This window comes from Fictibacillus sp. NPDC058756 (assembly GCF_042746035.1).
GTDB lineage: Bacteria > Bacillota > Bacilli > Bacillales > Fictibacillaceae > Fictibacillus.
Genome location: NZ_JBHYPU010000001.1, coordinates 1,383,671 through 1,499,013, shown reverse-complemented (window position 1 = coordinate 1,499,013; position 115,343 = coordinate 1,383,671). Strand labels below are relative to the sequence as shown.

At 38.1% G+C, this 115,343-nt stretch carries 117 protein-coding genes, 7 tRNA genes and 1 riboswitch; of the genes, 21 read left to right on the top strand and 103 right to left on the bottom strand.

Features of this window, described 5'->3' with window-relative positions; translation table 11 throughout:
• Positions 1-222 precede the first annotated feature (222 nt).
• On the bottom strand, positions 223-1,059 hold the full coding sequence (locus tag ACFW35_RS07495; protein WP_379844806.1) for a lipoate--protein ligase family protein: 837 nt from the start codon (positions 1,057-1,059) through the stop codon (positions 223-225).
• 149 nt (positions 1,060-1,208) lie between these two features.
• Here ACFW35_RS07495 and ACFW35_RS07490 point away from each other — a divergent pair, with 149 nt between their 5' ends.
• A complete protein-coding gene (locus ACFW35_RS07490) occupies positions 1,209-1,589 on the top strand; it encodes a rhodanese-like domain-containing protein (RefSeq protein WP_379844804.1) in 381 nt (126 codons plus the stop codon).
• A 43-nt stretch (positions 1,590-1,632) separates the two neighbouring features.
• Here ACFW35_RS07490 and gcvPB read toward each other — a convergent pair whose 3' ends face one another.
• Genes gcvPB through gcvT form a run of 3 tightly spaced genes read right to left on the bottom strand, consistent with a single transcriptional unit; the run spans position 1,633 to position 5,562 of the window.
• Positions 1,633-3,096, bottom strand: coding sequence for an aminomethyl-transferring glycine dehydrogenase subunit GcvPB (gene gcvPB, locus ACFW35_RS07485; protein ID WP_379844802.1), 1,464 nt, complete (start codon positions 3,094-3,096; stop codon positions 1,633-1,635).
• Positions 3,072-4,436: an aminomethyl-transferring glycine dehydrogenase subunit GcvPA gene (gcvPA, locus tag ACFW35_RS07480; RefSeq protein ID WP_379844800.1), complete on the bottom strand. Its 1,365-nt coding sequence runs from the start codon at positions 4,434-4,436 to the stop codon at positions 3,072-3,074. Before gcvPA ends, gcvPB begins: the two co-directional genes overlap by 25 nt.
• A gap of 25 nt (positions 4,437-4,461) precedes the next feature.
• Positions 4,462-5,562 carry a glycine cleavage system aminomethyltransferase GcvT gene (gcvT, locus tag ACFW35_RS07475; protein ID WP_379844798.1) on the bottom strand — a complete coding sequence of 367 codons (1,101 nt, stop codon included), beginning with the start codon at positions 5,560-5,562 and terminating at the stop codon, positions 4,462-4,464.
• A gap of 175 nt (positions 5,563-5,737) precedes the next feature.
• A riboswitch (glycine riboswitch) is annotated at positions 5,738-5,823 on the bottom strand.
• Between the two features lie 117 nt (positions 5,824-5,940).
• Between gcvT and ACFW35_RS07470 the strand changes: the two genes are divergently transcribed.
• Together ACFW35_RS07470 and ACFW35_RS07465 are read left to right on the top strand one after the other, a co-directional pair.
• Complete coding sequence (locus ACFW35_RS07470) at positions 5,941-7,638, top strand: DEAD/DEAH box helicase (protein WP_379844796.1); 1,698 nt, start codon at positions 5,941-5,943, stop codon at positions 7,636-7,638.
• Positions 7,607-8,383, top strand: a complete 777-nt coding sequence (locus ACFW35_RS07465; protein ID WP_379844794.1) for a YqhG family protein — start codon at positions 7,607-7,609, stop codon at positions 8,381-8,383. Before ACFW35_RS07470 ends, ACFW35_RS07465 begins: the two co-directional genes overlap by 32 nt.
• A 360-nt stretch (positions 8,384-8,743) precedes the next feature.
• On the opposite strand, the gene ACFW35_RS07460 is transcribed toward ACFW35_RS07465, so the two are convergent.
• The 8 genes from ACFW35_RS07460 to comGA all read right to left on the bottom strand — a co-directional run bounded on the left by ACFW35_RS07460 (position 8,744) and on the right by comGA (position 13,463).
• Complete coding sequence (locus tag ACFW35_RS07460) at positions 8,744-8,935, bottom strand: YqzE family protein (protein WP_379844792.1); 192 nt, start codon at positions 8,933-8,935, stop codon at positions 8,744-8,746.
• A gap of 50 nt (positions 8,936-8,985) precedes the next feature.
• Positions 8,986-9,501 carry a shikimate kinase gene (locus tag ACFW35_RS07455; protein WP_379844790.1) on the bottom strand — a complete coding sequence of 172 codons (516 nt, stop codon included), beginning with the start codon at positions 9,499-9,501 and terminating at the stop codon, positions 8,986-8,988.
• Positions 9,502-9,503: 2 nt separating this feature from the next.
• A complete protein-coding gene (gene comGG, locus ACFW35_RS07450) occupies positions 9,504-9,884 on the bottom strand; it encodes a competence type IV pilus minor pilin ComGG (RefSeq protein ID WP_379844788.1) in 381 nt (126 codons plus the stop codon).
• Positions 9,884-10,369 (bottom strand): competence type IV pilus minor pilin ComGF, encoded by a 486-nt coding sequence (locus ACFW35_RS07445; protein ID WP_379844786.1) that lies wholly within the window; start codon positions 10,367-10,369, stop codon positions 9,884-9,886. The genes comGG and ACFW35_RS07445 overlap by 1 nt, the downstream gene beginning before the upstream one ends.
• A 236-nt stretch (positions 10,370-10,605) precedes the next feature.
• Complete coding sequence (gene comGD, locus ACFW35_RS07440) at positions 10,606-11,046, bottom strand: competence type IV pilus minor pilin ComGD (protein WP_379847421.1); 441 nt, start codon at positions 11,044-11,046, stop codon at positions 10,606-10,608.
• Positions 11,043-11,360, bottom strand: a complete 318-nt coding sequence (gene comGC / locus ACFW35_RS07435) for a competence type IV pilus major pilin ComGC (protein ID WP_379844784.1) — start codon at positions 11,358-11,360, stop codon at positions 11,043-11,045. Before comGC ends, comGD begins: the two co-directional genes overlap by 4 nt.
• A gap of 17 nt (positions 11,361-11,377) precedes the next feature.
• On the bottom strand, positions 11,378-12,409 hold the full coding sequence (comGB, locus tag ACFW35_RS07430; protein WP_379844782.1) for a competence type IV pilus assembly protein ComGB: 1,032 nt from the start codon (positions 12,407-12,409) through the stop codon (positions 11,378-11,380).
• Positions 12,360-13,463 carry a competence type IV pilus ATPase ComGA gene (gene comGA, locus ACFW35_RS07425; protein WP_379844780.1) on the bottom strand — a complete coding sequence of 368 codons (1,104 nt, stop codon included), beginning with the start codon at positions 13,461-13,463 and terminating at the stop codon, positions 12,360-12,362. Before comGA ends, comGB begins: the two co-directional genes overlap by 50 nt.
• 122 nt (positions 13,464-13,585) lie before the next feature.
• Between comGA and ACFW35_RS07420 the strand changes: the two genes are divergently transcribed.
• A tRNA-Gln gene (locus ACFW35_RS07420) sits at positions 13,586-13,660 on the top strand.
• A 37-nt stretch (positions 13,661-13,697) separates the two neighbouring features.
• Here ACFW35_RS07420 and ACFW35_RS07415 read toward each other — a convergent pair.
• The gene (locus tag ACFW35_RS07415; RefSeq protein ID WP_379834713.1) at positions 13,698-14,087 is read right to left on the bottom strand and encodes a Spx/MgsR family RNA polymerase-binding regulatory protein; all 390 of its coding nucleotides are present in this window, start codon (positions 14,085-14,087) and stop codon (positions 13,698-13,700) included.
• Between the two features lie 185 nt (positions 14,088-14,272).
• On the opposite strand from ACFW35_RS07415, the gene ACFW35_RS07410 reads away from it, so the two are divergent.
• Entirely contained in the window at positions 14,273-14,521 is a 249-nt protein-coding gene (locus ACFW35_RS07410) for a DUF2626 domain-containing protein (RefSeq protein WP_066242314.1), read from the top strand.
• Between the two features lie 39 nt (positions 14,522-14,560).
• Here the strand turns inward: ACFW35_RS07410 and ACFW35_RS07405 are convergent, their stop codons facing one another.
• Entirely contained in the window at positions 14,561-15,646 is a 1,086-nt protein-coding gene (locus ACFW35_RS07405; RefSeq protein WP_379844778.1) for an SAM-dependent methyltransferase, read from the bottom strand.
• A 1-nt stretch (position 15,647) separates the two neighbouring features.
• Positions 15,648-16,280, bottom strand: a complete 633-nt coding sequence (locus ACFW35_RS07400) for an MBL fold metallo-hydrolase (RefSeq protein ID WP_379844776.1) — start codon at positions 16,278-16,280, stop codon at positions 15,648-15,650.
• Between the two features lie 77 nt (positions 16,281-16,357).
• On the opposite strand from ACFW35_RS07400, the gene ACFW35_RS07395 reads away from it, so the two are divergent.
• Positions 16,358-16,753 (top strand): hypothetical protein, encoded by a 396-nt coding sequence (locus ACFW35_RS07395; protein ID WP_379844774.1) that lies wholly within the window; start codon positions 16,358-16,360, stop codon positions 16,751-16,753.
• 111 nt (positions 16,754-16,864) lie between these two features.
• The gene (locus tag ACFW35_RS07390; RefSeq protein ID WP_066242324.1) at positions 16,865-17,050 is read left to right on the top strand and encodes a DUF2759 domain-containing protein; all 186 of its coding nucleotides are present in this window, start codon (positions 16,865-16,867) and stop codon (positions 17,048-17,050) included.
• 50 nt (positions 17,051-17,100) lie between these two features.
• Here ACFW35_RS07390 and ACFW35_RS07385 read toward each other — a convergent pair whose 3' ends face one another.
• The 6 genes from ACFW35_RS07385 to ACFW35_RS07360 all read right to left on the bottom strand — a co-directional run bounded on the left by ACFW35_RS07385 (position 17,101) and on the right by ACFW35_RS07360 (position 24,691).
• Positions 17,101-18,294, bottom strand: coding sequence for a M14 family metallopeptidase (locus tag ACFW35_RS07385; RefSeq protein WP_379844772.1), 1,194 nt, complete (start codon positions 18,292-18,294; stop codon positions 17,101-17,103).
• 98 nt (positions 18,295-18,392) lie between these two features.
• Positions 18,393-20,279 (bottom strand): LTA synthase family protein, encoded by a 1,887-nt coding sequence (locus ACFW35_RS07380; RefSeq protein WP_379844770.1) that lies wholly within the window; start codon positions 20,277-20,279, stop codon positions 18,393-18,395.
• Between the two features lie 330 nt (positions 20,280-20,609).
• Positions 20,610-21,569 carry an ROK family glucokinase gene (locus ACFW35_RS07375; RefSeq protein ID WP_379844768.1) on the bottom strand — a complete coding sequence of 320 codons (960 nt, stop codon included), beginning with the start codon at positions 21,567-21,569 and terminating at the stop codon, positions 20,610-20,612.
• 13 nt (positions 21,570-21,582) lie between these two features.
• On the bottom strand, positions 21,583-21,774 hold the full coding sequence (locus ACFW35_RS07370; protein WP_379834727.1) for a YqgQ family protein: 192 nt from the start codon (positions 21,772-21,774) through the stop codon (positions 21,583-21,585).
• A 313-nt stretch (positions 21,775-22,087) separates the two neighbouring features.
• A complete protein-coding gene (locus ACFW35_RS07365) occupies positions 22,088-23,551 on the bottom strand; it encodes a spore germination protein (protein ID WP_379844766.1) in 1,464 nt (487 codons plus the stop codon).
• Between the two features lie 96 nt (positions 23,552-23,647).
• Positions 23,648-24,691, bottom strand: a complete 1,044-nt coding sequence (locus ACFW35_RS07360; RefSeq protein WP_379844764.1) for a M42 family metallopeptidase — start codon at positions 24,689-24,691, stop codon at positions 23,648-23,650.
• Between the two features lie 118 nt (positions 24,692-24,809).
• Here ACFW35_RS07360 and ACFW35_RS07355 point away from each other — a divergent pair, with 118 nt between their 5' ends.
• Positions 24,810-25,673: a hypothetical protein gene (locus ACFW35_RS07355; protein WP_379844762.1), complete on the top strand. Its 864-nt coding sequence runs from the start codon at positions 24,810-24,812 to the stop codon at positions 25,671-25,673.
• Here the strand turns inward: ACFW35_RS07355 and ACFW35_RS07350 are convergent.
• The 11 genes from ACFW35_RS07350 to ACFW35_RS07300 all read right to left on the bottom strand — a co-directional run bounded on the left by ACFW35_RS07350 (position 25,654) and on the right by ACFW35_RS07300 (position 38,240).
• Positions 25,654-26,382 (bottom strand): HAD family hydrolase, encoded by a 729-nt coding sequence (locus tag ACFW35_RS07350; RefSeq protein ID WP_379844760.1) that lies wholly within the window; start codon positions 26,380-26,382, stop codon positions 25,654-25,656. The genes ACFW35_RS07355 and ACFW35_RS07350 overlap by 20 nt on opposite strands.
• Position 26,383: 1 nt before the next feature.
• Positions 26,384-26,560: a hypothetical protein gene (locus ACFW35_RS07345; RefSeq protein WP_165389300.1), complete on the bottom strand. Its 177-nt coding sequence runs from the start codon at positions 26,558-26,560 to the stop codon at positions 26,384-26,386.
• 43 nt (positions 26,561-26,603) lie between these two features.
• On the bottom strand, positions 26,604-27,611 hold the full coding sequence (locus tag ACFW35_RS07340) for a ThiF family adenylyltransferase (protein WP_379844758.1): 1,008 nt from the start codon (positions 27,609-27,611) through the stop codon (positions 26,604-26,606).
• Positions 27,598-28,218 carry a molybdenum cofactor guanylyltransferase gene (locus ACFW35_RS07335; RefSeq protein ID WP_379844756.1) on the bottom strand — a complete coding sequence of 207 codons (621 nt, stop codon included), beginning with the start codon at positions 28,216-28,218 and terminating at the stop codon, positions 27,598-27,600. Before ACFW35_RS07335 ends, ACFW35_RS07340 begins: the two co-directional genes overlap by 14 nt.
• Positions 28,203-28,964 carry a DUF92 domain-containing protein gene (locus ACFW35_RS07330; RefSeq protein ID WP_379844754.1) on the bottom strand — a complete coding sequence of 254 codons (762 nt, stop codon included), beginning with the start codon at positions 28,962-28,964 and terminating at the stop codon, positions 28,203-28,205. The genes ACFW35_RS07335 and ACFW35_RS07330 overlap by 16 nt, the downstream gene beginning before the upstream one ends.
• A 31-nt stretch (positions 28,965-28,995) precedes the next feature.
• Entirely contained in the window at positions 28,996-29,553 is a 558-nt protein-coding gene (locus tag ACFW35_RS07325; RefSeq protein ID WP_379844752.1) for a 5-formyltetrahydrofolate cyclo-ligase, read from the bottom strand.
• Positions 29,554-30,141: 588 nt separating this feature from the next.
• On the bottom strand, positions 30,142-30,291 hold the full coding sequence (gene rpmG, locus ACFW35_RS07320) for a 50S ribosomal protein L33 (protein ID WP_066242361.1): 150 nt from the start codon (positions 30,289-30,291) through the stop codon (positions 30,142-30,144).
• 100 nt (positions 30,292-30,391) lie between these two features.
• Complete coding sequence (locus tag ACFW35_RS07315; protein ID WP_379844750.1) at positions 30,392-32,374, bottom strand: glycoside hydrolase family 15 protein; 1,983 nt, start codon at positions 32,372-32,374, stop codon at positions 30,392-30,394.
• Positions 32,375-32,377: 3 nt separating this feature from the next.
• Positions 32,378-34,789 (bottom strand): sugar phosphate nucleotidyltransferase, encoded by a 2,412-nt coding sequence (locus ACFW35_RS07310; protein ID WP_379844748.1) that lies wholly within the window; start codon positions 34,787-34,789, stop codon positions 32,378-32,380.
• Positions 34,789-37,587 (bottom strand): 1,4-alpha-glucan branching protein domain-containing protein, encoded by a 2,799-nt coding sequence (locus tag ACFW35_RS07305; RefSeq protein ID WP_379844746.1) that lies wholly within the window; start codon positions 37,585-37,587, stop codon positions 34,789-34,791. The genes ACFW35_RS07310 and ACFW35_RS07305 overlap by 1 nt, the downstream gene beginning before the upstream one ends.
• Positions 37,588-37,598: 11 nt before the next feature.
• Entirely contained in the window at positions 37,599-38,240 is a 642-nt protein-coding gene (locus ACFW35_RS07300; RefSeq protein WP_379844745.1) for a DUF4912 domain-containing protein, read from the bottom strand.
• Between the two features lie 374 nt (positions 38,241-38,614).
• Here ACFW35_RS07300 and ACFW35_RS07295 point away from each other — a divergent pair, with 374 nt between their 5' ends.
• The gene (locus ACFW35_RS07295) at positions 38,615-38,806 is read left to right on the top strand and encodes a hypothetical protein (RefSeq protein WP_066290945.1); all 192 of its coding nucleotides are present in this window, start codon (positions 38,615-38,617) and stop codon (positions 38,804-38,806) included.
• Positions 38,807-38,826: 20 nt separating this feature from the next.
• Positions 38,827-39,291, top strand: a complete 465-nt coding sequence (locus ACFW35_RS07290; RefSeq protein WP_379844743.1) for a hypothetical protein — start codon at positions 38,827-38,829, stop codon at positions 39,289-39,291.
• A gap of 48 nt (positions 39,292-39,339) precedes the next feature.
• Here the strand turns inward: ACFW35_RS07290 and phoU are convergent, their stop codons facing one another.
• The 7 genes from phoU to ACFW35_RS07255 all read right to left on the bottom strand — a co-directional run bounded on the left by phoU (position 39,340) and on the right by ACFW35_RS07255 (position 47,438).
• Positions 39,340-39,999 carry a phosphate signaling complex protein PhoU gene (phoU, locus tag ACFW35_RS07285; RefSeq protein ID WP_379844741.1) on the bottom strand — a complete coding sequence of 220 codons (660 nt, stop codon included), beginning with the start codon at positions 39,997-39,999 and terminating at the stop codon, positions 39,340-39,342.
• A 24-nt stretch (positions 40,000-40,023) separates the two neighbouring features.
• Positions 40,024-40,812, bottom strand: a complete 789-nt coding sequence (gene pstB / locus ACFW35_RS07280) for a phosphate ABC transporter ATP-binding protein PstB (RefSeq protein WP_379847419.1) — start codon at positions 40,810-40,812, stop codon at positions 40,024-40,026.
• A 48-nt stretch (positions 40,813-40,860) separates the two neighbouring features.
• Positions 40,861-41,739: a phosphate ABC transporter permease PstA gene (gene pstA / locus ACFW35_RS07275; RefSeq protein WP_077365390.1), complete on the bottom strand. Its 879-nt coding sequence runs from the start codon at positions 41,737-41,739 to the stop codon at positions 40,861-40,863.
• Complete coding sequence (pstC, locus tag ACFW35_RS07270; RefSeq protein ID WP_379844739.1) at positions 41,739-42,695, bottom strand: phosphate ABC transporter permease subunit PstC; 957 nt, start codon at positions 42,693-42,695, stop codon at positions 41,739-41,741. The genes pstA and pstC overlap by 1 nt, the downstream gene beginning before the upstream one ends.
• A gap of 98 nt (positions 42,696-42,793) precedes the next feature.
• On the bottom strand, positions 42,794-43,753 hold the full coding sequence (locus ACFW35_RS07265; RefSeq protein WP_379844737.1) for a PstS family phosphate ABC transporter substrate-binding protein: 960 nt from the start codon (positions 43,751-43,753) through the stop codon (positions 42,794-42,796).
• A gap of 230 nt (positions 43,754-43,983) precedes the next feature.
• Positions 43,984-46,038 carry a penicillin-binding transpeptidase domain-containing protein gene (locus ACFW35_RS07260; protein WP_379844735.1) on the bottom strand — a complete coding sequence of 685 codons (2,055 nt, stop codon included), beginning with the start codon at positions 46,036-46,038 and terminating at the stop codon, positions 43,984-43,986.
• Positions 46,039-46,160: 122 nt separating this feature from the next.
• Positions 46,161-47,438, bottom strand: a complete 1,278-nt coding sequence (locus ACFW35_RS07255; protein ID WP_379844733.1) for an MFS transporter — start codon at positions 47,436-47,438, stop codon at positions 46,161-46,163.
• A 100-nt stretch (positions 47,439-47,538) separates the two neighbouring features.
• Here ACFW35_RS07255 and ACFW35_RS07250 point away from each other — a divergent pair, with 100 nt between their 5' ends.
• Positions 47,539-47,814 (top strand): hypothetical protein, encoded by a 276-nt coding sequence (locus ACFW35_RS07250; RefSeq protein WP_379844731.1) that lies wholly within the window; start codon positions 47,539-47,541, stop codon positions 47,812-47,814.
• A gap of 2 nt (positions 47,815-47,816) precedes the next feature.
• Here ACFW35_RS07250 and ACFW35_RS07245 read toward each other — a convergent pair whose 3' ends face one another.
• From ACFW35_RS07245 to ACFW35_RS07205, 9 genes are all read right to left on the bottom strand, one after another.
• Positions 47,817-48,428, bottom strand: coding sequence for a superoxide dismutase (locus ACFW35_RS07245; RefSeq protein ID WP_379844729.1), 612 nt, complete (start codon positions 48,426-48,428; stop codon positions 47,817-47,819).
• 215 nt (positions 48,429-48,643) lie between these two features.
• Positions 48,644-48,719, bottom strand: a tRNA-Phe gene (locus ACFW35_RS07240).
• Between the two features lie 8 nt (positions 48,720-48,727).
• Positions 48,728-48,820: transfer RNA gene (locus ACFW35_RS07235), tRNA-Ser, on the bottom strand.
• A 7-nt stretch (positions 48,821-48,827) separates the two neighbouring features.
• Positions 48,828-48,904 (bottom strand) — tRNA-Ile (locus tag ACFW35_RS07230).
• A gap of 32 nt (positions 48,905-48,936) precedes the next feature.
• Positions 48,937-49,012 (bottom strand) — tRNA-His (locus tag ACFW35_RS07225).
• Between the two features lie 22 nt (positions 49,013-49,034).
• Positions 49,035-49,111: transfer RNA gene (locus ACFW35_RS07220), tRNA-Met, on the bottom strand.
• A gap of 4 nt (positions 49,112-49,115) precedes the next feature.
• Positions 49,116-49,190, bottom strand: a tRNA-Asn gene (locus ACFW35_RS07215).
• A 152-nt stretch (positions 49,191-49,342) separates the two neighbouring features.
• Complete coding sequence (locus ACFW35_RS07210) at positions 49,343-49,825, bottom strand: DUF456 domain-containing protein (protein ID WP_379844727.1); 483 nt, start codon at positions 49,823-49,825, stop codon at positions 49,343-49,345.
• Between the two features lie 68 nt (positions 49,826-49,893).
• Positions 49,894-51,498 (bottom strand): Na/Pi cotransporter family protein, encoded by a 1,605-nt coding sequence (locus ACFW35_RS07205; RefSeq protein WP_379847418.1) that lies wholly within the window; start codon positions 51,496-51,498, stop codon positions 49,894-49,896.
• 187 nt (positions 51,499-51,685) lie between these two features.
• Between ACFW35_RS07205 and ACFW35_RS07200 the strand changes: the two genes are divergently transcribed.
• On the top strand, positions 51,686-52,225 hold the full coding sequence (locus tag ACFW35_RS07200; protein ID WP_379844725.1) for a DUF1189 family protein: 540 nt from the start codon (positions 51,686-51,688) through the stop codon (positions 52,223-52,225).
• Positions 52,226-52,257: 32 nt separating this feature from the next.
• On the opposite strand, the gene ACFW35_RS07195 is transcribed toward ACFW35_RS07200, so the two are convergent.
• Positions 52,258-53,133: a DUF1002 domain-containing protein gene (locus ACFW35_RS07195; RefSeq protein ID WP_379844723.1), complete on the bottom strand. Its 876-nt coding sequence runs from the start codon at positions 53,131-53,133 to the stop codon at positions 52,258-52,260.
• Between the two features lie 168 nt (positions 53,134-53,301).
• Here ACFW35_RS07195 and ACFW35_RS07190 point away from each other — a divergent pair, with 168 nt between their 5' ends.
• Positions 53,302-53,622 (top strand): hypothetical protein, encoded by a 321-nt coding sequence (locus ACFW35_RS07190; protein ID WP_379844722.1) that lies wholly within the window; start codon positions 53,302-53,304, stop codon positions 53,620-53,622.
• Positions 53,623-53,715: 93 nt separating this feature from the next.
• Positions 53,716-54,816 carry a flavodoxin-dependent (E)-4-hydroxy-3-methylbut-2-enyl-diphosphate synthase gene (ispG, locus tag ACFW35_RS07185; RefSeq protein WP_379844720.1) on the top strand — a complete coding sequence of 367 codons (1,101 nt, stop codon included), beginning with the start codon at positions 53,716-53,718 and terminating at the stop codon, positions 54,814-54,816.
• A gap of 235 nt (positions 54,817-55,051) precedes the next feature.
• Here the strand turns inward: ispG and ACFW35_RS07180 are convergent, their stop codons facing one another.
• The 9 genes from ACFW35_RS07180 to ACFW35_RS07140 form a co-directional block, all read right to left on the bottom strand.
• Positions 55,052-55,417 carry a DUF4190 domain-containing protein gene (locus tag ACFW35_RS07180; protein WP_379844719.1) on the bottom strand — a complete coding sequence of 122 codons (366 nt, stop codon included), beginning with the start codon at positions 55,415-55,417 and terminating at the stop codon, positions 55,052-55,054.
• A 123-nt stretch (positions 55,418-55,540) separates the two neighbouring features.
• A complete protein-coding gene (locus ACFW35_RS07175) occupies positions 55,541-55,753 on the bottom strand; it encodes a DUF1540 domain-containing protein (RefSeq protein WP_379844717.1) in 213 nt (70 codons plus the stop codon).
• Positions 55,754-55,820: 67 nt separating this feature from the next.
• Positions 55,821-56,216 carry a Fur family transcriptional regulator gene (locus ACFW35_RS07170; protein ID WP_379847416.1) on the bottom strand — a complete coding sequence of 132 codons (396 nt, stop codon included), beginning with the start codon at positions 56,214-56,216 and terminating at the stop codon, positions 55,821-55,823.
• Between the two features lie 32 nt (positions 56,217-56,248).
• Entirely contained in the window at positions 56,249-57,091 is an 843-nt protein-coding gene (locus ACFW35_RS07165; RefSeq protein ID WP_379844716.1) for a metal ABC transporter permease, read from the bottom strand.
• Between the two features lie 12 nt (positions 57,092-57,103).
• Positions 57,104-57,880, bottom strand: coding sequence for a metal ABC transporter ATP-binding protein (locus ACFW35_RS07160; protein ID WP_379844714.1), 777 nt, complete (start codon positions 57,878-57,880; stop codon positions 57,104-57,106).
• A 132-nt stretch (positions 57,881-58,012) separates the two neighbouring features.
• Positions 58,013-58,672, bottom strand: coding sequence for an HAD family hydrolase (locus tag ACFW35_RS07155; protein ID WP_379844713.1), 660 nt, complete (start codon positions 58,670-58,672; stop codon positions 58,013-58,015).
• Positions 58,673-58,798: 126 nt separating this feature from the next.
• Positions 58,799-59,719 (bottom strand): metal ABC transporter substrate-binding protein, encoded by a 921-nt coding sequence (locus ACFW35_RS07150; protein ID WP_379844711.1) that lies wholly within the window; start codon positions 59,717-59,719, stop codon positions 58,799-58,801.
• Between the two features lie 15 nt (positions 59,720-59,734).
• Positions 59,735-60,604: a metal ABC transporter permease gene (locus ACFW35_RS07145; RefSeq protein WP_379844710.1), complete on the bottom strand. Its 870-nt coding sequence runs from the start codon at positions 60,602-60,604 to the stop codon at positions 59,735-59,737.
• The gene (locus ACFW35_RS07140; protein ID WP_379844708.1) at positions 60,601-61,350 is read right to left on the bottom strand and encodes a metal ABC transporter ATP-binding protein; all 750 of its coding nucleotides are present in this window, start codon (positions 61,348-61,350) and stop codon (positions 60,601-60,603) included. The genes ACFW35_RS07145 and ACFW35_RS07140 overlap by 4 nt, the downstream gene beginning before the upstream one ends.
• A 294-nt stretch (positions 61,351-61,644) precedes the next feature.
• Here ACFW35_RS07140 and ACFW35_RS07135 point away from each other — a divergent pair, with 294 nt between their 5' ends.
• Positions 61,645-62,904: an NCS2 family permease gene (locus ACFW35_RS07135; RefSeq protein ID WP_379844707.1), complete on the top strand. Its 1,260-nt coding sequence runs from the start codon at positions 61,645-61,647 to the stop codon at positions 62,902-62,904.
• 95 nt (positions 62,905-62,999) lie between these two features.
• The gene (locus ACFW35_RS07130) at positions 63,000-63,260 is read left to right on the top strand and encodes a DUF2624 family protein (RefSeq protein WP_251310641.1); all 261 of its coding nucleotides are present in this window, start codon (positions 63,000-63,002) and stop codon (positions 63,258-63,260) included.
• A gap of 231 nt (positions 63,261-63,491) precedes the next feature.
• On the opposite strand, the gene ACFW35_RS07125 is transcribed toward ACFW35_RS07130, so the two are convergent.
• Complete coding sequence (locus ACFW35_RS07125; RefSeq protein ID WP_379844705.1) at positions 63,492-64,385, bottom strand: deoxyribonuclease IV; 894 nt, start codon at positions 64,383-64,385, stop codon at positions 63,492-63,494.
• A 29-nt stretch (positions 64,386-64,414) separates the two neighbouring features.
• On the bottom strand, positions 64,415-65,698 hold the full coding sequence (locus ACFW35_RS07120) for a DEAD/DEAH box helicase (RefSeq protein ID WP_379844703.1): 1,284 nt from the start codon (positions 65,696-65,698) through the stop codon (positions 64,415-64,417).
• 146 nt (positions 65,699-65,844) lie between these two features.
• On the opposite strand from ACFW35_RS07120, the gene vrrA reads away from it, so the two are divergent.
• Positions 65,845-66,480 (top strand): VrrA/YqfQ family protein, encoded by a 636-nt coding sequence (vrrA, locus tag ACFW35_RS07115; protein WP_379844702.1) that lies wholly within the window; start codon positions 65,845-65,847, stop codon positions 66,478-66,480.
• A gap of 117 nt (positions 66,481-66,597) precedes the next feature.
• Positions 66,598-67,542, top strand: coding sequence for a 4-hydroxy-3-methylbut-2-enyl diphosphate reductase (locus tag ACFW35_RS07110; RefSeq protein ID WP_379834809.1), 945 nt, complete (start codon positions 66,598-66,600; stop codon positions 67,540-67,542).
• Between the two features lie 322 nt (positions 67,543-67,864).
• On the opposite strand, the gene ACFW35_RS07105 is transcribed toward ACFW35_RS07110, so the two are convergent.
• From ACFW35_RS07105 to gpr, 37 genes are all read right to left on the bottom strand, one after another.
• A complete protein-coding gene (locus ACFW35_RS07105; RefSeq protein ID WP_379844700.1) occupies positions 67,865-68,986 on the bottom strand; it encodes a Nif3-like dinuclear metal center hexameric protein in 1,122 nt (373 codons plus the stop codon).
• Positions 68,983-69,687 (bottom strand): tRNA (adenine(22)-N(1))-methyltransferase, encoded by a 705-nt coding sequence (locus tag ACFW35_RS07100; RefSeq protein ID WP_379844698.1) that lies wholly within the window; start codon positions 69,685-69,687, stop codon positions 68,983-68,985. Before ACFW35_RS07100 ends, ACFW35_RS07105 begins: the two co-directional genes overlap by 4 nt.
• A 114-nt stretch (positions 69,688-69,801) precedes the next feature.
• Positions 69,802-70,146: a cytochrome c550 gene (gene cccA / locus ACFW35_RS07095; RefSeq protein ID WP_379844697.1), complete on the bottom strand. Its 345-nt coding sequence runs from the start codon at positions 70,144-70,146 to the stop codon at positions 69,802-69,804.
• A gap of 300 nt (positions 70,147-70,446) precedes the next feature.
• Positions 70,447-72,063 carry an AMP-binding protein gene (locus tag ACFW35_RS07090; protein WP_379844695.1) on the bottom strand — a complete coding sequence of 539 codons (1,617 nt, stop codon included), beginning with the start codon at positions 72,061-72,063 and terminating at the stop codon, positions 70,447-70,449.
• Between the two features lie 30 nt (positions 72,064-72,093).
• Positions 72,094-73,233 (bottom strand): acyl-CoA dehydrogenase family protein, encoded by a 1,140-nt coding sequence (locus ACFW35_RS07085; RefSeq protein WP_379844693.1) that lies wholly within the window; start codon positions 73,231-73,233, stop codon positions 72,094-72,096.
• 252 nt (positions 73,234-73,485) lie between these two features.
• Positions 73,486-74,616: an RNA polymerase sigma factor RpoD gene (gene rpoD / locus ACFW35_RS07080; protein WP_066291044.1), complete on the bottom strand. Its 1,131-nt coding sequence runs from the start codon at positions 74,614-74,616 to the stop codon at positions 73,486-73,488.
• A 42-nt stretch (positions 74,617-74,658) separates the two neighbouring features.
• On the bottom strand, positions 74,659-76,467 hold the full coding sequence (dnaG, locus tag ACFW35_RS07075) for a DNA primase (RefSeq protein ID WP_379844692.1): 1,809 nt from the start codon (positions 76,465-76,467) through the stop codon (positions 74,659-74,661).
• Between the two features lie 58 nt (positions 76,468-76,525).
• Positions 76,526-76,993, bottom strand: a complete 468-nt coding sequence (locus ACFW35_RS07070; protein WP_379844690.1) for a YaiI/YqxD family protein — start codon at positions 76,991-76,993, stop codon at positions 76,526-76,528.
• 187 nt (positions 76,994-77,180) lie between these two features.
• Positions 77,181-77,996 carry a pyruvate, water dikinase regulatory protein gene (locus ACFW35_RS07065; protein ID WP_379844688.1) on the bottom strand — a complete coding sequence of 272 codons (816 nt, stop codon included), beginning with the start codon at positions 77,994-77,996 and terminating at the stop codon, positions 77,181-77,183.
• A gap of 17 nt (positions 77,997-78,013) precedes the next feature.
• The gene (locus tag ACFW35_RS07060; RefSeq protein WP_379844687.1) at positions 78,014-78,661 is read right to left on the bottom strand and encodes a helix-turn-helix transcriptional regulator; all 648 of its coding nucleotides are present in this window, start codon (positions 78,659-78,661) and stop codon (positions 78,014-78,016) included.
• 102 nt (positions 78,662-78,763) lie between these two features.
• Complete coding sequence (gene recO / locus ACFW35_RS07055) at positions 78,764-79,507, bottom strand: DNA repair protein RecO (RefSeq protein WP_379844685.1); 744 nt, start codon at positions 79,505-79,507, stop codon at positions 78,764-78,766.
• A gap of 41 nt (positions 79,508-79,548) precedes the next feature.
• On the bottom strand, positions 79,549-79,692 hold the full coding sequence (locus tag ACFW35_RS07050) for a YqzL family protein (RefSeq protein ID WP_379834825.1): 144 nt from the start codon (positions 79,690-79,692) through the stop codon (positions 79,549-79,551).
• Positions 79,693-79,790: 98 nt separating this feature from the next.
• A complete protein-coding gene (gene era, locus ACFW35_RS07045) occupies positions 79,791-80,699 on the bottom strand; it encodes a GTPase Era (RefSeq protein ID WP_379834826.1) in 909 nt (302 codons plus the stop codon).
• Complete coding sequence (locus ACFW35_RS07040; RefSeq protein WP_379844684.1) at positions 80,692-81,090, bottom strand: cytidine deaminase; 399 nt, start codon at positions 81,088-81,090, stop codon at positions 80,692-80,694. The genes era and ACFW35_RS07040 overlap by 8 nt, the downstream gene beginning before the upstream one ends.
• A gap of 16 nt (positions 81,091-81,106) precedes the next feature.
• The gene (locus tag ACFW35_RS07035) at positions 81,107-81,478 is read right to left on the bottom strand and encodes a diacylglycerol kinase family protein (RefSeq protein ID WP_379844682.1); all 372 of its coding nucleotides are present in this window, start codon (positions 81,476-81,478) and stop codon (positions 81,107-81,109) included.
• Positions 81,475-81,942, bottom strand: coding sequence for an rRNA maturation RNase YbeY (gene ybeY, locus ACFW35_RS07030; protein WP_379844681.1), 468 nt, complete (start codon positions 81,940-81,942; stop codon positions 81,475-81,477). The genes ACFW35_RS07035 and ybeY overlap by 4 nt, the downstream gene beginning before the upstream one ends.
• On the bottom strand, positions 81,939-84,059 hold the full coding sequence (locus ACFW35_RS07025; RefSeq protein ID WP_379844679.1) for an HD family phosphohydrolase: 2,121 nt from the start codon (positions 84,057-84,059) through the stop codon (positions 81,939-81,941). The genes ybeY and ACFW35_RS07025 overlap by 4 nt, the downstream gene beginning before the upstream one ends.
• A 103-nt stretch (positions 84,060-84,162) precedes the next feature.
• The gene (locus tag ACFW35_RS07020; protein ID WP_066291073.1) at positions 84,163-85,125 is read right to left on the bottom strand and encodes a PhoH family protein; all 963 of its coding nucleotides are present in this window, start codon (positions 85,123-85,125) and stop codon (positions 84,163-84,165) included.
• 5 nt (positions 85,126-85,130) lie between these two features.
• Entirely contained in the window at positions 85,131-86,324 is a 1,194-nt protein-coding gene (yqfD, locus tag ACFW35_RS07015) for a sporulation protein YqfD (RefSeq protein ID WP_379844677.1), read from the bottom strand.
• Positions 86,325-86,350: 26 nt separating this feature from the next.
• Positions 86,351-86,632 (bottom strand): sporulation protein YqfC, encoded by a 282-nt coding sequence (gene yqfC / locus ACFW35_RS07010; RefSeq protein ID WP_379834838.1) that lies wholly within the window; start codon positions 86,630-86,632, stop codon positions 86,351-86,353.
• Positions 86,633-86,711: 79 nt separating this feature from the next.
• The gene (locus ACFW35_RS07005) at positions 86,712-87,128 is read right to left on the bottom strand and encodes a hypothetical protein (RefSeq protein ID WP_379844675.1); all 417 of its coding nucleotides are present in this window, start codon (positions 87,126-87,128) and stop codon (positions 86,712-86,714) included.
• A 2-nt stretch (positions 87,129-87,130) separates the two neighbouring features.
• Positions 87,131-88,138 carry a flotillin-like protein FloA gene (gene floA / locus ACFW35_RS07000; protein ID WP_066291082.1) on the bottom strand — a complete coding sequence of 336 codons (1,008 nt, stop codon included), beginning with the start codon at positions 88,136-88,138 and terminating at the stop codon, positions 87,131-87,133.
• Between the two features lie 16 nt (positions 88,139-88,154).
• Positions 88,155-89,489, bottom strand: a complete 1,335-nt coding sequence (locus ACFW35_RS06995; protein WP_379847415.1) for an NfeD family protein — start codon at positions 89,487-89,489, stop codon at positions 88,155-88,157.
• A 566-nt stretch (positions 89,490-90,055) separates the two neighbouring features.
• Positions 90,056-90,499 carry a GatB/YqeY domain-containing protein gene (locus ACFW35_RS06990; RefSeq protein WP_379834842.1) on the bottom strand — a complete coding sequence of 148 codons (444 nt, stop codon included), beginning with the start codon at positions 90,497-90,499 and terminating at the stop codon, positions 90,056-90,058.
• Between the two features lie 16 nt (positions 90,500-90,515).
• Entirely contained in the window at positions 90,516-90,689 is a 174-nt protein-coding gene (gene rpsU, locus ACFW35_RS06985) for a 30S ribosomal protein S21 (RefSeq protein WP_066237650.1), read from the bottom strand.
• Between the two features lie 145 nt (positions 90,690-90,834).
• The gene (deoC, locus tag ACFW35_RS06980; RefSeq protein WP_379847413.1) at positions 90,835-91,485 is read right to left on the bottom strand and encodes a deoxyribose-phosphate aldolase; all 651 of its coding nucleotides are present in this window, start codon (positions 91,483-91,485) and stop codon (positions 90,835-90,837) included.
• A 134-nt stretch (positions 91,486-91,619) separates the two neighbouring features.
• The gene (gene mtaB, locus ACFW35_RS06975; RefSeq protein WP_379844674.1) at positions 91,620-92,972 is read right to left on the bottom strand and encodes a tRNA (N(6)-L-threonylcarbamoyladenosine(37)-C(2))-methylthiotransferase MtaB; all 1,353 of its coding nucleotides are present in this window, start codon (positions 92,970-92,972) and stop codon (positions 91,620-91,622) included.
• A 5-nt stretch (positions 92,973-92,977) separates the two neighbouring features.
• The gene (locus ACFW35_RS06970; protein WP_379844672.1) at positions 92,978-93,730 is read right to left on the bottom strand and encodes a 16S rRNA (uracil(1498)-N(3))-methyltransferase; all 753 of its coding nucleotides are present in this window, start codon (positions 93,728-93,730) and stop codon (positions 92,978-92,980) included.
• An 18-nt stretch (positions 93,731-93,748) separates the two neighbouring features.
• A complete protein-coding gene (gene prmA / locus ACFW35_RS06965; RefSeq protein WP_379837126.1) occupies positions 93,749-94,690 on the bottom strand; it encodes a 50S ribosomal protein L11 methyltransferase in 942 nt (313 codons plus the stop codon).
• Between the two features lie 37 nt (positions 94,691-94,727).
• A complete protein-coding gene (gene dnaJ, locus ACFW35_RS06960; protein ID WP_379844670.1) occupies positions 94,728-95,840 on the bottom strand; it encodes a molecular chaperone DnaJ in 1,113 nt (370 codons plus the stop codon).
• 477 nt (positions 95,841-96,317) lie between these two features.
• The gene (gene dnaK, locus ACFW35_RS06955; protein WP_379834849.1) at positions 96,318-98,141 is read right to left on the bottom strand and encodes a molecular chaperone DnaK; all 1,824 of its coding nucleotides are present in this window, start codon (positions 98,139-98,141) and stop codon (positions 96,318-96,320) included.
• Between the two features lie 30 nt (positions 98,142-98,171).
• Positions 98,172-98,756: a nucleotide exchange factor GrpE gene (gene grpE / locus ACFW35_RS06950; protein ID WP_379844669.1), complete on the bottom strand. Its 585-nt coding sequence runs from the start codon at positions 98,754-98,756 to the stop codon at positions 98,172-98,174.
• A gap of 22 nt (positions 98,757-98,778) precedes the next feature.
• On the bottom strand, positions 98,779-99,804 hold the full coding sequence (gene hrcA, locus ACFW35_RS06945) for a heat-inducible transcriptional repressor HrcA (protein ID WP_077359110.1): 1,026 nt from the start codon (positions 99,802-99,804) through the stop codon (positions 98,779-98,781).
• Between the two features lie 80 nt (positions 99,805-99,884).
• Positions 99,885-101,030, bottom strand: coding sequence for a radical SAM family heme chaperone HemW (gene hemW / locus ACFW35_RS06940; protein WP_379844667.1), 1,146 nt, complete (start codon positions 101,028-101,030; stop codon positions 99,885-99,887).
• Between the two features lie 73 nt (positions 101,031-101,103).
• Positions 101,104-102,939: a translation elongation factor 4 gene (lepA, locus tag ACFW35_RS06935; RefSeq protein WP_379844665.1), complete on the bottom strand. Its 1,836-nt coding sequence runs from the start codon at positions 102,937-102,939 to the stop codon at positions 101,104-101,106.
• A gap of 138 nt (positions 102,940-103,077) precedes the next feature.
• Positions 103,078-103,425 (bottom strand): DUF3679 domain-containing protein, encoded by a 348-nt coding sequence (locus ACFW35_RS06930; RefSeq protein WP_379844664.1) that lies wholly within the window; start codon positions 103,423-103,425, stop codon positions 103,078-103,080.
• Positions 103,426-103,621: 196 nt separating this feature from the next.
• The gene (gpr, locus tag ACFW35_RS06925; RefSeq protein ID WP_379844662.1) at positions 103,622-104,731 is read right to left on the bottom strand and encodes a GPR endopeptidase; all 1,110 of its coding nucleotides are present in this window, start codon (positions 104,729-104,731) and stop codon (positions 103,622-103,624) included.
• 157 nt (positions 104,732-104,888) lie between these two features.
• Here gpr and rpsT point away from each other — a divergent pair, with 157 nt between their 5' ends.
• On the top strand, positions 104,889-105,155 hold the full coding sequence (gene rpsT / locus ACFW35_RS06920; protein ID WP_379844660.1) for a 30S ribosomal protein S20: 267 nt from the start codon (positions 104,889-104,891) through the stop codon (positions 105,153-105,155).
• A 500-nt stretch (positions 105,156-105,655) separates the two neighbouring features.
• Here the strand turns inward: rpsT and holA are convergent, their stop codons facing one another.
• A complete protein-coding gene (gene holA, locus ACFW35_RS06915; protein ID WP_379844658.1) occupies positions 105,656-106,699 on the bottom strand; it encodes a DNA polymerase III subunit delta in 1,044 nt (347 codons plus the stop codon).
• A 545-nt stretch (positions 106,700-107,244) separates the two neighbouring features.
• Between holA and ACFW35_RS06910 the strand changes: the two genes are divergently transcribed.
• The gene (locus ACFW35_RS06910) at positions 107,245-107,376 is read left to right on the top strand and encodes a YqzM family protein (protein WP_379834860.1); all 132 of its coding nucleotides are present in this window, start codon (positions 107,245-107,247) and stop codon (positions 107,374-107,376) included.
• A 39-nt stretch (positions 107,377-107,415) separates the two neighbouring features.
• On the opposite strand, the gene ACFW35_RS06905 is transcribed toward ACFW35_RS06910, so the two are convergent.
• The 3 genes from ACFW35_RS06905 to ACFW35_RS06895 all read right to left on the bottom strand — a co-directional run bounded on the left by ACFW35_RS06905 (position 107,416) and on the right by ACFW35_RS06895 (position 110,852).
• Positions 107,416-109,665, bottom strand: a complete 2,250-nt coding sequence (locus ACFW35_RS06905; RefSeq protein WP_379844656.1) for a DNA internalization-related competence protein ComEC/Rec2 — start codon at positions 109,663-109,665, stop codon at positions 107,416-107,418.
• Between the two features lie 42 nt (positions 109,666-109,707).
• Positions 109,708-110,163: a ComE operon protein 2 gene (locus ACFW35_RS06900; RefSeq protein WP_379844655.1), complete on the bottom strand. Its 456-nt coding sequence runs from the start codon at positions 110,161-110,163 to the stop codon at positions 109,708-109,710.
• A gap of 68 nt (positions 110,164-110,231) precedes the next feature.
• Positions 110,232-110,852: a helix-hairpin-helix domain-containing protein gene (locus ACFW35_RS06895; RefSeq protein WP_379844653.1), complete on the bottom strand. Its 621-nt coding sequence runs from the start codon at positions 110,850-110,852 to the stop codon at positions 110,232-110,234.
• Between the two features lie 98 nt (positions 110,853-110,950).
• On the opposite strand from ACFW35_RS06895, the gene comER reads away from it, so the two are divergent.
• Positions 110,951-111,787 carry a late competence protein ComER gene (gene comER / locus ACFW35_RS06890; RefSeq protein ID WP_379844652.1) on the top strand — a complete coding sequence of 279 codons (837 nt, stop codon included), beginning with the start codon at positions 110,951-110,953 and terminating at the stop codon, positions 111,785-111,787.
• A 64-nt stretch (positions 111,788-111,851) separates the two neighbouring features.
• On the opposite strand, the gene ACFW35_RS06885 is transcribed toward comER, so the two are convergent.
• Together ACFW35_RS06885 and ACFW35_RS06880 are read right to left on the bottom strand one after the other, a co-directional pair.
• On the bottom strand, positions 111,852-112,904 hold the full coding sequence (locus ACFW35_RS06885) for a ribonucleotide-diphosphate reductase subunit beta (RefSeq protein ID WP_379844650.1): 1,053 nt from the start codon (positions 112,902-112,904) through the stop codon (positions 111,852-111,854).
• The gene (locus ACFW35_RS06880) at positions 112,894-115,119 is read right to left on the bottom strand and encodes a ribonucleoside-diphosphate reductase subunit alpha (protein WP_379844648.1); all 2,226 of its coding nucleotides are present in this window, start codon (positions 115,117-115,119) and stop codon (positions 112,894-112,896) included. Before ACFW35_RS06880 ends, ACFW35_RS06885 begins: the two co-directional genes overlap by 11 nt.
• Positions 115,120-115,343: the final 224 nt, after the last annotated feature.

Sequence of the window (115,343 nt, the reverse complement as noted above, 5' to 3'; positions counted from 1 at the left end):
AGAATATCAAAGAAAAAAGAATAATTTATATGATTTTGTTTACTATTTGGCTAAATACTAGATTTGTATTATATGGAAGTTTTAAAATCCTATATAAAACAAAGGTTTTCTCAAAATCCTTCTTTTTGCCAAAAAAAATTAATATCTTGACTTCTTTTTTAATTACTTCTTTTCCTAAAAGAAAAAATCGAGACCTCTTTTGAGGTTTCGATTTTCTGTTTTTTATCTTCTAAAAGTCCATTCGTCATTTCTATATCTTGTATCTGCAATACGTTCGACTTCAGCCCATTGTTCTTCCGTTAACGCAAAGGGAATTAGATTAATGTTCAATCCATCTTCAAATCCTTTTTTGAAAGCTGTTTTTGCATCATTAATCGTAACAGGTGAATCTAGCAGATCATTAATGGCTACTGCCTTTTTCTTAAAAGCATCCTGCATTCTTTCTCGCAAACGGTCACTGGAATACTTAAATAAATCAAAGAGTTTATCCTCGTCTAGATCTAATAAAATAGAACCATGCTGAAGGATGACGCCTTTCTGTCTTGTTTGAGCGCTTCCAGCAACTTTTCTTCCTTCAACAACTAATTCATACCATGAAGGTGCATCAAAACAAACGGCTGAACGAGGATTTTTTAATCCTTCTCGCTCTTCATCGGTTTTTGGAACCGCAAAATATGCATCCAGTCCTAATCCTTGGAATCCCTCTTTAATGCCTTCAGAGATAACTCTATAAGCCTCTGTAACAGATTGCGGCATCGCTTTATGATCTTCAGAAACGATTACACTGTATGTCAGCTCCTGATCATGAAGGACTCCGCGTCCGCCTGTTGGTCGTCTAACAAAGCCTAAATTATATTTTTTTACGGCATTAAGATTTATCTCTTTTTCTACTTTTTGAAAATACCCAATCGACAATGTTGCTGGTTTCCAACCATAAAAACGGATAACAGGAGGGATTTTCCCTTCGCTATGCCATGTTAACAGAGCTTCATCCATCGCCATATTAATCGCTGGTTCACAGTTACCTGAATCAATGTAATACCAATTTTCTTTTTCCATGTTTTCGTCTCCCTGCAATTCTATCGTAACTAGTGTACCAAATTCGGTGATTGTGTCAAAAACAATCGCTTAAATCCTATTATTTTCTTTGCCTATCGGGTCCAGCACCGCTATAATTGGGGTAGATTGTTTAAAGGAGTGCAAGCATTATGGAATGGATTATTTTAATAGTTATTGTTGTTGTAGCAATACTTGCTTATGTTGTTACTATGGGGCTCTATCAAAAGAAATTCTTAAAAACCCTAAATGAAGAAGAGTTTAAAGCAGGATACCGTAAAGCTCAGCTAATTGATGTACGTGAGCCTGAAGAATTTAAAAAAGGCCACATTCTTGGTGCTAGAAATATTCCGTTATCTCAGATGAGACAGAGATTAAAGGAAGTTAGAAACGACCAGCCAGTGTACCTATACTGCGAGAGCGGATTTAGAAGTGCACGTGCGGCAAACTTCTTAAAGAAGAAGAAATACAGCAAACTGCATCATCTTCAAGGCGGATTCCGCAAATGGACAGGCCGTGTAAAATCGAACTAAAAAAACAAAGCAGCCCATTGCAGGCTGCTTTTTTGTTTGGTTATTAAGCTTGTTTGCTGTATTTTAGAATCGGTTTTCTCGCAGCAGTTGCTTCATCCAGTCGTTTTACAACAGTTGTATGAGGCGCTTCTTGCACCAATTCTGGAGTTTCTTCAGCTTCTTTTGCGATTTGAATCATCTTTTCGATGAATTCATCAAGCGTTTCTTTTGATTCTGTTTCAGTCGGCTCGATCATAATCGCCTCTTCTACGCTAAGCGGGAAATAGATCGTTGGCGGGTGGTAGCCAAAGTCAAGCAAACGTTTTGCAATGTCGAGTGTTCTTACCCCAAGTTTCTTCTGGCGGCGTCCAGACAACACAAACTCATGCTTACAGTGCTGCGTAAAAGGAAGATCGAAGTGCGGTTCTAATCGGCGCATCATATAGTTTGCGTTCAGTACAGCATTCTCTGAAACTTGATGCAGACCATCTGGACCCATTGTCATGATATATGTGAAAGCACGAACATTGATTCCGAAGTTTCCGTAAAATGGCTTCACTCGTCCTATAGATTGCGGTCTGTTGTATTCAAACTTATATACATCGTTTTCTTTTACAAGGACTGGTTTCGGCAAGAACGGGATAAGATCCGCTTTTACACCTACAGGACCAGAACCGGGACCTCCACCACCATGCGGACCAGTAAATGTTTTATGCAAGTTAAGGTGAACAACATCAAAGCCCATATCTCCGGGTCTTGCAAAACCTAGGATAGCATTAGCGTTTGCTCCGTCATAATAGAGCTTTCCGCCGGCTTCGTGAATGATTTTCGCCATTTCTAAAATATGCTCTTCAAAAAGACCAAGAGTGTTTGGATTCGTTAACATCAATGCTGCTACATCTTGATCCACAACACGTTTCAAATCTTCTAAGTCAACAAGACCGCGCTCATCAGATTTAACTGTAATCGATTCAAATCCAGCAACTGTTGCAGAAGCAGGGTTAGTTCCGTGAGCTGAGTCAGGTACGATTACCTTTGTACGGTTAAAGTCACCATTTGCTTCGTGATAAGCACGAATCATCATAAGCCCTGTCCACTCACCATGAGCTCCAGCAGCTGGCTGTAAAGTCACTTCATCCATGCCCGTAATTTCGGCTAAAGAAGTTTGCAGACGGTACATCATTTCCATTGCACCTTGTACTGTTTCTTCTTCTTGAAGGGGGTGAATATGAGCAAATCCAGGGAAGCGAGCAACGTCCTCGTTTATTTTAGGATTGTATTTCATCGTACAAGATCCTAGTGGATAAAAACCAGAATCCACGCCATGATTACGATTTGATAATGCCGTGTAGTGACGGACGATCTGCAGTTCAGAAACCTCAGGAAGTTCTGGTTCTTCTGTACGCAAATAGTCGGAAGGAATAATGGATTCTACATTTACTTCTGGTACATCAAGATCCGGAATACTATAGCCAACTCGGCCCGGCTTTGATAATTCAAAAATTAGTGACTGATGTTCTGTACGCATGACAACCCCTCCAATACATTTGCAAGCTGATCTATTTCTTCTTTTGTTCTCATCTCAGTTACTGCGATAAGCATATGATTTTTCAATTCAGAATAAGAAAGACCAAGATCGTATCCTCCGATAATACCGGATTCTAATAACTTTTGGTTTACTTCCTTGGCAGAACATTTAAGTTCGATAACAAATTCATTGAAAAATGGTCCAGTAAATGCCGTTTTCAAACCTTTGTCTTCGAGCATCTTTTTCGCGTAGTGAGCTTTTTGAATGTTTTGGTGCGCTACTTCTTTAACACCTTTTTTACCAAGAGCAGTCATTGCAATAGATGCTGCGAGAGCATTTAGAGCCTGGTTTGAACAGATGTTACTTGTAGCTTTATCACGTCTGATGTGCTGTTCTCTTGCTTGAAGAGTCAATACAAATCCGCGTTTGCCGTCTTCGTCAACAGTCTGGCCCACTAATCTGCCTGGGACTTTGCGCATAAGCTTATTTGTAACGGCAAAGTATCCGCAGTGAGGTCCGCCGAAACCTTGAGCAATACCAAATGGCTGCGCATCCCCAACTACGATGTCTGCTCCAAATTTCCCAGGAGGAGTTAATGCTCCTAACGCAAGTGGATTAGATGAAACAACGAACATTCCTTTATTCTCATGAATGATTTCTTCAATCTCTTTTAATGGCTCGATCTGACCAAAGAAGTTAGGATATTGAACGATAACACAAGCTGTTTCTTCATCAACCGCTGAACGCAAATCGTTTAATGATGTCAGACCGTTTTCAACATCTACTTCTACTACTTCAAGGTGCTGTCCTTTTGCATAGGTTTTCAGAACATCTCTGGATTCAGGATGAACGGATTTTGAAACAACGATTTTCTTTCTTCGTGTTTGTGCAGCTGATAATAATCCAGCTTCAGCTAGTGAAGTTCCACCATCATACATAGATGAGTTTGCTACATCCATTCCTGTTAATTCACAGATCATTGTCTGGAATTCAAAGATAGCCTGCAGTTCACCTTGGGAGATCTCTGGCTGATAAGGAGTGTATGCCGTATAGAACTCTGAACGTAAAAGCATATGGTTTACGATGGATGGTGTGTAATGGTCATAAACACCTGCACCTAGAAAGGAAGCATAATCCTTCGTGTTTTTATTCATGGCTGCAAGCCTGCCCATTTCTTTTACAAGCTGTGGTTCTGATAATGCTTCTTCGATATCCAGGCGGCCTTTAAAACGTACCTCTTCAGGGATATCTTTAAAAAGTTCTTCTGTTGTTTCAATTCCTATCGTCTCAAGCATTTCCTTTTTATCTTGATCTGTCATCGGCAAGTAACGGAACGTCATTGTTTCTCCTCCTTATTAGAACGGTTTATTTTCCACGTTTATAAAATGGTGATGCTACCACTTTTGCTTTTAAGCGTTTTTGGCGAATTTGCACTTCAACTCCTGTTCCAAGTTCGCTGTATTCCTTGTCAATAAGGACAAGCCCTAGGTTCTTCTTTAGTGAAGGAGATTGCGTGCCAGTAGTTACTTCCCCGACCTTCTTATCCCCTTTAAACACTTCATAATGAGAACGAGGAATACCTTTATCGATCATCTCGATACCAACAAGCTTGCGAGGTGCTCCATTTTTCTTTTGATCAGCGAGCACTTCTTTCCCGATAAAGTCTGCTTCTTTATCCGTCTTCACTGCAAATCCGATACCAGCTTCAATGGGTGTGATATCTTTTGTCAGCTCCTGCCCGTAAAGTGCAAGTTTCGCCTCAAAACGAAGCGTGTCACGTGCTCCTAGACCAGCTGGCAGCAATCCATCTTCACTCCCCGCTTCTAATACGGATTTCCATAGTTTTTCAGCATCAGCTGTTTTTAAGTAGATCTCGAATCCATCTTCACCTGTGTACCCTGTTCTAGATACTAAAGAAGGAATCCCAGCTAACGATACGTCTTCTTTGAAACGGAAGAAACCGATTTCAGAAAGGTCAGTGTCTGTCAGCTTTTGAAGAATCATTTCAGCTTTTGGCCCTTGAATAGCAAGCTGGGCATATTCAGGTGACACATTAACAAGCTCTACACCTTCAGTTTTGTGGCTGTTTAGCCATTCGAAATCTTTTTCAATATTTGAGGCATTCACAACTAGCAAATAGTCATTTTCATCTCTTTTATAAATTAAGAGATCATCTACAGTTCCGCCGTTTTCATAGCACATCGCCGTATATTGAGCTTGTCCATTTTGAAGTTTGGAAACATCATTCGTCATTGTATATTGCAAGAATGATAGTGCATTTGGTCCTTTTACTTCGAACTCACCCATGTGAGAAACATCAAATAAACCTGCTAGAGTACGTACAGCCTCATGTTCCTCTTTAATACTTGAAAACTGAACTGGCAATTCCCAGCCACCGAAATCAATAACTTTTCCACCGTGTTCTTTATATGTGTTAAATAACGGTGTGCGCAACAATGTAGCCATGTGAATTCCTCCTTTTTCATACTTTAAAATTTTCAATCAATTTTGGACAAAAAAAGGACAGAGAGACCCCTTATAAATAGGAATCCTCTGTCCTGCAACCGGTAAGTTTCTCAAAATATTTCCTGAGTTTCTTCGTTGGTGGCTTTCATCTATTTAAAAGCTCTCTCCAGAGATGCGTCTAGCAAGAGTCTTTTTGCCTGAGAGTTTCACAATTGTTTGCTCCTTCGGCGCCGCTAAAGCAGTCTCTCCTCTTACTTTCATTCGCGAGTATGTTATTGTCCAAGGTCGCACATACTATTACTATGTTTACTACATTATTATCCTATCATTTTTATAAATGGAATGGCAATGAACTTTTTTATGGAAAGGATATCCGGTATGAAAATCGACGTTCAGTTTCAGCGAGAATGGCATGATGACTTTTTAAAGCGTGTGGAAGAAGATGGACCATGGGCCAACTGGGAGTTGTACAATTTGGCACTTGAGGCCGAACATCATCTTGCAATACCTGAGTTTTTGGGGCTGCAAGCTCCAGCTCATCTCCCACAGATGACTTTTCTGCCTCATCAGCTGGACGTTGCAACAACCGTTATTGAACAAATGAACGGAAAAGCGATTCTAGCAGATGAAGTCGGATTAGGAAAAACGATTGAAGCTGGATTAATTTTAAAAGAATACATGATTCGACGCTTAGCGAAGAAAATCCTGATTCTAGTGCCGGCTTCATTAGTTATACAGTGGACGAATGAACTTAATCAAAAATTCTTTATACCTGCGATTGCTCAAAAGAAGGCTTATGTTTGGGAGCAATGTGATGTTGTCGTTTCATCAATCGATACTGCAAAACGCGCACCGCACCGCGATATTGTTTTGAATCAGGAGTACGACCTTATCATTATTGACGAAGCCCATAAATTAAAGAATAAGAAAACGAAAAACTATGAATTTGTTCAGCTTCTTAAAAAGAAATTTTGTTTATTGCTAACAGCTACTCCAGTACAGAATAGAGTTGAAGAAATCTTTAATCTTGTTTCTCTGCTAAAGCCGGGACACCTTGGCAACAGAGAGAATTTTGATAAGGATTTTAAAGAAGATAAGTACTCCTTGAAAAACGAAGAAAAACTAAAGCAGCTTGTCAATAAAGTAATGGTCAGAAACAGAAGAGAAGAAACCGGCTTAAAATGGCCAAAACGGCTAGTAAAGACCATCCCAATAACATTATCAAAAACAGAGAGGGACCTTTACGATGAAATATCAAAACTTAAAAGAGAGTCCTACTTTGACAGAAGCAGGTTCTCTGTTGTTACCTTACAGCGTGAAGCATGCAGTTCAAGAGAAGCGGTATTTTTAACGCTAAAAAATATGCTTCAAAAAGATGTTCCATCAACATTAATGGAAAACCGCATCGTTGAACTGATGAAGAAAATTGAATTGGTAGATCAAAACTCAAAAGCATTGAAGGCGCTTGAGCTTATTCAGTCCATTAACTCAAAAGTTATCATTTTCACTGAATATCGTGCCACCCAATTATATTTACAATGGTTTCTTCAGCAGCACGGCATTTCATCTGTTCCTTTTCGAGGGGGCTTTAAACGAAGCAAGAAAGACTGGATGACTCACCTATTTAAGACTCGAGCTCAAGTTTTAATCGCTACTGAAGCTGGAGGCGAAGGAATTAACCTACAGTTTTGCCAGCACATTATAAACTATGATCTGCCATGGAACCCGATGAGGATTGAACAGCGTATCGGACGCATCCATAGAATTGGACAGCAGGGAGATGTTCATATCTATAACTTTGCTACTCAGAATACCATTGAAGAACATATCTTAAACCTGCTCTACAACAAGATTAACTTGTTTGAGAGTGTCATTGGGGAACTTGATGAGATCTTAACGAAGTTTGAAATCAAAAATATTGAGCGCCATATTTCTGATATTTTGAACACTTCGGACAGTGAAGGAGAAATCAGGATAAAGATGGATAACCTTGCTTCCCTCATCAATTTAGACGGAGGTATAAAGCAGAAAGGATGGGAAGAGCATGCAGCAGCACGAGATACATCGATTTCTTGAAAGGTATTTTGATGCTAACGAATGCCGGATTCTAGAGAAGAACTTCAGTTATATGAAGGTTCAATTAACGACTGAGCTGGACAAAGTACTGATGAATCGTCCATTCTATTGGCACTACCTTGAAAAAACCGGCGGTACTCCTAATCCCATGACATTAACTCTGGTTACAGGACAGCAACAGTCACCAGATGGTAAAGGAGAGTTTATTCATTTTGGCTCTCCCCGCCTCCATCAAATATTTGCATCTACAAAAAAACTCGCTTCTTTTATCCGGTTATACGAATCTGTTCCGCAGCAAGGTGCTCAAGTTCCTCTTCAGCCCTGGTTGTGTTTAAATGTGAAAGTTACCTATCAATGTGATCAGAAAAAGGATCAAGTGCTATCGTATGGCATTCAGCTGATTAACGGGACGATTGAAGACCAGTTTCATACCCGGCTTCAGAAGCTTTTATTAACTAAAAGAATTCCTGATTTTTGTTATACACTCTCTCCATTTATAAAGTCGGAAAGTGCGATTAAAAGGCTTGAATCTAAAATACAGGAAGTAATCGACCAAGATGATCATACTTGGGCAGATGATGCAAAGAATCGCTGGAAGGAAGATGAAGATCTTTTAGAAAGTTTTTATGAGGATCTTTTAACTAAGCCAGAAGCTTACCATGTTGAAAAAGAAGCACTTCGTACTCAATACGAGCCTAAGATCATAGTAGAAATCATAAACGGAGGGCTCTTTTATCTTTCATAAAGGCTTTTTCGTAAACTATGTTGCTATTAGAAGATGTTGATTTCCGCTTCAGGATGCTCGCTTTCCGCGGGGCGGGCGGTGAGCCTCCTCTCGCTTTGCGCCTTTAGGAGTCTCACCTGTCCGCTTCATGGAAGTATCCTTGCTCCTGCGTCTACAAGTAAATACTACCGATGTGAGCTTCCTCGTCGCATGCCTGGCGAGAAGCTTCGCAAGTGGTAGGCACGCACCTTGATCTCCAATCAACTAGTCAAGAAGTCTGCTCAATAATAAATGTTAGAAAGCAACAATCTTTTAGATATGAACCATGTAATCAAAACAAAAAGCCGGGTTAGGCACCCGGCTTAATCCTTTTTCCAGCCATTACTTATCTTTTCGTCTCTTCCTGAACATAAGACCTAAACTCATTGGCAAAACGCCAAAAAGGTATGTTAACAACGGTTCTTTTTCTTTTTTTCGTGTGCGCTTTCTTTCTTTCCGGACCGATTTTGGCTCGTCTAAATATTTTACTATTTTCTGAGTTAGATACTTTACGACATCATTTCCCGCAGCCATTAACAAAACTCCTTTAATTAACCATTCACAGTCTAGTCTTGTCTATTTGCTCAGGAATTAAACCGCTGTAACTTTATAAGTATCTGCTCGCATACTTCTTGTGCTGTCAGATCGTCCGTTAAAATCGTGATATCACTTTTTTCATAATGCTTTCGCCGCTCATTATAAAGCTGAAAAATATCTTCTTTTGTATTTGTCAGCAATAATGGCCTTTTCTTTCGTTCCTCTTCTTTCATTAACCGGTCCCACAATACAGGGAAACTTGTTTTCAGATAAATTACTGTTCCTTTACTCTTCATATAAGCAAGATTTTCTTCGCGAACAACAGCTCCGCCTCCTGTCATGACAACTGCATGTTCCAGTGGAAGCTGACGAATGGCTAGAGATTCGTAGTTTCTAAAAGCTTCTTCTCCTTCGTGATGAAAAATTTCTTTTATCGTTTGTCCTCTTTGCTTCTCTATTGCAGAATCTACATCATATGGCGGAACTTCAAGCTGTTTGGAAAGATGTTTTCCAACAGATGTTTTACCGCATCCCATGAAGCCTACTAAATATATGGTGTTCAACTTTAACCCTCCACCCATTTTGTAACGCTATTCTGGGTTACATTATAATATACTTTCACCTTTTTTGTATGTTGCTTATCTGTAAATGCTTCGATCATGATTAGCCTTTCTTCTTCTGTCGTTTGTTCGATCACAAAATTAACGATTCCTTCATTCAAGATTAAATTCTTCTCCATCGGGAGAAATACAGAAGCATCCTTTGCATAAATGATTGCCCGCTCCAACCCTTGCTGAAGAAGCCGTGTTTGCTTTAATTGTTCTTCCTGCATATAAACAAACTGCCTTTCAGAGGAAACCTTTCCTGTAAGGTATCCAAAAAAGATAAGGATAACTAAACATAATGTAATTACGAGAGGATATATTAATCCCTTTTCATTATTCATTACTCGATCCTTCGAAAAAAACGCTGATATTCATTTCCTTGTGTATCAATAAGCTTTACGGCTAACAGTACATCTGAATGCTTTTCCAGTACCATTTCACTAATATTCTGCACCCACACTTCATGTCCAAGCCCATTTACTTGCTTACGAATAAGAGAATGATATTTTGAGAAACTTAGTATATTGCCGTTTGAAAGTGTGACGTACAAGGAGTTGTTATTCACTTCAATAGACTTTCCTTCCCTTATTTCTTTTCCTAACATAGAGAAAAATATTGAGGTCTCTTCCAGCTGAGGAGTTGGAGGCTGTTTTTGGATAGGAATAAACAGTAATGGTATGAGCGAGGAGAGCATAAGGAGCACTGTCAAAGCTATGAAGGCTTCCATTAAGCTATGGCCCTTTTGAGAATCAGCATATTTAATAATAGCTTGAACACGCTGTATAATCTTTTTGATTTGATGCCTCAAAATTAATACAGATTTCATACTCATCTGTAACTCCCTTATTAGTAATCAACGAATATGATGTTCCGTTTCGCGTCCACTCCCTACCTTGCAATTGTATTTTCATTAAAGAAAGCCGATCAGCCTCTTCGATAGCAAACATTAGCTGCTCGGTAGTCTTTTGCTCTTGATGCAATATATAAACAAATGGTAGACAAATGGAAGCTATAGCAAAAAACAGCAATAAACCTAACATGGATTCAAGCAGCAAATATCCATTATTGTTCCGCAACATAAAATTTCCCTTTACCAAGCTGGAACACCATTTTATACACAGCATTTCCTGAATATATATAAAGTGTTCCTGCACGGCTGATGTTTCCGTTTTGATTAAATTGGATAGTCAATTCCATGGCTTGTCCCTCAATGGTAATATGTTTTGGAATAGGCCGGTTTAATACCCGATTTGAATTATAGGTTCCTACCTGATACATATTTTTTTCATTATTGAAGGTTAGACGGTATACACTGCTTTCATTAATTGCTTTTTGCTGAGTATAGATTATGTCCTTTCCAAGAGAATTTAAAAAGTACTCTGTCTTTCTGTTTTTTATAAACGAATTGAACTTCGGATAAGCTGCAGAGCCGATTAATCCAATTATCAAGAGAACAATCATCATTTCAATCAATAAATAACCAGACTGCTTATATTTGCTCAGGGTGTTTCATCCTCTTCATCCTCATTCACATACACTTTCCCTTCACTATCGATGAGCAATGGTTCTTTATCGGGGCATACTTTTGTATCGATATATTTCTCATCAAAAAGCTGGTCTATTGTAGGCCGCTCATTTTTTTCAGCTTCATAAGCACCTACCTGCCCTTGCACGAGATCTATCGTTGCTTCACAACCAAGAGATTTGACGATAGCATTATTCTTAGTCATACTCGGCAAGGCAATCAGCATCAAAACTGAAATAATAAGAAGGACAATCATCATTTCAATCAGGGTAAAACCATTTTCATTTCTCATAAAAGTCTTTTCCCTCCCTATAAGGCATCCATTAGTTGAAACATCGGCAAGAGCATAGAAGCAAACATAAGCAGGACAAAACCACCAACTAAAGCAAAAAGGATAGGCTGTATTTTTTGCATATTAGAAAGAATTTTCTCCTCCAATTCTATAAATAACCACTCTCCATATTGAATTAATTCAGAACCTAGAGCCCCATGTGCTTGTCCGAAACGAATAATCTCAGTCATTTCTTTTGCATAAAAAGGTTTATGAAGTAAAAGCTCAGGCAATGTTTTTCCATCAATCAAACCTTTTTGCAGCCTAATGCTCTCTTCTTGAAAAAACCCTTTTTTCATATGTTTTTCCATCACTATCAATGCATCTGTTACCGGCAAACCGCTTTTTAGCATCGAACCAAAGTTAATGCTGAAATAGTGTGAGTTCATAAGCAAAAGAAATTTCTTTAAAAGAGGTATAGATATTAATAAACTCATCTGATCAGAATAACTTGTGTTTCTTTTTACAAAATAAACCGCAATCCATCCAAGCAGAACAATTAGTAAAGCTGCAATTAGGAGGTAAGGAAACAAAGATAGAAAAGACAGCATTATTGAGGTGAACGCGGGTGTCTTAACTTCCAGTGAAGAAAACAGAAGGGAAAATTGAGGAAATAAGAAATAGTAAAAAAGAATTCCGATCCATACTGTAAGAAATAACAAAAATAAAGGATATCTAACCGCTTTATTTAATCTATCTCGCCATTCGGCCTTTTTTTTCATAAAAGCACCATTTTCCATCAAACTATTAGTTAAATTTCCGTTAACGCTGTTTATGGATAATGAACTAGTTACTTCATCTGGTAAATTTAATTTTGAGAAAACATCTAGAACAGAATTACCTGCTGACAATCTCTCTAATAATTCATCTATTAAATGCTGTTCTTTATCAGGAAACTGCGCTCTTAAAAGCTCTATGCTTTTATTGATCGAGTAGCCTTGATTTAATAAAAGTCCAAGTTTATAAAGGAATTTTCCTTGAGACGCCCTTTTCCACTTCTTCTTGAACATTTCCCTGCCCCCCCATCCACCTTTCATAACTTTCTTTTGTTACAAACCCTGCTGCATATGCTTGATTAAAGTAATAAGGGAGACTTTTATAAAATGGAGGGACGGAAATGTCTTGCCTAAATGCGGTTTCCAAATCGTGATTGCTTAGGATTTCATAAATCCCTGCTCTTCTGAACGTCCGTGATTTAAAGCAAAAGTCGCTGCAGTTATCACCGCAAAAACGGCAAGGCATTGAAATCAGTCTCTGAGAAACCACTCCCATTAATGTCTGTTTCAATTCTGCTTCACGGATTCCAAATTCCCTTAGACGCTCTAAACAGCCTAGACAATCAGAGGCATGCATCGTCGAGAGTACTAAATGCCCTGTTAAAGACGCACGAATAACTAGCCGGGCTGCAGCTTCATCACGAATCTCCCCTATCATGATGACATCTGGATCGTGGCGCAATAAAGATTTAAAACCTTCACCATAAGTCACACCAGCTTTTTCATTAATTTCCATTTGGAGAAATGTATCTACCTTTCGCTCAACAGGATCTTCTAAAGTAACTATCTGGCGCTTGTAGTGGTGCTGGAGGTATTGCAGCAAAGAATATAGCATTGTTGTTTTGCCTGAACCAGTTGGGCCAGTAAATAATAACAAACCGCTTGAACGTTTAATGAGTAAAATGAGTTTTTGAAGTGCATGCGGGAAGAGTGATAATTCATTAATTGAAAAGGATTCTTGCTGAGGGAGGATGCGGATTACGAGAGATTCATTAAATGCAGAAGGAATGGAAGAAAGTCGAAGATGTACGTTAATATTATCTATAAGCACATCCATAGCACCGCTTTGAGGTTTACGGTGTTCACCAATATCCATTCTTGCTGAATACTTGAAATGAGAAATGACACGTACGTACTCTTCGAAATTAAGAGATCTGTATTCGAGCAATCTTTGATCAATACGAAATTGTACTATTCCTCCTTTTTTTAATGGGATGAAATGAATGTCAGATGCATTTTGTGTTACCGCATCTTGCAAAATAGAAATGCCTAAAATTTTTATTGGCAAGCATTATCGACCTCCTTTTTGTTTCGTGTTATAAAAATACTTCACACAAATTAAAATTCCTTCCATTTTTTTAGAAATTGCGCATATAAATTTCGACACAGCTCATACTATTATTGTTGCATTGGGCTATAGCCAAGCGGTAAGGCAACGGACTTTGACTCCGTCATGCGTTGGTTCGAATCCAGCTAGCCCAGCCAAAAAAATAACACTCTTAAGATTTTAAGAGTGCATCAATCAGGACACATGACTTGAAATGTGTTCTTTTTCTTTTTTATGGCATAATTTTTTCATATCGCCAGGGCTATATCCCGCAATCAGCTGTTCTCCATCAGTTACGAGCGGACGTTTAAGCAGCTTAGGATTTTTTGTTAAAAGTTCAAGCAATTCGTTTGTAGATAGTTCATAAACATCTACATCAAGCGATTTAAAGGACTGGCTTCTTTTAGCCAGAATATCTTCAGTCCCCGCTTTAGTCAGCTTTAATAATTCTCTGAGTTCTTCTACTGAAGGGGTTTCTTTAAATAAGTGTCTTTCTTCAAATGATACTTTATTTTGTTTAAGCCACATTTTCGCTTTGCGACATGAAGTGCAGCTGGGATATGTGTAAAACGTAATTGAATTCATATGACTTCACTCCTTTTGGTTTACATTACCTTTAAAAGAGGCATAATAAACCAAAATCAACCTACTTCGAGTAATTTATATTTGAATTGTCTTTTTATCCGCTTACAATTGTCATTTACAAGAGAGTGGAAACTCATATATAATACTAAAGGATACAAGTATTGGCGAAAAAAGGAGGGATACATATGTCAAGAATGTATAAGGTTTTGGGCTTTTGGACAGGGATCATTGGTGTCATGGCTTATCTTGGCGATATGCAGGACATGGCGTTATTGTTCCTAGGACAAACGATTATGTTCGTTTCATTAGGTTATTTGAACTTATCTGAACGTATGTATATTTATATCTTTGGTGCTTATTTAACAGTTTTCTTTGTCGGATTTACATACTGGTCAACATTTATGATGACTCCTGGAGCTGGCGGAGGCCATTAATATTAAAAAAGTTCATATCAGCTTATGAAAAACGGACCGTTATAAAACGGTCCGTTTTTTTTGTTGCTTCATAACTTGAAAGCCGTTAGCAAGCGTACTATCTAAAAGGAATGACCTGATAGCCCTGTTCCTTTTATGTTCAGCAGAGAAAGGGTCTGTACCCTTGGCATCATTCAATAGTAATAAAATACCCTCTTTCAAGAGAAATTCACCTTGCATGCTAAAATGTATGGTTTCAACATCTTGTTTTTTAGCAGCATTTTCAACTTGATCCCAATTTACATGATAAGTTATATCCATTTTACCAGGATAAGAAAGAGTGTTATTTTCAATTTTATGCTTATGATATCCGCGTATACTGCCTTCTTTTAAAGCTTCTCTATTCCATTCTTCGCCTCTATAGCCGTAATCAACAAAGAAATAGATACTTTTCTCGGCAGTCCATTCATATAGATCATTCAGCCAATTCATCATCTGAAGTGACACTTCAAGCTCAAAATCACTTCTCCTTGATGCAAATAGTTTATCTAACAGTAAAGTATGTTCAGATGCATTTATATAATTAAAACGAATCTCATCTTTAGCTTCATCAAGAATAACTACTTTCTCAAACCAGTCATTTTTTTGTTTTAGAAAAATCCGTAATGGAAACGCATCTAGTACTTCATTTGCAAAAATAATGCCTTTAAAATCCGGATAAGATTCTTTCAGTTCTTCAAATGAACAGAAAATGATCACAGAGGATCCTGTTAATTCATTTTGGAGAAGCTGACGGTGATAAGGGCTTTTTTCAACGATGATATAAGATATTTGCTGCCCATTACCGTTATCTTTCCAGCCGGATAAAACTTGTTTCGCGAATCGGCCTGTTCCTGCTCCAAACTCAACTACGATAGGATCTAATTTGTGTTCATGAATGGTTTTTGCAAAAACATCAGCCCAAACTTTTCCGAACACATCTGATACTGAACTGGACGTATAAAAATCACCGTTTTTTCCAATCTTCTTCTGTTCACTCATGTAATATCCGTATTCCGGATGATAGAGAGCCAATTCCATAAATTGCTCCATCGTCATCCAGTGGTTCTGGTCCAAATATCTTTTTATAACATCATTCAGGCTCAATTTAAAACCCGCCTAAGAAAGGATTTGAATCCATTTCCATTCCAATTGTCGTCTCAGGACCATGACCAGATAGTACAACTGTTTCTTCAGGAAGATGCAATAATTTCTCATGAATACTCTTTAGCAATGTATCCTGACAGCCTCCGTTAAGATCGGTTCTCCCAATACTTCCGGCAAATAGTGCATCTCCTGAAAATACAGCTCCTGCACCCTTCAAATAATAGGATACACTCCCTGGTGAATGCCCAGGAGTAGTTAGTACATCAAAAGAAAATGAGCCAATCTTTAAGCTTCTATCATTATCCGTTAATAAGTGACTAGCAGACTTAGCTGTGATATTTTGTCCAAAATACTTTGACCCGTTCTTTTTTGTATCAGTGAGCCAATCTTGCTCTTTTTTATGAATATATAATGGCAGCTGGTATTTTTCCCGTACTTGATCCACTGCACCTATGTGATCAAAGTGAGCATGCGTCAGCAAAACAGCCAGTGGTTTTAACTTTAGTGATTCTATAGTTTGAATAATTTTGGAACCTTCACTTCCTGGATCTAAAATTATCGCTTCATTTTTTGAATCATAAAGGATATATGTATTTTCTTGAACAGGTCCTACAGTTAGCTTTTTCCATCTCATGTTTATACCTCCAGTTCCAATTGCAAGTTCTCCCTTTCTATCTTACACTAAAATAGTCATATATACGGAGGAAATGCATGAACATCTATTATGGTTTCGAAAACAATTTAGAGAGTTTTCCTTTTGTGGACAGGGAAGGTGACTTCATTATTACAGAGTATTGTTTTGAAGATTCAAATGAAGCGATTCCTTTACTTTTAATAAAGCCCTATAAAACCTCTCTTCTTCTTGAGGATTATGGATTCTTTTCCGAAAGTGGGAAATGTTATTTATATCTTGATATGATTTGTGCATTTTCTGTTAAGGAAGGAGATCAGAAGCAAATAGAAATGTTTCTTCTACAGGCAGAAGAAGAATTAATTGCCGTTGAAAAAGAAACGGAGGCAATTTATTTTTTTAGCCAGCATAATAAACTGCTTATTCTGAAATGGGCAAAATCCTATCAGGTTAAGCCTGAATTCATATTGTTATAAATGTTCACTCGACAAACAGGGATAAAACAAGTAAAATAATACAAGGTTGTACCTGTGTGAAAGCGTTATACATAGGATTGGTATTACTCCAAAGCAAGGGGGCACAGAATAATGGGATTAGCCATTATATTCGGCTTAGTAGCTATTCTAGCTGCATTGGGACTATTACGTTCGTTAAAAATTAAAAACTTAATGGCAGCAGGCTTCGCGTTCTTAACGTTTGCTGTATTTGGCTGGTTTACAGTCATGACTGTACTTGACGTATTAGTTGGCAGCGGCGGTTCAACAGGCCATTAAAATCCGAAAAACCATCAGAATTATTATTCTGATGGTTTTTCTATATAAACTTACATATACAAGCTGGCAATCAGGATACCTCGTGTGTCTTCATAAATTTTATCAAACTGTCCTAATGGCAATGGGTTAACTCCGATACCAAGTTCAATAGTAAAGCCTGGTCTTCTAAACTCCTGAATAAACCAGTCTTTATATCCTGCATAGCTGTCAACATACCTGATGGCTTTATAACCGCTGACCCGTTCAAATTCCTCTGCAATATGCTGGGAGATCGGCATAGGTTCTTCCCCTTCAAATCCCCAATAAAGCTCCTTTCCTTGCGTATGAAGAGCAACTACCCTGTCAAAATCATATTTTTGTGCAGCCTGAACCATGGCGATTGCTTCTGGTTCCGATAAAGGTGCTTTTCCAGGAAAATCTCTAGGGGCAGGCTTTTTAGGTTTCCTTGGCTGTTCCAGTTCCCATCTTGCAGGAAACTGGTTATTTAAATCCACACCTCTAATATTGGCTTTCCATGATGAAAAGTCTTTTCTTCCTTTGTTTAAATTTAATACAAAATCTTTTAATTCTGCATCCTCTGGTGGACCATGTAAAACGAGGTCCACACCATCGGGATCAACCATTGGTACGGCAAGCAAAGTGGTATTCTTGTATAGATCGAGTGAAGTGACGTCATTCATGGAATCTTCACTTGTTAAGGCTCGAGCATACTCATTAATAAACTTCATAAGGATAGCGGTTGTAATCCATTCATTCCCATGAAATGAACCGTTAATGTGCACTTTCTTCTTTCCCTTTCCAACTATAAGCATTTCGATTGGCTTTCCCTGTACGGAATGTCCGATGGTTTGTTTTTTGATAAAAGGATAAGTTTGCATTAATTGATCAATGTCCTTCTTTAGCACTAGGCTGTCATATTTTCGTTTTCCTTGAATACAAGGAAACGGAAGGACATAAGGAATGTTAATTTCATCTTTCACAAATATTTTCTTAGGATGGACTTCGGGATTGAATAAGTAAAGCGCATCAATCGGTATATCTTTTTCCTCAGCAATTTTAAAGAATGTGTCACCATTTTTTATTTTATAGCGCTGAACAGCGATTCCAGGTAAATGAACTTTTCTTCCTGCTTCAATATTTCCAGAATGCACATTGGGATTTGAATCTTTAATTAAATTGTAAGGGATAGACAAGAGTCTGGAATAGTACCAAAGCGAGTCCCCGTTCCTAACTAGAATTTCCAATCAAAGCCCTCCCTAAAAACGTTCTCTTAAAGATGTATGATTGCTGAGCTTATATATGCAAAAAAAAGCACTTAGCCGAAGCTAAGTGCCTTCTCATATTATTTATCTTGTTTTGCTTTGTCTTTATCATAAAAGCGCAGCAAGTCGCCGTAGATGATTCGGTCTGACATATCCAGCTCAGTTTTTGCACGTTCAGCATAAGGTTCACATGCATTTTCTTCGCCTTCAACTGGCTTCCCAGTTGCTTTGTCGTAACACTTACCATCTGTAAAGACATTATCTTTCGTAATATAAGAGTTATCACGAAGTACTGCGAAATCTTCGCGGTCTTTTGAGAAAAGGTCTGACCCTAATTGAATGTCACCTTTCGTGTCAATTCCTAGCAAGTGCAATATTGTTGGTTTTAAGTCGATTTGTCCGCCGACCGTATCCATCTGCTTACCTTTTTCACCTGGCATATGAATGATCAATGGTACTTTCTGCAACTGAGTTGATTCAAATGGCGTAATTTCTTTTCCTAAGAATTGACCCATTGCATCATTGTGATTTTCAGAAATACCATAATGGTCACCATACATGATGAAGATAGAGTCTTCATATAATCCAGCTGCTTTTACATCAGCAAAGAACTCTTTTAGTGCATCATCCGTGTAACGTACAGTTGTAAAGTATCGGTTAACTGTTCCGTCATTTGAAGTCCATTCAGGAATCATTTCATCTTCTTCTTCCAATGTGAAAGGGAAGTGATTCGTTAAAGTAATATACTTTGTATAAAACGGCTTATTCATTGCCTGCATTTCTTTCAGGTGAGGGATAGACTGTTTAAAGAAATCTTTATCCTTTAATCCCCATCCGATAGAATTTTCAGGTGTAACTTCAAAATCTTTCAATGAGTAATAACGGTCATAACCGAAATTATCATACATGATATCACGGTTCCAGAAACTCTTGTTGTTAGCATGCTGTACTGAAGAGTAATAGCCTTGCTCTTTCAAGATCTCTGGCGTCGCATTGTATTGATTTTGTGAATGTGTAAAGAACACTGCTCCACTTGGAAGCGGATATAGTGAGTTATCTAACAAGAACTCTGAATCTGATGTTTTCCCTTGCCCTGTTTGGTGATAGAAGTTCGGGAAGTAATAGCTGTCCTTAATCAAGTCATTCATAAAAGGCGTGATTTCTTTTCCGTTTACTGATTCATTAATAACAAAGTTTTGTGTTGATTCTACGGAAATAACGAAAACATTTTTGCCTTTCGCTTTACCAAACATTTCAGGGTTCGGTTCTTTATAATTGGCACGTGCATAGTTTTCAATATCCGTAATTTCGCTGCCATCTGCGAATGCACGCTGAGCTTTCGCTTTAGACTGAATGATTGAATCGTAAATATGGTAGTTGTATGAACCAATATTCTTAATCAGCATCTCACGGTCAAAAGTACGTGTTAATAATTGTGGACGCTCCGTTTCAGCAATTCCAACGTTAACGATAAAGAATACGATCGCTGCTGCATAAGTCAGTGTAATCTGTTTACGTGACGCACGAGCAGGACGGTAATCAGCACGTCTCATAAAGTAAGCTAGAATTACGATGTCAACAAACACTAAAACGTCTGTAGGCTGAATTAATTCAAATACACTATTACCTAAATCACCCATGTTGCTTGTTTGAAACAATACTGGAATGGTAATAAAGTCGTTAAAGAATCTGTAAAATACCATGTTTGCATACATAACAAAACTCATGATTGCACTTACGGCAATAATCATTCTTCTATGTGCTTTACCTTTAAAATAAAGGGTAAGACCTAAGAATAAGATGACCGAACTGATCGGATTAATAAATAGGATCAGTTCCTGAATTTTGTTGTCCATAGGCAGTTCAAATGCTGTTTTATATACGATATACGTTTTTACCCATAATAAAGCAATTGCGATAAAGAAAAACTTATAATCAGCAAAAGCTTGTTTCATTTTTTCTTTCATAATGTTCTCTGACCTCCTCAATCAAAAAGAACTTGTGCAGTTAAATTTAAATGTTTTTTTATACTCTACCTTATCCACTGTATCCATCGGGAATGTAAATCACCATTTACAAAACCTTAACTAAAGGATTACATAAAGAGTATAATATATGGTTTTGCACAAGAATTCAATACCCTAACGTACTATTTCAAGATTCTGACAAATTGGACAACAAAACTATATTAGTTTTTCCCTTTTTTTTAATCCATAAACAATTAGACGAACCTATGCCGAAAAAGTTTCAAAAAAATAAAGAACCACTTCATGTGGCTCTCTATTTTTATATAGTATTTATATGTTATGTTTTGCCAGCCATGCCCCGCCGATCACACCAGCGTCATTGCCTAAAGTCGCTATAGTAAGCGTTGCTCCTTCTGCTACCCGAGGAAGTGCAAAACGTTTGAATTCTTTTTCAAGTCTGGACATAAGTATGTGGCCAGCTTTTGAAACGCCTCCGCCAATAACAATTTTTCCTGGATTAATACCGTTAGAAAGATTTGCGATTACAAGTCCTAAATGGAAAGCTACTGCGTCTAGCGTATCAATTGCGACCTGATCGCCATTCTCAGCTGCTTCAGCTACATCTTTTGCTTTTAGTTCACCATTATTTTTTAAAATTTCAATTAGAGATGAAGATGAATCATCTGCTGCTTTTTCTTTCGCGATTCTAGCTATTCCTGTAGCAGATGCAATGGTCTCAATACAGCCTGACTTTCCACAATTACAAGATGCTCCGCCTTCTGGAATGGATGTAATATGTCCAATCTCGCCTGCCATCCCATTAGTGCCATGCATGATATGGCCATTCACAATAATTCCGCCTCCAACACCAGTTCCTAGCGTTACCATCAGCAGATTTCCTTCACCATCTCCTGCCCCGCGCCACATCTCACCTATCGCTGCAATATTTGCATCATTGTCTATCGTAACCGAAAGACCTGTAGCTTTTTCAAGCTCATCTTTTAATGCATAATTACGCCACCCAATATTAACAGCATGATAAATAAAGCCTGTCTTCATATCTATAAATCCTGGTGCTCCCATACCAATCGCAGCGAGCTTTTCACGTTTTTCAGAAAGCTGATCTAATTTAGCATCTATGGATTGAGCAATGTCACTGACAATATGTTTGCCGTCTTCAGATATGTTTGTAGGAATCTCCCACTTCTCGACGATATGACCATCAAGTGTAATAAACGCTACTTTTATTGTTGTCCCGCCTAAGTCTACTCCAACTAGCCATTTTTCCATTTCTCTTCATCCTCTATTGTAATTTATTGTTTGCTGAACGAATAATAAGAATCGCTGTTTTGTATTCGTTTACATCAATAAGTTTTTGGTTGTAAAGCTCTCGAACTTCTTCTTGTATTAATTCTAAATCTGCAGCTGGATTTCCTGTGTATATAATGGTTCCAAACCTTTTTAATAACTGCAGCACATCATACATTGTTTTCATAATCTATCACCTACGTCATTATAACAAATATTACAGGGCCGAATGCAAGCCTTTGCACAATATTATCATAAAAAATCGCCAGTTTTTTCTGAGGGCACTGAAAAACCGGTTGAACAGAAAAAAGAATCAAACCACCTCGATAAGAGCTGGTTTGATCCTTTTTTTGCATACAAACATGTAAGGATTGTAGCGGCAGGGGGCTCACCGCCCGCCCCGCGGAAAGCATGTACCCTGGAGCGGAGATCCCCGCATTCAACATATTATTTAGGGACTTTTACAGTGCCCTCTTTTTTTCTCTAGCTGTTTTTTTGTATTAACGATCTGGATCCTTGGGGTGCAGGACAACAGGTCTTCTGTTTTTCAATGGCATAGGAATTCTAAATATCACATCTCTGATCGCTTTATAGTTAAAAGGGATAAACGGCCATAAATATGGGATATGAAAAGATTTAAAAGAAACAAAAAATAAAATGGCTAACGTAAACCCTGCCATATAACCTGGCACTCCTAATAAAGCAGTAAGTGCCAATAATGAAAGCCTTAATAATCTGTTAGCAAGACTAAGTTCATAAGTTGGTGTAGCAAAAGTGCCTATTGCGGCTACTGCAATATACAATACGACTTCATTTACAAACAGACCAACCTCGATCGCAACTTGACCGATTACGATTGCTGATACAAGTCCTAATCCTGTGGATACAGATGTTGGTGTATGAATGGTAGCCATTCGAAGCATGTCCATGCCAAGTTCGATTATTATAAACTGTAAAAAAAGCGGGACAACGCCTATTTCCTCAGGACCAATAAAACTGAGATTTATCGGGAGCAATTCTTGTTGAACCGAGAATAAATACCAAAGCGGCAGCAGAAAAATGGAAATCCATACCGCAAGAAATCGGACAAATCTTAAATACGCACCTACGATTGGTTTTTGCCTGTATTCTTCTGCATGCTGAAGATGATGCCAAAATGTAGTTGGAGTTATAAGAACTGATGGTGACCCGTCTACAAAAACGAGAACATGACCTTCAAATAGATGAACAGCTGCAGTATCGGGACGTTCTGTATACCTCACTAATGGATATGGATTAAAATGCCTTCCGCAAATAAATTCCTCTACTGTTTTTTCTCCCATTGGAAGTCCATCCGTATCAATCATTTTTAGGGAGTCTTTAATTCGTCCCACGATATGCGGATCAGCTATGTCCTCGATGTAGGAAATACAGATATCTGTTTTGGAGCGCCTTCCGATGCTCATATATTCCATTCGTAAAGACCGGTCACGTACCCTTCTTCTGGTTAATGCAGTATTAAATATAATCGTCTCAACAAAGCCATCTCTTGCTCCTCTTACTACTCGTTCAACATCAGGCTCTTCTGGACCACGGACAGGGTATGTTCTGGCATCTATCTGAATGATTTCAGCTACGCCTTCAACAATAAGAACAGTTGGTCCGCTCAAAACCCAATCTATCCCCTGATTAAGATCATCAGATTTAGAAATCTCAACATATGGGATATACGTTTTCATTAATCTCAAAAGCGGATCGGGATCTAACTGGTCGGGTTTAAGATCTGCTAAAAGCTTCATTAAATAGTGAAGAATATCATCTTTCACAAATCCATCCACCATGAAAAGCGCCATTCTTCGGCCTGCATATTCTAAGTCCAAATGGATGCAGTCAAAACTAATATCAACACCTAGTTGTTTCTTCATATATTGAACATTTTCGTCAAAATCGTGTGAAAGAGGCTGTTTTTTTGGCAGATATGACATTTTCATCACTCCTCTGCCTATCATCCTTTACTTTCTCAAATCTTTTCATACCTTCTATCAACAAAATCCCAGCCGATGGCTGGGATTTTATTTCGTCTATACAAGGTGTGATTGCAAATAAGACTTTATAAGATTAGCTGTGTGTTCCAATGATTTAACATGTGTCCGCTCATAAGCATGTGAAGCATCGATCCCAGGTCCGATTAAACCATGAACGACATCAGCCCCCGCTCTAATAGCCGCAGTAGCATCTGAACCATAGAAAGGGTAAATATCTACTTTATAGTCAATTCCGTTCTTCTCAGCTAATTCAACTAAATGCTTTCGTAATCCAAAGTGATAAGGTCCCCCAGAATCCTTCGCACAAATGCTTACAGTAAACTCATCAGTTGTTTGTCCATCACCGATTGCACCCATGTCTACTGCTAAATATTCGACAGTCTGTTCTGGTATATTGGAATTGCCCCCAAAACCAATCTCTTCATTATTACTTATCAAGAAATGTGTCGTAAAAGGTAATTTTATTGATGATTTCTGAATTTGTTTAACAAGATGCATCAAAATAGCTACGCTTGCCTTGTCATCAAGATGCCTGGACTTTACAAAACCGCTTTCTGTTTCATCAAAACGCGGATTAAAAGAAACGAAATCGCCAACAGAAACCCCCGCTTCCTCAGCATCCTTTTTGGAATGAAACTCTTGATCAACTCTTACTTCTATGTTCTTTTCATCCCTCTTCAGTTCATCCATCCCTTTATATACATGCGCTGATGTCTGATGCATCAACACTGTCCCCGAGAAACGTTCGCCCTTTGAAGTGTGAATCGTACAAAATTCCCCTTCAACCGTGTTCCAATAATATCCGCCGATTTTATCTAATTTTAAGCGGCCATCATTTTTAATTTCTTTTACCATCGCACCAAGTGTATCAACATGAGCTGTTAATAATCGGTGTTTAGTATCATCTTCTCCTTTAATTGTAGCAAGCAATGCTCCTTTGTTTGTGATTTTAAAAGGCACTTCATTTTCTTCAAAGAACTCTCTCATGTACTGAATGGCAGCTTCTGTATTTCCAGAAGGGCTTGGGATATGTACTAATTCTTTAATAAATCTTACAATTTCATTCGTTTTTATTTCCATCTTCTTTCTCCTCCTTATATTCAAACATTACAATTTGATATTTTAATTTTCCTTCTTCTAATTTAAGTGATAGCGCATACAATTTAGGAACTAGTTTGTCCTAGAGGAGGCACAGGTAATGAAGTGGAAAATTTCAATATTTATGCTGATAATTATACTTGTAATAGGTATCATCTACCAGCCGTTTGTCAAAAAAGAGGCTCGTGAAAGTATTACGTTTTTTCCGATAGACAGTTCTTTCTCTTTTACAGATGCTAAAACATCCATAAAATTTAAAAAGGGAACTGCTTCAAACTATGAATTGGAATGGGACGTTGAGTCAGAATCCTCGGAAAGTGTTTATTTAAGACAAGACATCGCCATGATCTATGAAAACGGAAAACTTGCTAATAAAATGAGCGAGTGGAAAACAAATGCAAAATCAATTGATCTGGAGAAAGATATACACGGGAAAACCCCTGGGTTATGGGAGGGAATCTCATATCATCAGGGTGAAATTCATATTAATGAGGAAAAATATCGTTCGGTTCAAAGAATGAGCAGTGACTATCTCTATACGGTTAAACCAAATAACACATTTACCGGGTTTAAAAACCCTAATTCTGCATCAGAACGGCGTTTAAAAAACATGTTAGATCAAGAGACAAATAAATACCTTCAAAATACTTTAGCTCAGCTTTTGGATTATTATCAGATAAACCGAAACAATTACCACGTTATTTCACTTCAGTCATTAACAGGCTATAACGAAAAAACACTGCCCGGATTTAACCAGCTTAAAAGCCAGGAGATTATCGGGAAACTATGGGAAGGACTTTATAAAAATTATTTTATGAACATCACAACAAAAACTGGCCAAAAGATCAGTCCCATAGGAAGCGGCATGCCATATATTTTATTAAGCAAAGATAAAACTCACTTATTTGTTTTATTTCAAACCGCAACTGGAGAGAACATACAGCTCATTCAATACATTTCTTAAATACATTTTTCAATTCATTTGAAGAACAGCAGTTATATATGAGTGGATTTGTTTGTGCTAATATTTGTTTTGAAGGATTCCACCATATCCCTGTCCACCCGGCTGTTACAGCTGGGTGGATATCAAAACTGAACGAGTCGCCAATATAATAAAAACTTGTCGCGTGTATTCTGCTTTTCACATATTCAAATATCTCAAGACTAGGTTTGGCGAAAGAAAGTTCTGTGGAAATAAAAATGTTGTTTTCTGAAAAGCTTAGCCCAAGCATACTGAGTTTCTTTCTTTGCAGTTCGGACCCTCCATTTGAAATGATCCCTGCCACAAACCCTCGCTGGTATAATAAATCAATAATTTCTTTGATCCACGGATAAGGTATGACAAATGAAGGGATTTTCTCTTCACAAAGTTTTCGGAAATAATCAATTTGATTCATATCAATCGATTGGATATTTAATGATATTAATGAAGAAACAAGCCTGTTTCTTTGATATTGCTCACGTGTTAAAGTTTTATCCTCATAAGCTGGCCAATACAAATCACAATAGATCTTATAAGCTTCAAACCATTTATCAGCATTTACTGGCTTCTTCAAAAAAGGATAAAAAATTGATTTAAAGGCAAATAAAGAAGCCTGCTTAAAAGAGGCTTCATAATCAAATAACGTATTATCCAGATCAAAAAAGAAAGCTTTACTAGTTGAAACGTTCATATTAGATCAGTTCATCCATCATTTTTGAACGCAATCCTGGGAAAGACATAGCACTTCCTACTACAAAACGTCTAATAAAAGGTTGTCCCAGTGCCATGTTGATAAGACGATAACGCATTCTATAACCGAGCATTACAGCAAGGAATAACAGAAATCCTTTAATCATAAATCCTTTCATAAAAAAACCTCCTTACTTATACTTTCTGTGATTGAAGGCTATTTTATTCGTAAACAAGTCTTGCAAAATATTCATCATACATTTCTTGGGCAATTTTTGTATCTTCTGTCCCTTTCACATGGATTCGGCCATCTTTAAATACAGCAACATCTAATCCGTTGACCGAAACTCTTAGTAAAAAGGGAGTTAAAACAGGATGATGCATTGCAAGTTCTGTTTCCAACTGTTTAAGATTAAATATTCTATTCGTTGATAATTGCACAGTCTTTCTTCCGCATAAAACGACTGCTTCCAAAAAATCTTTTTGAAGAGCCGGGTACAGATGATGTATGCAAACGGGACAATCACTTTTAGAAAGAGGCAGTTTCGTTTCCATATTCATTCTGTTCCAGACATCAAAAGTTAACACCGTTGGAGTGATCAGGTTTGATTGGTCTATAAGAATTTTAAGTGTCTCAACTGTCTGATAGGATGCCGTTATTTCAACGGCTGGCATGATTACACCATTTGCATCGCAAGTTTCCCCTGACTTCCGTCCTCCTAATAAACAGCGAAGACAACAAGTCTTCTCTCGAAGAAATACTGCCACAGTGCCTGTAGATCCTGCGACCCCTCCATATACATATGGAATGTTATTCTTCATGCATACATCGTTCAAAATGTACCGCGTTTCAAAATTGTCAGTTCCGTCCAAAACCACATCTGCATCTTTCAGCAGCGTTTCTGCGTTATGACCTGTAATTTGTTTAAAATGTGTTTCAATATTTACAGAAGAATTTATAGCGTTCAATCGTTCTTTAGCTGCAAAAACTTTCGGAATCATATCTTCTGAATCTTTTTCAATAAAAAGAGTCTGTCGCTGTAAATTCGATTTTTCTACAACATCACGGTCTATCAATATTAAACGTCCTATGCCTGCACGTGTCAGCTGATGAGCTAAAGCTGAGCCAAGAGCTCCAACCCCTGCAATCACGGCTGTTTTTGTTTGTAAAACAGTTTGTCCCTCTTTACCAATTGGACGAAATAACTCTTGTTTTTCATACCGATTCATTGTCTTCCCCCTCAATGATCCCGTTTAACTCATTTGTTGTATTTACATTTTTAAAAAAATGTTCTTCCTCGTCTTCTACTTCTATATACTTGGTGTTTTTTCTTTGGAGGAGCTTTAAAACTTTATAGATATTTTCTTGTAAACAGGAAGCAATTTCAGGTAAACATGTTATTTTATATACTCCGTTTAATGGATATATTTTTCCGTTTAATACAGGAATGACACAATCATATTCGCCCTCCTGGGCAGCGGTAAGCCATTTTCGATACATACTGCTGTTCATCAAAGGCATGTCGCACGGAGTGACAAGATAGTAATCTGCTTTTTGGCTGATCATTCCAGTATAAATACCTGCTAACGGCCCTTTTCCTTTATAGCGTGAAGCATCTTCAAGAATACGTATAAACTTTGAACTGTATTTAGTTAAAGATATCAATAGTTCCTCACGCGTAATAACTAGGATTTTATCGACATGCGGCGTCAGTGATTCAATCGAATACTCTATAAACGTTCTGTTATTCCACTTTGCTATTGCTTTCGGGCTTCCAAACCGCCGGGATTCTCCGCCAGCCAAAACTATACCTGCACAAATCACTTGACTGTCCATATGTATAATCCCCCCGCTATTAACGCGCCAATGATCGTAGAACTAAAGTTAACAAGATTATTTGTTACCCATGGCAAACCAAATATTCTCACTGTTTTCATTTTGCAATGCCACTTACTCTCAGTCTCTGTTTTACAAATTTGACAATAAAGCTTCTGCTCAAACCATGCTCCAAAAAGGGTATCTGCAATATTCCCAAAAAAACCTGCGAAAATAATAATAATACTCACCATGAAAGTCGATGTATCATATAGCAAATAGTAACTTACCCCAATTGCTGCAGCTCCTATAACTGCAGCAATCGTCCCTAATCCACTAACAGCTCCTGAAAGTCCTGCCTCAACCTTTCTCCACTCTTTTAAGTGAAAGGGCTTCGTTTTGGACAGTATTCCAATCTCAGAGGCCCACGTATCTGCTGTAGCGGTTGCAAGTGCACCGGCAAACACTATTAGCCAAACTGGGTCTGACATGAATATAGCAGCTATTGCAGCAAGAGTGGATGTACCTCCATTTGCAAACACTTGACCGGCTGTCCGCCCCTTCTTGTCTTCTAAAGGTTCTGCATTATAATCTATCTTCACTTCTCTTTTCCATTTGGTTAAAATGGATGATGTTAAGAAAAATATCGCTAAAATAACTAAACCCTGCCATTCAAAAGAATAAAAGGTTAGAGCGCCTGTTATAAATGCTGCTAAGCTTCCTCTAAGTGTAAGCAGCTTAAAAATGATGGAGACCAAACAGAGCAAAGCGATCCCCGTAAAAAGGAAAGCCTCCATTTTAAATATAGCGCCCTTCTTCGGTAATGATTTGTTCTACTGGTACATCAAATTCTTCAAAAGGCAGTTGTTCTGTTGTCTGAAATGAGTATGCAATAGATAACGTTGACCCTTGATAGTCCTGTAAGAAGCGGTCATAATAGCCGCCTCCGTAACCGATTCTGTATCCTTTTTTGTCAAAAACCAGCCCCGGTACGATAAGCAAGTCAATATTTTCTTTAGTAATAACCTTCGTCCTATCAATTACCGGTTCATAAAGATCCATATACACATTCTCTAAATCATCAAAGGAACTCAGTTCTCTAAATTCCATCTTGTTGTTAGACGAGTAGCATTTTGGTACACAAACGGTTTTTCCTTCCTCCCAAGCTTTTTTTATAATAAAAGAAGTGTCTAATTCAAATTTTCTAGAAACAGTAATACCGATAAAGTTTGAATTTTGCCAGAGATTTGTTTTAAATAATTGTGCAGCTATTTTTTCGCTCAAAACCTTCCGATCATTTGCTTCCATAGAGAGTAATTCATTCTTTATTTTTTTTCGCCATTCTGACTTCGTCATTTGCAGCACCTCTTATGAATTGAATTATGCCTTAATCATAGCATGTGTCTTATAAGAGACAAAAAAAAAACGCAGATAAAGTCGTAAGCATTAGTTAATTTTCAAAAAACGAATTAAGCTGTCTACGTGAATTGCGGTAGTATCAAATAAAACAATATCATTCCAGTCATATTGTTTTAGAAAGATTGGAAGTTCAGTACACCCTAAAATCAATCCATTAATATTATATTTACTTTTTAACTGATGAATCATGTTTTCTACGGCCGTTATATCCTCTTTAATAAATATGCCTCTGGAAAATTGTTTAAAAATCTTTTGCTGAAGAAAGTCTTGCTCGGTTATTTCAGGAATAAAGATTTGGATTTCAGTGTTTACTGACGCTGCATATTCCTCGTCGCATGCCTTACAAGAAGCTTATTCAGGTGGATGGCATGCAGGAGTCTCGCCCTTCCGCTTCAATTAACTATTCAATGAAGAACTTTTGAAAATCTCTCAGTAGCAAACAATCTTTTGGAAATGAGCTTATTATATGTACGAAAAAACGCCTGATTCCTCATTCTCATGGGAGTCAGGCGTTCTTAAGTGAAATTACTTAGTTTCACGGTGAACTGTGTATTTCTTTAAACGCGGGCTGTATTTTTTAAGCTCTAAACGGTCTGGATTTGTACGCTTGTTTTTAGTAGTGATGTAGTTACGATCACCAGTCTCAGTACAAGCTAAAGTAATGTTTACACGCATTGTTGTTTCCCTCCACATCTTTACCAAAGTACATATTAATGGTTACTAACAGTCATTATTCTCTATTAAACCATACTTTAACATGATAACAAATTCTTATCTAACGGGCAAGAGAGTTTTGTGAAAGTTTCTGATATACGGTTGTATATTCTTTTAAAACATCGACAAAAGTAGCATGTGACCATGTTAAAGGAGCTACTGATAATGCTTCACCTGTAAAGGGGTGTAGCTGTTCTGGCAATACACCGGTTGAAAAACTATGCTCTTGAATCCAGCGCAAAATTTCGTGCGGCCGTTCTAGATCATGTACTGTTTTTGCCTTTTGAATGTACCATTTTGCTACCCAAAGTGTACAAATCAGCCACGGGTTGCCTGGAACCTTTGCAACTTCATGTGTTTGCTGAAAATAGTAATCATTTGTGTACCTTGCTATTCCACCGACACTTGTTTTTATACTTAAATCTTCTTCCATCTGATGCATCGTGCGGATGACTCTTTCATCATCTGCTGAAAATACGCCAAAGGCAAATAGGGCATACATACTTGATTCCATCGTAAAATCTTTTTTATAAGCGTTACCATCCAATAAATAAATACCCCTGATGAATCTGCCCGCACCTTCATCATATAGGTGTTTTTCCATGCCTGCTTTAATGCGTTCAGCACCTTTTTTATATCGTTCTGCCCGATCGTCTTCACCAAACAGCGTAGCAAATGAATATGCAGCCATCAATCCTCCATACACACTGCTCGCTGTGAATGTAAATATTCCTCTCCTTTCCTCCCAAAGATCATAAGATTGAAAAGGAAGATCAAGTTCGCTATGCATGTATTGGAGCAAAAATCTAGCACTTGGTCTGACCAGAGAGCGATAAAGAGATTGAGCAAATTCAATATCACCGGTTTCTTTATAGTGCTCCCAGAAGGCCCACAAAACGAGTGCTGTTTCATCTTCTTGGATAGGCAGCTGGCTTGCTCCATCTTTATCAATCATAGGGTGCCAGGATGATCCAATTGAACCGTCTGGATTATATTTATGATGCAAGTACCCTTCTTTCGTTAGAACATCAGCACATCTTCGATAAAAATTTTTAACCATGCCATGAAATCCCGCTTTCGCTACAGCAGCAGCTATTAATGCTCCGTCTCTTGGCCACATATAACTGTAATGATCGCGGTTATATTGCTGTATATCTGAATCATTTGCTGCGATGATATAACCATTCTCATTCGTTTGCGTACGTATAATAAGCAGACTCCGGTTGTATAGGTCCAGCAGTTCGTCTGAAAGGTTGCATGGGTCAATCTTCGTTTTATTAACCCACCTCCGCCAATAAACATCGATTTTGTCCAGTGTTAAGGATGGACCTATCTCCATCAGATAATCATAAAGAGAAAAAACCTCTTCCCTGCTTTTCCCAACTGTTGATGAATAAAATGCTTCTCTCGTTTCATTCGGCGGTATGACTCCAGTGACGCAGAATGTACTGTCTACCGATCCTTGAGCAATTGGATTCACATGCAAATGGCCGTCTTCAGCATCTTTCCATGTCCCTTCTGCGCTTAAAAATCGTTTTATACCTGTCGTGTATTGATCCATTCCCTTTCCTTCAAAAGAAGCATGGAACAAAAAATATCGATTCTTTTTATAATGGATAATGACCGACTTATGAGGATCGTAATAGGCTGTATCGCCAACTTCGGTTTCGTAAATTGAAAGATCCTGATGAAAGAAAAGCTTAATCTTCTTTTCTTCATCTGTTTCATTGATAATACTTATTCTCCTCATAAACATGTTTTCTCTTTGATGTACAGCATCTTCAATCTTTAGGCACAAACCTTCTTTTTTGTTCCTTGCAAATGACTGAGTGACTAATGAATCGCTGCGGTAACCAGGTTCTATCGTCCATTCTTTAGAAGAAAGCCAAGAAAAGGAGCCATTGATACTGGCTCCCAAACGGTTTACATGTCCCTGCACATGATTTTGCTGACCAACATAGGGAAAATATATGTCTCTAATCTGCAAAAACTCGTCTAAGTTGATAAGTAAATTTCCGTTGCCTAAAGCTAAATGTCTTGGCATACGTTACACCTGCTGGTACAGCTGGATTTTTTCGATGTACTGTGATGCAGCCTGTTTAGCCTGTTCAGGGTTCGTGTTTTGAGAATAAACCGTAAAAACAGGTTGTTCCACATCAGGTAAAATTAACGTCCAGCCACCTTCTGGATGAAATACCTTGATTCCATCGAGCAACTCTACATTGTTATCTCTAATATCTTCCATTAACCTTCGCATCACACGCCCTTTTTTATCCTTAGGACATGGTACATATTCTCTCAGCATATGCACATCAGGCAGCATTTTCACGAGTTCTGAAAGTGTGATTTGCTGCATCGCCATCACTTCCAGAATATGAACAAATGCGTATTGTGCATCGTATTGATAGTTTAGTACACCTTCGCCAACTTCCATTATGGACCTAGGATTAGCTTTTGTACGGATCAGCTTTCCTTTTAGCCGTTCAGCGATTGAATCTAATGCAGAAGAGCCATACACAGGAATAGCCATTTCTTTTTGCTTGCCCTGAGAGAATGCTGTGAAAACGTAAAGAGCCAGCATGGTTTCTTCGTCTAAGACTTCACCAGTTTCTGTAATCAATCGCAAGGTTTCTCCAGCTTCACCAATCAGAACACCTATGTTGGCATTAGTTACTCTAACAAATGAAGCCATTTCTTCAGGCTTTGTCTGATACGGGGCAGTAAGAATTTCACAGTTAAGGCGGTTATAGAGATTCGGAATGAAATTCAAATACGGCTGATGATTATAATTCACGACTACCCTGAATTTTGCCTCTTGTATTCTTTTTTCCTGTACTTCTTCAAGCAGTGCAGAAATATAATCCTCATGCTTATTCGCCTGTACCGCACCTTTTCCAATTCTATCAAACGATGCCCGTCTATAATCTTCCTGCCAGTATGCATTTTCAATCTTTCTTTCAAGATCGGAGTGAATCGGCAAACCTTTGTTATCATAAAACTCGATCATTAATTGTTTTTCGCCAGTAGGGTTTGAGAAACGGACGTAAACCCCGCCTTCTAAACGTTCTTCCTCAATTGAAAATCTGACAACTGGTGCCACTGTCGGGCTGATATCAAGTGTATGGACACCTGAAGAATGAAGTCCTTGTATAAAAGATTGCTTGATCATTACAGAAAAATCATGTGAATCACTTGCGATCAGAATCTGTGAACCATATGGAAGAACCGCTCCGTATGCAGATGCAAGCCTCGCGATGTAATCAGGAGTGATTTCCACATTGGCTATGCCGGAAACTCCCCGTGATCCAAATAAGGACTTGGTCGCTTTTTTACCCCAAACGATCGATGTATGAACAAGTGCCTCTTCAAAAATTTCTTTTTCCGGCCATATTTTCACATCCGGTTTTAAAGTAGCATTTTTTCCGATCGTACAATGATTCCCTACTACTGCATGCTCAAATATCGAGGCATCTTTCTCAACTTTTGTTCCATTCGCAATAGTAGCACCTCTCAGCTCACATTGATCGCCAACAAAAACGTCATTCCATAGCACCGTTTTTTTCAATGAGCTTCCAGAACTCACAACGCTGTTTTTCCCAACAACAGACAGTTTGCCAACGTGAGCTCCCTTTCGAATGACAGCCCCATCTGCAATACTTACAGGACCCTCAATCTTAGCTCCTTCTTCAATAAAAACGTTCTCACCAATCCAGATTCCAGGTTCATGCTCTTTTCCGGCAAAAGGAAGATTGACAAGACCATTTAACATATCATAGTGAGACTGGCGATATTGCTGCAGACTTCCGATATCGGACCAGTAACCGTCTGCTTGATAACCGAACAAATTTTTGTCTTCCTTCATTAATAAGGGAAATAAATCTTTACTGAAATCTACAGGTACATCTTTTTCGATATATTGGAAAACTTCGGGCTCAAGAACATATATACCAGTATTCACTGTATCGCTGAAAACTTCATTCCAGCTAGGTTTTTCTAAGAATCGGATGATCTTTCCTTCCTGATTCGTCATGATTACACCATATTCCAGAGGTGATTCTACTTGTTTCATAAAAATTGTGACAAGAGAATCCTTTTCTTCATGAAAATCAATCCCTTTTTCAAGGTCAAAATCAGTTAAAGCATCTCCGCTTATAACAATAAAACGTTCATCTAAAAAATCTTCAGCATTTTTAATCGACCCTGCTGTTCCAAGAGGAGAATCTTCAACGAAATAATGAAGATTAACACCAAAATTCCGTCCGTTTCCAAAATAGTTCTTGATGGCATCTGGAAGATATTGAACTGTAACAGCAATATCAGTTATTCCATACCTTTTTAAAAGCTCAATGCCGTATTCCATAACCGGCTTGTGAAGCATGGGCACCATAGGTTTTGGCATGTTGCATGTAAGAGGTCTTAAACGTGTTCCTTTTCCGCCAGCCATGATTACACCTTTCATTACACCATTCCTCCTACTTTTGCTGTATTATTTTGAATTTTGTTATATAAGTCAGCCGTTCTTTCTGCAATTGAATCCCAGCTGAAGATGGTTCTAGCTGTTTCTTCCCCTTTTCGAGCCATTTCTTTGCAATGTTCACGATTAGCAAACATATATTCTACTGCCCAAACAATGCTGTGAGGATCGTTTGGGTAAACCTTCAGACCGGTTTCCTCATGCTCTATAATTTCTTTTAATCCTCCGGTATTTGAGACAATCGTTAATTTCCCTGCAGCCATCCCTTCAAGTGCAACGATTCCAAAAGGTTCATAATGACTTGGAAAAAGAGCTGCATCCGCTTTTGCAAACCACACATTTCTCTCCTCATCACTGATAAAACCAGCTAAATGAACATAACTTTCTAATTGTTTTTTCCTCACCATTTCATTTAATTCATCAAATAAAGGTCCTTTTCCGGCAATTACAAATCTCACTTGAAGTCCTTTATTTCTAATAATGTCTGCAGCTTCAACAATAGTTTGAAAGCCTTTTTCTTTTACGAGCCTTCCTACCGAAAATAGCAATAGTTCATTATCAGAGCGATTTCCACCATTAAGTTTTTCATTTGATTCAGCTATTATCTGTTGTGGATCTATGCCATTAGGCAAGATCGAAATTTTATCCTCAGGAATTTGAAAAACATCGGTAAGTTCTTTTTTCATGTAAGTACTGCAGACAATGAGGCTATCAGAACCATCCATAAGCTCCCACTCTTTTTGATTAATTTCATATTGAAGAGGTGAAGTGATTCCGTTGTTTCTTCCATGTTCAGTGGCATGTATAGTCGTAATTAACGGAAGTTCTAATTCTTTTTTTACCGCTAGCGCTGCAACGGATACGAGCCAATCATGGGCATGGATACAATCAAACTTAATTTTCTTGGATAGCTCAACAGCATAATCGGCCATTGCTAAATTCAAGCTGCCGGTCCAGTGAAAGAACGATTCAAAGGATGGCTGTTTTCCTTTGAGCCTATATACGTGAACGCCATTATTTATTTCGTAGTCTGGATAGCCCTCGACTGCAGAAGTCAGCACATACACTTCATGACCCAAATCTGTTAATTTACGTGATAAATCAAATACATGCCTTGATAGCCCGCCAACTACCATCGGCGGAAATTCCCAAGAGAGCATCAGTATTTTTTTGCCTTTTTGGTTTTCTTTTGTATACTGCATATTCACATATAAATCATGCTGATTTTTAAAGTAATGCCATAAATTCATCATGATAAATGGATATTCATTTTCATATTCTGAGATTTCATTAACGTTATAACTTCCATTTTGAATAGCCTCATATAATGTATGAAACCTTTCTATGTGTTCTTGAAATCTATCTTTTGCATATTGTGAAGCGCTATTGCCTTCAATAATAAATGCCCAATCAGAACTTGCAGCAAGCATCCATTCTCTTACCATTTGGTTAGCATAACGTTCGATCACAATATTCACTTTTTCTTTTGAAAGCTTGGCAGCTAGTTCAACTAATTTCTTCTCACAGTAATGCAGATGACGATACATCCAGGCATTTGCATTGTTTAGCCAAACTTCGCCAGTCCCATTCCTTCCCCATGTTGAAAAGCAAGGTCTAACGGTTTCAAGGTCTTGATAATGTCTGTGTAAAAATTCTTGTGGTGTGATCCAGCTAATGTTTTGTTCATTCGAAACTTCCATGGATTGCAGTAAAAATTCTGGTCCTTCAAACCACCAGTGTCCAAAAAGTTCTGCGTCAAAAGGTGCCGTAATTAGTTGAGGAGGAAAAGATTGTTTGTTGTTATGTAAGTAGTCTTTGATGCGAATATTAAAATCTTTGGAGTGCTGCTTTATTTTTTCTTCAGCATACGTTCTGTCATACCAGTCTTTATTTTCAGTTTCACCAGTAATTCGCCAATATTTTAGCGAGGTATCTACTCTGATCCCGTCAGGATGAATAAATCCTTTAATGTAATCAAAGTCACGTTCATAAGCAACGTCGCGATAAAACTCCCTGTAATCGAAATCACCAGGATATCCAACAGAAGAATTCCAAATAGTCTCAGAAATAAACTGATTTCTCGGGAATAACGCTACCCCATACGGTGAATAAACGGGTGCTCCTATTCCTTTACTTGGAACAGGTTTGCTCTTAAGTAGTGTTTGTTCATCAACAAACGTGTAGCGGATTCCTGCATCAGCTAATATTTTATCTACCCCAGGGGAATAAGCACATTCCGGAAGCCAAAATCCTGTTGGTTTACTACCAAAATATTTCTCATACGTATTTATACCAGCAAGAATTTGCGTTTTTACTCCTTGCTCAGTCTGAACATACGGCAAGAACGCATGAGTTGCAGCGGATGTTATACATGTGATTTTTCCTTCATCCATAAAAGATTTGAATGCTTTAATAATCTGGCAGTCATGATTCTGATACGTATCCATGATCTTTTTATAGCGTTTTTCGTAAAAACTGATGATTTCTTTTTCCTGTTTGTTTTTTGAAAAGTTTTTTTCTTTTTTGATGAGTTTTATAGTGGAATCGAGATGCTCTAAATAGCGTTTTTGAATAACTGGATCATTCAATAGTTCAAGCAATGGAGGGGAAAATGATAAGGTCCAAGATAAGGATTCAGGCTGTTCTTCGAGAACCCATAATAACGGGATATATGACTCAGTAAGTGCCTCAAAAACCCATCTTTCCTCTAATCGATTTGCTTCATTATGCCTCACATAAGGAAGGTGAGCGTGCAAAACCAATGCGAAATACCCGTTAGACATTGTGTAATCTCCTATCTGATTTTTTGATAGTATGAATAAGTTGAAAAATTCTCAAGCCATTCAGGCTGTGTTATATCCTGCTGTTTCCAACGTTCTATCTTTTCATCGTAAGAACTGCTCATTTCGGCTGCACCAGTTTCAGCTGGATTTGTACGCAACAATGTAAAAAAGCTGCCGTCAAATGTACGGGTTCCAATATCAGCAATGTATGTTCGGTCAGGCTCTAATGAATGCAGGAACCAGTTGTTTGTCATAGGAGGAAGATCTATTTCAAATGTTCTGTGTGCGTTATGCCCATAAAATAGGATATCCGTGACATCATATATTTTTAAAACGTCAGGAAGCTCTTCCCACTTTGTACGGAAGTGGTGTTCTGCCATTTTCTTAATAGATTCCGAGAAACTCCAATATACATACAAACTCTCTGGTGTGCGCGGCATAAGACAAGCATTTGCTTCCTTATATTCAAACGGCATTGTCCAATTTTCTTTCTTCAATTCTACTGATGGAGCAGAATTTTCTCCTGGCGGCGATTGCTGCTGCCGGTATTTATTCCAGCGGTACTGAACCTTGCCTAAAGACATATTCATTCTTTCAGCAATTTCTTGCAGCGTAAGTCCTCTTTCCTTTAACTTCACAATATCTTCGATCAAGTTCATCACCTCATCTTAATCAATTATTCTAGTAAACTTATACTTATTCTTAGATTTTAAATAATCGTATCACTAGATATTTTTATGTACAATGTGTCAAAAAAGTCGAAAATTGGCGGTTCCATCTCCTGCTTGAGATTACAGTTTATGTAAAGTTTTTGTAACCGGTTGCTCCATCAGATTATTCTGAAATTAAGACAAAATACCACAAAAATACGCTCTTTTTTCTAATTTATGGAATTTATATTTTTATTAAGACATGAATATAGTCGAATTGTCGTATTTTGTGTAAACTTTTGTGAAAAAACCTATACCACAAATAGATACTATGTTATAAAAGTAAAGGGTATAGCTTTATTTAAAGGGAGGATATTATGGAGTTTGCAATTTTTGGATTGTTGCTAGTTGGTATTATTCTTTTGATTCTTTCCTTTCGAAAAAATCGTGAAAACTCAGTTGAAACACAGCTTGAAAACTTTACGATTCAATTAATGAAAGAAATCTATCAAATTAAAAAGAAGTTAAAAGTTCTTGAAGATGAAATGATGATTAACGATAAGAACTAAATTTGTGAGGGGAAATTAGTATGACGAGCAAAAACCTTCGCGGATTTTCAGCTGGTATTATAATTTCTACTGGAATATTAGCTGCTGTATACTACACAGCGGATACAGAAAACCGTACTGAATTAACGGATACTGCAGTGGAACAATATCTTTCTGAAAAAGGCGAGTTGGCAATTTCAAAAGAGGAATATACTTCTTTAACAGAAGCTGAAAGTGCAGCGGCTGCTCCTGCAAAAGAAGAAGCCAAAGTTGAACCTGAAAAGGAAGAAGAGAAAGTCTTTCAAATGACTTTAACGATCTCACAAGGTATGAGTACTGGCGAGGTTTGTGACCTTCTGCAAAAAGGAAACATCATCAAGGACAGCAAAGAATTCTTAAAGTATTTAAGATCCAATAACTTAGAAGGTGCTGTCAGAGCTGAATCTCATCAGGTGAACAGCAGCATGAACTTTGATGAATTAGCTAAAGAAATTACAAGTTCATAAATTTATTACATAAAAAGAGCAGGCGTATATCACGCCTGCTCTCTTTCTTTAATCATTCAATCCGTATCGCTTGCCTTTGACTAAGAAAATAATACTTTCAGCAATGTTCGTTGCATGGTCCGCTGTACGCTCGATATATCTGCATACAAACAACAATTGGCTAATCTGTGAAAGGTGATCAGGATTCTTGGTCATTAATTCAAGAAGCTCTTTAATAATTTTTCCATACGTTTCATCAACGTAGTCATCCATATCAGCAAGTTCTTTTGCAAGTGCAACGTCTTCTTCCACGTAAGCTTTCGTAGCTGCAGTCAGCATCTTAATAGCATGATGCGCCATTTTCGGAAGTTCTTCAAGGGGTTTAATCAATTCTTGCTTGCCTATTCGAATCGTTGATTTTGCAATATTTACTGCGAAATCAGCCATTCTTTCAATATCAGATGAAATCTTAATAGCTGCAATAATACGTCTTAAATCTGACGCTACAGGAGCTTGTTTTGCGATTAAAAGAATTGCCATATCATTGATCTCATCTTCTAAGACATTGATCCTGTTATCATTTTCTATTACTTCTAATGCTTTATCAAGATTTTGATTCTTTAGAGCTTCTACAGATTCGAGCAAAGCCTCTTCTGCTAGCTTTGAAATCTGAATAATAGCATTTTTCATTTCTTCTAATTGAAGCTGAAAATTTTCACGAACAACCATTTATCCCACTCCTATTCCCTTTTTTTAGCCAAAACGTCCTGTAATATAGTCTTCTGTTCGTTTATCAGAAGGATTTGAGAACAATGTGCTGGTATCTGTATACTCTACAACTTCCCCATTAAGAAAGAATGCTGTACGATCAGAAATACGAGCTGCTTGCTGCATGTTATGAGTAACGATAACAATGCTATAATCCTTTTTCAACTCTTGAACAAGCTCTTCAACTTTTAATGTAGAGATTGGATCAAGTGCAGATGTTGGTTCATCCATCAAGATTACGTCTGGTTCAATCGCAAGACAACGCGCAATACATAGACGCTGCTGCTGTCCGCCTGATAGTCCGTAAGCATTTTCGTTTAAACGGTCTTTAACTTCATCCCAGATAGCCGCACCTCTTAAGCTTTTTTCAACAACTTCATCTAAAACTTTTTTGTTTTTAATGCCATGGATTCGAGGTCCATAAGCTACATTATCATAGATCGATTTTGGGAACGGATTTGGCTTTTGAAACACCATACCAACTTGTGTACGAAGTTCTTCTACTCCGTACTTCGGATCAAAGATATTTTTTTCTCTGTAAACAATTTCTCCTGACATGCGAACGATTGGTATCATCTCAACCATTCTGTTCAGTGTTTTAATAAATGTCGATTTACCGCACCCAGACGGCCCAATGATTGCTGTTACCTGCTTTTCAGGTATATCAAATTTAATGTCTTTTAAGGCATGGTCTTGTCCGTACCATAAGTTCAAGTTATTTATTTTGAAAACAGGTGTAAACTGTTCTTCCTTTTTAATATCCTTTTGTACCAACTGTTTATTAATTGTAATATCCATGTTTTTAAGTCCTCCTTCTCTCTGTTAGAAGCGTTTGTGAAATTTATTTCGAATGTATACAGCGATTGAATTCATGATGAGCAAGATAATCATCAAGATTATAATTCCGCTTGCTGCAAGCATATGGAAGTCTTCTTGTGGTCTGCTCGTCCAGTTATAAAGCTGTATCGGAAGCACAGTAAACTGCGAGAATAGATTTTCTGGTACAAACGCTACATACGCTAATGCCCCTAATACCAATAACGGAGCTGTTTCTCCTACTGCACGTGATAAGGCTAAGATCGTGCCTGTAAGAATTCCAGGAAGTGCGGCAGGAAATACGATTCTTCTGATCGTTTGCCATTTAGTTGCTCCCATTCCGAAAGAAGCTTCCCTAATTTCTTTAGGTACTGTTCTGATTGCCTCTTGAGAAGCAACAACGATTACAGGAAGAATTAATAAACTCATTGTTAATCCACCTGCAAGTACACTTGATCCAAGTCCCGCTAATCTCACAAAAATCGTCAGTCCTAAAAGTCCAAAAACAATGGACGGTACACCAGCTAAGTTAGCAATATTTACTTGGACAAATTTTGTAAAAGCATTTTTCTTTGCGTATTCTTCTAAATAAATTGCTGTACCGACTCCAAGAATAAACGAGACAGGGGCCGTAACAGCCATTATCCATATCGTACCTAAAAGTGCTGCCCAAATACCAGCGCGTTCAGGCATTCTCGAAGCAAAATTTGTAATGAAATCCAGACTTAAATATGGCAATCCATCAACTAAGATTCTATAGATCAAAACGCCTAAAACAATTAAAGAAAAACTAGTTGCAAGAATAAAAAGAAACTTCGCAAACCCGTTGGCAGCAACTCTGCTTCCCATTCTTTTCTTAACTGACTCTTTATTAATTAAACTCATTAATATTCCTCCCTAAACTTGCGGGAAATAAACTGAGCAAGTAAATTCATAATTAGTGTAAAAACAAACAATGTCATCCCTACCGCATAAATACTGTAATAAATCGTCGTCCCATACCCCGTATCTCCTTGGCTTACTTGAACGATATACGCAGTCATGGTCTGAATAGATTCAGTTACATTAATATCTGCTGTCGGTCTAGATCCACCGGCAATCGTAACGATCATCGTTTCACCGATGGCACGTGAAATTCCTAATACGAAGGATGCCATTACACCTGAAAGAGCAGCTGGAAGCACGACTTTCATAGCAACTTCAAAACGTGTTGCTCCTAATGCCATTGCGCCTTCCCTCATAGAGTTCGGCACAGCGTTCATTGCGTCTTCTGATAAAGAAGCAATCATAGGAATTATCATTATTCCAACAACAATACCGGGACTTAACGCATTAAAAATCGAAATTCCCCCAGGTATAATGCTGTCCAATAATGGAGTAACAAAAGTAAGTGCAAAAAATCCGTATACAATTGTAGGTATACCAGCTAATACTTCTAAAATAGGTTTAATAAATTTTCTTGTTTTTGCTGAAGCATATTCACTTAAATATATCGCGGCTGCAAGACCAACTGGAATTGCAACTACCATTGCGATAGCTGTTACTGTAAGAGTACCCATTACAAGTGCGAGAATACCATAATCAGCATTTTTATCCGCAGTGAAAGGGAACCATCGTGTATTTGTAAAAAATTCAACGATTGATACTCGGTTAAAGAAAGTAAAAGTTTCAGTTAAAAGTGTAAAAACAATGCCTAGTGTAGTAAAAATAGAAATAATAGCACAGATCAAAAAGATTTTTGGAACTACCTTTTCCATTACCGCAGATTGACTTCTTGAAGATTTATTCTCCTGAATCATAGAGCGGATCGATTTTTGGTTTGTTTTATCTCTTGACACCAATAGCCCTCCTATAATTCGATAATACTAAACAGGTGAAAGGTGAGGAGCAGCAATTCTCCTCACCTTTATTATTTTGTTAAGTTATTCCATAAGAATTCTTATTTACCTGCAAGTTCATCGAGCTTTTTCATTTGCTCTTCGTATTTTTCCTTTGGAAGAGACACATATCCAATCGTATCAGATGAAGCAAGTTCACCAGCATTTTCAAGAGTAAACTTCATATACTCATAAACCGCTTCGTTGTCTTTTAACGATTTATTATTCACATATGTGAATAGCGGACGTGAAAGAGGAGCATATTCTCCTGATTCAATCGTTTCAGGATTTGGTTCAACAGGACCGTTTCCACCATCAATTGGCACTGCTTTTAATTTATCTTTATTCGCTTGATAGTAAGCATAACCGAAGAATCCGATAGCATCTTTTGAACCAGATACACCCTGTACAAGAACGTTGTCATCTTCAGATAGTTGAGCATCACGGCGCATAGGTTCTTCTTCAAGGATTACTTCATCAAAATAGTCGTACGTTCCAGAATCAGTTCCTGGTGAGAAAACATCGATTTTCTTCTTTGGCCATCCTTCACGTACGTCAGCCCAAGTTTTTGCTGCATCTTTTTCAAGGTAAATCTTTTTAAGCTCATCTACAGTAAGGTGATCGATAAAGTCGTTTTCTTTTGAAACAACTACTGATAAACCATCTTTAGCAAGTTCAAACTCTGTAAATTCAATACCTTTTTCTTTTGCTGCAGTTTTTTCTTCTTCTTTAATCGGACGAGAAGCATTTGAAAGATCAAGTTCTCCACGAACAAATTTTTCAAAGCCGCCGCCAGTACCAGAAACTCCAACTGTAGCCTTTACATCAGGATTCGCCGCTTGGAACTCTTCAGAAACAGCTTCCATGATTGGGAATACTGTGGATGATCCATCAATTTTAATTTTTCCGCTTAGATCTCCGCCGCCAGCTGCTCCATCTTCACTTTTATTTCCGCATGCTGCTGCGAAAACTAAAATAAGTGACATTACAGCTAATAGGTATACAGACTTCATTTTCTTCATCTTGATAGGTCCCCCTAAATGTAATTTTCAACTTTTTCATGTTAGAGATTTTATCTCGGGTCACATGAATTCCTTTAAGCTTGTTTCTTTCTTACACTTACTACAATAAACCTGGAATATTAATTAGGTTTTAATGAATTGTAAAGAGATTGTTAAGACTGAATTTTATTGAATATAATCCTATTCTTTTACTGAATACTTGAAACTATACAAAAAAAGAATCGCGCTAATTAGCGCGATTCTTTCTTCTCGTTTAATTGTTTAGATTCAGGTTCGGTTGGTATACCTTCTTTTTTCATTGAAAAATATGCGTCCAGCACACCTTCTGCAATTTCATTGTTTGTATACCCTTCTCGTATATCTGGTACAACTACCGCAAACGCCACTTCAGGGTTTTCATATGGGGCATAGCCAATCAGTGTTTTGTTGACTAAACCTGTTTCCTTATCGACTTCTGCCGTCCCGGTCTTCCCTGCAGGATTGTATTCTTTGTCTTTAAATATCCAAGCTGCTGTTCCATTAGATCCATGCATTACCTCGTAAAAACCTTTTTGAACGACTTCAATGTGACTCGGGTTCATTTCAATCTTATTCATAACGTTTGGTTCAAAACGATATTGAAGTTTGCCTAATTTATTCGGATCTACAGATGGTTCCCTAATCTCTTTTAATAAATGCGGCTGCATCCTTAAACCACCGTTAGCAATTGTTGAAACGTATTGTGCCAGCTGCATCGGGGTATACGTGTCAAATTGCCCAATCGAGAAAAACATTGCTTGGAACAATTCATTACTCATTCCTGTATTATAGCCTGTTGCTTCAGATGGCAAGTCGATACCAGTAGGTACACCAAGACCAAATTGACTATAAGAATTTCTCAGAATTTCAAACGCCTCTTTAACTTTATGGTCATTAAATCGTTTGTTTGTATAATCATAGCCTGAAAGACGCATCGCAATATGCCACATAAAAATGTTTGAAGATCCTTCCAATGCTTCAATTGCATCAACAGGTCCCATGTTCGAATGTGATTTTAATTGTCTTCCATCACCAAATTTGAGCGGCGCATCATTGATTACGGTATTTCGCTCAATTACACCTTCATGTAATCCGGTTAAAACGGTAGCTCCTTTTACAGTTGACCCCATCGCATACGAATGATAGATGTTGCCGAATGGAATATCATTAAATTTACCTGTCTTCCGATTGTACTCTTTTCCAGCCATAGATAAGATTTCGCCTGTATTTGGATCCATCATAACAACATAAGCATTTTTTAATTCCTTGTTATTATAGGCATACTTACCTCGGATGGCTTCCTTTAATTCTTCTTCAATAACCTTTTCTACTTCTTGCTGAAGTTCCATATCTACAGTTAATACAAGATCGCTTCCTCTTGCACCATCTTCTTCGACGGGATCCCCCACCGGATTCCCGACTTTATCCGTAACATATTTGATTTTTGTTTTCGTGCCGCGAAGAACCGATTCGTATTGTTCTTCCAGAAAACTCGTACCAACCATATCATTTCGGTCATTACCTCTCGAAGTGTAATAATCCATTTTTGACTTGGGTATTTGTTTTACTTGACCGAATATATCCCTGAACGAATCTTTAAATGGGTAAGAACGTTCTGCATCAGGTTTAATATCAACACCCTCTAGCTCAGGCAGGTGTTCACTGATCAAAGCGATTTCTTCTTTGGTTGCACCAATTTTTATTCTTTGAGGAGAAAGTGTATAGCCTCTATCCATTTCACTTTTAATCGCCAGTACTTCAAGCTGCTTTTTCGATAATGATTCAATGTCCTTCTGAGTTACTTTTTCCAGCATTAAATCATAGAGCTCTTCTGGAGGAGTGCTTTCTTTTTCAGCAGCTGAAATTCTCTTTTTCACTTCTTCTTCATTTAGAAAGATAAAATAATCCTTTTTATCTCGTTCTGTTAATTCTTCCGAGTCTTTATCGATCAGTTCAGCCATTTTCTTAGCAATTTCATGTCTTTTTTCAGCATCAGCTTCACGTGTTCTTGTATACGTTATCGAAAATATTGGCTCATTATCCACTACTACTCGATAATTAGCATCAAACATTTTGCCGCGAGGGGCATCAAGCTTTGTAGTTACATTTTCCGTCAAATAGGCGGTCCGTTTGTACTCTTCACCTTTAACAATTTGTATGTAGCCTAATCTTAGAACAAGCACTGAGAAGAGAAAAAATACCGATAAAAACAATGCATTCATTCGAATCGGTACGTGATTTTTCTTTTTATTTGATTTTGTTTTCATAATATTGTAAATCTCCCTTTAAAACAGCAGAGACACCTTTAAAAAAGGTGTCCTAAAGCCAACCGGTTATTATCTTTACATAACAATAGTATCCTTTGACTAGTTAGTATGTCAAAAGTTAATTATTGTTTATTTGGATTATTGCCATCTTGCTGAGTTTCAGCAAGTTCTATTGTTTGATCAGCCGGACTGGTTGGTACAGATATATTTCTTAAGCAAAAATAAATCAGAAAATGCCCTGCACCCAATATTGGCAATAAAAGCGGAATACCTTTTTCTTCTGAAAGATAATTTATGACAAGCAAGAATATAAGAATTGAAAATATTCTTCCTGCGTTAAGGAAAAATTCACGAACTACAATATACTCAATCCTTTTTTCATAAATTCCGCGGCATTTCCCAATAATGTCATAAGTTAATGAAACATAAGGAACAAGAAGAAGCGGATACGCTATAGATACAGATATGCCGTATATTATTAGCAGTGTAAAAGAAACAGGTACAAGAAGCATGAATGGAGAGATGAACAATAATAAACCGCCAGCGAAGATCCCTTTTTTCCTATGCCATGGCTTTAAATAATGAGAAACGATATAGTACCCAATAAAAGAAACAACTGATTGAACAAATCCGAATGTTCCAAGTGCAAATTCGCTCTGTGAGGTTGTATAAACCCAGATCACGATTAAAAAAATAAACGTCCCTTCCCGCAAACCTTGAAAGAAATGAGCATTCAACAATTGGAACCAGGCTTTGTTTTCTCTTCTTTCTTGAAAAACTTCTGTTAACCCAAAATGCCCATCGGCTTTTCTTCTTTTTAAAAAGAAACTGATCACTACAGCAACTAAGAATAAAACCATTGAAATCGTAAAAATGGTTTCATATCCTGAATGTTTGTCCATCCTTGTAATAATAAATCCTGCACTTAAAGGACCGATCATACCGGATAACGAATTCAATACACCCAGGTAGCCATTGAAAAAATCTCTAGTTTCAGGTTCAGTCACTTCTAAAGTCAGAACATTAAAGGCAAGCCAATAAAATCCCAAACCGAAACCTAACACTGCCCCTAACCCAAACAAATAATGACTTGCAAGTGAACCCATAAAAAGAACACCTATATAAAACAACGCAAGAATGACAACACCAATTCTTAACACAATAACCCGGTCAATTTTTTTAGCAAACCACCCTGCCAAGTAAAATGCGACAGGCTGCATGACTACAATAGATAAATTATAAAAAGCGATATCTTCCAATTCGCCGGATTGTTTCCACAAAAAAATGTTAACAAATGTATTAGATAAAGCAGTGCTTAGAGTAAATAAACCGCCGACAAATAGAAGTAAAAAAAGATCTCTAGGGTATTGGTCGTCTTCCATGAATTTTTTCCATATCATGTTATTCGCCCCTTTACATATCGTCGTTAGTGTCTTTCAAGAGTAAAAGGGCTATTCATTATTTAACTAATTGGCTTTAATTGTATAAGGAGACAGAAATATGTTTGAATATTGGATTTATCATGATCAGCACTTTGGTATACCTTTGGTTTTAGAAGATGATTTAAATTCGAGGAAAAATGAAGATTCCTTAGAGCCTAAAGGGGATCGTATCTGGTTTTTCAAAGCAAGAAACCTTTTTGTCATTCAGTCCAGTGTTCCTTTTGGAGACGGCAATTTATTACTTGATGACTTACTAATAAAATTAGCAAAGAATTATGAAATCCATGACAAAGGCATAATAAAAAGCTGCTGGGATGCCAGCAGCTTTCATTAAACTTATTTTGCTTCGTTATAACGCTTATCAACTTCATCCCAGTTTACTACATTCCAGAATGCCGCAATGTAATCAGGACGCTTGTTTTGATATTTCAAATAATAAGCATGTTCCCAAACATCCAAACCAAGAATAGGTGTCTTGCCTTCCATAACTGGGTTGTCTTGGTTTGGAGTGCTTGTAACTTCAAGCTCACCATTGTTTACAACTAACCAAGCCCAGCCAGATCCAAATCTTGTTTTACCTGCGTTTGCAAATTCCTCTTTAAACGCTTCAAGGCTTCCAAACTTGCTGTTGATTTTATCAGCAAGTTCGCCAGATGGAGCGTTTGCTCCGCCTGGTGCGATTACTTCCCAGAAAAGACTGTGGTTAGCATGTCCGCCGCCATTATTTCTTACTGCTGTTTGAATGTTTTGCGGAAGAGAATCAAGGTTTGAAAGAATATCTTCTAGAGACTTATTTTCAAATTCTGATTGACCCTCAAGTGCAGCATTAAGGTTATCAACATATGTTTTATGGTGACGACCGTGGTGGATCTCCATTGTTTCTTTGTCAATATGCGGTTCAAGTGCGCTTGATTCATAAGGTAATGCAGGCAGTTCAAATTTAGCCATGTTCATTTCCTCCTTAAAATATGTAGTGTTTTTTATTTTCATTTTCAAGGATAATCTTGAAAAGTGAAACCATTTAATCAACTTACTTGTTTAAAAAGTGATTTAACAATTTTACCTTATCAAATTTAGTCTAAACTTTCAATTCTTAAACACTGTACCCTTTTATAAAACAAAAAAACCTTACGATTAGCGTAAGGTTTTAGTATGTATACATATGGTGGCTCGAGACGGAATCGAACCGCCGACACGAGGATTTTCAGTCCTCTGCTCTACCGACTGAGCTATCGAGCCAAAAAATATGGAGGAGGTAGAGGGATTCGAACCCCCGCGGGCTGTTACACCCCTGTCGGTTTTCAAGACCGATCCCTTCAGCCGGACTTGGGTATACCTCCTCGACTTTGGTGGACCCTGTAGGACTCGAACCTACGACCAATCGGTTATGAGCCGACCGCTCTGACCAACTGAGCTAAGGGTCCATGAGAGAAAATATAGTTATGTAAGTAAGAAATGGGGCGGACGAGGGGAATCGAACCCCCGAATGTCGGAACCACAATCCGATGCGTTAACCACTTCGCCACGACCGCCATCGTGAAGAAAAAAACATTTTGGTAGCGGCGGAGGGAGTCGAACCCACGACCTCACGGGTATGAACCGTACGCTCTAGCCAGCTGAGCTACACCGCCAAAATGGCTCCACAGGTAGGACTCGAACCTACGACCGATCGGTTAACAGCCGATAGCTCTACCACTGAGCTACTGTGGAATAATGAATTAACATTATTTAAGGACAAGAACTACTATAGCATGTAGACTTATTTAATGTCAATAACAATTTAAAAGTTCTTCAAACGAACACATGTACTTTTTTTGAACAAAAATAATATAGCATGCAATAGAGGATTAAGCAAGGTCGATTTATAGTACTTGGTAATAAAAATAACCAATCATTAAAGCCTGAGTAAATACTTTTATGATAGTGGTTCCTACAAACGCAAGAACAGTTCCTATACCAATCGAAACTGCAGACTTAAAACCTGTTTTATGGAAGATCAATTCAGCAAGCACAGCACCTAAAAAAGGACCTATGAGTATCCCTGCTACTGGTATAACGAATGGACCAGCGATCAGTCCTATTGTACTCCCCCACATCGCTGCTTTAGAGCCTCCTTTCTTTTTCACTGCATATGCATTACCAGCATAATCTATAACAAATAAGCTGATAAACAATAATACCTGGATAATGATGAATAATGGTGAAAATTTTTCAAAAGAAAAAGCAAATCCATAAATTAAGAATCCGGCTGCTAAAAATAGTACACCCGGCAGGATTGGGTAAATCAATGCTAAAAAACTGATAACAAATACAACAGCAATTAAGACCCAATAAACAGTTTCCAAATCACCATCACCTTTCAAAAATAATGCCAAACAAAAACCCAGAAGATAAAAATCTCCTGGGCTTCATTTTACTTCTCTAATACCGCTTCTGCAATGTTAACTGCATGGTCACCTATTCTTTCAAGGTTACTTACGATATCAACGAATACAATACCGGCATTTCCGTCACAGGCGCCTTCATTCATACGCATAATATGCTGTTTACGGAGTGTTCGCTCCATCTTATCAATTTTGTCTTCCATGCCAAGAACTTCTGTTGCAAGTTCCACATTATTTTGTTCTAATGCTTTTACAGCTTTATCTACTGTAGAAACAGTTAAATTGAACATTTCATCTAAATCTTGTTTAGCAGTGTCAGTCAGCCGCACGTTATTTCGCAGCTGATAATCAACAAGCTCAATGATATTCTCCATATGATCCCCGATTCTTTCGATATCACGAGTTGTGTCTAAAAGCATCGAGTGTTCATTAGATTCTTGTGGTGTTAACGGATGAGCAGACAGTTTTACAAGATATGATGTTATTTGGCGGTCGAGATTATTAATTGCTTCTTCGTATTGAAGAGCTAAAACCGAATTTTTTTTGTCCATCTTTGTTAAATAATCTATTGCCTCTTTTAAACCTGCTTGTGAAAAATTAGCCATTCGAATGATTTCCTTTTTCGCCTGTCTTATGGCTAAGGTCGGTGAGGTTGCTAAAACGATTTCATCAAGATGTTTCGCTTTATATTCTATTATATTATCTTCACCTTTTATTAATTTTGTTACTAATAAAACTAGCACTCCAATAAACCAAAACTGAATCAAGACATTGGTTAGATTAAACGTTCCATGAGCAAATGCTATTTGCATCGCTGGTTCCAGATTGAGTTTTCCAGCTAAATATTCAATATATCTTTGGAAAGGCACTAAAAAGACCATAAAAATTATAGTACCTAACACATTGAAGATCACATGTGTTAAAGCCGCGCGACGTGCGGCAACCGTGGTTCCGATTGCTGCTAGGACTGCAGTAATCGTTGTACCGATGTTGTCTCCAAACAAAACAGGCAAAGCCGCTTTTAGACTAATCAAATCCTGAGCATATAATTCTTGTAAAATACCAATAGTTGCACTAGATGACTGAACGATTAACGTAAATAATGTACCGATTACTACTCCGAGGATCGGACTATCACTCATAGATACCGTAAGCTCTTCAAAAGCTCCTAAATTGCTTAATGGCTGCATACCTTCACCCATTAGTTTTAATCCTAGGAAAAGTGATCCAAATCCAAAAATAATTTGTCCTACATAATTCCATTTAGGATTTTTAAAGAAGAAAATAAGAACAGATCCTACAGCAATTATTGGCAGTGCATATTCTCCAATTTCAATACCAATTATGAAAGAAGTTACCGTTGTACCAATGTTCGCTCCCATAATAATACCAATTGCTTGCCGTAGTGTTAAAAATCCTGCATTTACTAGCCCCACCGTCAGAACTGTTGTCCCTGAACTACTCTGAATAAGTACTGTTACAAATATTCCAGCTAAAACACCCATAAAAGGATTAGTTGTTAATTTATCAAGTATTTCACGCAAGCGGTCTCCAGCGGAATTTTGGAGCCCATCTCCCATATATTTTATTCCGAATAAGAAGATCCCTAATCCACCTAGAAATTGAAATAGCATTTCTTGAAAATCCAATCATTACATCTCCCTACTACTATCTATGTAAACCTTTGACATTATCTCTATTTATAAACTTTATGTAAATAAAAATATGAGTTTTGTAATATTACCTTTACAATCAATTCTTATTGTCGATTGATATATGTTCATGTACACTAATTATGCCTAACAAATAAAGGAGTTTTTTATGAAATTACATATTCGTTTTATTAAAAGTTTATATTCTATAAAATCCATCGCTAGTTTTCGTTTTCAAGGTGTGGGCAGCACCATTCTGTACGTTTTATTGTTAACCCTCTTATGCATGCTACCTGTTTTCATTCTTTTTTTAATCAATCTTATATCAGATAAACAGCCTTTAAATAATTTTGAAAATTTCGGACTAAATCCTGATCAAATGCAAAACTTTGCTTCTACATTGGATGGAATCTTCCCGATCATTATTGCGGTCATATATTTAGTAATGTACGTCTTGTTTTCAGGAATTTTGTTTTCAGGCGCTTCAATATTAGCTGGACTTTCGATTCCTATAACTAAGATCTTTGGAAAACGACTTCCTTATAGGCATCTTTGGGTTTTATCATGTTATTCCATCACCTTGCCAACAGTCTTATTAACGATACTCTTTATGATGGATCTGCATATCCCTGATTCATTTATGTGGTTTTGGATGTTAGCTTTTTTCATTTGTATTCTTGCTATTACAAAAACACCCAAAAAAAAATAAGAAAGCGGCTACTGAGCCGCTTTTTTTTATGCCTATTTAAAGAGTGATTTGATCGCATCTATGATTGCGATTAGAAAATCAATTATCTTTTGGAAGAAAGACTGTGTTTCTTCTTTATTTAAGAAATCACCAAGATTGTCACTGATGTTCTTTAAATCGTTTTGAACTTGATCCCAATCAATATTTAAGTCTTTCATTTTATTAAACAAAGCAATCAGTCCGTTTAGCTCTTCTTGGGTAAGTTCGATCCCCATGTCCTTCGCAACTTTTTCAATCAATGCTCGAAGATCGTCTTCAGATTGTACCGGATTTTTTGCAATTTCTTCTTTTACTCGAGTCATGAGCTCAGTTGCTTCTTTTGCACCAATTCTTTCCCCAAGTTCTGCAGTTTTGACCATTTCTTCATTCGCTACTTGCTTTTGAGCTTCTGGTATTTCGATTTGTGCTGTTGTTTCGTATGCTTTAAGAATCCCAGTTAATGCAGCTGTTCCTGAAACTTCAAATGGTGCTGTTACATAGATTTCAGCATCTGTAACACCTGCAGTAGTCAATGCATTCATATACATTTCTTCAGTTACCCAGTTGATATTGTTCGTTTTAACAGAGAGTCCCTGATCTTTTTCGCCTACTGTAATTTTAGAAGATGATATAGCTTTCGAACCAATTTGAGCCTTCGATATATAATCACCTAAGTATTTGTGTTCTTCTTCATTTGTTACCGTTACGGTTTGGACATCAGGTGATACTTCCATCTCTTTTAAAAGAGAATTTTTCTGTTCATCTGTAAGATTTTGTCCAAGCGTGACAATTACGTCTCCTGGAGCTGCATCTGCAAACATCTTTAATGGTGCTATAAATAGAGCAGCAGCCATGATTGACAGCAATGCAAATATTTTTGCCTTTTTCATACAGTTAACCTCTCCCCTCGGTACAACTACATTGATACGTATGAAAATTTATTTTGTGTCCATTACACCTTTCCATTTTACACCAATGCCCGTATCAAAGTCACTTTTAACTTGTCATAAAACAATAGGACAAGCATATAGTTCAATATGAGAAAGGAGAGGGAAAATATGAAGCGTTTTTTGACAGGCTGTTCAATTCTTCTGATTCTATATGTGGTTGCTTACGATCTTAAAATTGGTACACTCCCTCAAACTCAGCCGGTGAATGCAGAAATTCAAACATCAGGCAAAAATAATAATTATAAAACTTATGAAGCTGGTCCTGGAGATACATTAATTTCAGTAGTAGAGGAATTAAATTCTCATGGCGGGTATACCATCACAACAATGATAAAAGACTTTAAATCACTGAATCCAGGAGTGAATCCTGAAAACATTCAATTAGGAAAAACATATAAATTTCCTATATATAAAAAGACAGAAAGGTAACAATACTTGTCAAAACAAAATAATCCCTGCTAAAATGAACTGATGATAGGACAGAATAATACTGTCAATTTGATAAAAGGAGCGATTCACCAAATGAGTGAAATCACCCACCGTTCTAAAACAAGACCTGTAAAAGTCGGACCTTTAACAATTGGAGGATCTGACCAGGTTATCGTACAAAGTATGACGACTACAAAAACACACGATGTTGAAGCGACAGTCGCTGAAATAAAACGTTTAGAAGAAGCCGGCTGCCAGATTGTCCGAGTTGCATGTCCAGATATGCGTGCTGCTGAAGCAATTGCAGATATTAAAAAGCAGATCAGCATACCTTTGGTTGTTGATATTCATTTTGATTATAAGCTTGCCCTAAAAGCAATTGAAGGCGGAGCTGATAAAATCAGAATTAATCCAGGGAACATTGGAAGACGGGAAAAAGTTGAAGCCGTTGTTAAAGCTGCGAAAGCAAAAGGAATTCCAATCCGCATTGGCGTAAATGCTGGTTCATTAGAAAAGAAGTATCTTGAAAAATACGGCTACCCTACAGCAGAGGGTATGGTAGAAAGTGCTCTCGAACACATCCGGATCTTAGAAGAACTAGACTTTCACGATATTATCGTTTCGATGAAAGCATCTGATGTTAATTTGGCTATTGAAGCATACGAAAAGGCATCTAAAGCATTCAATTACCCATTACACCTTGGAATAACTGAATCAGGCACACTTTTTGCTGGAACTGTAAAAAGTGCAGCAGGCCTGGGAGTAATCCTCCATAAAGGTATTGGAAATACGGTCCGCATTTCACTAAGTGCTGATCCTGTCGAAGAAGTTAAAGTTGCCCGGGAATTATTAAAATCCTTTGGCCTTCTTTCAGATGCAGCAACTTTAATTTCATGTCCAACATGCGGACGTATAGAAATAGATCTTATTTCAATCGCAAATGAAGTTGAAGAGTATATCTCAAAAGTGCGCGCACCGATTAAAGTAGCCGTTTTAGGATGTGCAGTTAATGGTCCTGGCGAAGCAAGAGAAGCGGATATCGGCATTGCCGGTGCTCGCGGAGAAGGTTTGCTTTTCCGTCATGGTGAAATCGTACGAAAGATTCCAGAGGATCAGTTGCTGGATGAACTAAAAAAAGAAGTCGATATTTTAGCCAAAGCTCATGAAGAAAAATTAAAAGCACAGCAAGCATAAAAAAAGCTCCCGTTACGGGGGCTTTTTTCTGTATAAATTAACAAAGTTTATGGACTCCTTTGCATTTGATGAGCTAAATTAAGATTCCAAAAAATCGCACGTTAATTTAAACAATCCCACGTTAGGCACCTATAATCGCATGTTAAATTGCATTTATCGAATTTTCGACAAAACGCTGAAACTCAATGATAATAAAAAAGAAGAAGCCGCAGCTTCTTCTTTGCTCCTTCTTACATTAAAAGAATGGTGCGAAAAATAAGGAAATAATTATGGAAACGATACCGAGTCCAATTGCCCAATTTCCCAGGGTTTTTGCACCTTGTCTTCTGGCCACAAATCCAACGATAATACCTGCTCCCCCAAATAAAACTGGAGCAATAAACAAAGAAAGAACAGAGAGGATTAAAGCGATAACACCTGTCGCTTTTCCGCCTTCTCTTTCACGTTCTTCTTCATGCCCGGGTCTATGGTCCCTGTCTGCATAACGCGGACGTTCGCTTTCAGGATAAACCATGTCACTATTTACTGGTACAGCTTCAGCTGCCATCTCTTCCCGATAGTCAGCTTCATTTATATTACGTTCATATCTGTCATCTGCCATCATGTTTCCCCCTCTTTTAGTCTTAAGGAGCGTTCTTATTATGGCATTAATTGTGGTATTTCATAGATGTTAAGTTATGGGGATTGATTCTAAAAGAAAGAGGCCTATTTAGAGGCCCCTTTCTTAATGTTTTGATTTAAAAGTATGACAGCACGTTTCAGCTGGATCATGTGCATGATCTTTGTGGGCAGCATCTCCAACTAATTCACCATTGGTACTCATGTCATAAGAATTATTTGCATGTCTGTCAATTTCCACAAGGATCGCATCAGCGATACAATTGTTTCCTTCGCCCCAATAGGTGCAATTCGATACATTACATTTAACTTCAGGCATAAAAAAACCTCCTTTAATTATAGCTTGGCTAAATTAAAGGAGGAACATACTTATAAAAATCATAATTTCAATTTTTGCATTCCTTGCAATAACCATAGATCTCGAATTTATGACCTGTCACATCAAACCCATTCAATTCACTGTTTAACACTTCCATCGGACACGTATGAATGGACTTTGTGCTTCCGCAAGTTAAACAAATTAAATGATGATGATGCTCATTATGGGAACAAGTGAACCGGAATTTTCGTTCGCCTTCCCATTCTGTTTCTTCAAGCAGTCCAAGTTCCACGAAAGTTGTTAAGTTTCTGTATATCGTATCAAAACTTAATCCAGGATATTGATTCTTTAGGGATTCCTGAACATCTTTTGCTGAAAGATATCTTTTTTCACGTGCAAAGAGGGTAAGAAGATCTTTTCGTTTTTCTGTGTATTTGTATCCTTTTTCTTTTAACAAATCCATTGCATCTTCAATTGTTAATGCGAATCTCACAGTTATCCCGCCTTCCGTGAACCCATAAACTTCTTATAGAATATAGACAAGCTCAAAATAATAATCAGGCATACTACAATTGTACCACCAGAAGCAAGATCTAAATAATATGATAAAAACATACCAGCAATAACCGCAGTTTCGCCAAAAAGAACTGAAAGCCATATCGTTTGTTTAAATCCAGTAGCTATTCTAATGCTTGCCGCTACGGGCAAAGTCATGAGAGAAGAAACCAAAAGAATTCCTACAATTTTCATGGATGCAGCAATAACTAACGCTGTAATAGCCATAAATGCAATTAAAATCCAGTTGCTTCTGATTCCTGAAAGCTTACCCTGTTCTTCATCAAATGACAGAACAAACAATTCTTTATACATAAAGAATACAAATGCGAGTACAACCACTAATATTGCAAATACTGTCCAAACATCCGATTGCTTAACCGCTATAATACTGCCGAATAAATAATTAAACAGATCTGTATTAAATCCATCTGCCATTGAAATAAAAATAACACTTAAACCTATTCCAGCTGACATGATAATCGGGATTGCTAATTCTTCATAATGCTTATAAACTTTTCGAAGCTGTTCGATAAAAACAGCACCGCCAACAGAGAAAGCCATACCCATATATACCGGATTAGCTCCCGCAAATACTGTAAACCACTTTCCAAGTAACAGGTTTGCTGCTATTCCAGCCAGGGTTATATGCGAAAGAGCATCTGCTATAAGGGCTTGACGTCTGACGACAATAAACACTCCTAAAACAGGAGCTAACAGACCGACCATAATCCCAGTTAAAAAGGCATTTTGTAAAAATTCATATTTTAAAAAAGGTAACATCCGTTCATCCCCTTACTCGTGATCATGGTCATGATGAATAACATGAACATGATGCCCATAAAAAGCAGACATGTTTTCTGAAGAACTTTCTTCGAATTCTTTTGTATTCCCATGAAAATGTATCTGCTTATTTAAACAAGCTACATCAGTAACATAGTTAGTCATAACGCCAACATCATGTGTAACTAAAACGAGTGTCATTTTATTTTCACGATGTAAATTCTTCAGCATTTTATAAAATGACTCTGAAGATTCGATATCAACACCAACTGTAGGCTCATCTAAAATAAGTAGTTCGGGATCGCTGACCAAAGCCCGAGCTATAAAGATGCGCTGCTGCTGGCCACCTGAGAGTTCTCCTATATTTCGATTCGCAAAATCTTCCATGTTAACAGCTTTTAAAGCATCCCATACCTTCTGCTTATCAGAAGATTTTAAAAAGCGGAATAAACCAACCTTTCCGAATAATCCCATTGAAACAACTTCAAATGCAGTAGCTGGAAATGCGGTATTAAAGCTATTAGCTTTTTGGGAAACATATCCGACTTTTTCCCACTTATTAAATTTTTGAACTTTTTCGCCAAAAAGAGATACGCTGCCTTGCTGCGGTTTCAATAGCCCTAGAATACATTTTATGAGTGTTGACTTCCCAGATCCATTTGGGCCTACAAGTCCCAAGAAAGAACCTTGTTTAACTTCAATCGTTACATGTTCAAGAACGTTTTTCTCACCATAATGGAAGGATAAATCATCCACTAGAATCGCTGGATTATTTATTTTTTTCTCCACAATAATCCTCCCTGTAAAAAATATAAGTAGTAATGAGTACGATTTAAAACTGTCTCATAGTATACACGAAAAAAATAGAAAGTAAAACAACATGCCTGATCAATCTGCATGCTGCATCACTTTCAAAATCGTTTACAGCCTTGAGTCTGCACTTAATAACACTTTCACCGTTTGCTCTAATTGTGACGGTGAAACAATTAAATCAGCCTCCGTTAAATATTTTTCTTCAAGTGTTGTTTCAACAGCGAGACAAAAAGCCCCAGCTTGTTTTGCTGATTTTATTCCAAGCGGAGCGTTTTCAATTACGAGCCATTCTGAAGGAGTAAAGGAAAGATTACTCATTGCTTTCAAATATGGTTCAGGTGATGGTTTCCCCTCTGTCACATCGTCCCCTGTTATAACAGAATTAAATTCTACAGGAAGCATTTCAAGCACTTCATCGACAAATTCTCTTCTGCTTCCTGTTACTAATGAAATTGGAATTTCTTTTTTATATAGATATTCGAAAAGAGATAAAGTCTCTTTAATAAATGAATAATTTGCGTTTTCCTTAAAATAATATCTTTTTATTACATAAATATCTTCAATAACTTCTTCGGTAACTGGCAGTTGAGAGGATTTGAAAATATCCATTATCGTCTTTCGGCCAGGCATCCCTTCTCTTAAATAAAACTCAAGCTCATTATAATCGTATCCTTTTTCCTTGAATGCAAAGCGCCATGCTTCTACATGGTGCGGCATAGTATGGACAACAACTCCATCCATATCAAAACAAACTGCTTTAATACTCATATTTCAACCTGCCTTTTATGTATAAATTCAATAATCAATAAGACATATTTTATTATTATAGAACAAAATGTCCGAGAATAAATAAACAGAAGCTGAAATTTGATTCAGCTTCTGATTAAAAACTATTTATTGTATTCCCTTAATAACCGTCTTCGTGTTCCATTCCATCATTTCTTTGTATGAATCTCCATCTTCACCTGGTTTGCCTAAAGAATCAGTAAAGACTTTTCCTTTTATAGGTACTCCAGTTTCTTTAGATACGGTTTCCATGCTTCTTGGATCAACACTTGTTTCTACAAAAAGAGCGGAAACATTTCCTTGTTTAATAAAGTCAACCAGACTTTTGATTTGCTGCGGCGTACCTTGGTTTTCAGAGTTTATCTCCCAAACGTATGCTGTGTTCATATTGTATGCTTCTCCAAAATACTTAAAAGCACCTTCACTCGTTATCAGAACACGTTTTTCTTCTGGAATCTTAGCAATTTCAGTTAAAGTTTCATCGTGCAGTTTCTTTAATTCTGAAATATATTTTTCTGCGTTTTGTTCGTAATATTTTTTGTTTTCTGGATCCTCTTTTATGAGTGCATCTCTTATGTTTTCAACATAGATGATTCCATTATCGATATTCATCCATGCATGAGGATCAGGTTCTTTCTCCAACCCTTTTGATTCAAGATGAATGGCTTTCACGCCTTCACTTACCCGATAAACAGGGGCATCTTTCCCATCTTTATCTGCAGTCTTTAAAAGCTTTTCAAACCACGAATTACCTTCTTCAAGATTCAGCCCGTTATAAAATACAACATCCGCATCAGTGGTTTTTAAAACGTCTTCAGGAAGCGGATCATATTCATGCGGATTAGATCCAATCGGTACCATGCTGTGTACATCTACTTTATCTCCGCCTACATTTTTTACTAAATCATAGATAATGGAATAGGTCGTAACTACTTCTACCTTTTCAGATTCACCTTTCCCTGAACTGCATCCTGCCAATGCCGCTAATAATGCTCCAGCTAAAATAATACTTGCCGCTTTTTTAAACATTTATATGCCTCCCTTTTATTGCATCAGCTCGGCTCTGTTCTTTCTCGCTTTTAGTGCTTTCCACACTAATCCTTGAGAAGGAGAAAAGAAGAATGCCATTGCAAACATAAATGCAGAAACCAAAACGATCGTAGCACCTGATGCAAGATTATAAATAAAACTAAAGTACAATCCGAGCACAGAAGCGATTATCCCAAAGAATGCCGCAAGATAAATCATGACTGACAATCTATTTGTAAGCAGATAAGCGGTTGCTGCCGGAGTAATTAACATTGCCACTACCAAAACGATACCTACTGTTTGAAGAGAAGCTACTGTGACCATTGTAAGGACCACCATAAGTGCATAATGAATCCATTTATTCGGAAGTCCATAGCTCTCTGCCATTGTCGGATCAAATGTCGAAACAAGCAGTTCCTTATAAAATAAGGTAACGAGGCCTATTACTAATACACCAATTCCAACTGTTATCCACATGTCACTCATTCGAACAGCCAGAACATTTCCAAACAAGATATGATACAAATCCGCACTGCTCTTCATGAGAGTGATGATTACGATCCCTACTGCGAACATACTCGTGAACATGATACCAATCGCCATATCATGCTTAATTCGGCTGTTTTGACTGACATAACCTATCCCAATGGCAGTTAATACTCCAGTAATAACTGCTCCGAAGAAAAAGCTGATTCCAAGCATATAACTGATTGCAACTCCAGGTAAAACAGCGTGGGAGATTGCATCCCCCATTAATGACATGCCTCTTAAAATGATAAAACAACCTACAATTCCGCATATAACACCGACCATAACTGAAGTAAATAACGCTTTTTGAAGAAATTCATACTGAAATAGCGCTTCAAAAAAATCGATCATATTCATAATGTAACATTCACCCCTTTTGGCTGAAGAAATGAAAATTGATTTGCGTACGCTTTCGTAATTACTTCCGGCTGAAGCACTTCTTCAGCTGCACCATAGTGGATCATGTGCTGATTTAATAAAAGCAGATGATCAAAATAAGATTCCGCTTTGCTTAAATCATGGTGTACGACAAGAATTGTCTTTCCTTCCTTTTTTAAATCTCTAAGAATATTAATAATAGTTTCTTCACTAGCCACATCAATACCAACAAAAGGTTCATCGAGAAAAAATAATTCTGCTTTTTGAGCAAGAGCTCTCGCCAGAAAAACCCTTTGCTGCTGTCCTCCTGAAAGTTCTCCGATCTGACGGCCGCTGAAATTTTCCATCCCGACCGTTTTCAGACATTCTCGAGCCCACTCTCTATCACTTTTGGAAGGCCGTTTAAACAGACCTAGCTTAGGATAAGTACCAAGCAGCACTACATCGATTACAGTGATAGGAAAATCCCAGTCAATATCTGAACGCTGAGGAACATAAGCAATGTTCTTTTTCCACTTCTTTAACGGTTCACCAAATATTTTTATATTGCCTTTATCTTTTGAAATTAAGTTTAAAGCCGCCTTCATCAAGGTGGATTTACCTGCCCCATTTGGTCCGATAATACCGACAAGACTTCCTTTTTTCACAGAAAACGTAATGTCTTTTACAACTTGATTTCCTAAATACGAGACGAACAATCGCTCGATCTCTAATGCATGTTCCATAGAAAAAAGACCTCCTTTTTCGCTTGGCAACCTCTTTTGCCTTCGTGCAACTTTTAATTAAAAAAATAATCCCTTCACAATGTATGTTTCGAAAAGGATGAAAGTGACTAAATTTGAATGAAAGTAAATGTTTCCTTTAGGCAACTTTTTTACTTAAGTCAAATTATATAGTGTGGACACAAAATTGTAAATGATTTTTTCTAGCCATATTTCTACATTTGCTATATAATCATCTCTGGCAGGCAACTGCTGGGTGGGAGAGGGTTTGTTTTTTAGTTTTTAAGAGAGGAATACATGAAACAAGATCAAGTTTCAATCAAAAAAGAAGTGCTCGCAGGTATAACATCATTTTTCACGATCGCTTATATAATTATTGTTAACCCATTAATTTTAGCCGATGCTGGAATGCCTTATGAAGGTGTTGTATTAGCGACAATTCTTACTTCTGTAGTTGGGTGTTTAATTATGGGACTGTATGCAAATGCTCCTATTATTCTGACACCAGGTATGGGTGTGAACGCATTTTTCACCTATACGATTGTTCAAGGAATGAATTTAAGCTGGCAAGAAGCACTCGCCGCTGTTGTTTTATCAGGTATTTTATTTTTAATTGTTGCTTCTACCCCTTTAAAGGACATACTTTCCAAAAGTATCCCTCAATCTTTAAAGCATAGCATTACTGTAGGTATTGGTTTATTCTTGACGTTTATCGGACTTCAAAAAGGCGGTATTATTGAAGCCAGCTCTGCTACTTTTGTTAAATTAGGACATTTAGACCGTCCTGATGCTATTCTCACAATGGCTGGCCTGGCAATAACGCTTGCTTTGTTCTTAAAAAATGTTAAAGGAAGTTTCCTGATTGGTATTGCTTTAACAACTTTGATTGGTTTCATGATGGGACATACTCAAGAAGTTAAAAGAATGTCTGAAGGATTTTCATTCAAGCCTTTTGGTGAATTGCTGTTCGCTTTTGATTTCTCTGGAATTACTGAATTATCTTTCTGGATCGCTACCTTTTCACTCACCATGATCATTACTTTTGAAAACATGGGATTGTTATACGGATTGCTGCCAGACCAGAAAAAGTTTCCTAAAGCGTTTCAAGCCAATGCTGCCTCTTCTATCGTATCTGGATTATTTGGTACAAGTCCAACTATTTCGACGGTAGAAAGTGCATCTGGAATAACTGAAGGCGGAAGAACTGGAATAACAAGCATTACGGTTGCTGTCTTATTTATTGGGTCCATTTTTGCAGCTCCATTCATTGCTTATATTCCCGATGGTGCCATTGCGCCGGTTTTAATCATAATTGGCGGCCTTATGGTTCAGCAGATTCAGCATATTCCATTAGCGGACTTCACTGAAATGTTTCCATCATTTTTAATTATTGCTTTGATTCCTTTAACATACAGTATAGTTGATGGTCTTGCTTTTGGATTTATTGCCTATCCTTTGATTAAATGGATGTCTGGCCAGAAAAAGCAAGTTCCCGCTACAATGTATGTAATAGCGTTCTTATTTTTTATGAACTTTGTACTTCACACCATTATTTAAATGAATTTTTAAGACTCTGGATATTTTCCAGAGTCTTTTTTAGCACTTTCTCCGCTCCTGGCTCATACAATGAAAAAGTCAGGAGGGAGTTCCTTATGAATCCAATTATTGTGCACTTTGTTAACCAAAAACTGAATACAATCAGTCCAAACGAATTAATATCACTTGCAGCACAATATCAGCTTCCCATTTCACAAAGCGAAGCCGTTCAAATCGTAAACATATTACGCCGGCAGACTATTGATATAAAAAATCTTAGTCAGCGTAAACAAATTATTGCAACGATCGCAAAAGAAGTCAGCCCTGAAAAAGCGAACTACATTCAGTACTTAATCCAGACATACATTGACAGATAAAAAGACCGCACAGCTAAAGCTGTGCGGCTTTTTTTTGGCTCATTTCTAAAAGATGTTGGAGCGGAAGGTGCGAGACTCCTGCGGGACGAGCGGTCAGGTGAGACCACTCAAAGGCGCAAAGCGGCGAGGGGGCTCACCGCACGCCCCGCGGAAAGCGAAGCAACCTGGAGCGGAAGCAACTACTCGCAAGAGCAACAAAGTTTTGCAAAAACAATCTTACGAACAGTTCTTTTATAGAGCTAGAAGTTTATTCTGCAGATCTGGATCAAACTCTTTTGCTTTTATCATTTCAATCTCTAATTGATAAGGCGGTTTCTTATTATTCTTATCTGTACCAACATATGGTGTTTCGAGGATTTTCGGAATATCCTTAAACGATTCATGATGGACAATATAACTTAGAGCATCAAACCCGATATGGCCAAATCCAATGTTTTCATGTCTGTCTTTTGATGCACCGCAAATATTTTTGCTGTCGTTAATATGGAAGACTTTAATCCGGTCCTTGCCGATAATTTTATCGAATTCATTTATTACCCCATCAAAATCGTTTACGATATCATACCCTGCATCATGTGTATGACATGTATCGAAACAAATAGAAAGTTTCTCGTTAAGGGTAACCCCATCAATAATCTGTGCTAATTCTTCAAATGTTCTTCCGCATTCGGATCCTTTGCCTGCCATCGTTTCCAAAGCGATTTGAACGTTTTGTTCTTTAGTTAACACTTCATTGAGACCTTCAATAATCTTTTTAATTCCAATTTCGGAGCCTTCCCCTACATGTGCACCCGGATGCAAAACAATCTGTCTTGCACCTAAGGCTTCTGTTCGTTCAATCTCTCTTCTTAAGAAGTCAACACCCAGTTCAAAAGTTTCAGGCTTTACCGCATTACCTATATTAATAATATAAGGTGCATGAACGACAATATCAGCGATGCCGTTTTCAATCATGTGTTTCGTACCAGCTTCGATATTAAGGTCTTCAATCTTTTTTCGTCTCGTGTTTTGAGGTGCTCCTGTATAGATCATGAAAGTGTTTGCACCATAAGAAACAGCCTCTTCACTGGCAGCTAAGAGCATTTTCTTGCCGCTCATTGAGACGTGTGAACCGATTTTAATCATACTTTCCCCTCTTCTCCACGAAAGAATCTCTATCTTTGATTTCTTCTTTTCTTTTTCATTAACTTTTTCTTTTGCTCATCCATCTTCTTTTTATAGCCCGGTTTAACTTTACGAGGTTTAGGTACATAAATACCATCCTGCTCCTTGGAAACTGTAGTCTTTTCTCTTTGCTTTACAGCTACCCACTCACCATTCTTATATTGTTCATACGTAAAACTGATTTTTTTCTCTTTCAGTTTTTGTACAGAATGCTGATCCGTTTGTTCAAACAGAGAGGCACAGATACCTGACATGCCTGCACGGCCAGTCCGTCCGGCTCTATGGATATAAAAATCAAGATCCTTAGGAAACTCATAGTTAATAATGTGGCTGACACCTTTAATATCAATTCCGCGTGCAGCTAGGTCAGTCGCAACTAAGAATTGAAATTCGGCCTTTTGTACTCGCTTCATGATATTCTTTCTCGTTCGAGGTGGTATATCACCATGTAAACGCTCTACACTCAATCCTTCAGCAGCCATCGCATCTGAAATTTCATCTACTGTTTTTTTGGTGTTTGCAAAAATAATCGCAAAATACGGATTATAGTTCTTTGCAGTTTTAATCAGCATAGGAAGCTTATCATTATGTTTTGTCTGGATAAGAACATGCTTGATATCTTTAGCTGTAATATGCTGAGGTTCAACATGAACATGTTTTGGATTTTTCATGTATTTCTTCAAGAAAGGCTGCAGCTTCTCTGGCACTGTTGCTGAGAAAACCATCATCTGAAGTTCATTTGCCATGCGGGATGCGATCATATCAACATCTTCAATAAAGCCCATGTCCAGCATCTGGTCAGCCTCGTCTACTACGAGCATGTTTGCAGTATATACAATTAGTTCTTGTGCGTTCACCAGGTCTTTAATCCGTCCTGGCGTACCTATAACAAGCTGAGGAACTGTCTTAAGCTTTTCTGCCATCCTTTTTCTGTCGGTTCCACCAACTATTGCTTTAGCTTTAATCTGTTTATCTTCAGGCATATGCTCTGAAATTTTCAAGAATTCATTATAGATCTGCTGTGCCAATTCACGTGTTGGTGCTGTAATTACAGCTTGAACCTCTTCTTTTTGGATATCGATCCTGTGCATTAACGGAAGCAAGAATGCAAATGTCTTCCCAGATCCAGTTTGGGATTGCCCTATCATGTCTTGTCCATTAATGATTCCTGGTATTACACGTTCTTGAATATCGGTTGGTTTTTCAAATCCAATACCACTTAATGCAGCTTGGAGCGATTCATTTATTTTTAACCGTTCAAACGGAGATTTCATACGCTCACCTTTTCTTTTTTCAAATATAAATCTATTCACTTTTAGTATTATAGAGTAAGTTTTGTATTTCCGCCAATCATCCTTGATTTTCGTTAAGAAAACCGGGATAAATATCACACATGTTTTCTTGAATTCATATTCTGTTTATGAGCGTATTATTTTGGAAAGGAGGGGGAATTATGCAGCCTTTTTACAGATACCCAACTCAGCCTCAGCATCCAATGCAGCCATTTCAGGTAAATCCTCATATGCAAAATATGAATGGCATGCATGGAATGCCGCGTCATGCAGGGAATGTCGACCGTTTTTTAGGGACCATTGGCAGCGGAGGAAGTATAACTGGCGGAACAAGTATTTTCACGATGTTAAACAATGTACAAAAGGTTTTAAAAGTTGCCGAAACTATGGGACCTATGATTAAACAGTATGGACCAGCAATGAGAAACCTGCCATCCATAATGTCAGCATTAAAAGACTTTCAAAGCGGTGGTTCTGAAACTAAAGCCGAGAACAGCGCTGAGGCAGATACCTCCAAGAAAGCGGATAAAAAAGAAAAAAATGCTGAAGTAAATGAAAATACAGAACCAAAAAAGAAGGAAAAAAGAAAAAAAGATACAGAAGAAAAAGTAACAGTGTCAGGTCCAATATCCCCAAAAACTACTAAGCAGCCGCAGGCTCAAAAATTAAAAAAGGCACCGGCTAATACCAAATTAGTACCTGCAGCGCCAAAAACAAATATGCCTAAAGGTTATCACATCTCAGGACCGAAGCTATACGTATAAGTATAGTGTTTGAGTTCTTATGTTCTCTCCTTTATAATAAAGAAATACAGAAGTAAATCTCCCAAGACAGCATAGACATCTGTGCTGTCTTTTATATGAATAAAGGAGAGGTCCAATATGGAAATTATTAAAATATCTCCCCGTGGATATTGTTATGGAGTCGTAGATGCTATGGTAATGGCTCGTCAGGCAGCAAACGATCCAACCCTGCCAAGACCCATTTATATTCTTGGGATGATTGTCCATAACAAACACGTAACAGATGCCTTTGAAGACGAAGGAATCATTACACTCGATGGAAACAATCGATTAGATATCATTCGTAACATTGAATCAGGAACGGTAATTTATACGGCGCACGGTGTCTCTCCAGAAGTCAGACGTATCGCTCACGAAAAAGGACTCTATGAAATAGATGCTACTTGTCCCGATGTTACTAAAACGCATGACTTGATCAGAGAAAAAGAAAAAGAAGGTTATGAAATTATTTATATCGGTAAAAAAGGACATCCTGAGCCTGAAGGTGCAATAGGAATTGCACCCCATATCGTTCATCTTGTTGAAAATCAGGAAGACTTGGAATCATTAAATGTACAAAGTGAAAAGATCCTTATTACCAATCAAACAACTATGAGCCAATGGGATGTTGTAGATCTTATCAAACAGCTGTTAATTCGTTATCCAAAAGCTGAAGTGCATAAAGAAATCTGCTTAGCTACACAAGTCCGTCAAGAAGCAGTGGCAAATCAAGCTGGTGACTGTGACTTAGTACTTGTAGTGGGTGACCCTCGAAGCAATAACTCTAACCGTCTCGCCCAAGTCTCAGAAGAGATTGCTGGGACAAAAGCTTATCGGATTTCTGATGTATCTGAGATTGATTTAGCGTGGTTAGAGGGAGTTGAAAAAGTTGGGGTTACGTCTGGTGCGTCTACGCCAACACCGATTACTAAAGAAGTTATCGATTTCCTTAAAAATTATGATGAAAACAATCAAGAAACTTGGAAAAAAGAACGCAAGGTTCAGTTAAACCGTATCCTTCCAAAAGTAAAAGAGAAAAAATAACAAAAAAGCAAAGCTGGTTTAGTCCAGCTTTGCTTTTTTACATAGCTTTATTCTGTGAAAACACTTCATTGACAAGTTGATTGGAGCGCAAGGTGCGAGACTCCTGCGTGCCAACCACCTGAATACTTCTTGGGAGGCATGCGACGAGGAACACGCTTCGTCGGGATTTGCTTGTAGACGCAGGAGCACACAAACTTCCTTGAAGCTGAGACCCCGCAGGCGCTATGCGCTGAGGAGGCTCACCGCACGCCCCGCGGAAAGCGAGCATCCTAGAGCGGAAATCAACTACTTCCACTATCAACAAAGTTGTGAAAACAGCCTTTTACATAAACGTAAAAGGCTCTGTTTGAATAGTGGATTCTATAACGACTGTATCGTACTTTCTCTCTGAAAGTTCCTTCTCTAGCACGATTTTAAGTTCTCTTTTCATTATTTCTTCTATATGATGACCAGCATCAATTATGGTCAGCCCCTCTGCTTGTGCATCATGAGCGTTATGGTAATAAATATCCCCCGTCACTAAAACATCTGCCCCTTTTCTGACAGCAGGATAAATGTATTTGTTGCCATCTCCGCCAACAACCGCGACTTTTTTTATAAGATGATTTTGCCCTTTAATCACCCGAACCCCCGAAATTCCAAAAACGTTTTTAACATGCTGAACAAATTCTTCAATTTTCATCTCTTTATTCAGCTTTCCGATCTTACCAATTCCAAGTTCGTTTCCTTTGTTAAGCAGCGGATAAAGATCAAAAGCTACTTCTTCGTATGGGTGAGCTTTTTTCATTGCTGATAAAACTGAATTCTGGATGGAAACCGGAAAAACAGATTCGATTTTCACTTCTTCTGTTCGCTCTAGTTTACCTTGCTCTCCAATGTATGGATGTGTACCTTCTAGCGGTGTAAAGGTCCCCCATCCGCTTGATGAAAAGCTGCAATGACTGTAGTTTCCGATATGGCCTGCACCCGCATCGCCCAGAGCTTGTCTCACAGCTTCTTCATGTGAAGATGGGACAAAAACGGAAAGCTTAACTAGTTGTTCTTCATATGTAGGTGCTAACACCTCAGTTTGACTAAGTTCTAATCGCTCTGAGAGCCACTCGTTAACTCCTGAAACTGTTACATCGAGATTCGTATGAGCAGCATAAACTGTAATATCGTTCTTGATCAGCTTTTCAATTACTCTTCCTTTTGACGTACTGGTATCAATTTTCTTTAATGGTCTATACAGCAAGGGGTGATGAGCTATAATCAGATCTACTTCATTTTCAATTGCTTCATCTACAACATTTTCAAGAACATCCAGCGCTACCATTACTTTTTTGACCGGACGGTTTAATGACCCAACTTGCAATCCGATTGGGTCGCCTTCGACTGCCAGCTTTTTAGGTGCGAAGCCTTCTAAAAGTGAAATAACAAACTGTCCGTTTGCTGTTTTGGTCAATCGATCCACTCCTCTGCAAGATTAATATTGTCAAAAAGTTCTTTTCTTTTTGCTTCAGCAGCTGTCCCCTGGCTTTTTTCCATTTGGTCCAAAATTGCCTTCCATTGCTTGACTTCCCCAGCCCATTTTTCCTTAAACGCTTCATTTTGAACTTTTAATAAGAATGGACCAAATAGCAGTTCCGCTTCGATATTATGATTCGAATAAGGCTGTTCCCCAGACCGGTCTGCAACGAGAACTTCATAAATTTTACCATCTTCTTTTATTATTTCTTCAGCAGAAAGTACCCAATTTTCTTTTAAAAGCCACTTTCTTACGGTCTTAGCCCCTACGTTCGGCTGCAGAATTAATCGTTTTGCACTCCCTAGTTTATCCTTTCCTTTCTCGAGGATAGAAGTAATAAGAGATCCGCCCATGCCGCAAATTGTTACAACTTCTGCTTCATTTTCTTTAAGAACGGAAAGTCCATCCCCTTTTCTAACTTCAATAATATCGGATAACCCATCTAGTACTACTTGCTCTTTTGCTGATAAATATGGACCTTCTGTAATCTCGCCCGCAATTCCTTTTTTGATCTTTTTTTTCAGACCTAAATAACAAGGCAGGTAGGCGTGATCTGATCCGATATCAGCAAGTACGGACCCCTGCCATACATAATTTGAGACTTTCTCAAGCCTTTGAGATAGTTTTTCAGAATTCATATTTTATCACCGCTTTAATTTTCGATAGTATAGTATTTGTTTTCCTCAGCATTTATTGCAAAGCTGAATGAAAAAAAGCTTCTTGTCCAAAAAAACAAGAAGCCCTTTTTTATTTTATTTTTTGTCTGCGAGCCATTTCACTACTATTTTTGCTTCTTCACCTTTAACAACACCAGCAGGCATTCCACCAGGCTTACCATTTTTTACGATATCGGCAATCTCTTCTTCTGAGTATTTGCCGCCAATTTTATCAAGTGCCGGACCCGTTGCGCCTTCAAGATTTTGCCCGTGGCATGAAGCACAGTTCTGTTTGAAAATAGCTTCAGGATCCATAGCAGCCTTTTCTTTATCCTGGCTTGCTTGATGAATCTTGTTGATACCATATCCGCCCATTGTTAGCATAAGAACAATTCCAATAACTCCTATAATGGCAAAAGGAATGAGTGGATTACGTTTCATTCAAATTCCTCCTTCTTCTGTACAGCACATTTGTTGTTTGTCTTCAAAACTTACTATGTATTGGTTAACAATCCATAACCTATTGTACTTTAAAAGCGTTTACTTGGGAAGGGCAAACTATATTTTTCCCAGTTTTGTCACAAGATATTACAGAAATTATAAAGAAAACTTCCCTGATGCAGTGTCCTATCCGTTAGCATTTGTTGTACTTATACTTTATCTCTATCATCTTTGCTTCGCCGTTGATCAATCACTTAGAAAATATACTGCCTAAAGTAAAAATAGCCACACAACTGGTGGCTATTCATGGGTTACAGATAGAGCCTCTAATGCTTGTTCTCTAAGTTTGTATTTTTGTATTTTTCCTGAAGCTGTCATGGGATACTCATCAACAAATAAAAAGTATTCAGGTATCTTAAAATTAGCTATTTGGCCTTTGCAGTAATTTTTCAGTTCATCAGATGATAGTGATTGACCTTCTTTTAACTGTATACAAGCAGCTACTTTTTCACCAAACTTTTTATCGGGTACTCCAATGACTTGCACATCTAAGATTGCAGGGTGAGAATAAAGAAATTCTTCAACTTCCCTTGGATAGACATTTTCTCCTCCCCGGATAATCATGTCTTTTAAGCGCCCGGTTATTCTGTAATAGCCATCTTTATCTACAGTGGCTAAATCCCCCGTATGCAGCCACCCATCACTGTCTATGGCTTCTTTCGTCGCTTCAGGCATTTTATAATAACCTTTCATGACGTGATAGCCTCTTGTGCAAAGTTCACCTTGTTCACCGGCTTTTACTTCTTCGTTAGATATCGGATTAACGATTTTTGCTTCTACCTGTGCATGCTTCTTACCTACAGTTTCTACTCTTCGTTCGATTGGATCATCCGTTCTTGTTTGTGTGATAACAGGAGAAGATTCAGTTTGACCATAAGCAATTGTTATCTCACTCATACCCATTTTATTGATCACTTTCTTCATCACTTCTATCGGACAAGGCGACCCGGCCATTATTCCAGTTCTTAGTGTACTCAGATTATAAGTATCGAAGTCAGGGAGGTTCAGTTCTGCTATGAACATCGTAGGAACCCCATGCAATCCCGTACATTTTTCTTTTTCTACAGTCTCTAAAACTTCTTTTGGATCAAATTGAACGATAGGCACCATCGCAGCACCAACTGATACTGCTGCCATTGTTCCAAGAACACATCCAAAACAATGGAAGAACGGAACGGGTATACACAATCTGTCAGCATTTGTTAAATTCATGCTCTCAGCAATCTGGCGCGCGTTGTTCACTATGTTGTTATGTGTAAGCATTACACCTTTAGGAAATCCTGTTGTTCCAGAGGTATATTGCATATTTATAACGTCATCATAGTGAAGAGAGTCCTCTCTTTCCTTAAGCTCTTCATCAGAAATAGCTTCACCTGCGGCTAACATTTCCTGAAACGTATCGTAAGTTGAAGATTTAATATTATCGATTTGAACAAAATGTTTCAAATGCGGAAACTCTTTCATTCTTTCTTTAACAGAGTCAACCATTTTTCTGTAGGAAGTTGATCGGAATTCTTCTATAAAAAATAAAGCTTTTGTGTCAGATTGTTTTAGCAGGTAGTCCAGTTCTGCACTTTGATAATTTGTGTTCACCGTAACTAAAACAGCTCCAGCCCTTGCAGAACCAAATTGCAGAAGCAGCCATTCCGGAACATTCGTAGCCCACACAGCGATATGGTCGCCTTTTTTGATTCCCATAGCCATTAAGCCTTTTGCAACTTTCGATGTTAATTCATAAAATTCTTGATAGGTGTAGCGAATTCCAAGTTTACTGTAAACAATGGCTTCTCGGGCCTTGTTCTTGTGCGCCTGTTTCTTTAAACACTCTCCAACAGTTACTTTCATTAACTCAGCCATAATTCACCCCATCATATACAATTATGAAAATCAGCAGCCAATCTCTCTCGCAATTACGATACGCTGAACCTCAGATGTTCCCTCTCCGATTTCAAGAAGCTTAGCATCTCTGAAATAGCGTTCAACATGATAATCTCTCATATATCCATTTCCGCCATGAATTTGTACCGATTCGGAACAAATCTGCATACAAGCTTCAGAAGCATATAATTTCGCCATGGATGCTTCTTTTGAAAACTTTTTGCCTTGGTCTTTCAGCCATGCAGCTTTATACACCATCATTCTTGCCAGTTCAATTTTCATTGCCATATCAGCCAGCTTGAATTGAATCGCCTGAAACTTTGAGATCGATCTTCCAAACTGCTTGCGTTCCTTTGCATATGCCAGCGCCTTCTCATAGGCTGCTTGAGCGATTCCAACCGCCATAGCACCAATCCCTATTCTTCCCCCATCAAGAGTTACCAGGAACTGTTTAAAGCCATCTCCGCGCTTTCCTAATAAGTTTTCTTCAGGTACTCTTACATCTTCCATAAAAAGTTCTGTAGTGTTAGAAGAATGAAGTCCCATTTTTTCGTAATTGTCTATCACTTTAAAGCCTTTTGCATCCGTAGGAACGATAATCGCAGAGATTTCTTTATCACTGCCATTTCTTTTAGTGATTGCCGTTAATGCCAAATGTTTCGCATAGCTTGCATTCGTTATATAGCACTTGCTTCCGTTAATTACCCATTCACCATTTTCCTGTACAGCCGTAGTTTCAGTACCTCCTGCATCAGATCCAGCGTTTGGCTCTGTCAGTCCGAATGCACCTAACGATTCACCTGTACAAATCGGTGTTAAATATTTTTCCTTTTGTTCATGTGTACCAAATAAATTTAAAGGCGCTCCCCCTAAAGAAACGTGTGCAGAATATGTAATACCTGTAGAGCCGCAAGCACGGCTTAATTCCTCAACGGCGATCGCAAAACTGATAGTATCAGCTCCTCCGCCCCCATACTCCTCAGGAAAAGGAAGTCCCATCATCCCAAGCTTAGAAAGCTTTTGAAAAATCTCCACTGGGAACTCTTTATTTTTGTCCCTTGTCTCTGCACCCGGCGCTACCACTTCGTCAGCAAATTCCCGCATCATTTTCTGAATCATTAATTGCTCTTCTGTTAAAGTAAAATTCATGGCTGTTTCCCACCCTTTTAAAATAAATTTACTCTCTATTGTATACGCTTTCATATTTATTATAGATATAAAGGCTGAATTTTTACAAGATTTAAACGATTTTAAATTTAATAATAAGCAGAATACATAAGGAAATGTTAGTTATTGCGAGCAAAATGAAGTATTAATTGAGATTTTGGGGTGTTTGCATTGAGGTGGAATAATCAGTAAAATAAAATCAAATAAAAAAGCCTGCCATAAATGGCAAGCTTTCTATTCTAGAAAATCTTTTAAACGTTTGCTTCTGCTTGGATGGCGGAGCTTACGAAGTGCTTTCGCTTCGATCTGACGGATACGCTCACGCGTAACTCCAAAAACTTTACCTACTTCTTCAAGAGTGCGTGTGCGTCCATCATCTAAACCAAAACGAAGTCGAAGAACATTTTCTTCACGGTCTGTAAGAGTGTCTAGAACATCCTCTAGCTGTTCTTTTAATAACTCATACGCCGCTGCTTCAGATGGGGCAAGTGCATCCTGGTCTTCAATAAAATCACCTAAGTGGGAGTCATCTTCTTCACCAATTGGTGTTTCTAATGAAACTGGCTCTTGGGCAATCTTTAAGATTTCACGAACTTTTTCTGGTGTAAGTTCCATTTCTGCTCCAATTTCTTCAGGAGAAGGTTCTCGGCCTAAGTCTTGAAGAAGCTGGCGCTGAACACGGATTAATTTGTTGATTGTCTCAACCATATGAACTGGGATACGAATTGTACGAGCTTGGTCAGCGATTGCACGTGTGATAGCTTGTCTTATCCACCATGTTGCATACGTACTGAATTTAAACCCTTTATCGTAATCGAATTTTTCAACGGCTTTGATCAATCCCATGTTTCCTTCTTGGATCAGATCCAGAAACAGCATTCCGCGGCCGACATAACGTTTTGCAATACTTACAACCAGTCGCAAGTTTGCTTCTGCCAAACGGCGTTTTGCTTCTTCATCGCCATTTTCAATTCTTTTCGCGAGCTCAATTTCTTCATCTGCAGAAAGCAGGTCAACCCGGCCGATTTCTTTTAGATACATACGTACTGGGTCATTAATTTTGACTCCTGGAGGAACACTGAGATCATTTAAATCAAATTCTTCCTCGTCTTTTTCCATTTCGAACTTTGGATCATCTTCATCATCTGAATCTTCTGAGGCTTCTGCTACCTCAACCCCTTGTTCTTCAAGATAATGATAGAATTCATCCATTTGATCTGAATCTTGTTCAAATGGAGCAAGTTTGCCTGTGATTTCTGTATATGTCAGTCGACCTCGCTTTTTACCGGCTTCAACTAATTGTTCTTTAACTTGATCGATGGTTAATTCGCCTTCCGTCCCTTGACGGTTTGGTTTCTCAGCCATTCGATCCCCTCCTTCCAAAACTTCAACCATCCTGCGTCCCGATTATTTTAGAGATCTTTTCATTCTCATAATTTCTTGGGCAATTTGGGCTGCCAGTTTTATTTCATTCCTTCTTATTGCGTCTTCCTGCTGTTTCTCTTTTTCTTGTATCTCCCGCAATAATGGATAGCTAGAAATAATTCGAATATAATCTGCAAGCTCAACTTCATTCATTTCATCACTGATCGTGAGCATTGCTAATTCTGATGCTAGTTTCCTTAATTTGTCATCGTCAATTCGCTGCATGAACAACCCTACATTGGGTTTATTTCTTTCTTCATAAAAGGCATACAGGTACGCAGCGATTGCATTATGTTCTTCTACATTAAAGCCCGTTTCAAGCTTTTCCTGAATTAGAAAAGCTGTTTCTTCGCTTTTAAGCATGTGAGCTAGAACAATTCTTTCAGCATTTAAATTTTTTGGCAATAAAGACTTCTGCAAAAGTGTTTGTATTCTAAAATTATTATCCCGCTTTTTTGGGCCGTTATCCTTTGACTTTTGCTGCTGCTTGAAAGTCTGTATTTGCTGCTGTTTTAATGCGTCTAATGACAAATTAAACTCTGAAGCGATCTGACGGAGATAATGATCTCTTTCAACCGCTTTTGGAAGACGCGCTATTTCGCTGATAATCTCTTCGATATAGATCATCCGTTCTCCTTCATCACGAAGGTTTTTACCGCGTCTATAGTATTGTATTTTAAATGCCATAACTGTAAGACTAGCCCCTATTATATCCTTTTGGAATGATTCGCCTCCAAATTTGGAGATATAGTCATCGGGGTCCATTCCGTCTGGCATCTGCGAGATTTTAACTGTACAGCCTTGTTTCGTCAGTATTTCTGATGCACGAAAAGCAGCTTCAACACCTGCTCGGTCAGAATCATAACAGATTGTGACAGATTGAACATTTCTTCTCAATATTGCAGCATGATCCTCTGTTAATGAAGTACCTAGCGTCGCAACTCCATTTGTAACACCCGCTCTGAAAGCAGCAATGGTATCTACATAGCCTTCAAAAACAACAGCATGCTGTTTTTGTCTGATATCTGCTCTGGATAGGTTCAAAGCGTAGAGGGTTTTCCCTTTTTGGAAGATTTTTGATTCAGGGCTGTTTAAGTACTTCGGTTCATCGTTCCCATCTAAAACTCTTCCTCCAAAGGCAACAACAGTACCAGTACGGTCCCATATCGGGAACATGATTCTGTTTCGAAAACGGTCATAAGGTTTTCCATCTGATTGCCGCTTTCCGATCAACCCCGCTTTCTCAGCAAGAGTAATATCCAATTCCCGCTTTTGTATAAATTGCGAAGCGGTTTCCCATGAATCAGGAGCAAAGCCTATTTGATAGCGTTCGATAGACTCTCTTGTAAATCCTCTGTTTTCCAAATAGTCCAGTGCTGGTCTCCCCTGCTTAGTATGGAGAAGGCAATGATGATACAGCTTAGCCAGCAACTCATGAATATCAGCCATTTTTCTTTTTTCGTCAGTACTTTTTAAGGAGTAATTTTGCTGATGCATTTGAGGCAGTTCGATCGAACTCTTTTTCCCGAGTTGAGTTACGGCTTCAATGAATGAATATCCTTCGATGTTCATTAAAAATGAAAAAACATTCCCGCCTGCTCCACATCCGAAACAGTGGTAGATTTGTTTTTCCGGTGATACAGAAAATGAAGGTGATTTCTCGCCATGAAATGGGCATAAACCAAAATAATTTCGTCCTTGCTTTTTTAAGGGAACATAATCACTTATCACATCTACAATATCGTTTGATGACCTGACTTTTTCAATTAAATCCTCTGGTATGCGTTCCATATTACCACCACAAAATCTCTGTTTCTATTGACACTAGATATATATTCGTGCCGCAAGTCTATTTTCCTTCAACATTCGACAGGATTTCACAAAAAACTGAACTGAATCTTTCTGCATCCTCCTTTGTGAATTTAGCAGGTCCTTTAGAATGTTTTCCTGAGCGCCTTGCTTTTGCAGACAGATAGCGTTCATGAAGCACTCTTTCCATTTCATTCTCTTGAAAATGTTTCCCTCTTGGGGTGATAACATAAACCCCTTTTGGGATAAGCAGACTCGCAAGAGCATGATCCTGGGTTACCACAATGTCATTTTTCTTAGAATGATTATGTATGTACATGTCAACTTCCTCTGGTCTGGCATCAACAAGAATCCAGCGTCCAGGTTGGTCTGCGTTGCTTGCATGTGCAAATGAAGTCACAAAAATAGGTTCGAACCGATACATTTTTGAATATTTATTAATCTCTTCTTTTATCATTACAGGACAAGCATCTGCATCTACGTATATATCCGCTTTGAATTTTTCCATATTTTTATGTTCTACTTTTCCATTGATTCTCCTTCATTTGCTGGCATTTACATAAAAATTGCATTCTGAATGTATCACTATTTTAGTCAAACTTTTTATTTTTAATCACAATGTAATATTATAATAAAAACGGAATGATTTTACCAGTAAAAAGATTGAAATTAAAAAAGCGCAGAAATTTGCGCTTTTATTTATAGGATTTCCCTTGAAAAAGATTGTATATAACGTTCGCTGATTCCTCAACAGCCTTATTTGATACCTCTACAACTCTGCACCCGATTCGGTCTACAATCTTATTAAAATAAACGAGTTCTTGTTTTATTCTTTCCATGTTTGCATAGTTTGCTTCTGAATTCAGCCCTAATGCTTTTAAGCGCTCTCTGCGAATATCATTTAACTTTTCCGGAGTTATTTTAAGCCCAAAACACTTATTTGGCGAAACTTTAAATAATTCTTCAGGCGGTTCTATTTCCGGAACAATAGGTACGTTAGCTACTTTTAGGCGCTTATGCGCAAGATATTGAGAGAGCGGTGTTTTTGAAGTTCTTGAAACACCAATTAGTACAACATCGGCTTTTAATATTCCCCGTGGATCTCTTCCGTCATCATATTTGACTGCAAATTCTATAGCTTCAACTTTTCTAAAGTACTCATCATCGAGTTTATGTACGACTCCAGGTTCATACCTCGGTACCTGATTAAGTCTGGATTGAAGCTGTTTCATAATAGGTCCCATAATATCCACTGTTGGTATTCCGTTGGCAGCAGCCTGCTTAGCTACATATTCGCTGATTTCGGGAACAACCAAAGTATATGCAATGATTCCATTGTGATCCTTTGCTAAAGAAATGACTTCATCGATTGTTTCTTTGTCTTCTACGTAGGGAACCCTCTTTATCTCTATTCCGTTTGAATTAAATTGGCTCGCAGCCGCTTTTACAACCAGTTCTGCCGTTTCTCCAACTGAATCTGAAACGACATATACGATTGGACGTCCTGTCATATTGGCCTCCCCATTTATTAAAGTATTTCGTCGTGAGCAAGTTCCACAAAAGCCTTAGTAATATTGGTTTTAGTAATTCTTCCAACTACCTCTAGTCCGCTCTCATTCTGAGAACGTTTAACTACCGGAAGCCCGTCAATTTGCTTTTCGATCAGAATGTGGGCAATATCCAGCAGAAAGTCTTCTTTAAAACAATACGTGATATTAGGCATTCTTGTCATGATAATATTTATAGGGATACTATTTATCTCTTGTTTTCCCATACTTGCCCTTAATAAATCTTTTCGTGAAGCAACTCCTGCAAGATGTCCGTTTTTATTAATAATGAACAGTGTTCCTACATCTTCTAAGAACATGGTACAGATTGCTTCGTATACTGTTGCAGAGTCTTGTACGACTACCGGCATAGAAGTAAATTCAGCTACTTTAATTTTCTTAACTTTTTCTGTCAGTAACTGTGAACCTGTTTTGCCCGTATAAAAATAGCCCACTCTCGGTCTGGCATCCAAATAACCTGCCATCGTTAAAATTGCAAGATCTGGACGAAGTGTCGCCCGAGTTAAATCAAGCTGGTCAGCAATTTGTTCTCCAGTTATAGGTCCGTGATCCTTGACGATCTCAATAATCTTCTGCTGCCTTTTGTTTAGTTCGATTTTGTACACCACCTTTTGCTGCATCCAATGTGTTATACTTATTTTCCATTATTATAACTCATTAAGGTGAAAATGCGAACAAAAAAACTGTAAAGATAGTCTTCACAGTTGAATTCACGTTAAGTCATCAAGTTGTTTTAAAAATTTCTTTGATTTTATAAATACACCCGAATACTCTTCCATGTAGGCATCAAACAGCATTCTCAATTCTCTTTTTGTTTCCTTTTTTAATGATACGTTTCCAAGTCTCGCGAGATCGAGATGATAAAACATATTTAACAGCCGTGCAGTTCCTTTAGAGATATTCATTCTATAAGGATCTTTATAGGCACATCTTTCACAGAGAAAACCGCCTTCTCGAATAGAAAAAGAAAAATTCCCTTCAGCTGCATGACATGAGACGCATCTGCTTAGCTCTGGTACTATGCCGGCTGTTTTCATCATTTTCATTTCAAATAAAAAGGTAATAACCTCTGGATCAATTCCATGGTTTATATATTCTAAAGCCTGCTTCAGCCAGCCGTACAAGTCGGGTTTCATTTCTTCTTCAGATGTAAACCGGTCAAGAAGCTCTGCCAAATAAGCGGCATAGGCTGTCTTAACCAAGTCTTCACGTATATGCCTGAAGGAAGACAACGCTTCACCTTGCTGCAAAGTTCCAAGTCCTCTTCCTCTTTGAAACACAAATATTCCGTATGTAAAAAGCTGCGTAATGGAGGTGAAGCGGCTTTTAGGCTTTTTCGCTCCTCTTGCCATTACGCCAATTTTTCCAAGTTCCTTTGTGTACAGAGTAATAATCGTATTTGATTCTCCATACGGAATGGTTTTTATGACTATTCCTTCCACTTTATAAAGCAAGGTATATCACCACCCTCTCGTCAAGAAGGCACCTTAGTTAATTAATGAAATGGAGGTTCCTCTAGAGACTCTTCATAAGGAATAACTGCTGATAATGCTGTTATTTCAAGGTCAAGCTCTTTGTATAACAAATAGGTATCAATATTGCCCGTTTCACAGAATACTTTCCAAGTAAATTCTTTCATGGTTTGGACACACCTTTCTATTTGTTTTTCTCCTGATATAACTAGGTTCACCTTAAACATTGTTTTCATGTGAAGGAAATATTAACAGTTTTTCACTATTAATAATCGTCCTCATTAAAACCAAATTCAGCAAGCTGTTTCTGACGGTTTCTCCAGTCAGTTTGAACTTTTACATAGAGTTCCAAAAATACTCTTGACCCTAAAAGAGTTTCGATATCAGCTCTCGCTCTTTTTCCGACCTCTTTTAGCATTTTTCCTTGTTTCCCTATGATAATGCCTTTTTGAGATGATCGTTCAACAATTATGGTAGCATTTACAAAAACAACGTTCTTCTCTTCCCGCACTTTCATTTCTTCAATTACCACAGCAACAGAATGAGGAATTTCCTCCCGTGTTAAATGCAGAACTTTCTCACGGATTAATTCTGCTGTAATAAATCGTTCAGGATGATCCGTTACTTGATCTTCAGGATAGAACTGCGGCCCTTCTTCCATATAAGAAACAATCTGATTCAATAATGTATCAACATTGTTTCCCTTTAAAGCGGAAATTGGAACAACTTCTGCAACATCCACCTTATTTCGATACATATCAATCAGCGGCAGCAAATCATCTGGATGGACTTTATCAATTTTGTTTACTACTAAAAAAACAGGGTTCTGCACATGCTGCAGTCTGTCTATGATAAATTGATCACCTCTGCCGTAGCCTTCCTCAGCATTGATTACGAAAAGAATAAGATCTACCTCGTTTAATGTCTGCTGTGCCGTTTTTGTCATAAAATCCCCAAGCTTATGCTTAGGCTTATGGATACCAGGTGTATCAATAAAAATTACTTGTGCTTCTTCGGTTGTATAGACAGCCTGAATTTTATTTCTAGTGGTCTGCGGCTTATCACTCATAATAGCGATTTTTTGTCCGATAACCTGATTTAACAAAGTGGATTTGCCTACATTTGGACGGCCAATTATGGTTACAAATCCTGATTTATACCCATCTTTAGTCATTTAAATCCTCCGGTGAAAAAGCACCTGGCAACAGGTCCTTAACCGCAATTTCCTGAACATCTCCATTCAGGTTTGTTAAGTAAACCGGCATGTCAGGAGGACATAATTCTGAAATAACCTGACGGCATGCACCACACGGCGGGACAGGGCGTTTTGTATCGGCAACGACAGCTAATGCACTGAATTTAATATCGCCTTCTGTATACGCTTTAAATAAAGCGGTTCTTTCAGCACAGCAAGTTAAGCTGTAAGCTGCATTCTCAATATTTGCACCATGATAAACTTTTCCTTCAGAAGAAAGCAATGCCGCACCTACCTGAAATTTTGAATAAGGTACATAAGCTCTTTCTCTTGCTTTCTTTGCTTGTTCCATTAATTGATCTTTGTTCATAATACATTTCACCTTCTTAACATTCTATGCTTCTTAATAGTGGTTCTATAAAGAGCAGTATACCGATTATAACAGCAAATATCGAAAAAACCAAAACTGCACCTGCAGCAGCATCTTTCGCTTCCTTTGCCAACGGATGACGTTCCAAAGTCATTAAATCAACTGTTTTTTCAACAGCAGTATTCATGAGTTCTAAGCCAAGCACAATCCCGATTACAATCAGTAAAACTGCCATGCGCAATCCTGAAAAATCAAGTGTAACTGCTGTTAAGATAACGATTACACTTATCATAATTTGTATTTTGAAATTTTGCTCGTTCTTAAATGTTTTTATTATCCCTGTATAAGCAAATGTAAAGCTATTGAATAACTTTTTCCATGCGATCATCTTTTCAATCCGTACTGCTCCAAAATTTCTTCTTGTCTGCCAAACATAGCTTTTTCATCTGCTTCATTCATATGATCATAACCTAAAAGATGAAGGAATCCGTGAACGGCAAGGAATCCCATTTCCCTCTCAATTGAATGTCCATATTCTTCTGCTTGTTCTTTTGCAACGTCTAAACAGATGATGATGTCCCCTAAGAACCTTGTTTCTTCACCGCCGATAATCTCTGTTTCATCTTCGCCCATCTCCTCCATGGCAAAAGAAATTACATCTGTCACGGCATCTTTTTGTCTGTATTCACTATTAATTTCTTGAATTCTTTCTTTCGTAACGATCGTCACAGATACCTCTGCCGATCCCGTTTTTTCCATCTCTGCTGCCTTCTGCAGCACATTAGCTAACAACTCTTGGAACTCTTCACTGTTTTCGTCAACTTCATTTAAATACTCAACATGTAATGTCATTGTTTTTCCACCTTTTTCGTTTCTTCTGGATACTCAATTCTGGAATGAAATATTCCTTGAAGTGTTTCAGTTAAAGTTTTAGCTACGGTATCCAACTCTTTAAGTGTAAGATCGCATTCATCAAATTGGCCATCTTCAAGTCTGTCATTAATTATTTTTCGAATGATCTGGTCAATTTTTACTGGTGTAGGCTTTGATAAAGATCTAACTGCAGCTTCTACTGCATCTGAAATACCTATGATTGCTACTTCCTTCGTTTGAGCTTTTGGTCCAGGGTAACGGAAATCTGATTCAGCAACTTCTTTTTCCGTTAACTGAGTAGCCTTATGATAGAAAAATTTCAGCAGCGTCGTCCCATGATGCTGCTCCGCTATATCGATAATCTCTTTAGGTATTTTGTCTGCACGAAGCATGTCCGCTCCATCATAAGGATGAGCCGTAATGATCGTTTTGCTTAACTGAGGTGCAATCTTATCATGCGGATTCTCCATATTCATTTGGTTTTCAATGAAAAAATGCGGCCGTTTTGTCTTTCCGACATCATGATAGTAAGAACCCACCCTTGCCAGGAGCCCATTAGCACCAATCGATTCACATGCAGCTTCAGATAGGTTTGCTACCATAATGCTATGATGATAAGTACCTGGAGCTTCCATAAGGACTTTTCTCAAGATTGGGTGATTCGGATTTGAAAGCTCGATCAGTTTCGTAACAGATAAAATATTAAATGATGATTCAATCACCGGCAGCAATCCTAGTGTAAGAACTGCTGATATAAAACCAGATAAAGCAGCACAGCCAAGATCTAATCCAATCTGCCAAGATGTGAATTTACCATTTTGAAGCAAAAGCACACTTGCTACTGTTAGGATGGCTATAAAAGAAACGAAAAATCCTGCTTGAAGAATTTTAGAACGCTGCTGTGTTTTCCCTAAGAATACGATCCCGGAAATTGCGTTAAATAATACATACAAACTCATTATGAAATTAAAGTTACCTGTTGTTTGTTCATTAAAAATCAGTGCAGCACTGATTGCAAAAATCACAGATGAAACGACAGCAAGTTCCTCATTAAACAGCATCTTAATCATCATCGCACCAGCTGCCACTGGAACTAAATACATTAAACTGTTCAATCCAATTTCAGTGCTGATACTTATCAGCTTCATCACAACAAGTGTCAGTGTAAACAGCAGTGCATAAATGGTCACATATTTTCTAAAATGCTCTTTCTTCCGTTCTTCTTTCATAAAATAATAAAGCCCTGCCATTACAAGTAAAACAAATAAGAACAGCCCATAGTAAGGATATGTTTTCATTTCTTGATCAAGCAGGCCGACCATCTTTAATCTTTCATAGATTTCAGGCGTGATAACTGAACCGCTTTTAACTAAAACTTCCCCTTCTCTTATAAATACTTCTTCAACTTTTTCACTAGCTTCTTTACGTTTTTGTCTTGTTTTTTCTGTATCGAGTGTCCGGTTTGCAATGATAAAAGTTCTTGTTATTTCCTCTGTCGCGTTCCTAAGGGAGTAAGACAAATTTCCGTTTTCGCGGATTAATCGAACCGCTTCATCTTTTTTTCCATCAACCTCTTCAACCATGATGGGTTCTTCAAGTACACTGTTTACAACATCAGGTCCAAGATTTCTTACATTTGTCAGTTCAGTCTCACTCGCCCGAAATAATGTATCAAATGTCTCATCAGAAATCTCTGAAGTATCTATGTAATCTTCTAATTGATCAATCTTTTGTTCACGTGTTAATAGTGGTTCATCATCTTTTTTCTTTTCTTCTGTTTTATTTATTGAAATGATTGTATTGATCAGTATTTTCATCGCATCAGCCTGCTCAAATGCGATGTCGTTATTAAAAGTGTATTCATTTTTTACATTTTCTTCAGCAAGCCTTTTTCTTGCCTCAGTCTGTTCTTCCAAAGGAATCGTAATTGGAGATTGTATATCACGAGGAGCACGTTCATAGACGTTTACGTCGACGACATTAGGAGTTACATTGCTGACTAATATAGCAAATAAAATGATTCCCATTACGATAAATGATACGGTTGCTACGCTTAAACGAAAATAATTTGAAAGGATGTGTCTCAAGTTGGCCAAACGCTACCACTCCCTAAACTGTGAATCCTATACTAATCTTAGCAAAAGTTGGACAAATATGGTACTTATATAAAGTAAAAAAGGGCTCCTGAAACAGGAGTCCTTATTTATCATATGTTTCATATGCTTCAATAATCCGCTGAACCAGCGGATGTCTTACAACATCTAATTGTTTTAAGTATATAAAATCAATTCCATTAACACCTTCTAGTCTTTTTTCGGTAACTTTTAATCCGGACTCTTTTCCTCTAGGCAGATCAATCTGTGTAAGGTCACCAGTGATCACCATTTTCGATCCAAATCCGAGACGTGTCAGGAACATTTTCATTTGTTCGGGTGATGTATTTTGCGCTTCATCAAGAATGACGAAGCTTTCATCCAGGGTACGGCCTCTCATGTACGCTAATGGGGCAATTTCAATCGTTCCCCGTTCGATAAGCCTCTCAGTATGTTCTGCACCAAGAAGATCATGCAGCGCATCGTAAAGCGGGCGTAAGTACGGATCAACTTTTTCTTTTAAATCTCCTGGCAAGAAACCTAAACTTTCACCAGCTTCCACTGCAGGACGTGTCAGTACAATTTTTTTAATCCGGCCGTCTTTTAAGGCATTTACTGCCATGACGACTGCAAGATAGGTTTTACCCGTTCCCGCTGGTCCAATGCCGAACACAAGATCACGCTTTCTCATGGATTGAACGTAATGTCTCTGCCCCAGCGTTTTAACACGAATTGGCTTACCTTTAGCTGTAACTGCTATATCTTCTTCATATAACTCACTTAATTCATCCAGCATGTTCTTTTCTGCGAGCTGAACTGCATAAACAATATCCCTCTCAGATATTTTTATGCCTTTGCGCACTAATTTCAATAACACGGAGAGCGTCTCCTCGACCATTTCAGCTTTCGCTAGTTCCCCTGTCACTAAAATTTCTTCTCCGCGGGTGACTATACCTACGTTGAGCTTGTGTTCAATAACCTTTAAAAAGGCGTCGTTCGGCCCAAAGAGTGATGCGGCTTCCGTTGTATTTTCGAGTTGTAATGAATTAAGTCTTTTCGTTTCTGACAAACTACTCATTCTCCTTGTTGGATAGGTATAGGTTGTTCAGATGCAATATTTTCAATTACTTGGTAGAGCATCGTTAATTTTACTTTACCATTCGAGACCTTTTGTTGCCAAACTTTTTCACCTTTAATTTTTGCATCTTCAGGGAGTTTTTTAAGCAATTCTTTTTTAGCCATCTTTTTCCCAACCTCTATAGCTTCCGCTTTCGTGTAAGTCCGTTTTACTCCGTCTGTTTCCCGGATCTCTTTTTTTATATAAGAAACGGGCATCTTCCACTTTGCCAGATAAAGAGGACTTTCGTTTAGTGTTTCCGTTTTATCCTGAAATTCTCCATCAGTAAATCCATATATCGGAATATTTAATCCAAACAAAGAAACATAATGTCTATTTTCAAACTTTCCTGTATACGTTTGAAAAGAAGTATTTAAAGGGATTTCCACCTTGGTTTCGTACCAAACTTCACCTAAGATTTCACCTTTTGCACTTACAAGTTCCGGTTTTTTTTCTTTGCCGATATATCCGGATACCAATAAAGTTCCCTTTTGTACATAATCATTTACAGTTACTACTGGTTGTCCTTTTTCAACGAATAAAGAATGGATAACTGCTTGTTTTGTGGCGACGAGATGTTTAGGTCCTGTAATTGGTTTTTCCTTTGGTATCTCTTTTTCTACGACTTCAAATCGATACGATGTTCCATGCTGTGTAACGCCTATCCAAGTGACATTTCCCATTTTTTCTGTTAGCTGTCTCTGGACCTCTCTTACATTCGGCAGTAAAAAAATAAACTTTCCTTTTTTTACTCCTATTTCTAATGCAGCTTTTCTAAGCTCATATTCAGTTTTAGGATTTGCGCCGATGACATTAATATTCCAAATCATATTAGATAATAAAAACAGAATGAAAATAAATGAGACCATGCCAAGTATAAAACCATTTCTTTTCCACATTTTTTTAAGCAGAAACGGGGTTCCTTTTTTTTCCTTAATTCTAATTTTCAGCTTATTTTGTTTCAAAATAACTTTTGCTCTCTGGATATCTGGAACTGAAATTGACACATGCACACGCTCACCATCGAGGGGTTTGATGTCCCAAATTTGTATCCCTGACTGTATACAAGTGTTGATGAAAGAGCTGGACTCTTGTCCAATAATTTCAATTCTCACATATCCTTTAAAATTATTGTTCCATTTGCTTTTCATATTGTCCCTCCATATCCTAGAAACTTTTAATCGTTTTCAAAATCCACTGAAGAGATGTTTCCTTCTAATAGAATCTCTTCTGGAAGAATGGTTTTAATGACAAATTCCCTGCCCGAAATGACGAGAGTGCCTTGTTTCAATTTGAGCTTGAGCTGTTCATTGGAAAAAGCTTTTACGCCCCTGTGATTTTCTATATAAATGTGTAATTGTCCAATCATCGTTATCCGGGGTAAATCCATTACTACGTCTGCTGGTAATTCAAGGTTCTGCATCATCCATTTGCTTACTTGCTGCCGCAATTTTCCCATAAAAAAACCCCCTCTCTCCATTTTTATGAGAGAAGGGGGCAAACTATCACATTATTTCTTTGTTTGCTTTCAGTTACATTCATTTTTGCAGTGCTTTAGGCTTCGAAAGAATTTCTGACCATATAACTGCTTTTTGAAGTTCTTTTTGATCTGCTTTGAAGCTGCCCAGGATAGCTTCTTCTTTATCCTGATAACGATTCGAGTTGCTTTTATGCTTTAAATCCTCATACCGCTTAGTGATTGCTTCTTTTCTATCGGGTCTCTTTTCCGGTGAAATCGTAATGTCTCTTTCGGGCTGACTAACATCTTCTCGCGGAACTCCAAATGGAGAAGCTTTTTGTTTAGGCTGCTCATTCGTCCGCTTTGCAGGTGCAGGTCTATTCGCATTCTTTGTATCGTTCAATCTTTTAAAGAAGCTGTATAACCCGCCAGCGATAATAACGACAAAAGCGATATTTGCAATCAGGATATCAATAATCGCTTCAACGATATTCATGATTACATTTTCCGTCCTTTATCATCGTTCTCTTTATCTGGATTAGAAGACTTACTAATTGATTCTCTCATAGTTGTATCTGCCATAATGTTTTTCATGTTCATGTAATCCATAAAGCCCATATTACCTGAACGCAGAGCTTCGGCTAATGCCATAGGTACCTCTGCTTCTGCCTCTACAACTTTTGCTCTCATTTCCTGGACTCTTGCTTTCATTTCTTGTTCGTTCGCTACTGCCATCGCACGTCTTTCTTCTGCTTTTGCCTGTGCAATATTCTTATCTGCCATTGCTTGATCTGTTTGCAGTTCTGCACCAATATTTTTGCCAATATCAATATCTGCAATATCAATCGAAAGAATTTCGAAAGCTGTTCCTGCATCCAGACCTTTTGAAAGGACTGTTTGAGAAATCATATCGGGGTTCTCAAGTACTTTTTTATGTGTTTCAGAAGAACCGATTGTACTAACTATTCCTTCACCAACACGAGCGATGATTGTTTCTTCACCAGCTCCACCCACAAGCCGGTCTATGTTGGCACGTACCGTGATTCTAGCTTTTGCTTTCACTTCGATACCATCCAAAGCTACACCAGCGATAAAAGGAGTTTCTATCACTTTTGGATTAACACTCATCTGGACTGCTTCAAGTACATCACGGCCTGCAAGGTCGATTGCCGCAGCTCTTTCAAAGCTAAGTTCGATGTTAGCTCGGTGTGCAGCAATCAATGCATTTACTACACGGTCAACGTTTCCTCCTGCGAGATAGTGGCTCTCAAGCTGGTTTGTACTTAATTCTAAACCCGCTTTTACTGCTTTAATCAATGGATTTACGACACGGTTTGGAATGACCCTTCTTAATCTCATTCCTACTAATGTAAAGATGCCTACTCTTACTCCTGCAGCCAGTGCAGAAATCCAAAGCATTACGGGGACAAAGGTAAACAATACTGCTAAAGCAATTACTATAAGACCAATGATTACAATACTTGCAATCGAGCTAAGTTCTAACATTAACAACACACTCCATTCATTCTATATTTTCGGCCAGCCTCACTACGACACGGCCCCCGCTTACTTTTACAATTTTAACTTTTTCATCTTTTCCGATAAAAGCGCCTTCAGATACTACATCAATATACTCGTCATCAATTTTCACACTGCCAGCAGGTCGTAACGGTGTAGCAGTAATCCCAGTCTTTCCGGTTAGATCAATACGCTCACTGTGCGAAAGGTACCCTTTTTCAGAACTTGTTGAATCGAAGAGCACTAACCGTTTTAGCGGACCATTATAACCAAACGAGCGGATGAAGAAGTATGAGCCAATGATTGTTACAATAATGGCTATCGCAATCGCGATAAGAATTCCTGATAAAGAACCACCTGCAAGTATCAAACCAGTTAACATGGCCACCACCCCAATTATACCCATAATACCTCCGGGCAAAAATATCTCCATTATGATTAAAATAATTCCTATTCCGAACAAAATGATTGCTTCCCAGCCTGCTAAACCAGCTATCATATGACCATAGAAAAATAAAAATAATGACAGTGCCCCTACAGATCCTGCAATACCAAACCCTGGTGTATATAACTCAAGAACAAGCCCTAAGCTTCCTAAAGAAAGCAGTATCGGCACAATAACTGGATTTGTTACAAAACGGGCTATTTTATCAGCAAAAGTAGGTTCCGATTCTAAAATCTTAGCATCTTCCAGGTCTAAATAGGCTAATAGTTCCTGTCGATCCTCAGCAATCTTTTCAGCATAGCCCACTTTTAAAGCTTCACTTGCAGTTAATGTAAGAAGATCCCCTTTCTTTAACCCAAGCTCAGGAATTTCAACATCAGGATCGACCATAGCCTCTGCATATAATGGATCCCGATCGTTAAGTTCTGCTGCCGCCAGCATCTCTGCCTTCCATGCTGATTCTGCCTTTTGTCCTGCTGTATTTCCCTGGCTGTCTATAACAGCGGCTGAACCAATCGTAGTAGAAGGTTTCATAACGATGTCATCTGCATTTAATGCTATATAAGCACCTGCAGAAAAAGCATTTTTCACAACGTACGCAGTAATTGGTATGTCTGTTTCCCTCATCAGTTTTGCTATATGTATTGCTGCGTCTACCCGTCCGCCTGGAGTATAGATCTCGAGTACGATATGGTCAGTACCATCCTCTTCAGCTTCATTAATATTTCTTTCTAAAAAAGCCTCAAGACCTCTTTCAACTTCATGCTCAACTGGAATAAATGTTACGGTTTTCCCTTGACCAGCTGAAAAAACTTGCTGAGTTGATAATAAACCGTAAATTCCCCATATAAAACATAAGGTATAGATCAGCAATCGGGTCCTTTTCACGAAAATCCCCCCTTCTCCTTCTATTTTACGTTAATTTATGGGAAAAGTTTCAATAAAAAGTTGTCGGCGCAGACTTTGTTGTTATTTTAGAAGGCTGTTTTGTAATCATTGTACCAATTGAAACAGTGGATAAAGTGTACAAGTACTATTACAGGGTAGAAGCTAATTTTTACATGGTAATCTGGAATTATTCCATTGAAATCACCAATAATTCCACACTTAAAGAAATTTATCGAATTTTCGACAAGTACAAACTAAAGAAGTCATTCTCATGGGTATTAAGCTTTCTTATCTTAGTTCTTTTCTGAAAGATTGTTGCTTACAAAATATTTTTTCTTTAGCTTCATTGATAAGTTGATTGGAGTGCAAGGTGCGAGACTCCTGCGGGACCAGTGGGACAGGTGAGACTCCTAATGGTGCTAAGCGCCAAGGAGGCTCACCGCCCGCCCCGCGGAAAGCGCGCACCTGGAACGGAAATCAACTACTTTCACATAAAACGATAAAGATTTGCGAAAACAACTTTTAAAATAAGAAAACGCCCTGTATAAATACAGAGCGTTTGTCAATTTCAATTATGATAATTGTTGCTGCACTATACGGTTAACGAGACCGCCATCGGCTTTCCCTTTAACTTTAGGCATAAGTGCACCCATAACTTTACCCATGTCAGCTTTAGAAGCAGCCCCAGTTTCTGAAATTGTTTGAGCAACAATTTCAGAAAGTTCTTCTTCATTCAGCTGTTTAGGAAGATATGGCGTAAGAACAGCAATTTCATCTTGAAGACCTGCGACTAAATCATCGCGGCCAGCTTTTTCGAATTCTTGGAGGGAGTCTTTTCTTTGTTTCATTTCGCGTACAAGAACGGTAAGCTCTTCTTCCTCATTTAATTCGCGCCCTTGCTTAATAGCCTCATTTTGAAGAGATGCCTTTAGCATGCGAATAACAGAAAGCTTTTGCTTGTTCTTGTCCTTCATCGCTTGTTTCATATCTTGGTTTAAATCATTAAGAAGACTCATATTACTTACACCCCGCTTAGAACTTACGCTTTCTTGCTGCCTCAGCCTTCTTCTTACGCTTTACGCTTGGCTTTTCATAATGCTTGCGCTTTTTAACTTCAGCCAATGTTCCATCTTTGGAAACGGATCTTTTAAAACGACGAAGAGCATCATCAATGGATTCATTCTTGCGAATACGTGTTTCTGCCATTTGTATTTCCCTCCCTCCAGACCATCCTTACATAAAGTAAAGATGCGTCACATATCTTTTGCCATTATAATATATCCTTGCAATACGGTCAACTTAATTTAAACAAGTTGGTCGGAGAGAAAAGGTAATTATTCTAGAATAAAAATTAATAATCTGAAGTAGATGTTCCGCCTTCAACAATTGCGATTCCTGCACTTGCACCAATACGTGTCGCACCAGCTTCGATCATAGCTAAAGCTGTCTCACGGTCTCTAACTGCTCCAGAAGCCTTTACACCGATGTTTGGTCCAACAGTTTCACGCATCAGCTTAACATCTTCAATAGTTGCTCCTCCAGTAGAGAAACCTGTTGATGTCTTAACGAAGTCAATTCCAGCTTTTACAGCAATTTCACATGCTTTTACTTTTTCTTCATTCGTTAAGAGAGACGTTTCGATGATGATCTTTGTGAGTGCTTTGCCTTTTGCAGCTTCAACAACTGCACGAACATCTTGTTCAACTAGTTCATAGTTGCCATCTTTTAAAGCTCCGATGTTAATAACCATATCAACTTCAGTAGCACCGTTTTCAATTGCATTCTTTGTTTCAAATGCTTTTACTTCCGGAGTGTTGGCACCTAGAGGGAACCCGATTACAGTACAAACTGCTACGTCCGAATCTTTCAACTGTTCAAATGCTGTATATACCCAAGTAGGGTTTACACATACAGAAAAGAAATTATATTTTTTAGCTTCTTCACAAAGAGTCAAGATCTCTTTCTTTGTAGTTTCTGCTTTTAAAGCTGTGTGGTCAATCATTCTTGCAACATTTAAATTGCTCAAAAAAAACAATCCTTTCTAAACTTAAAAATTAAATACCGTAGTATCATACCAAATTAATCGAAATAAATCGAGCTACTCACAAAAAACATCCTGGTATGAACTCCAGGATGTTAGCTTGAAACAGCATGCTTCAGGATTTCTTCCATTTCTTGTTTTACAAATATACCTTTATTATAAGGATACCCAGCTTCAGTGATTTTCACTTTCACTAATTTGCCAATCATATCTTCATTACCTTCAAAGACAACCTTTAGGTAGTTTGTCGTGTAACCAACAAATAAATTCTTGCCTGGTTCATCCTTAAACTCTTCTTCCGGAATTACTTCAACTACCGTATCTTCATAATCTGATGCATATTCTTTTGCTAATTGATCAGATAGAGAGATCAATTTATGAACTCGTTCGTTCTTTATATCTTCAGGAACCTGATTTTCCATCTTGGCAGCAGGTGTACCAGTGCGTTTTGAATAAGGGAACACATGAAGTTCCATAAATTTATGGTTTTTAATGAAATGATACGTTTCCATAAATTCTTCTTCTGTCTCTCCTGGAAAACCTACAATGACATCAGATGTAATTGCAAGTCCAGGCAAAGCTTCTTTTAACCGGTCAAGACGTTCACCGAACATTTCCATAGAATACTTTCTTCTCATGCGCTGAAGAACCGTATTTGAACCTGATTGTAAAGGAATGTGGAGGTGAGGAACGATTTTTTCAGAATTACCCATAACCTCAATCACTTCATCTGAAATCTGGCTCGCCTCAATAGATGATATACGTATGCGTTTAAGTCCTGTAATATTTTTATCTAAATCACGGAGCAATTTGGCAAAAGAATAATCTTTCATATCTTCACCATAACCAGCAGTGTGAATCCCCGTCAGAACGATTTCTTTATAGCCTGAATCCACTAATTGCTGTGCTTGTGACAGAACATCTTCTGGTTTTCTTGAACGCAATAACCCTCTTGCCCAAGGAATGATACAGAATGTACAGAAATTATTGCAGCCTTCCTGAATCTTTAAAGATGCTCTAGTTCTGTCAGTAAAAGCAGGTACGTCTAATTCTTCATATACTCTAGCCTTCATGATGTTGGATACACCATTAATAGGCATTCTTTCTTCCTGATATTGCTGAATGTACGTAAGCATCTTGGACCGATCTTGTGTACCGACAACAACATCTACTCCAGGAATAGCCATAATCTCAGCAGGTGAGGTTTGAGCATAGCATCCTGTAACACAAATAACTGCATCAGGATTTTTTCGTATTGCACGTCTAATTACCTGCCGGCTTTTTTTATCCCCTGTATTTGTTACAGTACATGTATTGATTACATAAACGTCCGCTGTGCTGTCAAAATCAGTTCTTTCGTATCCTTCAGACTGAAAAAGCTGCCAGATCGCTTCTGTTTCGTAATGATTGACTTTACAGCCTAAAGTATGAAAAGCAACAGATGGCATTTTCATCACCCCTTTAATTCAAAATGATAAGAAATAGCAGATAAAATATATAATGGAGCTGTTTCGGTCCTTAAAATTCTTGGACCCAGTCCGCATAATTCAAATCCATGTTCTTTAAGGACCATCGCTTCTTTTTCGCTTATCCCGCCTTCTGGACCTATAACGCAAAGAAGATTATCTCCTTTTGCAATCTTCTTTAAAGCAGAAGAAAAACGGCTGTATTCTTGCAGTTTAGCTTCCTCTTCATATGCAACGATTTTTATATTATACTGTTCTGCTACTTTTAGCAAATCAGAAAAAGACCCAGGATTCATAATCACTGGAATCTTGTTTCTATGCGATTGTTCAGCTGCTTCTTTAGCGATTTTTTCTAAACGTTCCTTCTTTTTAGCTGCTTTTTTATCGTCCCATTTCGCAACTGAGCGGTCAGCAGAAAAAGGAAAGAAAGCTGAAGCTCCAAGCTCGGTTCCTTTTTGAACAATGTATTCAAGCTTATCTGCTTTTGGAAGGCCTTGTGCAATGGTGACCGTAATAGGCATCTCTGAATCTGATTCCAGCTCATTTACAGCCTTTGCTTCTATAACGTTCCCGCCTAGGTCAAGTATCTCACAAACCGCAGACCTGCCATTATTGTCACAGCATATAATGTTGTCTCCCGGCTGCATTCTCATAACCTTAGAAATGTGTTTTGCATCTTCATCTTTTATGAAAACACGGTCATTTTCCCAGCTTTCAGCGGGAACAAAATACCTTTGCATTTTGAGCACTTCCTGTTCTTATTTCTGATTTTGAGCGACGATCGCCACCCAATCTTCCATCTCCAAGATTTCAATAATCGTAAACCCTTGCTGTTCTAACTTTGCTTTAACATCACGTTTCTTTCCTTGTATGATGCCTGAAGTAATGAAATAGCCGCCTGGTTTTAACACTTTGGCTGCATCATCGACGAATAGGAGAATGATTTCTGCAAGAAGATTGCCGACAATAAGGTCTGCAGGACCTGATATCCCTTTCAGTAAATCATTTTGATCAACATGAACTTTATTATGCACTTTATTCAGCTTTACATTTAAACGGGCACTGTTAACTGCTACTTCATCCAGATCATAGGCATCTACCTTGCCTGCACCGAGCATTGCAGATGCAATACTTAATACTCCGGATCCTGTTCCTACGTCAATTACAGTATCGCCTTCTTGAATATATTTTTCAATTGCCTGCAAGCTCATGACGGTAGTGGGATGAGTTCCGGTTCCAAACGCCATTCCAGGATCCAATTCAATAATTAACTCGTCAGAATGGACAGGTACGTACTCCTCCCAAGTCGGGGTAATAGTAATTCGCTTCGATATTTTGACTGGCTTATAGTATTTTTTCCATGCCGTCGCCCATTCTTCTTCGTTAACTTCAGAAATTGAAATGGTATTCGCACCAATATCGATATCATATTTTACAAGGTTTGTAATGGCCTGCTTAATCTCTTCAACGGTCTCTCCTAAAAAACTATTTACAGGAAGGTATGCTTTTAAAATGACACCTTCAGAAGGATAGTCAGAAGGATTAAGCTGATAGATTTCACCAAATACGGATTGGCGCTCTTTTGAGAGGTCATCCACATCCTCAATCACAACTCCGCTTGCTCCTGCTTCATGTAAAATATTTGATACTGGTTCAACAGCTTCCTGAGTAGTGTGGATGCTAATTTCTGACCATTTCATCATATCAACTCCGTTTTTAAGATTAAGAAGGTTTTTGTTACTCACCTTTAAAAGCACGTTTTACTTTATCAAAAAATCCATCTTGCTGTTCATCGGGCAGACTTCCGCTTATTTCAGAGAAATCTCGAAGCAGCTGCTTTTGTTTTTCTGTTAAATTTTTAGGTGTAACAACTTTTACTTGTATGTGCTGATCTCCCTGACCGCGTCCATGAACATTTTTCACGCCTTTTCCTCTCAGCCTGAAGTGTGTTCCAGTTTGTGTACCAGCAGGGATCTTCAATTTTACTTTTCCGTATAGAGTAGGCACTTCTATTTCATCACCTAATGCTGCCTGAACAAATGTTAAAGGCATTTCACAATAGATATCGTCCCCGTCACGCTCGAAAAATTCGTGCTCAGCCACTTGGAAAACAACATAAAGGTCACCAGCAGGACCGCCATTCACTCCAGGTTCACCATGTCCTGACATACGGATCTGCTGACCATTATCTACGCCAGCAGGAACTTTTACGGAAAGCTTTTTATTCTTGCGTACTTTTCCTGCTCCGTGACATGTATTACATTTTTCTTTAATAATTTTCCCTTTACCGCTGCAATGATTACATACTCTTCTGTTGACGATGCGTCCAAATGGAGTGTTTTGCTCAACATTCAGCTGGCCGCTGCCATTACAGTGTGAACATGTTTCTGGTTTTGTGCCTGGCTTAGCCCCAGAACCATGACATGTACTGCATGTTTCTTCAGTTGGAATCTGAATCTCAGTTTCCTTACCAAATACCGCTTCTTCAAATGAAAGGCGAAGCCCATATTGAAGGTCGTTTCCTTGTCGCGGTGCGTTTGGATTACGTCTTCCGCCGCCACCGCCAAAGAACATATCAAATATATCACCGAATCCTTCAAAGCCAGCTCCTGCTCCACCGAATCCCTGATTAGGGTCAGTATGCCCAAACTGGTCGTAGTGTGCTTTTTTCTGTGGATCGCTTAACGTTTCATATGCTTCTTTTACTTCTTTAAACTTTGTTTCCGCATCTGCCTCTTTATTCACATCAGGGTGATACTGTCTGGCAAGCTTACGGTATGCTTTTTTCACCTCGTCATTGGAGGCGTTCTTATCTAATCCAAGTACTTCGTAATAATCTCTTTTACTCATAATAGGACACTCCCGAATTCTCACATAAAAGTTATCTTACCATTGAATACCACATGACTCAAGACGAATCTGCAAACACCAGCGAGTCAAGAGTCTGTAAAAAAATCATTGCTTTTCAGAAGGCTCTTCTCTAAAAAGATTGTTGCTTTCGGCTCATTTTTCTCTTCATTGACAAGTTGATTGGAGTGCAAGGTGCGTGCTACCACAAGAGAAGCTTCTCGCTAGGCATGCGACGAGGAAGCTCACGTCGGTAGCATTTACTTGTAGACGCAGGAGCAAGGATACTTCCATGAAGAGGACAGGTGAGACTTCTAATGGCGCAAAGCGCCGAGAAGGCTCACCGCACGCCCCGCGGAAAGCGAGCATCCTGTAACGGAAATCAACCACTTTCAAGAGCATCAAAGCTTGCGAAAACAGCTTTTTCAGAAAAAAAGTCAAAGTCAAGATATCCTGACTTTGACTTTTTATTGCTAGTTCTTATTTTTTATCATCGTTTACTTCTTCATAATCAGCATCTACGATATTATCATCATTTTTGCCTTCTGCATCGCCTTGTTGAGCTTGTGCTTGTTGTGCCGCTTGCTCATAAAGTTTAACAGATAGCTGCTGTACGATTTCACTTAATGCTTCTTTTTCTTTCTTAATTGCTTCGATGTCGCTGCCTTCAAGTGCTTTCTTCAAGCTCTCTTTAGCTTCTTCTGCCTTTTTAACCTCAGCTTCATCTACTTTACCTTCAAGGTCTTTCAATGTTTTATCAACTGTAAATACAAGCTGATCTGCTTCGTTTCTTGTGTCAATCTCTTCACGTTTCTTCTTGTCAGCTTCAGCATTTTCCTCAGCGTCTTTTACCATGCGTTCAATCTCATCATCTGAAAGTCCAGTAGAAGACTTAATCGTGATTGATTGCTCTTTATTCGTACCAAGATCTTTCGCACGTACGTTAACGATACCATTTGCATCGATATCAAAGCTTACTTCGATTTGAGGTACTCCGCGTGGTGCCGGAGGAATCTCAGATAATTGGAATCTTCCAAGAGTCTTGTTGTGCGCAGCCATCTCACGCTCACCTTGCAGGACATGGATGTCTACAGATGTCTGGTTGTCAGCAGCTGTTGAAAACACTTGTGATTTCGATGTAGGGATCGTTGTGTTTCTGTCAATCAATCTTGTGAATACGCCACCCATCGTTTCGATACCAAGTGAAAGCGGTGTAACGTCAAGAAGAACTACATCTTTAACATCTCCTGCTAGAACTCCACCTTGGATCGCAGCTCCAAGTGCTACTACTTCATCAGGGTTAACACCTTTATGCGGCTCTTTGCCAGTAAACTTTTTGATCGCTTCTTGAACTGCAGGGATACGAGTTGATCCACCTACTAGAATAACTTTATCAATGTCAGATGGCGACATTCCCGCATCATTTAATGCCTGGCGTGTAGGTGCCATCGTACGCTCAACTAGATCAGAAGATAAGTCTTCAAATTTAGCTCGTGATAAGTTTAACTCTAAGTGCTTCGGTCCAGATGCATCAGCTGTGATAAACGGTAAAGAGATCTGAGTAGAATTTACACCAGAAAGATCTTTTTTCGCTTTTTCAGCTGCATCTTTTAAACGTTGAAGAGCCATTTTATCTTGAGAAAGATCAATACCATTCTCTTTCTTGAATTCACTTACTAAATAATCAATGATTACTTGGTCAAAATCATCTCCACCAAGTTTGTTGTCGCCTGAAGTTGACTTTACTTCGAAGAAACCATCACCTAGTTCAAGGATTGATACGTCGAACGTACCTCCTCCAAGGTCAAATACAAGAATTGTTTGATCTTCATCTTTTTCAAGACCATAAGCTAGCGCTGCAGCAGTAGGCTCGTTAACAATACGCTCAACTTGAAGACCAGCAATCTGTCCAGCATCTTTAGTAGCTTGACGTTGAGCATCGTTGAAATAAGCTGGAACTGTAATAACAGCTTTCTCAACTTTTTCACCAAGATAATCTTCTGCATGTGATTTAAGTTTTTGAAGGATGATTGCTGAAATCTCTTGAGGAGTATAATCTTTTCCTTCAACCGTTTCTTTGTGGTCTGTACCCATATAACGCTTGATAGACATGATTGTGTTTGGATTTGTAACAGCTTGACGCTTCGCTACTTCCCCAACAGAACGATCTCCATCTTTAAAAGCTACAACAGATGGTGTTGTACGGTTTCCTTCCGGGTTAGGAATAACTACCGCTTCTCCACCTTCCATAACAGCAATACAAGAGTTTGTTGTACCTAAGTCAATTCCGATGATTTTACTCATGTTTTTTCCCTCCATAAAAAATATGTAGTTTTATGCGTTTACTTTTACCATAGCAGGACGTATAACACGGTCCTTTAACATATAGCCTTTTTGCAATTCTTCAATAACAGTGTTTGACTCGTACTCTGAATCTTCCACTTGCATTACAGCTTGGTGCATATTCGGATCAAACTTTTCACCAACTGTTGGTACTTCTGTTAGACCTTCTTGCTTTAACACATCAGCTAACTGGCGATATACCATTTCCATTCCTTGAATCAAGGTTTTGGCTTGTTCGTTCGTAGCTTCAGTTTTCAAAGCACGCTCAAAGTTATCTAGAGCAGGTAATAGTTGTTCAAGCAGACTTTGAGATTTATATTTTAGGCTTGCAGCCTGTTCTTCTCTTGTACGGCGGCGGAAATTATCGTAATCCGCTTGCAGACGAAGGTTCTTTTGACTCGCTTCTTCAAGCTTTAATTCAAGCTCCTGAATTCGCTGCTTCTCTTCTGTTAATGTTTCTTCAACAGATTCTTCAGGAATATTATCTTCTTGAACTTCTTCATCAAATGCAGTATCTACTGTTTCTTCATTCAGATCAGTTTCTGTTTTGTTCTGTGTCGTTTCCTCTTTGTTCATGCTTTCACCTCCCTAAAATGCTTTATTTAGAAAAATCATTTAAACGGTTCGTCATTTCCCTGGATAAGGAATCAAGCAAAGATATCACTCTTTTGTATTCCATTCTTGTCGGACCGATTAAAGAGATCGTACCGATATGTTTGCCGTGCATCGTGTATGAAGCATTAATGACACTGCAATTCTTCATCGCTTCATGCTCGTTCTCCGTCCCGATTTTAACCGTTACACCTTTTTCGGTCGAAGAAACAAGCTTCTCCATCAAGTCGCGTGTTTCCAAAAAGTCTAAAAGCGGCCGTACCTTATCAAGATCTCTAAACTCTGGCTGGGAAAGCATATTTGTTTTCCCCCCGTAAAACAGCTTTTCCTTTTTGCTCCACAAAAGAAGCTGATCCAGGAAAACGCTCATATTTTGATAATCCTTCAGATGTTTTTTAAATACAGCTGACAGTTCCATCTGAATTCTGCTGTTCAGCTCTATTAATCGGACACCTGCAAGTCTTTCATTCAGAATATTAACAAGCTTCTCCAAATCAGACGGCTCGATAGAATTCGGCAGCACAATCTGTCTGTTTTCAACATGACCGGTGTTCGTTACAAATATCGCTACTGCCATCTGTGATGACAAAGGAATGATCTGCATGTGCCGAAGTTTCATATCAAGAGCGTTCGGACCTAGAACAACAGAAGTATAGTTCGTTAAATCTGATAAGATTTTTGCTGATTGGTCAAATAACACTTCAGCTTCTTGAACCTTTTCAGTAGATAAAAGTTCAGTTCTGTCCATTTCGTTCGGCGAAACAGACAATGAGGGCAGCAGGTGATCCACATAGAATCGATAGCCCTTTTCAGACGGAATCCGTCCAGAAGAAGTATGGGTTTTCTCTAAGAATCCAAGATCCTCAAGATCTGCCAGTTCATTGCGAATCGTGGCAGGACTGTAGGTAATGTCTTCTCTTTTAGAGATTGTACGGGAACCTACAGGCTCAACATGCTTGATGTAATCATCTATTAAAACACGCAAGATATAGAGTTGGCGTTCCGATAACATCCCATCACCCCATTTGTTAGCACTCATCAGAAGCGAGTGCTAAATCTATAATATAAGTTACCAAAAGGTAGTCTTCGTTGTCAATCTAAAACTACACCAATAAATTCTTGGAATACTTCATTCCCGAGAGGTCTACCATCTTTTGTGAGGAAGAGCCTTCCATCATGTTTTTCAAGCCAGCCTTTTTGAATCATTCTTTGAATAGGTTCTTTATATATATCGAACATCGAACGGCCATATCGATTAATAAAATCTTGATCTGAGACTCCTTCTTGTTTACGAAGGCCCATAAACATTTCTTCTTCCATCTTTTCTGTAATCGGAACAGGATGCTCTTCTATATAAGGAAAGCCTTGTTCCTCTATCAAATTCATATACTGCTTTAAAGGACCTGCGTTCCTTCTTCTAGTACCCTCCACATAACTGTGTGCTCCTGCTCCAATTCCAAAATATTCGTTATTGTTCCAGTATTGGAGATTATGCTTGCTCTCAAACCCGGGAATCGCAAAATTGCTGATCTCATATTGCTTGTATCCCTTTTTATCGAGAGTTTCAATTAAATATTCGTACATAGCGGCTTCAAGCTCTTGATCTGGCAAGATGAGCTTACCTTTTTGGGCTAAATTATAAAATACTGTTTTCTTTTCAATCTGCAATGAGTAAGACGATATGTGCGGAACATCTAAAGCTAGCGCTTCGTCCACTGACTCCTTGAACATATCCATCGTTTGTCCTGGCAAACCAAACATCAAATCAATCGACATATTGTGTATTCCTGCTGCTTTAGCTTCAGCAACAGTTGAATACACATCTTCCCTGTTATGTGTTCGGCCTAATTTTTTTAACAAAGATGATTGAAATGCTTGTACGCCTATACTCAGCCTGTTAACCCCGTTATCTTTTAGAACTGCGATTTTTTCTTTTGTTGTTTGTTCAGGATTCGCCTCAACAGTGAATTCTTTTACGGATTTGTTTCCTAACACTTCGTTTACATCATTTAAAAAGGTATTCAGTTGATTTTCACTTAAAGAAGTGGGGGTACCCCCTCCTACAAAAATCGTCTCCATTTCATAGCTCTTAAACCTGGAAGTCGTATTCAGCATCTCTTTTTTCATGGACGCTAAATACTCCTCTACTGGCTGCTGATGAATGAAAATCTTGTTAAAATCACAATAGTGACAAATTTGGACACAGAATGGTATATGAAGATATGCCGCTTTAAGCACGTTGTTCACCGCCTTTTATTCTCATAAATTGGGAAAGACCGCTAATATTGCCTTCGCGGTCTTATAATGGTTTTTATTTATTGTTATTAGTATCATCCATACGAAGAACGGCCATAAACGCTTCTTGCGGAACATCTACTCGACCAATTGTCTTCATTCGCTTCTTACCTTCTTTTTGCTTATCTAATAGCTTACGTTTACGTGAGATATCCCCGCCATAACATTTTGCTAAAACGTTCTTTCTTAATGCCTTGATGTTAGAACGAGCGACAATCTTCTGACCAATCGCAGCTTGAATTGGCACTTCAAACTGTTGACGCGGAATCAGTTCTTTTAGCTTTTCAACGACAACTTTACCACGCTCATATGCGAAGTCTTTATGAACAATAACAGACAATGCATCAATCTTTTCATTGTTCAGCAATATTTCCATTTTAACCAGCTTTGAAGGTTTATAACCAATCAACTCATAGTCAAGAGAGGCGTACCCTTTTGTACTTGATTTTAACTGATCAAAGAAATCATACACGATCTCAGAAAGCGGAATCTCGTAAAGAACGTTTACGCGATTGTTTTCTAAATAATCCATCGTCATGAAGATACCGCGTTTCTTTTGGCAGATCTCCATAATCGTTCCGACATAATCATTCGGTGTCATGATTGAAGCTTTTACATATGGTTCTTCAACAACAGAAATCTTCTGTGCTTCAGGCATATTTGCAGGGTTATCGACGACTATTTTTTCCCCATCCGTCATCGTAACGTTATAAATAACGCTTGGTGCTGTTGCGATTAGATCGATGTTAAATTCACGTTCAATACGTTCTTGAATGATCTCCATATGAAGAAGTCCTAAGAATCCGCATCGGAATCCAAATCCAAGGGCTTGAGATGTCTCTGGCTCATATTGAAGAGCAGAATCATTCAATACAAGTCGTTCTAACGCTTCACGAAGATCGTTGTACTTTGCCGTGTCTACTGGATATAGTCCGCAATATACCATTGGGTTCATCTTTCTGTAACCTGGAAGTGGCTCTGTTGCCCCTTTTACGGCACTAGTAATCGTATCACCGACTTGTGTATCGCCAACGTTTTTGATGGATGCCGTTAAGAAACCAACATCACCAACCGTTAAAAAGTCTTTCTGAACCGCTTTTGGAGTAAACACCCCTAGTTCAAGTACTTCAAACTCTTTACCAGTTGCCATCATTTTGATCTTATCGCCGACCTTAACAGTTCCTTCTGCCACTCGAATATACGTAACTACGCCTCTATATGGATCATATAAAGAGTCGAAGATCAGTGCTTTAAGCGGACCTTCAGGATCACCTTGAGGAGCTGGCACTTTTGCTACAATCTGCTCTAGAATGTCTTGAATACCAATGCCTGCTTTCGCTGAAGCAAGTACTGCTTCTGATGCATCCAGTCCGATAACATCTTCAATCTCCTGGCGTACTCGCTCTGGCTCAGCACTCGGCAGGTCAATTTTGTTAATAACTGGCAATATCTCCAGGTCATTCTCAAGAGCTAAATACACGTTCGCTAACGTTTGTGCTTCAATTCCTTGAGCAGCATCTACGATAAGCAGCGCTCCCTCACAAGCTGCTAAGCTTCTAGACACCTCGTATGTAAAGTCTACGTGTCCTGGGGTATCAATCAAGTGGAACGTATAAATCTCACCATCTTTTGCTTTATATTGAAGCTGAACGGCATTTAATTTAATCGTTATTCCACGTTCACGTTCTAAGTCCATTGAGTCTAACAGCTGTTCTTTCATCTCACGCTGTGTTAGAGCACTTGTTTCTTCCAAAATTCTGTCAGCTAAAGTAGATTTCCCATGGTCAATATGTGCAATGATGGAAAAGTTTCTGATCCTAGCTTGTCTTTTTAATTTTTCTTCTCTGTTCATTATACGTTCACTCCTACAATTTTAGGAAAAGTCACTAGCTTTGATTATAGCAATACAAGATACCTCTTTCAATCACAACCTGTAAAAATAGGGATTTGAACAAAAAAGAACCTTTAAAGATCTGCCCTTTAAAGGTTCTTATGGAGAGAATACATCAAGCATCTCTTGAATAATGATGCCTAGCACTGAAATCATGACACTGAAAGCTGATGAAATCCATGAAGTGAGTTTTTGTCCTAAAGCAGAAAAAACATTAAACGAATCAATCTTATTTAAAGTTTCCTGTTTCGCTTTTATATCATGGCTAGATATTTTATCAACACCGTCATTTTCTGAAGAAAAGCTATCATTCATTGATTCTATGCTCTCTTTATTAGAAGCACCTTTTAGTTCATTCATTTCAAAATGTGCTTTTTGAATACCAAATAAAACACCGAACAAAAGTAAGGCTGTAATCCCAAAACACTTTAACATAAATTTCGTCATTGGTTTTCCCCCTTGTTTACGAGGATGTACGATTTAAATTTATGCAGCAGCTTGTCCAAACATGACTGTTTATTTCATCTCTGTTGCTATTAGGAACGGTTGATTTCCACTGAAGGATGCTCCCTTTCCGCTCCAATCAACTTGTCAGCGGAGGCTTCACAAAACAAAAAAATAATCTTTTAGAAACTAGGCTTTTTTAATGCGTATACGACGAAGTGTTTCCTTGATCTATCTGCCCGTGAAGTGCAGTATTCAGACCGTTTGCTAAAACGTTCGCCATATCTTCAATAAACACATCTACTTCTTTAGGAGTAACCATCAGATTATGCCCGATCGGCGCCAATACCTCACGAATTAAACGCAGCTTTTCATCATCCTCCAACACCCCGACAATTCCTAGAAACGACTTTCTGTGTTCGTCTTTTGGCATATCCTCATCTGTTAAGACTTTCTTTTCTCCAAATGTCATACCAGCAGGAAGGAGCGACTTAGACGGCTTGTCTTTTTCGTTCATTTCCCTGCCGAAGTGCTTTAAAATAAAATCGATTGTATCACTTGTAATGGTAGCCGCATCAACGACAGTAGGGATTCCAATTGAAATCACAGGGATGCCGAGCGTCTCTTTACTCAATTCTTTACGCTTATTTCCGACTCCGGAACCTGGGTGAATACCAGTATTCGATACTTGAATCGTTGCATTCACTCTTTCGATTGACCGGGAAGCTAACGCGTCAATTGCAATTACAAAGTCTGGATTAACCCTTTTTACAATCCCGTCGATGATATCACTAGTTTCGATTCCTGTGATTCCCATTACACCCGGAGAGATTGCACAGACTGGCCTGAAACCTTCTTCAACATTCTCAGGCGCCAGCTCGAAAAGGTGCTTAGTAATCGTTAAGTTTTCTACCACGAGCGGTCCAAGTGAATCCGGCGTTACATTCCAGTTTCCTAATCCCACTACTAAACATGTATCGTCCTGTTTCACGCCTTCTTCTTTTAAAAATTGATGAAAATCTCTTGCGAATACTTCCTGTACTTGCTGCTGAAGTTTTGAGTCTTTTTCACGGATTCCCTGAACTTCAAAAGTTAAATATAATCCTGGTTTTTTCCCTGTAGTTTCTGCGCCTTTTTCATCGATTTCTACTCTCACACACTTAATTCCATCTTTGTTTGTTTCATTTATAATGACACCTTCAAGAGTACTTTTATTTACAACTTCATCTTCTTTTAATAACATATCGTGTGCTTCAATAGCTAAATCCGTACGAACTGAATAACCCTGAAGGTCTAAATCTTTACCCATAATCTGCCACCGTCCTTTCTCTTATTTTTGCCGCAACTGTTCCTTTTCATTCTTGTATTGCATTTAAATCACGATTTTGATAGAATACTTTGTGTCCTATTTTTTGCAACGGATAGCAATTTTGTTGCATCATGGTTCATTTAGGGAGGTGAATGGATTGGCTAATATTAAATCAGCGATTAAACGTGTAAAAACAAACGAAAAGCGTCGTGCTCACAACGCTTCACTAAAGTCTGGCATGCGTACTGCGATCAAAAACTTTGAAGCACTTGCAGCTTCAAACAATGCAGAAGGTGCTCAAACGGCATTTGTTACTGCTTCTAAGAAGATTGACAAAGCAGCAAACAAAGGACTTATCCACAAAAATGCAGCTTCTCGCCAAAAGTCTCGTCTAGCGAAGGCTTTAAACGGTGTTAACGCATAAATTTAAGGATGAAACCTGAAAAACGGCCTTACACCAATAGGTCGTTTTTTTATTTTGCTGTTTTCGCAATGTTTGTTGCTCTTGGTAGTGGTTAATTTCCGTTTCAGGTTGCTCGCTTTTGTGCGTTGAGCCTCCTTGACGCTTTGCGCCATTAGTCTCACCTTCAACTGAAAAAACCGTTGAATTTCACCGGTGTTTCTTTTAAATCATAAAAAAGAATCAAACCACCTCAATAAAGAGCTGGTTTGATTCTTTTTTTGCATACAAACATGTAAGATTGTAGCGGAAGGGTACTGACTCCTCGAAAATGAAATTCACATTTTCTTCGTGCGAGGCAATGCTGCCGAAGCCTTCCTTGTCCTGCGGGACGAGTGGGACAGGTGAGACCCCTAAAGGCGCGTAGCGGCAGGGGGCTCACCGCCCGCCCCGCGGAAAGCATGTACCCTGGAGCGGAGATCCCCGCATTCAACATTTTATTTAGGGACTTTTTCAGTGCCCTCTTATACGAGGGAGCTGGTTTTTTGCGCTTGTGAGAGTTTGATAATTTCCATTTCTAACAGCAGTGTCTTATCCATTTGTCCTGTTTTCATCTTATAATCTGTTTCTGCAAAATCATCGAGGCAATTTCTTAAAAATCTCTCATCAAATTGACTGGCATGCTTACCTGCTAATTTTACTGCGTATGGATGCAGTTTGAGTGCAGAAGCAATCTGCTTCTCTCCATAACCCTTTTTTTGAAGTTCTTTCACTCCATTGATTATTCGGAACTGACGCGTAATTAAAGCATGTATTTGAATAGGTTCCTGATTTTGTTTCATTAGATCATAAAAACTTCTTAACGCATGCTCTGTACGTTTATGTACAACGTGATCCACGAGCCCAAAAACATCATCTTCTAAAGTTCTGACAACTAGCTCATCCACAGTTTCTTTTGTAATGTTACCGTTCACCCCGACAAACAAGGCCATTTTCTCAATTTCTTTTGCTAAAATAGACATTTTCGTGCCCAATCTTGAAAGAAGAAGTTCAATTGCATCCGTTTCAATTGAAACATTCAAGGATTGAGCTTCCTTAAAGAGCCACTTTTCTGCAGTCTCATTGCTTAATTGAGATACTTGAATGATTTCAGCCTGTGATTTTAATTGTTTGACTATTTTTTTTCGTTCATCAAGTTTTTCATAAGGGACAACGATCACAAGCGTTGTATATTCTGCTGGATTTTGTATGTATTGTTCGAACACTCTAAAATCATGTTCTAATTTAGCCTTATCTTTAGCCGCTGTAAGAAAAGCAGCATTTTTCATGACAACAATCCGGCGGTCACCTAAAAAAGGCATCGTTTCGGCGTCTTCCATAACTTCCTGCACAGAAATTTCATCCAGATTATGTATACTCAGATTGAAGTCTCTTTCATCTGGAGCCAACAAGGAAGAAATCGCTTGTATGGCTTCCTCAGCTAAGTAAAGTTCGGTTCCCCATATTAAGTAAATAGGAGATGTGTTTTTATTTTTTATGTTTTTTTTCAATGCATCGACTGTAAGCACCTTTTTCACCTCCCTTTAATCCTATGGTGAATAGAAGTGTTTTGCAAGCAAAAGAAGGAACAGAGCACAAGCCCGTTCCTTCATTTATGATAAACACCAACACCTGAACTTTTACAGCTCACGAGCCGGCTTTAATTAGGATATCCTATGCGCAAAATTTTTATTGGTTACAACCAATAGGCTTTGTTGCTCTTGTAAGTGGTTGATTTTCGTTCCAGGTACTCGCTTTCCGCGAGGCGTGCGTTGAGCTTCCCTCGGCGCATAGCGCATGCGGGGTCTCACATTCAAAGAAGCATTTGTGCTCCTGCGTCTTCAAGTAAACTCAGCGAAGCGTGGTTCCTCGTCGCATGCCTTGCGAGAAGTAATCTCAGGTGGTTGGCACGCACCTTGCCAATTAACTTTCAATGAAGAGATGTAACAAAATACTCAAAAGCAACAAACTTTTAGAAAAGAGCATTTTGATAAAAGAGTGAAAGAAAGCATTTTCAGTATGGATTTTTTGAAAATGATAACGTATACTAAGGATGGATTAGGAGGGTTGTCACATGAATCATTTCGAAAAAGATGTACAGAGCAAGCGTAACGACCTTATTGATTCCGGAGTTGGCTTTGTTGTAGCGTTTGGATTTTTTACAGTTATTTTTGCCATCGGAGTCATTCTTAAAGCTATTGCATAATACATAAAAAAGAGCCAAATACTCGTATTAGGCTCTTTTTTATTGAACTGTAGTTATCTTCAAACCTCTTTTTGCAGCTTCAAAAATAATATCTCCGTTTTTATCTGTCCTGTAAATAGTCACTTTTTTCTCTTTTAATCTGGTAATAACATCTTTTGCAGGATGTCCATAAATGTTATTTCTCCCAGAGCTTATGACTGCAAATTCAGGCGCTGCAAGCTCTAAAAATTGTTCCGTTGTAGAAGTATCGCTTCCATGATGTGCAACTTTCAACACGTCAGCTTTTAGCTGCGAAAAATTATTAATGATTTCGTGTTCTGCTTCCTTTTCTATGTCACCTGTTAATAAAAACGACGTATCGTAAAGCTTTACCCAAAGAACAACAGATCTATTGTTTGATGATGTATTTTTTTCGCTCGGATGCAGAACTATAAATCGAGAATTACCAATGCCCCACTGCATACCCTTTCTCAAATACTTCATATGAATTCCCTTTTGTTTACCTGATTCAATAATTTCCGTTTCGAGCTCGCTAAGATTATTATTCTTAGGCAGGTAAATGGTTTCAACCGGAAAGTTATTTAATAAAAATACGGTTCCGCCAGCATGATCCATATCAGCATGACTTAATATCAAACCATCTATCTTCCTAATCCCTCTTCCTTTTAAATATGGAAGAACAGCTTCTTTTGTAACATCATATTCTTCATAACGTTCTTCCCATTTTTCTTTTTCAAAAGGGATTGCTCCTCCCGTATCAATTAGATATACCGCTTTCCGAAAAGGCAGTTCAATCAGAACGCTGTCCCCTTGACCAACATTAATAAAGGAAACTTTAGCAGAGGGATTCAGGTATGGGATACATGCTTGCAGCATTATGATAAACATAAAAGGTATACAGAAACGAAGATAAAGACGATCATTTCTTTCCCATTCATAGAATAAATAAAGGATGGCTAAAAAATAGAATAAAAAAAGCCATAAAGACGGTCGTCCTAGAAGAAGCGTTCCGTTGAATTTCTGGGCTATTTTTAAAATGGATGCAGAACTCTCAAAAAGAAATTGAACCGGAAATTTAAGCAAATATATAGCACCAGGAAATAAATGAATGACACCGAAAACAAAAAAAGAAACAGGAAATAAAACAAGAGATACAAAAGGAATATATAGTATGTTAATTGGAAGTGACCAAAGTGAGAATTCAAAAAAATGATAGAGAATGATAGGAAATGAAAATAAAGAGCACATAAAAGAGGTGATAATGAGCAATTGAGTGTTCGATTTGGTTTTAAACAAAGAAATTGATGTTATCAAAACGAAGGTCATTAAGAAGGAAAGCTGAAAACCAAGATCAAATGCGTACAACGGATTCCAAGACAGCATCGTGGTACAAACAAATGACAACAGCACAGCTGGGTTAATCTTTTTTCGAAAAACTATAAAACATAATGCCAGCATCCCCATAATTCCTGCCCGAACTATTGAGCTCTCACCGCCTGTTAATACTATGTATATGGGGAGAAAAATGACGATTAATACATAAGCCAGTTCTTTCACAATTCCCATTCTTACGAAAAATAAATATAAGAAATATGAGATGATGCCTACGTTAAAGCCTGAAACTGCTAAAAGGTGTGTCAGTCCTAATTTCTGATAGGATTCCAGTGTCTCGGTTTCAATCTTCTCTCGGTATCCAAAAACAAGAGCATTCATTAATCCTGCAGTATTTTGAGAAAAGTCAGCTTCTAATTGTTTAATACTTTTGCTTCTCCATATTTTTATTCTGGAAATTAAACTTTCCTTTTTATCTGTGACACAACTGCCTGCATCAACATGAGACAGTTCAAGAATCCAATGAATGTTTTTGTTATGCAGATAATCGCGATAGTTCATACCATAATAATGAGATTGTGGTTCAGGTTCTTTAAGTGTTCCATTAAGAAAACAATGCATGCTGATTTCAAGTTTTTCCAATGTATGTTTTTCAGCAGCTGAGTTCATTTTATATCGTACAACAAGTATTTCTCCTGAGGTTTTATATTGAAAAGAGATCATTTTGCCGTTTATCTTTGGGATCGTTTCAATTGTGCCTTGAAAATTAGTTGTATGCGGAGGAAATAAGGAGGTATTTTTCAGTTCATACCATTGGGTATACAAAAAGAAAAATGGAAGAAACATGAGAACAACAATTGTTTTTCTTTTTAACTGAAAGATGATTACGATAACCAGGAACGTAATTAGAACGATCCCAGTTACCGATATCATTTTTGAAAGCCATACACCAGCCAAAGCAAAGAGCGCACTTAGAACAGCAAGCCTTGGATTCATAAATCAGCTAGGTATAAATGCTGATGGAGGGATAGTCATTTTAACTTTCTCAACAGTCACTCCAGCTTCTTTAAATTGTTCAATACTATAAGGATGATTTTTGTAATCTTCTCCGTAATAAATTTTCTTTATACCACTTTGGATTATGGATCTGCAGCAGTGCAGACAGGGAAAATGTGTAACATACATTTCAGCGCCATCAGTCGGCACGCCGAACTTCGCACATTGAAGGAGAGCATTCATTTCAGCGTGAATGGTTCTTACACAATGCCCATCAATTACATAACATCCTTCATCTATACAATGAACGCCGCCAGATATTGAACCGTTATAGCCTCCTGCGATTATCCGTTTATCTCTTACAATCGAAGCACCTACAGCTAAGCGGGTACACGTACTGCGCAAAGCAAGCAGCTGGCTTTGTGCCATAAAATATTCATTCCAGGAAATTCGTTTCAAATCTTATCCCCTCCTTATTCTATAATGTATAGTGTAGACTCAGCAAAAAAGCGGGTCAATAAAAACCATTATCGGAATTTAATTTTATCTTTCCAATCTTCAATCGTTTTTTCACCAATTCCCCGAACTTCTAAAAGCTGATCAATTGAATTGAACGGTCCAAATTCCTCACGGTAGGAAATGATACTTTGAGCTTTAGAGGGACCGACACCGCTAAGCGTCTGCAGCTCAGATAGATCAGCAGAATTAATATTTAATAAATCTTCTTTATCATTTCCCATATTAGAAGATAAGGGATGAATTTCTTCCCCTTTAGCTGCAACATATATGATCATTTCATCAGAAATTTTCTCGGCCTGGTTTACGGATCGCGCTTCTGCTTCCTCTAAAAAACCACCCGCTTTTCTAATTACGTCTATCACTCGATCACCATTATTCATTTCATACACACCAGGTCTTTTAACACTTCCTTGAACATCAACCATAATAGGATCTGAGTTATCAGCTTTTTTCTCATTTTTTTCAGTTTCAGATTCAATTGTTTCATCTTTAATCATAGGCATTTGGTCGGGTGAATTCACCGTCTCAGTATGACTGTTTATATTTTTGTAAATGTACACTCCAAACAAAATTACAAGTAATAAACCAGCTCCGAGCACCAAGTTAATATGCTTTTTCAGCTGAATCATAAAAGTCCACTCCTTTTTTCTGTGAAGGTGGAACGTTACAAAATCATAAACAAAACATTGAGCGCATAGATTTTAAGGTAGAGGAAGGAGGTTAAGGTATGAAGATCGGAATTATCGGAACCGGGAATATGGGAAGCGTTCTCGTTGCTTCTTTCATAGAATCTTCAGCCATTTCCCCATCACGGTTGATGGTTACTAACCGCACCCTGTCCAAAGCGGAAATGCTGCAGCATGCCTATCCAAAAATTAAGATAGGGAATACACCAGAAGAAGTATTTCGGTTCGCTGATATCGTATTTATTTGTGTTAAACCTCATGAATTTTATTCTTTGCTTTCAACTAATAAAAACTATATTTCAAAACATCAGCTGCTTGTATCTATTACAAGTCCTATTTCATGTGAACAGCTTGAAGAACTTCTTGACTGCAATATAGCAAGAGCCATTCCAAGCATAAATAATCGAGCTTTGTCCGGATCATCTCTTATTTCGTTTGGAAGCCGCTGCCACCCTGACTACAGAGAAAAATTGCTTAATCTGATGTCTTTCATTTCAACTCCTTTAGTTATAGATGAGAATATCACTCGGGTGTCTTCTGATATTGCTAGCTGCGGTCCTGCCTTTATCGGCTACGTGCTGCAATGTTTTATTAATAGTGCGGTTAATCAAACCGATATAACGAAAGCCCAAGCAACTCAGCTAGCCAGCGACATGATTATTGGAATGGGTAAATTACTTGAAAAAGAAGTCTATACGCTGCCTACACTTATACAAAAAGTATGCGTAAAAGGTGGTATTACTGGTGAAGGAATTAAGATCTTAAGCAGTGAAATGGATGAAGTATTTGATCATGTCATACAGCGGACACATGAAAAATATCACGAAGAATGCGAAAAAGTTAGTCAGCAATTCGAGGTAAAGGAAGAACTAAAGTAATTTTTCTTATGCAGTTCATTATAAAAGACTTTAAAGAAAAAAGCCGGAATGAATATCCGGCTTTTTATAATTCATCAAATCCATTTTCGTCAGAAACCTTAGTGTACTGTCTCGATTTCTGTTCAAAAAAATCACTTTTTCCTGAATTAACATCAGAATATGCTTTTATCCAAGGAAGAGGATTTTTCTTATATTCGGGATATAACTTTTCAAATCCTAGTTCGTATAATCTTTTATTCGCCATAAACTTGATATAGTCTTCCAAGTCGGTCTTATTAATTCCTTCGAATGAATCTCCAATAATATATTTGCTCCATTTGATTTCCAGCTCAGCGGCAGTTTTAAACGTTTCCCTAGCAAATTGATGCAGTTCTTCTTTATCAATTTCCGGAAAATCTTGAAGTACAGCCTTGAATATATTGCAAAACAAGTACACGTGAAGCTGTTCATCTCTGTTTATATAATTGATCATCGTTGATGTGGATACCATCTTTTGATTTCTTGCTAAGTTATAAAAGAAACTGAAGCCAGAATAAAAATTTAATCCTTCTAAGATCACATCATAAATAATTGATTTTATGAAAGTTTCCGGGTTAGGGTTTTTTATAAATTCCTCATAGCCTTTTGCGATAAAATCATTTCTCTCACGCAGTACTTGATCTGTTTTCCAATATTCAAAGATTTCATCTTGTTTCCATTTTGGAACGAGTGATGATAATACGTAAGAATACGATTGATTATGAACAACCTCTTGAAAGGAGAGGGTTGCCATAAGCGCCGAAAGACTAGAGTCTGTTAAATAAGCCGAAACTCTGCTTGAATAATCAGTTTGTACACTATCTAAAAACGCGAGAAGCCCGATTATTTTATTAAATGTATCCTTCTCTTTCTCAGATAGATTAACATATTGTTTACTGTCACTGGACATATTGATCTCAAATGGCGTCCAAAAGTTTGACAGCATGTTTTTATATAATGGGTAAGCCCACGGAAAACGGACGTCGTCCCAATTCAGGATGTTGGAGCTATGTCCATTAATAACACTTGTAGAAGCATTTGGTGCACTGGTATCATATATTTTTCTTTCTTGTAATTTTGTGTTCACTTTAACTTTCACAGCTTTCACACCCTTCAAGTTCGATTGAAGTTGATCTTGTGTAATAAGTTGTTTTAAGTCCTTTTTCAAAACTAAGCAGATGAAGGTCCAGCAGCTCTTTTGCTTTTATGTTGTGAGTTACATAAAGGTTAAATGATATAGACTGATCAACATGTCTCTGCCTAGCTGCATTCTGTACTATGCTCCACCTTTGATCAATATGAAAAGCTGATTTATAGAACCATGCAGTCTCTGCGTTCAGATCAGGAGCAGTTACAGGTATTTTATAATTTTTCTTTTCTTCCGAATAAAACTTTTTAAAGATTGGATCTACACTAGGCGTTGAATTAGCAATGATTGAGGTTGATGAATTTGGTGCAACTGCAATCAGATAACCGTTCCGTATTCCTTGGCTTCTTACTTTTTCTCTTAAATAGCGCCATTCTTCAGCTTCATAATTTCTTTTTGCAAAATAGTCTCCAGAATGCCAATCTGAACCTGAAAAAGCATGGTATTTACCTTTTGCTTTCGCCAAATCACTGCTCGCACTTATGACGTAATAATTAATCTTTTCATAAAGTTTGTCTGCAAAAGTGACGGCTTCTTCACTTTCCCATTTGATCCCCTCTTTTGCAAGAAGATGATGCCAGCCAAACGTTCCGACACCTATTGCTCTATATTTTTTATTCGTAAGAACTGCCTGCGGAACATCTATGGAGTTAAGATCAATTACGTTATCGAGCATTCTGACTTGAATATCAATCACTCTTTTCAACACATTATCTCCAACAACTTTTGCCAGCGAGAGAGATGATAGGTTACAGACAACAAAGTCTCCTGGAGTTTTTCGAATGATGATCTCTCCATCTTCAGTTTCTTCTGATTGAACTGTGGTTGCAGACATGTTCTGCATAATTTCGGTACATAGATTAGATGCATAAACCATACCTTGATGCGGATTAGGATTAAGTCTATTAACAGTATCTCGATAAAACATAAATGGTGTGCCTGTTTCAAGCTGAGACTTCATTATTCTTTTCATTACTTCTATTGCAGGAATACATTTTTTTGATATTCTTTCATCGTTTAAGCACTCTTTATATCTTTCTCTGAAACTGCCGTATCCTTTTTGCTCATCATAGGAATCCTCCAGCGAATAGCCTTTGAATCGTTTCACTTCATGCGGATCAAATAAATACCAGTCATCACGTTTTTCTACTTTTTCCATAAATAAATCAGGAATACAGACCCCTGTAAAAAGATCATGCGTCCTCATTCTTTCATCGCCATTGTTTAATTTTGCATCTAAAAATTCCAATATATCTTTATGCCACACATCCAGATAAACTGCAATTGCCCCTTGCCTCTGTCCAAGCTGATCTACGGAAACGGCTGTATTGTTCAATTGTTTCATCCATGGTATAACTCCGGAAGAATTGCCTTTAAATCCTCTTATATCAGAACCTCTTGAACGGATTTTGCCGAGGTAAATTCCAAGTCCTCCTCCTCCTTTTGATACAGTCGCCGCATCAGTATTTGAATCAAAAATACCGCGAAGACTATCGTCGATTGTATCAATGAAACAAGAACTAAGCTGTCCATAGCTTTTACCAGCATTCGCTAAAGTTGGAGTAGCGACAGTCATGTACTGATTTGAAAGTGCCCAATAAGCTTCTTTTACAAGCTCCATCCGATGTTTACGATCCTCATCTTTCATTAAGAAAAGAGCAATCACCATCCAGCGTTCTTGCGGCAGTTCATATAACTCATGGTTAAATCCTTTAGCGAGATACCTGTCAGCCAGTGTCTTTAACCCGATATATGTAAAAAGTTCATCTTTTTCAGGTACAATACACTTTTCGGCTTCTTTAATTTCCTGAGCGCTATAAGAAGAGAGAATCGTATCATTATAAATTTTCAGGTCTACTAAATGCTCAATAAGTCCGTATAAATTAGAATATGGTGGTTTCTCGTCAGATCCTTTATTCAATTGCACTTGTTCATACAGCTGCTTTAAATAGAGGCGTGCTGCTACAAATGTCCATTGTGGTTCCTCCATACTTAAACAATTTAAAGCCTCCATAATCAACTGTCTGAAAAGCGCTGCACGATTATTATTTTTTAATTCTAACTCTTCAGCTCTTGCTAAAAACAATTCTCCCTCAAGTTCTGGAAATGATGCAACACAATCTTGCAGCCATTCCCCGAGAGAAGATTTTGCTACTGTATTTTCCATTTTAAGACCACTCCTTAGTAAAATAATAAGGCTGTTTTCGTATACATTGTTGTTCTTCGAAAGTAGTTGATTTCCGCTTCAGGCTGCTCGCTTTCCATGGGGCGTGCGGTGAGCCTCCTGCCGCTTTGCGCCATTAGGAGTCTCCACCTGACCGCTCGTCCCATATGAGTCTCACACCTTACGCTTCAATCAACTTGTATAGGAAGAAAAAAATGCACCAATTT

What these genes read in the sequence shown, in the direction of transcription:
- ACFW35_RS07245 (WP_379844729.1), bottom strand. Translation starts at nt 48,428, where the DNA reads ATGGCTAAATTTGAACTGCCTGCATTACCTTATGAATCAAGCGCACTT.
- vrrA (WP_379844702.1), top strand. Translation starts at nt 65,845, where the DNA reads ATGAGCGTATTATTTTGGAAAGGAGGGGGAATTATGCAGCCTTTTTAC.
- comER (WP_379844652.1), top strand. Translation starts at nt 110,951, where the DNA reads ATGAAGATCGGAATTATCGGAACCGGGAATATGGGAAGCGTTCTCGTT.
- ACFW35_RS07125 (WP_379844705.1), bottom strand. Translation starts at nt 64,385, where the DNA reads ATGATTAAAATCGGTTCACACGTCTCAATGAGCGGCAAGAAAATGCTC.
- ACFW35_RS07040 (WP_379844684.1), bottom strand. Translation starts at nt 81,090, where the DNA reads ATGAACAAAGATCAATTAATGGAACAAGCAAAGAAAGCAAGAGAAAGA.
- ACFW35_RS07345 (WP_165389300.1), bottom strand. Translation starts at nt 26,560, where the DNA reads ATGAAAGGATTTATGATTAAAGGATTTCTGTTATTCCTTGCTGTAATG.
- ACFW35_RS07390 (WP_066242324.1), top strand. Translation starts at nt 16,865, where the DNA reads ATGGGATTAGCCATTATATTCGGCTTAGTAGCTATTCTAGCTGCATTG.
- ACFW35_RS07120 (WP_379844703.1), bottom strand. Translation starts at nt 65,698, where the DNA reads ATGAAATCTCCGTTTGAACGGTTAAAAATAAATGAATCGCTCCAAGCT.
- ACFW35_RS07050 (WP_379834825.1), bottom strand. Translation starts at nt 79,692, where the DNA reads ATGAAAGAATTTACTTGGAAAGTATTCTGTGAAACGGGCAATATTGAT.
- ybeY (WP_379844681.1), bottom strand. Translation starts at nt 81,942, where the DNA reads ATGACATTACATGTTGAGTATTTAAATGAAGTTGACGAAAACAGTGAA.
- ACFW35_RS07065 (WP_379844688.1), bottom strand. Translation starts at nt 77,996, where the DNA reads ATGACAGGACGTCCAATCGTATATGTCGTTTCAGATTCAGTTGGAGAA.
- ACFW35_RS07130 (WP_251310641.1), top strand. Translation starts at nt 63,000, where the DNA reads ATGAATCCAATTATTGTGCACTTTGTTAACCAAAAACTGAATACAATC.
- floA (WP_066291082.1), bottom strand. Translation starts at nt 88,138, where the DNA reads ATGTTAGAACTTAGCTCGATTGCAAGTATTGTAATCATTGGTCTTATA.
- grpE (WP_379844669.1), bottom strand. Translation starts at nt 98,756, where the DNA reads ATGAACAAAGAGGAAACGACACAGAACAAAACAGAAACTGATCTGAAT.
- ACFW35_RS06895 (WP_379844653.1), bottom strand. Translation starts at nt 110,852, where the DNA reads ATGATTCAGCTGAAAAAGCATATTAACTTGGTGCTCGGAGCTGGTTTA.
- dnaJ (WP_379844670.1), bottom strand. Translation starts at nt 95,840, where the DNA reads ATGAGTAAAAGAGATTATTACGAAGTACTTGGATTAGATAAGAACGCC.
- ispG (WP_379844720.1), top strand. Translation starts at nt 53,716, where the DNA reads ATGAGTGAAATCACCCACCGTTCTAAAACAAGACCTGTAAAAGTCGGA.
- ACFW35_RS07290 (WP_379844743.1), top strand. Translation starts at nt 38,827, where the DNA reads ATGACGAGCAAAAACCTTCGCGGATTTTCAGCTGGTATTATAATTTCT.
- ACFW35_RS07305 (WP_379844746.1), bottom strand. Translation starts at nt 37,587, where the DNA reads ATGTCTAACGGGTATTTCGCATTGGTTTTGCACGCTCACCTTCCTTAT.
- ACFW35_RS07100 (WP_379844698.1), bottom strand. Translation starts at nt 69,687, where the DNA reads ATGAATTCTGAAAAACTATCTCAAAGGCTTGAGAAAGTCTCAAATTAT.
- rpoD (WP_066291044.1), bottom strand. Translation starts at nt 74,616, where the DNA reads ATGGCTGAGAAACCAAACCGTCAAGGGACGGAAGGCGAATTAACCATC.
- ACFW35_RS07090 (WP_379844695.1), bottom strand. Translation starts at nt 72,063, where the DNA reads ATGGCTGAGTTAATGAAAGTAACTGTTGGAGAGTGTTTAAAGAAACAG.
- ACFW35_RS07205 (WP_379847418.1), bottom strand. Translation starts at nt 51,498, where the DNA reads ATGCTATTTCAATTTCTAGGTGGATTAGGGATCTTCTTATTCGGAATA.
- ACFW35_RS07150 (WP_379844711.1), bottom strand. Translation starts at nt 59,719, where the DNA reads ATGTTTAAAAAAGCGGCAAGTATTATTTTAGCTGGAGCATTATTAGCG.
- ACFW35_RS06930 (WP_379844664.1), bottom strand. Translation starts at nt 103,425, where the DNA reads ATGACGAAATTTATGTTAAAGTGTTTTGGGATTACAGCCTTACTTTTG.
- ACFW35_RS07365 (WP_379844766.1), bottom strand. Translation starts at nt 23,551, where the DNA reads ATGTCATATCTGCCAAAAAAACAGCCTCTTTCACACGATTTTGACGAA.
- ACFW35_RS07310 (WP_379844748.1), bottom strand. Translation starts at nt 34,789, where the DNA reads ATGAAAGGTGTAATCATGGCTGGCGGAAAAGGAACACGTTTAAGACCT.
- ACFW35_RS07035 (WP_379844682.1), bottom strand. Translation starts at nt 81,478, where the DNA reads ATGATCGCATGGAAAAAGTTATTCAATAGCTTTACATTTGCTTATACA.
- ACFW35_RS07460 (WP_379844792.1), bottom strand. Translation starts at nt 8,935, where the DNA reads ATGGCTGCGGGAAATGATGTCGTAAAGTATCTAACTCAGAAAATAGTA.
- gcvT (WP_379844798.1), bottom strand. Translation starts at nt 5,562, where the DNA reads ATGGCTACATTGTTGCGCACACCGTTATTTAACACATATAAAGAACAC.
- era (WP_379834826.1), bottom strand. Translation starts at nt 80,699, where the DNA reads ATGACTAAAGATGGGTATAAATCAGGATTTGTAACCATAATTGGCCGT.
- ACFW35_RS07335 (WP_379844756.1), bottom strand. Translation starts at nt 28,218, where the DNA reads ATGGACAGTCAAGTGATTTGTGCAGGTATAGTTTTGGCTGGCGGAGAA.
- ACFW35_RS07495 (WP_379844806.1), bottom strand. Translation starts at nt 1,059, where the DNA reads ATGGAAAAAGAAAATTGGTATTACATTGATTCAGGTAACTGTGAACCA.
- ACFW35_RS07175 (WP_379844717.1), bottom strand. Translation starts at nt 55,753, where the DNA reads ATGCCTGAAGTTAAATGTAATGTATCGAATTGCACCTATTGGGGCGAA.
- ACFW35_RS07355 (WP_379844762.1), top strand. Translation starts at nt 24,810, where the DNA reads ATGAAGTGGAAAATTTCAATATTTATGCTGATAATTATACTTGTAATA.
- mtaB (WP_379844674.1), bottom strand. Translation starts at nt 92,972, where the DNA reads ATGCCATCTGTTGCTTTTCATACTTTAGGCTGTAAAGTCAATCATTAC.
- rpsU (WP_066237650.1), bottom strand. Translation starts at nt 90,689, where the DNA reads ATGGCAGAAACACGTATTCGCAAGAATGAATCCATTGATGATGCTCTT.
- ACFW35_RS07250 (WP_379844731.1), top strand. Translation starts at nt 47,539, where the DNA reads ATGTTTGAATATTGGATTTATCATGATCAGCACTTTGGTATACCTTTG.
- cccA (WP_379844697.1), bottom strand. Translation starts at nt 70,146, where the DNA reads ATGAAACGTAATCCACTCATTCCTTTTGCCATTATAGGAGTTATTGGA.
- yqfD (WP_379844677.1), bottom strand. Translation starts at nt 86,324, where the DNA reads ATGAAAAGCAAATGGAACAATAATTTTAAAGGATATGTGAGAATTGAA.
- dnaG (WP_379844692.1), bottom strand. Translation starts at nt 76,467, where the DNA reads ATGGAACGCATACCAGAGGATTTAATTGAAAAAGTCAGGTCATCAAAC.
- dnaK (WP_379834849.1), bottom strand. Translation starts at nt 98,141, where the DNA reads ATGAGTAAAATCATCGGAATTGACTTAGGTACAACAAACTCTTGTATT.
- deoC (WP_379847413.1), bottom strand. Translation starts at nt 91,485, where the DNA reads ATGATTGACCACACAGCTTTAAAAGCAGAAACTACAAAGAAAGAGATC.
- ACFW35_RS07360 (WP_379844764.1), bottom strand. Translation starts at nt 24,691, where the DNA reads ATGGAAATAAAAACGAATGAAATTGTAAGATTTATTAAAGAATTAGTA.
- yqfC (WP_379834838.1), bottom strand. Translation starts at nt 86,632, where the DNA reads ATGGGAAAATTGCGGCAGCAAGTAAGCAAATGGATGATGCAGAACCTT.
- ACFW35_RS07165 (WP_379844716.1), bottom strand. Translation starts at nt 57,091, where the DNA reads ATGTTACCTTTTTTAAAATATGAATTTTTACAAAATGCCTTTTTAACT.
- ACFW35_RS07340 (WP_379844758.1), bottom strand. Translation starts at nt 27,611, where the DNA reads ATGAATCGGTATGAAAAACAAGAGTTATTTCGTCCAATTGGTAAAGAG.
- phoU (WP_379844741.1), bottom strand. Translation starts at nt 39,999, where the DNA reads ATGGTTGTTCGTGAAAATTTTCAGCTTCAATTAGAAGAAATGAAAAAT.
- ACFW35_RS07380 (WP_379844770.1), bottom strand. Translation starts at nt 20,279, where the DNA reads ATGAAAGAAAAAATGAAACAAGCTTTTGCTGATTATAAGTTTTTCTTT.
- ACFW35_RS07085 (WP_379844693.1), bottom strand. Translation starts at nt 73,233, where the DNA reads ATGAATTTTACTTTAACAGAAGAGCAATTAATGATTCAGAAAATGATG.
- comGB (WP_379844782.1), bottom strand. Translation starts at nt 12,409, where the DNA reads ATGTTCAAGAAGAAGTGGAAAAGGGCGTCTCAAGGAAAATTCCTTTAT.
- ACFW35_RS07180 (WP_379844719.1), bottom strand. Translation starts at nt 55,417, where the DNA reads ATGGCAGATGACAGATATGAACGTAATATAAATGAAGCTGACTATCGG.
- ACFW35_RS07170 (WP_379847416.1), bottom strand. Translation starts at nt 56,216, where the DNA reads ATGGATTTGTTAAAAGAAAAAGGATACAAATACACAGAAAAACGAAAA.
- ACFW35_RS07375 (WP_379844768.1), bottom strand. Translation starts at nt 21,569, where the DNA reads ATGGAAAAATGGCTAGTTGGAGTAGACTTAGGCGGGACAACAATAAAA.
- ACFW35_RS06910 (WP_379834860.1), top strand. Translation starts at nt 107,245, where the DNA reads ATGAATCATTTCGAAAAAGATGTACAGAGCAAGCGTAACGACCTTATT.
- ACFW35_RS07350 (WP_379844760.1), bottom strand. Translation starts at nt 26,382, where the DNA reads ATGAACGTTTCAACTAGTAAAGCTTTCTTTTTTGATCTGGATAATACG.
- ACFW35_RS07315 (WP_379844750.1), bottom strand. Translation starts at nt 32,374, where the DNA reads ATGCCAAGACATTTAGCTTTAGGCAACGGAAATTTACTTATCAACTTA.
- ACFW35_RS07140 (WP_379844708.1), bottom strand. Translation starts at nt 61,350, where the DNA reads ATGGAACATGCATTAGAGATCGAGCGATTGTTCGTCTCGTATTTAGGA.
- rpmG (WP_066242361.1), bottom strand. Translation starts at nt 30,291, where the DNA reads ATGCGTGTAAACATTACTTTAGCTTGTACTGAGACTGGTGATCGTAAC.
- prmA (WP_379837126.1), bottom strand. Translation starts at nt 94,690, where the DNA reads ATGAAATGGTCAGAAATTAGCATCCACACTACTCAGGAAGCTGTTGAA.
- comGC (WP_379844784.1), bottom strand. Translation starts at nt 11,360, where the DNA reads ATGAGAAATGAAAATGGTTTTACCCTGATTGAAATGATGATTGTCCTT.
- ACFW35_RS07445 (WP_379844786.1), bottom strand. Translation starts at nt 10,369, where the DNA reads ATGAAATCTGTATTAATTTTGAGGCATCAAATCAAAAAGATTATACAG.
- ACFW35_RS06880 (WP_379844648.1), bottom strand. Translation starts at nt 115,119, where the DNA reads ATGGAAAATACAGTAGCAAAATCTTCTCTCGGGGAATGGCTGCAAGAT.
- ACFW35_RS07135 (WP_379844707.1), top strand. Translation starts at nt 61,645, where the DNA reads ATGAAACAAGATCAAGTTTCAATCAAAAAAGAAGTGCTCGCAGGTATA.
- ACFW35_RS07295 (WP_066290945.1), top strand. Translation starts at nt 38,615, where the DNA reads ATGGAGTTTGCAATTTTTGGATTGTTGCTAGTTGGTATTATTCTTTTG.
- ACFW35_RS07255 (WP_379844733.1), bottom strand. Translation starts at nt 47,438, where the DNA reads ATGATATGGAAAAAATTCATGGAAGACGACCAATACCCTAGAGATCTT.
- ACFW35_RS07370 (WP_379834727.1), bottom strand. Translation starts at nt 21,774, where the DNA reads ATGAAAACAATGTATGATGTGCTGCAGTTATTAAAAAGGTTTGGAACC.
- ACFW35_RS07265 (WP_379844737.1), bottom strand. Translation starts at nt 43,753, where the DNA reads ATGAAGAAAATGAAGTCTGTATACCTATTAGCTGTAATGTCACTTATT.
- ACFW35_RS07415 (WP_379834713.1), bottom strand. Translation starts at nt 14,087, where the DNA reads ATGAATTCAATTACGTTTTACACATATCCCAGCTGCACTTCATGTCGC.
- ACFW35_RS07400 (WP_379844776.1), bottom strand. Translation starts at nt 16,280, where the DNA reads ATGAGATGGAAAAAGCTAACTGTAGGACCTGTTCAAGAAAATACATAT.
- ACFW35_RS07465 (WP_379844794.1), top strand. Translation starts at nt 7,607, where the DNA reads ATGCAGCAGCACGAGATACATCGATTTCTTGAAAGGTATTTTGATGCT.
- ACFW35_RS07200 (WP_379844725.1), top strand. Translation starts at nt 51,686, where the DNA reads ATGAAATTACATATTCGTTTTATTAAAAGTTTATATTCTATAAAATCC.
- ACFW35_RS07410 (WP_066242314.1), top strand. Translation starts at nt 14,273, where the DNA reads ATGTCAAGAATGTATAAGGTTTTGGGCTTTTGGACAGGGATCATTGGT.
- ACFW35_RS06990 (WP_379834842.1), bottom strand. Translation starts at nt 90,499, where the DNA reads ATGAGTCTTCTTAATGATTTAAACCAAGATATGAAACAAGCGATGAAG.
- ACFW35_RS07110 (WP_379834809.1), top strand. Translation starts at nt 66,598, where the DNA reads ATGGAAATTATTAAAATATCTCCCCGTGGATATTGTTATGGAGTCGTA.
- lepA (WP_379844665.1), bottom strand. Translation starts at nt 102,939, where the DNA reads ATGAACAGAGAAGAAAAATTAAAAAGACAAGCTAGGATCAGAAACTTT.
- ACFW35_RS07195 (WP_379844723.1), bottom strand. Translation starts at nt 53,133, where the DNA reads ATGAAAAAGGCAAAAATATTTGCATTGCTGTCAATCATGGCTGCTGCT.
- gpr (WP_379844662.1), bottom strand. Translation starts at nt 104,731, where the DNA reads ATGGGTAAAGATTTAGACCTTCAGGGTTATTCAGTTCGTACGGATTTA.
- gcvPA (WP_379844800.1), bottom strand. Translation starts at nt 4,436, where the DNA reads ATGACGTTCCGTTACTTGCCGATGACAGATCAAGATAAAAAGGAAATG.
- ACFW35_RS06970 (WP_379844672.1), bottom strand. Translation starts at nt 93,730, where the DNA reads ATGCAAAGGTATTTTGTTCCCGCTGAAAGCTGGGAAAATGACCGTGTT.
- ACFW35_RS07325 (WP_379844752.1), bottom strand. Translation starts at nt 29,553, where the DNA reads ATGACGAAGTCAGAATGGCGAAAAAAAATAAAGAATGAATTACTCTCT.
- ACFW35_RS07070 (WP_379844690.1), bottom strand. Translation starts at nt 76,993, where the DNA reads ATGGAAAAATTCAAAGCGGATATATACGTAGATGCAGATGCTTGTCCT.
- hrcA (WP_077359110.1), bottom strand. Translation starts at nt 99,804, where the DNA reads ATGTTATCGGAACGCCAACTCTATATCTTGCGTGTTTTAATAGATGAT.
- gcvPB (WP_379844802.1), bottom strand. Translation starts at nt 3,096, where the DNA reads ATGCGTACAGAACATCAGTCACTAATTTTTGAATTATCAAAGCCGGGC.
- ACFW35_RS07490 (WP_379844804.1), top strand. Translation starts at nt 1,209, where the DNA reads ATGGAATGGATTATTTTAATAGTTATTGTTGTTGTAGCAATACTTGCT.
- ACFW35_RS07145 (WP_379844710.1), bottom strand. Translation starts at nt 60,604, where the DNA reads ATGAATATGATCGATTTTTTTGAAGCGCTATTTCAGTATGAATTTCTT.
- ACFW35_RS07005 (WP_379844675.1), bottom strand. Translation starts at nt 87,128, where the DNA reads ATGAATATCGTTGAAGCGATTATTGATATCCTGATTGCAAATATCGCT.
- ACFW35_RS07260 (WP_379844735.1), bottom strand. Translation starts at nt 46,038, where the DNA reads ATGAAAACAAAATCAAATAAAAAGAAAAATCACGTACCGATTCGAATG.
- ACFW35_RS07470 (WP_379844796.1), top strand. Translation starts at nt 5,941, where the DNA reads ATGAAAATCGACGTTCAGTTTCAGCGAGAATGGCATGATGACTTTTTA.
- ACFW35_RS07155 (WP_379844713.1), bottom strand. Translation starts at nt 58,672, where the DNA reads ATGAGTATTAAAGCAGTTTGTTTTGATATGGATGGAGTTGTTGTCCAT.
- comGG (WP_379844788.1), bottom strand. Translation starts at nt 9,884, where the DNA reads ATGAATAATGAAAAGGGATTAATATATCCTCTCGTAATTACATTATGT.
- ACFW35_RS07190 (WP_379844722.1), top strand. Translation starts at nt 53,302, where the DNA reads ATGAAGCGTTTTTTGACAGGCTGTTCAATTCTTCTGATTCTATATGTG.
- pstA (WP_077365390.1), bottom strand. Translation starts at nt 41,739, where the DNA reads ATGAGTTTAATTAATAAAGAGTCAGTTAAGAAAAGAATGGGAAGCAGA.
- ACFW35_RS07395 (WP_379844774.1), top strand. Translation starts at nt 16,358, where the DNA reads ATGAACATCTATTATGGTTTCGAAAACAATTTAGAGAGTTTTCCTTTT.